This is a genomic window from Bacillus sp. Marseille-Q3570 (assembly GCF_946151055.1).
Taxonomy (GTDB): domain Bacteria; phylum Bacillota; class Bacilli; order Bacillales; family Fictibacillaceae; genus Pseudalkalibacillus.
Genome location: NZ_CAMGYZ010000004.1, coordinates 288357 through 403699, shown reverse-complemented (window position 1 = coordinate 403699; position 115343 = coordinate 288357). Strand labels below are relative to the sequence as shown.

Here is a 115343-nt window from a genome sequence, read left to right as displayed (position 1 = left end):
GTTTCACGTGGAACATCATACCTCACAACGGTAATAACCGAACGGATGAGTGGATCGGACGCGCTTTCGACTCTTGTCTTTTTCAGCACTTCTCTCTATAATTGGAAAGGATGTATAACAGGTGGACAACCAAAGGAGTGTATATAGATGGCTTTAACAACTGGAATCGTGGGATTGCCGAATGTAGGAAAATCGACTTTATTCAATGCGATCACACAGGCTGGTGCGGAAAGTGCGAACTATCCGTTTTGTACGATCGATCCGAACGTAGGGATTGTAGATGTACCTGATCATCGTTTACAGAAACTGACTGAACTGGTGAATCCGAAAAAAACAGTACCGACACATTTTGAATTCACTGATATTGCCGGGATCGTAAAAGGGGCAAGTAAAGGGGAAGGGCTTGGGAACCAATTCTTATCCCACATTCGTCAAGTCGATGCAATTTCCCATGTCGTCCGTTGTTTTGAGGATGATAACATCACGCACGTATCAGGGAAAGTCGATCCGATCGATGATATCGAAACGATAAACCTGGAACTGATCTTCGCTGATATGGAAACGGTAGAGAAAAGAATTACACGAGTGGAAAAATTGGCACGCCAAAAAGATAAAGAAGCATCGTATGAATTCGAAGTCTTATCAAAATTGAAGATCGCTTTTGAAGAGGAGAAGCCAGCTCGAAGTGTAGAATTGACGAAAGAAGAAAAGAAATTCGTACATGGTCTGCATCTACTTACCATGAAACCTGTCCTGTATGTAGCGAATGTAGGAGAAGACGACTTACTTGAAGGCGGTAATGACCTTGTTGAACGTGTTAGGAATTATGCAGCCAACGAAAATGCAGAAGTGATTGTTATCAGTGCGAAAGTTGAATCAGAGATTGCTGAACTAGATGGAGAAGAAAAGGAAGCTTTCCTGGAAGAGCTAGGAATTGAGGAAAGCGGATTGGACCAATTGATCCGTGCAGCTTACAATCTACTTGGTCTAGCTACGTATTTCACGGCTGGTGAACAGGAAGTAAGAGCTTGGACGTTTAGGCAGGGAACGAAAGCACCGCAAGCGGCAGGAATCATCCATACTGACTTCGAACGTGGATTCATCCGTGCAGAAGTCGTTTCTTATGATGCACTCGTAGAAGCAGGTTCAATGGCAATCGCACGTGAGAATGGAAAAGTCCGTTTAGAAGGAAAAGACTATGTTGTTTTGGATGGAGACGTCATCCACTTCCGCTTTAACGTTTAAAGACCAGCTTAAATGACACGATTTTTAGCGGACAGGATATAGAGGATGCCACGGTATGGATTTAGTGGACACAGGAGACCTTATTTAGACTAAAACGTCATGTTTTGCAAAAATAGAGGACATCAGAAACCTTATTTGCTGGAAAGCATTGAAAATCAGTGGCTTTTCACCCAAATAGAGGAACAGATGTCCTCTATTTTTTTGAAATACCCCTTTTTGTCACAGATAACGGAACAGGTGTCCTCTAATATCCATTGAAATCCGTTATGCTCAGGAAATGCCTCCACACAGAAACTCTAGCCTCAGAAAAATAACAATTGTCTGCCACGTTTAGTTGAAAAGTGAAGAATCAAAACACTTAACGGTTTGGAATCACGAAACCCCCTTGTTTGAGCTTGGACTTTTTGCTATAATGAGTCGGTGTGAGTTATTATTGTTCAGATAATTGACTCTCCTTGCTTTTACAAGAGTAAAAGCCGCTAAGACCAAAGGGAGGTGACCGGAATGCGTAGATATGAAATCATGTACATTCTGCGCCCGAATCTAGAAGAGGATGCTAAGAAAGCTGTAACTGAAAAGGCTCAAAATATCCTCACTGATAACGGTGCTGAAATCGAAAAAGTTGATGACATGGGTAAGCGTCGTCTTGCTTATGAAATCAATGATTTCCGTGATGGCTTCTATACAGTTATGTATGTAAATGCAGAAACTGAAGCTATTAACGAATTTGACCGTCTAATGAAGATCGACGATAGCGTTCTTCGTTTTATGACAATCGTAAACGAACAGCAGTAATTTAAGGAGTGGTTCTGTTGATCAACCGCATTATTCTTGTCGGCCGGCTAACGAAAGATCCGGAGCTGCGTTACACACCGAATGGCGTGGCCGTAGCAAACTTTACACTGGCGGTTAACCGTCCTTTCACGAATCAACAAGGGGATCGTGAAGCGGATTTCATAAATATCGTGGTATGGCGCAGACAAGCAGAAAACGCAGCTAATTTCTTGAAAAAGGGAAGCTTGGCTGGTGTAGATGGCCGTTTGCAAACACGTTCTTACGATAATAATGAAGGTCGTCGAGTGTACGTAACCGAAGTAATGGCAGAAAGTGTTCAATTCCTTGAGCCTAAGGGATCAGGATCTGGATCAGGTTCATCTAATCAAGGTGGCTATCGAGATCAGGATAATCCTTTCGCTGGACAAGGAAGCCAAGGAGGAGGCTACGGAAATTCTGGCAATCAGAATTTCGGCGGTGGCAATCAGAACCGTAAAAACGACTTTAATGATGATCCTTTCGCAAATGATGGTAAACCAATCGACATCTCAGATGACGATTTACCGTTCTGATGGACATCAACGATCATAAATGAGCGATTAACAAAAATGTAAAGGAGGGTTTTGAATGCCTCGTCCAGGACGTAGAAAGCGTAAAAAGGTTTGCTTTTTCACAGTGAACCAAATCACTTACATCGACTATAAGGATGTTGATCTTCTTAAGCGTTTCGTTTCCGAGCGTGGAAAAATTCTTCCACGTCGTGTAACTGGAACTTCTGCGAAGTATCAACGCCAATTGACAAGAGCAATCAAGCGTGCCCGTCAAATGGCATTGCTTCCTTACTCTGCTGAGTAGATATGAAAAAGCAGCGGGACTTTATTATCCCACTGCTTTTTTTATTATTTCCGTAATTTCATCCAAACTTAAATCCTCAGTTTGGATGAAAGCCTGAAAGCAGGGGTCTTGGTAGGAAGTGAGGCACTTTTCAGTCTGTTGAAAACACCAATTGCCTTCAGTTTCTCCTCTTGATCTCAATCTATCATGAATTGTTTCCCGATCTGCAGTGAGACAGAAGTGATAGGTACTCTCATCAATATCAGTTAATCCAGCTAATATATAGTGGAAATAAGATTTATTATGAATCGTCATCGGTATGATCAGGTCTTTTCCATATGTATTTTTCAAAAGGCCAGCAATGTGAACGGTTAACGATTTCCAAAGTTGGATATCTTGGAAATCATCCGTTTTTTCATGAAGAAGCTTGATGTCGTCCGTTACGATGTTTCTCAGCATGTAACCAACTTCTTCGGGATCGAAAATCATGCTGTTTTCCAGTTTGGACGTAAGCTTTTCGGCAACGGTTGTCTTTCCAACTCCGAACGCACCATTTATCAAGATGATCATGCACATTCTCCTTATTTCTATGTAGATACTTCCTTATTCGGTATGCTCGTTACATACTCCTACAATAAACGGAATAAAAATGTGCTAAAGGCATCAACACTTGTCCAAACAGACTTGTCCGTTTTACATACTATGTAGTGTGAGTCAGCTAATCGTTCATGGAATGGAAGCCCCTCATTCTCCTTTAATGAACCCTCATCCGAAGCTCCAGTGAAAAGGGTCCTCTATCGCTTGACACACGATGATCATATAACCGGCTTCCAGGCACATGTTTCTATTAGCTGCTCCAAGGTTTTCACATTTGATGAAGGACTATGTCCATTCTGGGCGGGTCTTTTTTCATTTACTAAGTCATAACAAAATGAACCTATTGTATACATATATAAAATTAATTTAAAGGAGATGGGAGCTAAGTATTGAAAGTATCATGTTATAGATTCTAATGAAAAGGATTGAAGAGATGGATACACACATCATTGCCATGGGTGGTGGCGGGTTTTCAATGGAACCCGATAATCTGCTTCTCGACGAATACATTTTGGCTCAGACAGGAAAGAATCGTCCGAAAATCTGTTTTCTCCCGACAGCTAGTGGAGATGCTGATGGTTATATCGAAAGGTTCATGCGTGCATTTGAAACCTTATCCTGCCAACCGACGTATCTATCACTTTATAAACCTCCACGTTCGCTGGAAACATTCGTGATGGAACAAGATATCATTTATGTAGGTGGAGGCAATACAAAGAATTTACTAGCACTTTGGAAAGAATGGGGACTTGATGCAATCATATATCGTTCTTGGAAAAAAGGAAACGTATTAGCGGGACTTAGTGCCGGATCCATCTGTTGGTTTGAAGAAGGACTGACCGATTCATTCCCAGATAAGATTTCACCGATTACATGCTTGGGGTTCCTGAGGGGGAGTCATTGTCCGCATTATGATGGAGAGGAAGCACGTCGGCCGGCATTCCATCACCATCTAAAGGCTGGAACCTTAAAGGAAGGAATAGCAGCAGATGATGGAGTTGCTCTTCATTATATAAATGGAAAACTTGAGCATATCATTTCCTCTAGGAAGAAGACATTTGCTTATAGCTTGGTTTTAAAGGATGGCGAAGTACGTGAAGAAAGGATAAATCCACAATTTCTAGGCTAGGATGGACAGTAAGGAATATTTCTTTCAGGGTAGCCACTAATATTTGAACACGAACTGATTAACCCATACAATAGAAAAGGATTTAAGTTACAGATGAGGTGACATCGTGAATCGAACAAGAGCTTTAACAGAAGGGGCTATACTCGCTTCTCTTTATGCTGTATTATTTCTAATAACACTTTTCATACCGGTATTATCCTTATTTACGATTTTTTTACTCTCATTACCCTATGCGATTTATACAGTACGACATGGGTTGAAAAAAAGTCTGGTATTTGTGCTGACGACGATGGTATTGACGATCATTTTAGGTACTGTCACTGCCATCAATGTCCCGATTTTGTTTGGCTCAGTTGGAGTAGTCATGGGGCATCTTTACAGGAAGAAGACTTCCGCTTTCGGTCTTTTGGCAGGAGCGGCATTGACCTACCTTGCAAATTTCATTTTAATCTATGTCGTTAGTATCCTTTTATTAGAGATCAACTTGATTGATACAATGAAACAATCGATTGAGGAGACGATCGCTCTAACGGAAAAATTCAGTGGTGTAATGGGTGGCGATGCTGAATCGACCATTCAACAACTGAGGGAACTCGTAGAAATCGTCCCATATCTCATACCGGCATTGTTTGTTATCTTATCGGTGGTGTTTGCCTTAGCATCTATTTTTGTGACCAACTTGATCATGAAAAGGTTTAAAGTTGATGTTCCACATTGGGAGCCGTTCCGGAATTGGTCGTTTCCAAAAAGCATCATCTGGTATTATCTTGCAACGATTTTGCTTTATATGACGGATCCAGAACAAGGATCGGCCCTTTATATCGTCACGATGAATTTATATATTGTTTTGGAAATCGTCCTCGCTATCCAGGGATTGGCATTCATCTATTTCTATTTCTGGGTGAAGAAAAAAGGGAAGACGATACCGGTACTTGTTACCATAAGCCTTTTTATCATACCTGTGGGATTACATGTGGTACGAATCTTAGGTATAATTGACTTAGGGTTTGATTTAAGAAAACGGATAAAGCCTGAAGCGTAGGAGCTGACCATCATGCCGAAGTTTTTTGAAAAGAGATGGCAGGAATTACATATACTTTTATTACTTGTAATTTTAGCTGTGTTCATAGGGATCATCACCTATTACAATTGGATAATGGGCATCGTCGCTTTTGTCATATTAGGAGTGACGGTTTATTTTGCGTTGATAAAGGAAATTGAATTCCGGTCAAATATAGAAGATTATATTACTACGCTTTCGCACCGCGTGAAAAAAGTAGGGGAAGAAGCCCTGATGGAAATGCCGATCGGGATCATCCTTTACGACGAACATTATAAAATCGAATGGACGAATCCTTATTTGACAACGATCATTGAACAGGAATCGTTCATTGGAAATTCCCTTAACCTGATTTCTGAAGAGCTTGTACCCTTCATCAAAGGTGAAGAAAAAGAAGAAATCATCAAGGTGAATAAACGGAAATACCGTGTTTATCTGAAAAGGGAAGAGCGGTTGCTGTATTTTACGGATGTCACAGAACAAGTGGAAGTGGAAAGGCTTTATGATGAAGAACAAACCGTCATAGGTCTCATCTTTTTAGATAATTATGATGAAGTGACCCAGGGAATGAACGATCAGGTTCGCAGTAACATTAACAGTAAAGTGACTTCGATTTTGAATCAATGGGCGACAGATTACGGTATTTTCCTGAAAGGGACCTCTTCCGAACGTTTTATCGCTGTATTGAACCAACGGACTTTAGCTGAACTTGAAAAAACAAAATTCGCGTTATTGGATGAAGTGAGAGATCTTACTTCAAAACAGAATATTCCACTGACCTTGAGTATCGGCCTCGGTAGTGGTTCGGCTTTGTTACCGGAACTAGGACAGCTCGCCCAATCAAGTTTGGATCTTGCTTTAGGACGCGGTGGTGACCAGGTCGCGATCAAGCAGACGAATGGGAAAGTGCGTTTCTATGGCGGGAAAACGAATCCAATGGAAAAACGCACCCGTGTACGTGCACGAGTGATTTCACATGCCCTCACAGAGCTTGTATTGGATAGCGATCAAGTTATTGTGATGGGTCATAAAAACCCGGATATGGATGCTCTGGGAGCTAGTATCGGGATATTGAAAGTAGCAACCATCAACGAGAAGCCATGCAGTGTCGTACTGGATCAGAATGATGTCGATATCGGCATTCAACGGTTGCTGGAGGAAATTAAAGAAAAAGAAGAACTTTGGGAACACTTTGTCACCCCTGAGGAAGCACTGGAACGGGCTACGCCAAACACTCTCCTTGTTGTGGTGGATACCCATAAGCCATCACTCGTCATTGAAGAGAAACTCGTTAATAAGCTTGAGAAGGTGATCGTCATCGACCATCACCGACGCGGGGAAGATTTCATCGATGATCCAGTACTTGTGTACATGGAGCCCTATGCATCGTCTACGGCTGAGCTAGTCACCGAATTACTAGAATACCAACCAAAACTTAGAAAAATGGAAATCCTGGAGGCAACTGCTTTATTAGCTGGTATTATTGTAGATACGAAGAGTTTCACGTTACGGACGGGGTCAAGGACATTTGATGCGGCTTCTTACTTACGCTCTCATGGGGCTGATACGATTCTTGTGCAAAAGTTTCTTAAAGAAGACATCGAACGGTATGTAAAACGTTCCAGATTGATTGAGAACTCCCACATTTATAAAGGTGGAATTGCAGTCGCGAAGGGCGAAGAAGATGAAGAATACGGTCAAGTCCTTATAGCCCAGGCTGCGGATACGCTGTTATCCATGTCCGGGGTTTTGGCATCGTTTGTAATTTCAAGGCGTATTGATGATAAAGTCAGTATCAGTGCACGCTCACTCGGAGACGTCAATGTACAGATGATCATGGAAAAGCTTGATGGCGGCGGTCATTTGACAAATGCTGCAGCACAATTAGAAGATGTCACGATTGATGAAGCTGAACGACAATTGAAAGAAATCATAGATCAATATTTTGAAGGGGGAGACGAGGAATGAAGGTTATCTTTATCAAAGATGTAAAGGGTAAAGGAAAACAAGGTGAAGTGAAGAACGTTTCGGAAGGGTATGCACGCAACTACCTATTCCCGAACAACCTTGCGAAGGAAGCGAATAAAGGCAACCTGAAAACACTCGAGAAAAAGAAAGAAAGTGAAAAGAAACAAGCAGAAGAAGAACGCCACGAAGCTGTCAAACTCAAAGATGAGTTGGAAAAGCTTACGATTGAGCTCTCTACCAAAGCAGGTGAAGGCGGCCGTTTATTCGGCTCAGTCACTAGCAAGCAAATTGCAGCTGAGTTGAAAAAGAAGAACTATAAAGTTGATAAGCGGAAAATCGAACTTTCAGACCCAATCCGTTCGTTAGGATATACGAATGTACCTATCAAACTTCACCCAGAAGTAACAGCTACTTTGAAAGTACATGTAACAGAACAGAAATAATAGGAATGAACAGGAGGAAAAGCAATGAGTGATCTTTTCTCAGATCGGATCCCTCCTCATAATATTGAAGCAGAACAGGCAGTCCTTGGGGCTGTCTTTCTAGAGCCTGAAGCGTTGACGACTGCAACAGAGCTTCTGATGCCTGAGGATTTTTATCGGGCGGGTCATCAACGAATTTTCTCTGTGATGGTCGATTTATCAGAAAAAGGGGAACCTATTGATCTAGTAACAGTCACATCGGAATTACAGGACCGTAAGCTTCTGGAGGAAGTAGGCGGGGTATCGTATTTAAGCGACCTTGCCAATTCAGTGCCAACAGCCGCGAATATCGAGTATTACGGGCAGATCGTCGAAGAGAAATCTTTGCTTAGACGTTTGATCCGGGCAGCAACAGATATTGCAGCAAACGGTTATTCGCGTGAAGATGAAGTTGAACAGATTTTGAATGAAGCAGAAAAGAATATACTTGCAGTTGCACAACGGAAAAACACCGGGGTGTTCAAATCGATAAAAGATGTTCTCGTCCAAGCCTACGATAATATTGAAATGCTCCAAAATAAAAAAGGGGATATTACTGGTATCCCTACAGGATTCGTCGAGCTTGATCGGATCACGGCTGGCTTCCAACGAAATGATTTGATCATCGTTGCAGCCCGTCCATCTGTTGGTAAAACGGCTTTTGCGTTGAATATCGCACAAAACGTCGCAACGAAGACGGATGAGAATATAGCTATCTTCAGTTTAGAGATGGGAGCCGAACAGCTCGTCATGCGTATGCTGTGTGCAGAAGGTAACATCGATGCACAGCGTCTCCGTACAGGGGACCTGCAGCCTGAAGACTGGCAAAAGCTCACGATGGCGATGGGGAGCCTCTCAAATGCCGGTATCTATATCGATGATACACCTGGTGTGCGTGTTAGTGATATCCGTGCAAAATGCCGTCGTTTAAAGCAAGAAAAAGGACTTGGCATGATTCTGATCGATTACATGCAATTGATCCTCGGAAGTGGAAAGCCCGGAGAAAACCGACAGCAGGAAGTATCAGAAATTTCACGTTCACTGAAAGGTTTGGCACGTGAACTTGAAGTGCCTGTCATCTCTCTATCCCAGCTCTCGCGTGGAGTGGAATCCAGACAGGATAAAAGACCAATGATGTCTGATATACGTGAATCGGGAAGTATCGAGCAGGATGCGGATATCATTGCTTTCCTTTATCGTGATGATTATTATGATAAAGAAAGTGAAAACAAAGACATCATTGAAATCATCATCGCAAAGCAACGTAATGGCCCGGTTGGAACAGTTGAACTTGCTTTCGTAAAAGAATACAATAAATTCGTCAATTTGGAACGGCGTTTCGATGAGAATGAAATGCCGCCTGGGGCATAAAGACAGAGCGATTCGATCGCTCTGTCTTATTCTGTTTCAACGCGAACATTGCTACAATTCTCCTCGCAAACACATAAATGATTTCACTTTTGTTTTGAGATCCGTGTGCAAGTAGGGGCTCTTGCGTATCGGAAAAAGAGTGAATTTTGAAGAATCCAATAAAAATGAATAACAAAACCTTTGATTATGGAAAAGATAATAATACTGTGTTACAAAAAATAGAAGCATTAGGTGTACTAATAACGAACATATTAAAAAGATATTACATTAATGTTCGGATTTATTGACATTAGCACGTTAAATTGATACACTTAGCATTGTTTTTAAAGCAATAGACGAACTGTTACATAACCTTGGAGGTGTAAATATGAGTTCTGTTGTTGTAGTAGGTACCCAATGGGGAGACGAAGGAAAAGGAAAAATCACTGATTATTTATCGCAAGATGCGGAAGTTATTGCACGTTATCAGGGTGGAAATAATGCCGGTCATACCATCGTGTTCAATGATAAGAAATACAAACTACACTTGATTCCATCTGGAATTTTTTACGATAACAAAACATGCGTCATTGGAAATGGAATGGTAATCGATCCGAAAGCAATCGTGGAAGAATTGAAATATCTTCACGATCATGGCGTCAGCACAGATAACTTACGGATCAGCAATCGTGCGCATGTCATTCTTCCCTATCATTTAAAACTTGATATTTTAGAGGAAGAAAGCAAAGGCGAAAACAAAATCGGTACAACGAAAAAGGGCATCGGGCCAGCATATATGGATAAAGCAGCTCGTACTGGTATCCGAATTGCAGATCTACTGGATAAGGAAGAATTCGCAGAAAAACTTGAGCGTAATTTACGCGAAAAGAACCGATTATTTGAAAAAGTATATGAAGTTGAGGGATTGAAATTAGAAGACATCCTCGATGAATACTTTGAATATGGTCAGCAAATTGCAAAATACGTAACCGACACTTCAGTTACCTTGAATGATGCACTTGATAACGGACGTAGGGTGCTATTTGAAGGAGCTCAAGGTGTCATGCTTGATATTGATCAAGGAACATATCCATTCGTCACATCATCCAATCCCATAGCTGGTGGAGTTACGATTGGTTCAGGTGTGGGACCATCAAAGATCCATCATGTTGTCGGTGTATCCAAAGCGTATACCACACGTGTTGGAGATGGACCATTCCCGACAGAACTTCATGATGAAACCGGAGACCAGATCCGTGAAGTTGGTAATGAATACGGAACGACTACAGGACGACCAAGACGTGTAGGCTGGTTTGACAGTGTAGTTGTCCGGCATGCACGACGTGTAAGTGGAATTACGGACTTGTCACTGAACTCGATTGATGTTTTGACAGGCATCGAGACGTTGAAGATCTGTACAGCTTATCAATATAAAGGTGAAGTGATGGAAGAGTTTCCTGCAAGCTTGAAAGTGTTGGCAGAATGTGAACCTGTTTTTGAAGAAATGCCAGGTTGGACAGAAGACATCACAGGGGTACGTTCATTAGACGAGCTTCCAGAAAACGCACGTCACTATATCGAACGGATTTCACAATTAACTGGAATTCCATTGTCGATTTTCTCAGTAGGTCCAGATCGTAAGCAGACGAATATGGTAAGAGGCGTATTTGCATAATTTCAGAAAATGATTGTTCTTGAAATTACAACCAGGTATCTAAGAGGATACCTGGTATTTTTGTGTCATAGTTAGTAAGATTAATGGTAGAGTGAAACATGTCCAAATGTTGTCGCCCCGTTGGTTTTCCGTTGATAAATTATAAGCGCATGACATGTCAAAATCCTCAATTATGAAAAATAAATAAAAGTAACAAAACTTGTCGAATTTTTATTGTATTTTACTAGGTTACATGATACGATTTATTTTGTTGTCCTGACGCACCCTACCACGGTAGGATTAGCATGTAGAGGAAAGGACACAAGATGAATATGCTACGAGAGCCATTAGCTCAGTCGGTAGAGCAACGAACAAAGCTACATGAATTAGCTATGAGTTGTCCCGACACAACCTTCTTCGATAAAAATTGCTGGTAGAGGAAGGGACATAAAGGTGATTTAACTTCATTATTAACGAGAGCCATTAGCTCAGTCGGTAGAGCATCTGACTTTTAATCAGAGGGTCGAAGGTTCGAGTCCTTCATGGCTCACCATTTCTTTGTAGGGACTCTCACCTACGGTTCCCCTGTAGAAGATTGAAAGAAAGATATGTCAGCAGGACTAGCTGGCGCGTCGGAGTCCTTCATGACTGACCATTTTCTTTTGTAGGAACTCTAATTTATAAGGACCCGTGGTGTAGGGGTTAACATGCCTGCCTGTCACGCAGGAGATCGCCGGTTCGAATCCGGTCGGGTCCGCCATTTAAATAACAGACAATCATACTTCATATGGCCCGGTAGCTCAGTCACGAGCGGTTCATCGTGAAAAAACAACGAGTTGTCCCGACACAGCTAACAGCGGAAGCGTAGGCTTATAGAGGAAGGGACAGGGAACCGACGGACATTTTTAACTTCATATGGCTCGATAGCTCAGTCGGTAGAGCAGAGGACTGAAAATCCTCGTGTCGGCGGTTCGATTCCGTCTCGAGCCACCATTCATTATTGCATGACTTCGAATCATGCTTTTTTTTGTTGAGATTTTTAGGTTTATTTTCCTGTATACCCAAATAACTGGAAATGTTTTTACAACAACAATACAGTTACATTACAAAACTATGTAATATATTGTCGGATAATTTAGACTTATGGTACCGTTTATAACGGTGTCATCTCTAGAAATAGACTAAAAGTCACGATTATATCTTACAAATATACTGCACGATTCATAGTAGGAGGGGACAAACAGTTTTGGGTATGGGGAGTAGTAGGTTAAAAAGAGTTATAGGGAAAAGTAGGGTTAAGAGAGCTAGAATGTGGCGATTACAAAAAATTGCCTTGTTGACTGTTCTGGTATTTGTACTTGGGGTGTTAGGATTTACAGCTACTACATTAGCACAGGACGATCGCTTTGAACTGATCAAAACGGTTTACCATGTTTATGTGGATGGTGAAAATATTGGACTTGTAAATGAGAAGAGTGTCGTAGAAGACATCAAAAGTGATATTCAAAAGAAAGCTGAAGATCGTTTCAAGGATGTACAGTTGACTGTAAATGAAAATGTTCAGTACGTTCCTGAAAGAATTTTCAATCCTGAAGTAAATCATATATCTATTAAACAAAAACTTGAAGACCGGCTAACGATTGGTGTTCAAGGTGTAAAATTATCTTTTGGAGGAAATACACTTGGCTACTTCAAAAACAAAGAAGAAGCTCAAAAAGTACTCCGTGACATAAAGCTAGAATATACAGATAAAAAAACACTTGATCGATTGGAAAAAGAAGATAGTGATGAAAAGGAAGAAGATACAAAAAAAGAGGACAAAGTTCTAAGTGTATCCTTCGATCAAAAAGAGAATCTTGAACCAGTAAAAGTTAGAGTAGATGAGCTTACAGAACCAGAAGATGCTTTATCCCGCTTTGAAAAGGGAACCTTCGAAAAAAAGAAATATGAAGTTGAAAAAGATGATACGATCGAGTCTATTGTAAAAAAATTCGATCTCAATCAGGAAAAATTATATGAGTTGAATCCTAAGCTGAATAAAGAGGATAAATTGAAACAGGGACAAGAATTGATCGTATTGGCTTATGAGCCTTATGCTCAAGTAATCGTCAAAGAAAGATTGACGAAAGAGTATGTAATCGATCATGAAACAGATGTGAAAGAAGACGATTCACTTCTGAAGGGCAAAACAAAAGTTAAACAAAAAGGTAAAGATGGCAAGAAGAGTGTTCAATATGCCATTACAAAAACAAATGGAAAAGTGACTGAAGAAAAAGTGCTGGATGAGAAAATCCTTTCTGAACCAGTGAAAGAAATTAAGCTTAAAGGAACGAAAGAGATTCCGTCCCAGGGTACAGGGTCATTTCATTGGCCGACTGTCGGAGGAAAAGTAACCAGCCATAAAGGACAACGTTGGGGAAGGGATCATAAAGGAATTGATATCGCAGGACCAAGCAATCGTTCAGTTCTTGCTGCAGATAATGGTAAAGTCGTATCGGCAGGCTTCACAACTGGTGGATATGGAAACAAAATCGTGATCAACCATAATAACGGGTTCAAAACGATATACGCTCATCTTGCTTCGATTAGTGTATCTCCAGGAGAAACAGTCAAAAAAGGACAAAAAATCGGAGTTATGGGCTCAACAGGAAATTCAACAGGCGTTCACCTTCATTTTGAACTTTATAAAAACGGGGCGCTGCAAAATCCACTGAATTATGTCAGTCAATAATCAATCACCTCTGGCAGGTAATCCTGCTAGAGGTTTTTCTATAAATAAGTTAAAAAAGTGTAAATTTCCTCATTACCGTATTGTGTGGTAAAATAAGTGAAAACTATGAAAACGAAAAATAACGAAATTCATGAAATTGAATTGGTTTTAACTTACCTTTAAAGAAAGTTTCTTTATATGAAAAGGAGACCAAGTATATGGATAAGAAAATCTTAGTTGTAGATGATGAAAAGCCGATTGCAGATATTTTACAATTCAATTTAGAAAAAGAAGGATTTGAAGTCGTTTGTGCATATGATGGTGCAACTGCACTTGAAAAAGTAGAAGAAGAAATGCCGGATATGATTCTTCTTGATATCATGCTTCCGCAAAAGGATGGCATGGAAGTTTGTCGTGAACTTCGGAAAAAATATGACATGCCGATCATCATGCTTACAGCGAAAGATTCTGAAATTGATAAAGTTTTAGGGTTAGAGCTTGGCGCAGATGATTATGTGACAAAACCGTTCAGTACACGTGAGCTTATCGCTCGTGTGAAAGCGAATATGCGCCGTCATCAACAAGAAGGTGAGCGTGAAGGTCTTGATGGTACAAGTGAAATCAAGATTGGTGCGTTGACGATCCACCCTGAAGCATATCTCGTAACAAAGCGCGGGGAAACGATCGAGTTGACTCATCGGGAATTTGAGTTGTTGCATTATATGGCGAAACATACAGGACAAGTCATGACCCGTGAACATCTGCTTCAGACGGTGTGGGGATATGATTATTTTGGTGATGTTCGGACCGTTGACGTAACCGTTCGTCGTCTTAGAGAAAAAGTGGAGGACAATCCGAGTCATCCGATGTGGATCATTACAAGACGTGGAGTAGGGTATTATCTAAGAAATCCAGACCAGGAGTAATTCAATGAAAAAGGTTGGCTTCTTTAAATCAATACATTTTAAATTTGTTGTGGTTTATATACTTCTTATCATAATCGCCATGCAAGTCATTGGCGTTCTTTTTATGGAGCGGCAAGAAGATAAACTGAAAGAGAACTTTACGAAAAATATCGACGAGAACGCCAGCATGATTGAAGCTACTTTGGAGAAAGAACTAGAAAGACTGATGACTGAGTCAGAAAAAGAAGAGCCTAAACAAAAGTTAGCCTCTCTTATCAGTGATTTTTCAATTAAGGATATGGATCGATTATGGGTGGTCAATACGGATCTGCAAATCATAGGTGCGAATGATGAGGAGCAGATCGGAAAAAAAGCCTCCCATCGTGAAATTTCCAGAGCACTTCTCGGTTCGAGCACGAACGATATTTATCAAAATGAAGATGGGAATCGTATTTATGTGGTTGCACAACCTATCATAAATGAGCCAAATGGAGAAATATTAGGCGCTATATATATCCAGGCATCAATTGAAGAAATATACGAATTATCCCAAACACTCAACGAAATTCTAGCAAATGCGACAATTATTGCCCTGGCAATAACCGCATTATTAGGCATCATTCTTGCCCGGACGATCACCAGGCCGTTAGCAGATATGCAGAAGCAGGCGAAAGTCATGGCGAGAGGAGATTTCACACGTAAGGTAAGGGTATATGATCAGGACGAAATTGGACAACTTGCAGCGTCCTTTAATGATTTGACTCAAAAGTTACAAGAGGCTAACGAGATCACGGAAAGCGAACGGACAAAGTTGCGTTCTGTCCTTTCCTATATGACCGATGGTGTAATGGCAACTGATCGAGATGGATATATCATCCTTATGAATGACCGTGCTGAAGAAATGCTATCTTTATCCCGGCATGAAGCAATGGGTAGGTTTTTACCAGAAATCTTAGGCGTAGAAGAAGATTTCTCCATTGAACAATTAGAGGAATCACCAAGCTCGTTAATCCTTGACTACAGCTCGAATGAAGTCCCTTTTATTATCCGTGCAAGCTTTTCCGTCATCCAAAAAGATGATGGACCTGTAAATGGGATTATCACCGTCTTGCATGATGTAACCGAACAGGAACAGATTGAAAAGGAACGCAGAGAATTCGTATCCAATGTTTCGCATGAACTTAGGACTCCTTTGACGACGATGAGGAGCTATCTAGAAGCATTGGCTGAAGGTGCATGGCAAAATGAAAATCTCGCACCAAAGTTTTTGAATGTTACTCAAACGGAAACAGAACGGATGATCCGGCTTGTGACAGACCTTCTACAATTGTCAAAAATGGATAACAAAGACTATCAGCTGAATTTCCAGAAAGTCAATTTAACCGGTTTAATGCAACAAGTAATCGATCGTTTTGAGATGTCCAAAGGTGAAAAGATAACATTTGAAAAACACCTATATGATAAACCATTGCCAGTTCGGGTTGACCCGGACAAGATCATTCAAGTACTGGATAATATCATATCCAACGCATTGAAGTATTCACCAGATGGCGGTAAAGTGACTTTCCGACTTCAGAAAGAAGCTACGAATATCCATATCAGTATAAAAGATGAAGGGGTCGGAATTCCAAAACAGAACCTTACGAAAGTATTCGATCGATTCTATCGTGTCGACAAAGCTCGTTCTCGAGAAATTGGAGGTACAGGATTAGGTCTGGCAATTGCGAGTGAAGTGGTCAAAGCCCATAAAGGGGAAATCTGGGCTGAAAGCGAGTATGGGAAAGGAACAACCATCCATGTGACACTTCCTACTCACTATACCAGGGAGGCAAAAGAGTAATGATAATGAAGAGATTCACCCGTCAACTGAAAAAATCCTATTCTTCTATATGGAACAATATTGAAATTATCAAGACGATCTTGTTGACTCTTCTTATTATACTCAGTATTTTCTTGACTTATAATTTGTGGACCTTTACTCCAAATAATAAAGTGCTTGAAAACGAGGCAACCATTGAAACGAAAATCCCTCAAGATGAGGATGGTAAGTCGGAAAAGTTAGCGAATATTATCCAGCCAAGACAAATAGTTCTTCACAAGGGTGGAGAACATTTTTGGTCCTATTCAAAAGACCAGAATGAAATCTATGATCGATTACAATCGACTTTATTAATCAGTGATAGTAGTAAAAAATCAGTTGAATATAAAGCGAACATTCCATCAGATGGCATTGATATCGTCTATCCTGTCGCAATTCCAATAGACGTATTGAAGGAAACATTCCATTTCAGTAAGGAGAATCCATTCGAAAATAATAAAGGCAATGTCAAACGATTGAGAGTTTTCGAGACGGATGGAGAATGGAATTTGCAATTCGTCTTTGAACCTGAAGGGAATTCTTATGAAATCGATCAACTGAAGGAGCGTGTTGCCTATCAATTTCAGTTGTCTGATAATAAGATTAAAACATCGATCGATAAAATGATTAGTTCCGAGAATACGATACAAGTAGAATCATTTGAACTGGGAGAGAATAAAAGGACGTTTTATCTGCCAGTTGATCAAATTAAGATAGATACTTACTTATACAGACCCCATCAATTAGATATCGATTTATTCGTAAGAGCACTATTGCCAAGTAATGTTGTTACGGAGAAAATGGAGGATAGAATCCTTTACGGTAAATCAAAAAGTTTTATCGCTTATTATGAAAACGAGAATAAATTCATTTATAACAGCAATTGGACCAGTCAAGACAATGTGATGAGACAAAACCAGATTATTCAAAGCCTTGATTTTATCAATAACCATGCAGGTTGGACTGATAAGTATCATCTGTACTACTATAACGATTCAACTATTGATGATGAGACAACCAATAGTCAAACGGAGATTGCGTATCGGATGATCATAAACGGTTTTCCTGTCCTGAATAATTTCAATTCTATCGGAGAAATCAACTTGAAATGGACAGCCAATCAAGCCGATGAGTACAGGCGTTCACTTACGTATTTGAAAGCTCCAACAGAAATCAACCCTCCATTGGACGTTTTGGAAAAAGGGTCTGAAGTCATTGAAGCTTTATCTGCGGTCCCCGATCCCGAAGACATTACAGATATAACGATTGGATATGTCCTTCGTCCTGCAGAAAGTGATACTTTATTTTCTCTGGAACCAGCATGGTATTATAAGTCAACTTGGGTAAAGGATTGGGTGAGAGTGAAATTTCCTAAAGATGAGCCTTTATCGAAGCAGGGAGGGTAATGTATGGATTGGAAAAATATAAAAACCATTTTCATTTTCTCCTTCCTGATTTTAAATGTCTATCTAGGAACTGAGTATTTTGAGAAAATAAATCCGGAATTTGATACGATTGAGGAAGAAACGTTGAATAAGCTGGTTGATAAAATCGATTTTGAAGAAGATTATCCGAAAATCCCAAAAGAGCTTTATGTTGTAAGCGGTACAGCTACATTATTTGATGAACAATCGATTGAGGCCTTTACTGATAAAAACAAAAATCAGGAAATCAGTGTATTAGCTGATAAAGTCATCCATTCAAAATTGAAGGAACCATATCCACTTTCCTCGCACAGTGATGTCAAAGAACAACTTCAGACGTTCATCAAGGGTTATGTACCGAATGCTGATCAATATCAATATTGGAAATACGATGACAACAGAAAGCTTCATATTTTCAGACAGCATCAAGAGGAAATACCTTTTTATTTCAACGATTCCATTTCTCAAGGTAATTTGACAGGTCTCATTGAAATTTCGGTTGATGAAGAAGAAATTACAAGTTATAGTCTTACCTCGATGCAAATTAGAAAAGAGGAAAAAATAGAGAAGTTGATTACAGCGGAAGAAGCTCTTTTAGTTGAAGCCATCCCGTATGGGACGAAGTTGCAAGATATCAAACCCGTTTATTTCACGTTAATTACCAATGGCGGATGGAAAGTGTTTGTTCCAAGCTGGCATATCGTGACGGAAGAACAAGAATTGATGGTGGATGCTACAGATTCATCACCTATACCCCTTGAAAAAGATGAAGAAGAAGAAAGTGAGGAATAACGTGAGATTCAGTGTTTTAGCCAGTGGTAGTACAGGTAACGCATGTTATGTTGAAACCGATTCAAGCCGGTTACTTGTCGATGTCGGACTAAGCGGAAAGAAAATAGAATCATTGTTTAAAAAGATCAACCGGGATCCGAAGTTTCTTGATGGAATTCTCGTAACGCATGAACATAGTGATCACATCAAAGGATTAGGGATTTTATCACGGCGTTTCAAACTGCCCATTTATGCAAATGAAAAAACATGGCTTGCAATGGAAAATCAAATCGGCAAAATTCCTACGGATTTGAAATTTCACTTTGAGTGTGACCGGGTACAAACCTTCGGTGATCTGGATGTCGAATCATTTGGCGTATCGCATGACGCCGCATCACCCCAATTCTATGTTTTCCATCATGGGGAAAAGAAACTGACCCTTGCAACAGATATGGGTTATGTCAGTGATCGGATCAAAGGAACTGTAAAAGATTCGGATATGATCATCTTCGAATCGAATCATGATATCGATATGTTGATGATGGGGAAATACCCTTGGAATATAAAAAGACGAATTCTTGGGGATCAAGGGCACGTGTCCAACGAAGATGCAGGTGAAGCTTTGGCTGAAATCATCGGTGATAAAACGCGTCGCATCTATCTGGCTCATTTAAGCAAAGATAACAATATGAAGGATCTGGCGAGGATGTCGGTACAACAAACTTTAGAAAAACGTGGTTTTGAAATTGGTGAAACATTCGCCCTTTATGATACCGATGCAGAAGTACCTACCGAGCTTACAACTGTATAGAGAACACCGTTTAAAAACCTTCAGTAACGGAAATATAGTAAGTGGTTGACAAATGTCAAAAATCACCCAAATTCCGATAGCTGGCGGTTTTTTTTGCTTATAATGGGAATAACAATGATAACTGAAAGGGATGATGAGATAAATGGGTTACTATGATCACGACTATCGTAATCCTCAAAAATCAAAGGGGAACAGGTCAAGAAGTTTTCTAATGGGTTTGACCGGGGTTTTGCTTGGCGCTCTTTTAGTCATTTTTGCAACTGACTTCGGTTTATTTTCAGGTGATCTTAAGGTGAATCCCAATAAGGATGCGGCTGGGGATACAGAACAAAATGTGACCAATGAGACAGTGAATGTGGATGTCAATACTGCCATAACAGAAGCTGTTGAAAAGGCACAGGGTGCTGTTGTCGAAGTTGAGAATATCCAAAAGTCCAGCATGTTTTCACAAGAAAACCCGACTGGAGTAGGTTCCGGGGTCATTTATAAAAAAGAAGGCGGAAAGGCTTTTGTAGTTACCAATGCACATGTGGTAGCAAACGCAACCCAGATCGAAATTGCATTAGCTGATGGAACCAAATTAGAAGCTGAACTGCTAGGATCCGATCAAATTATGGATTTGGCCGTTTTGCAGGTTGATGGAAGCAAAATTAAGGAAGTCGCGGAATTTGGAAATTCCAGCAACTTGAAGCCAGGAGAACCGGCAATTGCAATCGGAAACCCTCTCGGAAACTTTCCTGGGACAGTAACACAAGGAATTGTAAGTGCTGCTGATCGTACGATTGGAGTTGACCCAAATCAAGACGGTCAACCCGATTGGCAAGCTGAAGTCATTCAGACGGATGCAGCAATCAATCCAGGGAACAGCGGCGGTGCTTTAATCAATATAAAAGGTCAAGTGATCGGTATAAATTCGATGAAGATCGCCCAGCAATCTGTAGAAGGAATCGGATTTGCAATCCCTTCAGATGTTGCTAGACCGATCATTGCCGATCTCGAAAGCCACGGTAAAGTTTTACGCCCATACATGGGAGTTGAAATAGCACCACTAGCACAAGTCTCGCGTTATCATAGGGAACAAACGCTTAAGATTCCGAACGATATTAACCAGGGTGTCGTCATTATGGGTGTCCAATCGAACTCTCCAGCAGGGAAAGCAGGTTTGAAAGAATTTGATGTCATTGTCGAGCTTGATGGGGAAAAAGTCGGCTCACCAGCAGAGTTACGAAAACATCTGTATTCACACAAAGAAATCGACGAGGAAATGGAAATAACGTATTACCGTGAAGGAGAAAAGAAAACGACAACGATGACACTTGGAGAAGCAGAAGGAACGGGAGAGTAATTCAGACTCTCCCTTTTTCTTGTAAGAAAACGAATTATGCTAAACTAGTCTTATGTGAAAAAGAAGGCAAGGAAGTGATAAGAAGTGATCGCATGCTGTAAAGAACATGTCGAACTTGCACTCGATATCATTGTCGATGAATATGAAACTGCACCAGAAATGAAAGAACTCACAAATGCAGAACAATTATCCACAACCTGTGAATATTGCGATAATAACGCCATATATATGGTGTCAAACTAATGTTCCTATACAGAATGTGGATAGAAAATGTGTATATGTGGATAAGTTTTGTGGATAACGTGTTTATAGAGGTGGACAACCTGTGAATATACAAATCATCACCGTTGGGAAATTGAAAGAGAAGTATTTGAAACAAGGAATCGCTGAATATGTAAAACGGATAGGGCCATATGCCAAAATAGAGGTAATTGAGGTTCCTGATGAAAAGGCTCCAGAACAATTGAGTGAGAATGAGATGGAGAAGGTGAAAGATGCAGAAGGATCACGTCTTCTTGCAAAGATCGGGCAAGATGTACATGTCATCGCTCTAGCCATTGAAGGCAAACAAAAGACGTCAGAGCAACTTGCTAACAATTTGGACCAACTAGCAACGTATGGGAAATCCAAAGTCGCTTTTGTTATTGGAGGCTCATTAGGATTGAGCGAAGCAGTATTAAACAGATCTAATGACCAATTATCTTTCTCTAAAATGACCTTTCCTCATCAGCTGATGCGATTGATTCTCGTAGAGCAGATTTACCGGACATTTAAGATCAACCGGGGTGAACCGTACCATAAGTAATCAAGCGTCGATTAAAAGATCAAAATAACCAGGGTTATGAAATGAGGAATGAGCGGATCGCCTGCGGAAAAGGAGGGTTTTCTTAGGAATCAACATAAAATTAATACAGCCGTTTAATAAAGGTTTTAAATTTTTTGTTGTGGCGGAGGTTTATGCGGGATAACATATAATCCATCGTTTTCTAACCATTCAGCAAAAAGGACATCCTCAACTTTACTTATCCCATTGGATGATAACTGGTTTCTAAGCCATTCATCATCTTTATTCATTTCTTTTAAATTCGCTTTAATTAATTCACCATCTCTAATCAAAGTTATCGGTAAATAAACAGGATGAGGGGGCATATTAAAATCTTGTAAGGTAGTTTTCTGGTACGGTGATTTTTTTAACACACTAATGGAACCATTTGATTCAATGAATGCAAATGCCACCTCTCGGACGGAGAATATTTCACTTTGGCGTAGTAGACTTTGTAATTGATTGATGTTCATACGACTCTTTTTCAACTGTTCAAAATCAATCTGTCCATTACGGATGACCATGGAAGGTTTCCCCTCAAAATAACTTCGTAAATGTTGAAATTTTTGGGATAGGTATTCAACTAAAAATAATAAACCTCCCCATATGAGTATTGTGAATAGAATATACATAATAGGAATTGTCTTTTCATAAACGGCATTTCCTAACAACTCACTTAGGACAATTGCTGAAATAAAATGAAATGGCGTGAATTGGTCTATCAACTTCTTACCTATAATTCTAATTAGTAAAAAAAGCAAAAAGAAGCCTAAAACGAGCTTACTGGATATGTGTATCAATTCCACAGTTAATTCCCCCAGATAAAACTTAATCTATAAAATTATTACACTATTATTTTTTCCAAGCTCATAGCGATAAATACATTTTCATAAAAAAGATTTTTAATGAAAAATGAGAAACGAGGGATTGCCCAGAACTTTTGGGACAGTCCCTATAATTCGTTTTTGGGTTTTATCTAATCAAGCATTTAACCGGAAAGTTCGATCGTATAAGTCCCTCTTTCATTAACGAGAGAAAATCGGATGTCATCAAATTGGTAACGAGTGGTATCCTCGAGTGGGATTTTGTAAGAAGAAGTAGGGAGAGGCTGTGCAGTTTGTGGACCTGTTTCAGTTGTTCCTTCGCCAATTAAATGAATCGAATGCAATGATTCGTAGTCATCGATTCTTCTTGTATCATTATGATAAGAAATATCATCTAATTTCATAATGATGGTATCCTTATCACCGAGTTCCTGTTTGGTTATTTTAATATTCTTTCCGCTCCATTGCTGTATTAACTGATTGAATTGTTCGACAGTCAGGTTATTATTGTTCATATCGATCCCTCCTGTCTTATATATTTTCCAAGAATTCAGGTATCATACTGTTAAAGCTATTTTTGTTTAAATTGAAGACGAAAAGGAAATTGATACCAAACCCTTGACCCTTCCGACAAGCTGATGCCTTCTTTTTTTGCATGTTCTTGGCCTGTGTAAAGGACTCCCCTTTTTTACCAGCCTTAAATGGTATATAATTATCAGAGAATAGTAGAAATTCGTTAAAATCTTTAAATTATTGTAATTACATTATGATATGGTTGATAGAGACAAGGTTTCCCTGAGCTGTACTGTAAATCAAAGGTATAAGGATGGTAAAAATGAGCAACAGAGAATCTAATATTGACGTAATCTTAATTGGCGCTGGGATCATGAGCGCAACTTTAGGAGCACTTCTGAAAGAATTAGTACCGGACTGGAAAATTACAGTGTTTGAGAAGCTTGAAAAAACAGGTGAGGAAAGCTCTAACGAATGGAATAATGCGGGAACGGGACATGCTGCATTGTGTGAGCTTAATTATACAAACGAAAAACCAGACGGATCTATAGATATTAGCAAAGCGATAAAAATCAATGAACAGTTTCAGCTTTCAAGACAATTTTGGTCTTATCTTGTAAATAGCAAGATGATAAGGAATCCGCAGGACTTTATCATGTCATTGCCTCATATGAGTTTCGTACGAGGTGAAAAGAATGTAACTTATTTAAAGAAACGTTTTGAGGCGATGTCAAACAATCCTTTGTTCAAAGACATGGAATTTTCTGATGACATTGAACAGCTGATGGAATGGCTACCACTCGTGATGGAAGGTCGTAAAGTGAATGAACCGATAGCTGCTACAAAAATTGACTCTGGGACGGATGTCAACTTTGGCGCGTTGACACGTAAATTGTTTGATCACTTAAAGAGTGATAATGTTGATATGAACTATAAACATAGTGTTGAGGATATAAAACGTGCTAGCGATGGCTCGTGGGAATTGAAAGTACGGGATCTTGATAGCGGTAAGGTTGTACGTCCTACAGCAAAGTTCGTTTTTATTGGTGGCGGCGGTGGAAGCCTGCACTTACTCCAAAAATCTGGTATCCCTGAAGGAAAAGGAATAGGTGGCTTCCCGGTAAGCGGACAATTTATGGTATGTAACAATCCGGAAGTGGTAGAGCAGCATCATGCAAAAGTATACGGAAAAGCTCCGGTCGGGGCTCCTCCAATGTCTGTTCCTCACCTGGACACAAGATATATCAACAACAAAAAATCACTGCTGTTTGGGCCGTTTGCTGGATTCTCACCCAAGTTCTTGAAAAATGGTTCGAATCTGGATTTGCTTACTTCTGTCAATCCGAATAATCTGCTAACGATGATGGCGGCAGGTTTGAAAGAGATGTCATTGACAAAGTACCTGATCGAGCAAGTTATGTTATCCAAAGAAAAGCGCATGGAAGCTATACGAGAGTTTATTCCGGACGCCAAAAGTGAGGATTGGGATTTAGTAGTAGCAGGCCAACGTGTACAAGTTATCAAAGATACTGAAGCAGGCGGTAAAGGAACACTTCAATTTGGTACGGAAGTTGTCAGTGCAGCTGATGGTTCGATCGCTGCATTGCTTGGGGCATCTCCTGGTGCTTCTACTGCAGTGCACGTTATGCTTGAAGTATTAGGAAAATGCTTCCCACAACATATGAAAGAATGGGAACCGAAAATAAAAGAAATGATCCCTTCTTATGGCTTGTCACTCGTGGAAAATCCGGAGCTTATTCGTGAAATTCATTCCTCAACAGCGGAGGCACTTGGTTTAAGCGAAAAAGAACCAGCCTATCGTTAATTCTGTGAGTTTGTTGTGAGAGAATAATAGATTACTAAAGTAGAACCTTTAATCTAGCTTTGGATTAAAGGTTCTTTTTATGATTTTCCAAACTTGTACTAACTTCGGGCAGAGGAAGTCCAAAAACAGGGCTTTTCGGGACAGGAAGGGGAGAAAAGAGCGATGACCTGTCCCGTAACGGGTTCATACGGGACAGGAAGGGGAGAAAAGAGCGATGACCTGTCCCGTAACAGGTTCATACGGGACAGGAGGAAGAGAAAAGGGCGATGACCTGTCCCGTAACGGGTTCATACGGGACAGGAGGAAGAGAAAAGGGCGATGACCTGTCCCGTAACGGGTTCATACGGGACAGGAGAAGGGAAAAAGAGTGGTGCTCAGACCTGTAACGGGTTCATACGGGACAGGAGAAGCAGAAAAAGTGAGTGACCTGTCTCGAAACAAGTCCTTTTGGGTTGGGACAACAAAAGGAGAAAAAAACGAAAGCTTGACTCGTTCTATTTTATTGATAAAAAATAGCTTTTGTATTACCAACTAATGTATAGTTTTTCTTCAATGCTCTACTAATTGTCTTTTTATTTATATCCGCTCTGCACCAATCATAGATATTTGGGGTAGTTATCTTTCGCTCAGGAAACAATCGTTTAAATTCCTCCACACTTCTAATAATAGCTAGATCAATCTTTTCATGTGCTCCGCACTTTCCACAGACAAAATCATTCATTCTTTTGGTGATCTGAAATGACTTACACTCCCTACAATAAATCCCTTTTTGGACCGTTTCATAATTATATTCGGGCAGGGTAGTAAATGGGTTTTTCGTTTGATGAAGGGAAAGTAATTGTTGGGCCAGTTTCTTGTGGCCATCATTCAACTTAGATGGAGTGTTATTCATATCTGTCAAAAAACGATTAACTTGGGTTGGTAAAATAAAAGGTTGTTCCATTGGGGCCTGATACAAAGTAAATTCAGGATTGATGTAAATAACAAAGGATTCGACGAGGTAATTATACTTGAGGCTTTGGAGGAGCTGGCTGAATAGAATGCCGCTTCTTTTTATCTGATCTACAGGGTTCTTATATTCACGGTTTGTTTTCTTTGAAAAAAGCTTGTCAGATTCTAAGTAACAGTCTCCTTGAAAGTTCTTGATATCTAATAAATGGATGACCCCTTGTGAAATGATCAATGTGTCAATCTGAAAATAGGAGTTATTCATTTTAAGCAACAAGTCGTTCATTATATATCTTTCTTCTTGAAGACTTTCTGCTGCCATGGAGTCAAAATGCACCTCTCCTTCATAACCTTTTTCAAGATTTAAATAGTGGTTCTTCTCTTTTTCAGTTAACTGCATTCGTGTGTTTAAGGAGCGCATTGCCAGGAGTTCATCCGATTCCGTTCGTGCTTTAAGTAACAAAAGTCCCTTCCTTTCTCTCTAAGCTCATTAACTTAGATCATTATTTTTAGGTCAGATGGAGATAACATCCAAATTATACAAATAAATATATAATTTGACAATTTCGATATTACAAAATAGGTATAAAGTAAGATTATTCCAAATATTATGAGGTAGTTATTTAAAAGGGGTTCTTAAATAGGGGGAGAACAATGACTAATCGTTATACGAAGTTTGCTGCGACACTTTTTCTTTTGCAAGTTGTAACGATCATATTTTCAGGCGTATTCATTTTACGGCATTTTCCACCTATTCATCTGATGAATGCAGTACTTTCACTGATCATTGCAACCCTTCTTTTCAAATTAAAATGGAAGTGGATACCGTCCATCGGCATTTTTTACGGACTTTTATTCACCATTCTTACTGTCCCTTCATTTATCATATCAATGACCAGGAACATCGACCCAGAATATAATGCAATGTTGGAAGCGAGCAATCCTTTTATAGGAGTCAGTTTCCTCAGTGCGCTCATCGTGCTCACGATCTTGCTTGCATCTATCGCAGGATTAGTCACAAATTTTCATCCGAATCATCAGGTGCCTGCCTGGTTCCCGAAGGTTAAGGGAGCTATTTATGGTGCAACCATCATGGGTCTACTCATCAGTTATTATTTACAGCTAAATTGGGTTACTGGAATTAATGCAAATGCAATCAATAAACTCCCGACTATAGTGATGAAGCCCGAGTCAGTGGAACCAGCAAATATGAAACTAACGGCAGGTGAACCGTTTGTAGTACAAATACGAAATGAATCGGAGAATAAATGTCATATCCTCAATTTTCCTGAGCTGAATACCAGTGTTCATATGGAAAAAGGACGCACAGGGCTGATCGTCCTGGATCCAGAACCAGGGACATATCGTTATGAATGCAAATCACACCATGACTACTACAGTGATAAAATCAAAGGAGAATTAACTGTTGTACCGAATGATAAAACTCAAAAGTAAGGCTTTTTTCTTAAGCTATTTTCCTTCAGCACCTACCTTGAAAACATTCCTTTAGCAACATATTTCAATACAGCTTTATCCATTAACCCACTTTTATTAGAGTGTGGTTTTTTCTTTTATAAATCGGTAAACGAAGACTTACAATCCAAAAACAAGTGTTTCTTTTGTTATAGTAGAGAAAACGATACTGGGAGTGTGCTTATGAAACGAGAAGATATTATTGCGAAAATGAATGACCATACACCTACCATTATCGGAAACAAGGTGTTGAACCATTACTCGATCCTTCTCCCTTTAATCCAAAAAGAAGATGAACTGCATCTCTTGTTTGAAGTCAGATCACTCAATATGAGGCGTCAGCCGGGGGAAATCTGCTTTCCAGGAGGAAGAGTGGATGCTCAGGACGAACACCCTCAGGATGCAGCGGTAAGAGAAGCAATAGAAGAATTAGGCGTTACAGATGAGGAGATTATAGATGTCTCTCCTTTTGATTATATGCTTTCCCCGTTTGGCATGATTGTGAATACGTATGTAGGCTTTTTGAATTGTTCAGATTTAGATATTGAACCGAACCCTGCTGAGGTAGAGGAAGTGTTTACCGTGCCGCTATCATTTTTCAAAAACACACCACCGAAGATTCATTATGTGAATTTCGAGGTGAAGCCGGAAGACGGTTTTCCATTTCATCTGATTGCAAACGGTGAAGACTACCAATGGCAGACAAGGAAAATCGAAGAATACTTTTATGTTTATGAAGGTAAGGTCATCTGGGGGCTTACTGCAAGGATCCTGCATGCATTCGTGGAATTTATGGAGAAATGATCGTATAAGCAATCATTCTTGGAAATAAAGTTGGTGTTTTCTTGGACATTGTCATCTTCATACTGATCATTCTAGTGGCTTCGGTACTGCAGACGAGCACAGGGTTCGGCTTTTCAATCCTCGCGACACCTTTTCTCCTATTGCTATTCAAGCCCACTGAAGCGATTCAGTTCAACTTGATATTATCGTTGATCATTTCCTGTGCTTTAATTACGAAAATAAGACAAGATATTGATTTTGGAATTTTAAAGAGGTTTGTTATTGGGAGTGCGGCTGGTCTCCCGCTAGGCATCATCGTTTTTTTATCATTGGATATGACCAAGTTGAAATTGGGAATTAGCTTGATCATCTTATTATTAACTGTACTATTGATCTTCAAATTTCGAATGAATCAAAGTAAGAATAGAGATTTGGTCGTCGGGGGATTATCTGGTTCGTTGACAACGAGCATCGGTATGCCTGGCCCGCCGATCTTACTTTATTTTTCGGGGACGGATACAGAAAAGGAAAGATTGAGGGGGACCACATTAGCTTTCTATCTATTCATCTATTCGATGAGTCTGCTTATCCAAGTTGTTTTTGCAGGAACGAATCAAACAGTATGGCTGTCGAGCGGATATGCTTTACCATTAGTATTAATAGGATTGTTTTTAGGTCAGCGTCTATTTGAAAGGATCAATCAAAAGTTATTCCGGATCTTCACATATATCATCCTGTTATTTACGGCAATATACTTACTTAGTGATAATTTGCCTGTTTGATTATGATAAAATGCAGATAACGGACTTTACGGAGGCATAGGCAATGACAACGATCAAAGATATTGCAAGATTGGCAAATGTATCGCGTACAACAGTGTCACGTTATATAAATAATAATGGCTATGTGAGTGAAGAAGCGAGAAAGCGGATCATCAAAGCCATAAAAGAAACTGGTTACATTCCAAGTGCACAAGCTAAATCACTCCGGACTAAGCGCTCAAGTGTCATTGGAGTGATTCTGCCTAAAATCAGTACGGAAACAGCAAGTAGAGTTGTGAACGGGATAAATGGTGAATTATCGAAATTCGGTTTTCAAACGTTACTTGCTAATACGCAGCTCAATGATGAAAAAGAAATCGAATATATCAAACTAATGCAGGGACAACAAGTAGACGGCATCATTCTGTTAGCGACAAATATAAATGATCGTCTTCTCGAAGCAGTAAGAGGGGTTAAAGTTCCTTTCATTTCCTTAGGACAAGATCTGCCAGGGGTCACATCAATCGTGTATGATGATTACAATGCGTCTGTCGAGTTGACGGAACATCTTATTGAGAAGGGCCATCGGAAAATCGCTTTTATAGGTGTGGATGAAAAAGACCGTGCAGTCGGCTATTTACGTAAAAAAGCATTTTTAGATACTTGTGGGAAATTTGACTGTGAGATGGATGAGGAATGGCTGCAAACAGGGGATTTCAGCTATGAATCCGGCTATGAAGCTATGAAAAAGATCCTGACACAATCGAAGGTGCGTCCAACGGCGATATTTGCAGTTACAGACCGAATGGCCATCGGAGCAATTGAATATTTAAAAGAAAGTAACATTTCCATTCCCGAGGATATGGCTATAGTGGGTATTGGTGCTTCGGATCTATCCAAATACATTACGCCCCCATTGACCACAGTCGATTATTTTAATGAAGAGGCAGGAAAGAAAGCTGCGAAATATATGCTTGTGAAATTGGAAAACAAAAACATTGAATACGAAAGTTTCACATTAAACTATAGACTCGTCGTGAGAAATAGTGTATAATGCACGTGAAAACGTTAACATTTCTTATATGACCAATGTGGAATCGTTCACATGTGGATGAAAGAAGTCCAATTCGGATTTTTTTGAATGATGTGGAATCGTTCACACAAACAACGATTTTTGAATGCGTTTACAAATTTTAAAAGGTTCTTTGATGGTTGATTGAAATCAGAATTACAACAAATACTTTACGCTAAGGAAGGAAGGGTTTGTATCATGGCTGAGAATAAACACATCGCTCAAAGCATCATTGACGCAATAGGCGGAAAAGAAAACATCCAATCCATTGCCCATTGCGCTACTCGACTCCGTATCATGCTGAATGATAAAGAGTTGATTGATCAGGAGAAGGTGGAGACCATTGATAAAGTCAAAGGTGCATTCTACAATTCTGGCCAATACCAGATCATTCTAGGGACGGGCACTGTAAACCGAATTTATGAGGAGCTTTCTAATCTTGGGGTCACGGAATCCACTAAAGATGAACAGAAGAAGGAAGTCGTAAAACAAGGGAACTTATTCCAACGAGCAATACGCTCATTTGGAGATGTATTCGTACCGATTATTCCAGCGTTAGTCGCAACTGGATTGTTCATGGGATTACGTGGTCTTGTGATGCAAGAACAAATCCTCGCACTTTTCGGGATGACACCAGATGACGTTTCAGAGAATTTCATTCTATTCACACAAGTCTTGACTGATACTGCCTTCATCTTCTTGCCTGCTTTGATAGCATGGTCAACTTTCAGGGTTTTTGGCGGTAATCCAACTGTAGGACTGGTATTAGGTTTCATGTTAGTATCTCCTTCTTTGCCAGATGCATGGGAGGTAGCGGCAGGTGACGCAGAACCACTCACGTTTTTAGGATTCATTCCGGTACTCGGTTATCAAGGTTCTGTTTTACCCGCATTTATCGCAGGTCTTGTTGGAGCGAAATTAGAAAAACGGATTCGTAAAGTGGTGCCTGAGGTTTTAGATTTGATCGTGACACCATTTTTAACGTTATTGGTTATGATTACCCTGTCCCTCTTGGTGATTGGGCCGGTTTTCCATGCTGTCGAAGAAGCCATACTTCAAGGAACACTTACGATTTTAGAATTGCCATTCGGGTTAAGTGGATTAATTATCGGTTTTTTCCATCAAATCATTGTCGTAACCGGTGTCCATCATATATTCAACTTTTTGGAAATTCAGCTTTTGGAACGGTTCAGCAATAACCCGTTCAATCCGATCATTACATGTTCAATAGCTGCACAAGGTGGAGCGGCTCTTGCGGTTGGTCTAAAATCAAGATCGAAAAAACTGAAGGCGTTGGCACTACCATCAGCCCTCTCTGCCTTTTTAGGAATTACAGAGCCAGCCATCTTCGGGGTTAACTTACGTTATGTAAAACCGTTTGTCATGGGTCTTATCGGTGGTGGTGTAGGAGGTTTCATGGCAACACTATTCGGACTGAAAGCAACTGGTATGGCGATCACGGTGATCCCGGGTACGCTATTGTTCTTAAATAACCAAATCCTGCTCTATATTCTCGTCAACCTTGTATCGATAGCTGTGGCGTTCGGATTGACATGGACAATTGGGTATTCGGATAAAAATAAACCGGTTCAGAAAGAAACAGCATAAGAATACAGGTTATAAAAGGTTAAGAAGACCTTGTGCAGATGCAGGGTCTTCTTACTATTAGCATGTAGCTATATTCAGATAGACAGAGGAGAGGAATCATGCGGAACGAGGACCGATCATTAAGAAAGAAAGCCTATGAAGAGATAAATAAATATCAAAAGATAGTGGAAAGTGACCCACACCGCCAGGATTATCACTTGATGCCTCCGGTAGGGTTAATGAACGATCCGAATGGACTTATCCATTGGCAAGGCAAGTATCATGTTTTTTTCCAATGGATGCCGTTCAAAACAGGACATGGAGCAAAGTTTTGGGGACATTATACATCGCGCGACCTTATTCATTGGATATGGGAACCGATCGCACTGACGCCTAGTGAATGGTATGAACAAAATGGTTGTTATTCCGGCAGTGCAGTCAACCATGGTGGAAAACTGTACGTATTCTATACGGGGAATGTCAAAAATGAGAAGAATGAACGCGAGACCTATCAATGTTCAGCTGTCTCAGAGGATGGGGTCCATTTCGAGAAAAAGGGTGTCGTCATCCATTTGCCAGAAGGGTATTCAGCCCATTTCCGTGATCCTAAAGTATGGAAACATGAAGATAAATGGTATATGGTAATCGGCGCTCAAACACAGGGAGATCTTGGTTGTGCAGTCCTTTACACATCAGATGACTTAATGGTTTGGGAGTTGAAAGGCGAAATTTCAAGTTCAAAAGAAAACGATTATCTTGGTTATATGTGGGAGTGCCCGGATTTATTCCAATTGGATGGAGTAGATGTTTTCATGTTTTCTCCTCAAGGCTTGGAACCACAAGGGATGCTCTATAACAATGTTCATCAATCGGGCTATGTCATTGGTGAACTTGAATACGATCGTACTGTTCTCCATCATGGCCCATTCCGGGAAATTGACCGCGGTTTTGAATTTTATGCTCCACAGACCACTCTTGATGAGGATGGGCGGCGAATACTAATTGGATGGATGGGGGTTCCAGACCAGGATGAAGAAAAACAGCCAACTCGGTCTTATAAATGGATCCACAATATGACCATTCCAAGAGAGCTTCGCGTAAAAAAAGGAAAAATCCATCAAAGCCCTGTGGAAGAACTTAAAAAGATGCGACGGAACCTTTTTGAAAAGGAAGATATCCATATAAAAGATGAATCGATGCATCTTTCTGAACTTGATGGGGACGTCATGGAAGTATTTTTGAAGTTTGGAACTACCGATTCTTGTAACTGCTTTGAAATCGATTTATTCGACTATGTAAAATTGAGTTATCAAAACGAAACAAAAGAGATCACCATTAGAAGGAAAACCTTTGACAATAAATCTACAGAAACAAGAAGTTGTCAAATATCGAGTCTAGAGACATTACAAATGTTCATCGATCAGTCTTCCATTGAACTCTTTGTCAATGATGGGGCAGAAGTGTTTACTTTCCGGATTTTCCCCGATAAAAAGAACGCTGCTATCCACTTTTCATCTTCTGGGTCAGTCACCTTTGATATATGGAAGTGGGATTTGATCGGGTATACGTATCAAACTTCTGAAGAGGCAATGAGAGACGCAAACATGAACCCATAGGATGATTCATACAAAAAAGCTCACAGAGAAAGTTTCTGTGGGCCTTTTACTGTATACTTGTTGTTATAGGTCAATACTTTTTTTAGGAGGTTAACTGTTTGAAAGATTCTAAGTTGATCCATAACACGGCATATATCGAACAATTGAAAGAATTTTTAAAGATACCTAGTATTTCGACGCTTCCTGAGCATAAAGGGGATGTGCGAAAGGCTGCAGAGTGGCTGGCTGCATCACTTGAAGAGATCGGTATGGAAAACATCGAAACGATAGAAACTGCTGGACATCCAATTGTCTACGCAGACTGGCTGCACGCGGTTGATAAGCCGACTGTATTGATATATGGACATTATGATGTTCAACCGGCGGATCCGTTAGAATTATGGGATTCACCTCCGTTTGAACCTGAAGTGAGAGACGACAAGCTTTTTGCAAGAGGGGCCACAGACGATAAAGGCCAGCTTTTCATTCATGTAAAAGCACTTGAAACGTTGATGGATGAAGACGGGAAACTCCCCGTCAATGTAAAGCTTTGCATCGAAGGGGAAGAGGAGCAGGCAAGTCCGAATCTGCCCCCTTTCATAAAACAACATACAGATAAGCTGTCTTGTGATGCAGTGCTTATTTCTGATACTTCATTCATTGAAAGAGGACAACCAGCGATCTGTACGTCTCTTAGAGGGGCGCTGGCTATGGAACTTTTCGTGAAAACAGCAAACTCCGATCTTCATTCCGGTGTATATGGTGGAGGGGTTCCCAATGCTGCACATAATCTCGTTCGACTATTAGACTCTTTACACGAACGAAATGGAAAAGTTGCCGTTGAGGGATTTTATGAAGGGGTACCCGATCCCACGGAAGAATTGAAGGAGGAAGTGGCTGCAATTCCTTTCAACGAAGTTAAGACAAAGCAAGAATTAGGATTAGAAGTGTTGTTTGGTGAAGAAGGGTTTAATTTCCTTGAACAAACCGGAATCCGGCCAACCCTTGAAATAAACGGGATTACTGCTGGATTTCAGGGAGAAGGGATCAAAACGATTGTACCGTGTGAGGCGAGTGCAAAAATCAGCTGCCGTCTTGTTGGGGAACAAGATCCGCAAACCGTTTTTGAAAAGGTTGAACAACATGTGGCGGCACATAAACCTGCAGGAACAAAGGTTCTATTGAAACAATCTATCCAGGCTGCACCAGTCATACTAGACTCCAAGAATCCGATGATACAAAAAGCGGCAGATGCATATGAAACGGTTTATGGTGTACAACCTCTGTTTCCGAAAGAAGGGGGCTCGATTCCGATAGTAGAGGTATTTTCAACAGTACTGGATGCTCCAGTTGTGCTGATGGGTTTTGGTTTACCATCCGAAAACCTCCATGCGCCAAACGAGCATTTCCATTTGGAAAACTTTACGCTTGGAATAGAAACCGTCTGTCATTATTTAAAATCATTAGGTTGAGGTGGAATTGAACCAAAAAAAAGAGCCATGTTGAAAAATAAATTCAAATGGCTCTTTACTATTACTTTTAAAGATGCTAGGACAAGTGAACTTTGTTCAATAGAAAACCCGAACAATTTGTCCGGGTTTTCTTCAGTAGTAATAAATGAAGGTTCCGCTTCGTCAACATCCTTCGCTTTCCGCGGGCACGGCCTCAGCCTCCTCAGAAAGCACAGACCACTTTCTTCCGGGGTCTTCGACTCGTGCTGTCCCCGCAGGAGTCTACGGATGTTACTACGCTTTTCGTCTATCGTTTTTTCCATTCTATTCTATTGTTTCGTCTTTTCTGTTGGCAGTTAAAGATTTGTCCCACCCTCTACAATATAAGGGCAACTAAGGCTCAGCCTGCGCTAAAGCAAGGCTGTGCCAGGTTTTCTTTAGGCATTCATTATATCTGAGAGAATTTCGTATGAATGTAACCGTGCTTTATGATCATAGATCTGCGAAGCGACGATCAGTTCGTCTGCATTCGTTTCCTCAATAAACCTCTTAAGCTTTTCTTTTACAGTTTCCGGGCTTCCGATGATGGAGCCTCCCAATTGTTGTTGCAATGCTGCCTTTTCATATTCAGTCCATCTTCCTTCCATGCTTTCCACAGGAGGCTGAAGTGGACCTAACCTGTTTCGGATCAAATTTAAAAATTGTTGCTGTAATGATGTTGCCAACCATTGTGCCTCTTCATCCGTATCTGCTGCGATCACATTGACACCCACCATTGCATAAGGTTCCTTAAGCACATCGGATGGTTCGAAATAGTTACGATATACCTCTAGTGCAGGAAGCGTGTTGTTGGGTGAAAAATGGCTGGCAAAAGCGAATGGTAATCCTTCACGTGCAGCCAATTCAGCACTGAAACCACTGGACCCTAATAACCAGATTGGAACGTCCAATCCTTCACCAGGATAAGCTCGTACTTTCATGTTTTCACTAGTTCTGGATGGGTCGAAGTAGCTGCGGAGTTCTTCTAACTGCTCTGGAAAGTCTTGAGCATCCTCTTTGTGATGTCGTCTTAGTGCAAATGCGGTTCTTTGATCAGTTCCAGGCGCCCTTCCTAGACCTAGATCAATCCTTCGAGGAAATAATGTTTCTAGAGTTCCGAATTGCTCTGCAATAACAAGTGGTGCATGATTCGGCAGCATGATCCCTCCAGAGCCTACACGTATCGAAGAAGTGTGTGCTGCAACATGACCTATGACTACAGAGGTAGCAGAACTCGCTATTGCTGGCATATTGTGATGTTCTGCCAGCCAATACCGTTTATACCCCCACTTTTCCGCGTGTTGTGCTAAATCTACTGTATTTTGAAAAGAGTCAGAGGGGGTACCACCAGCTAAGATAGGAGAAAGATCCAATACCGAAACTGGAATACTTGCTAATGTTTGTTCTGATGACATGCGCTCATCTTCTTTCTTTTATATAGTTACTCAATAATCTTATCAATAATAAGTACAATTATAAAAAAGTATGCCTGTATTTACAGGTGCCCATATTTATTATGAATATCACAAGGAATGATTTTTGTAATATTGTCATATAACAGCTCCTTAATGAAGTTTTTTTCATGGTCATTTGTAAATACCAAGACCCTGTAATATAACAGAATAAGTCCTTTATAAAAATTTTAAAAACAAAAAAACGCCTATATTACAAGGTTTATAGCCCATATAATAAATAAATTTCAAAAAAATCAAAAAATGGGTACACAAAAACACATGACTTATGTATACTGTACTATAACAGAAAAAAGAATGAAGATTTTAAACAAAAAAGGAGGAATTACAAATGGCTTTAGAAAATCCTGTTCAATTTTTCAAAAACTTGCCGAAGAAAAAATGTCCTGAATGTGGACAGACGATTGTGGAACAGGCTGAGTCCTATTTCATGGAGTGTGAGCACTGCTTGTCTAAGAAAGCAGAATAGAGGGATGAGGGGGACCTCGTCCTTTCTATTTCTGTTGAATACTTAATGGTTTGGACGGAATGGGAATAAATGGAGGCCGATTCCATGAAGTTAAGAGGCTGATTTCTTGTAGGAAACATATGAGATAAGGGAGGATATAACATTGACTAAAGAAAAGATCGAACAATTAGAATATGATTGGAAGAATAATGAACGGTGGAAAGGTGTTACGAGACCCTATACAGCTGAAGATGTAGTACGTTTAAGAGGCTCGATTGAGATTGAACATACACTAGCAAGACATGGTTCTGAAAAGCTTTGGAAACTACTTAATACAGATGGATATATCAATGCACTTGGTGCTTTGACAGGGAACCAGGCTATGCAACAGGTTAAGGCAGGCTTGAAGGCAATTTACTTAAGCGGGTGGCAAGTTGCTGCAGACGCAAACTTATCTGGTAATATGTATCCTGACCAAAGTCTCTATCCAGCCAATAGTGTTCCGCAGGTTGTAAAACGGATCAACCAGACCCTGCAACGTGCAGATCAGATTCAGTGTATGGAAGGTGCAGATGACATTGATTGGTTTGCTCCGATTGTAGCAGATGCTGAGGCTGGATTCGGTGGCCAATTGAATGTATTTGAACTAATGAAGAGCATGATTGAAGCAGGAGCTGCTGGTGTTCACTTCGAGGATCAATTATCTTCTGAGAAAAAATGCGGGCATTTAGGAGGGAAAGTATTGCTTCCAACCCAAACTTCCGTCCGCAACTTGATTTCTGCGCGCTTCGCAGCAGATGTCATGGGGGTACCGACGATTATTGTCGCTCGTACAGATGCGAACGCCGCAGATCTTATCACTAGTGATATCGACCCGGTAGATGCAGAATTCATCACCGGTGAACGCACACCAGAAGGGTTCTTCCGCACAAACGCAGGCATTGATCAAGCAATTGCAAGAGGACTATCGTATGCACCTTATGCAGACTTGGTATGGTGTGAAACATCTGAACCGAACCTTGAAGAAGCGAGACAATTTGCTGATGCAATTCATGAAAAATATCCAGGTAAACTGCTTGCATACAATTGCTCGCCTTCATTCAACTGGAAAGCTAAATTAGATGATTTTACGATCGCTAAATTCCAGAAAGAGCTTGGTCACATGGGGTATAAGTTCCAATTCGTTACGCTTGCAGGATTTCATGCTTTAAATCACAGTATGTTTGAATTGGCAAGACAATACAAAGATCGGGGAATGGCAGCATATTCTGAGTTGCAACAAGCTGAATTCAATAGCGAAAAATACGGATATTCAGCCACAAGGCATCAACGTGAAGTTGGGACGGGTTACTTTGATGAAGTAGCTAAGGTCATTTCTGGAGGTACTTCCTCTACGACAGCACTCACAGGCTCGACAGAAAGTGATCAATTTCGATCCGCTAATTAGGAAAGAATCAACAATATTCAACCCTTTACTCCCTCCTATGAAGTGAAATAGGAGGGAGTTTTTTGTGGTTTCTATCTATATGTGTCTAGTTTTCTTTCATTACCGTACTACACATCGTCCACAACTATTTTTGCACACACTCAATTGTAATATTATACCAAACCGATTAACTCTTCTTCCTCTTTTGTAATCTAATAGACCTATTATTATATCTATGTACGCCATTCATCAATTCATTCAACCATTCTTTTTAAAAATCTATTAATAGTTCAAATAAGCCATGTTTTTTGCATATTTCAAATCGAACTACGATCTGCTCTCTCAAAAAAAGCTTATTCTACATCTATCGAGTTCATAGCACCCTATTAACATGACAATAGATCACAACATCTGACACAACAAAATCGAGTTTCTATCATTTAAGGTTGTCTGATTTAGAGTAGGGGAGAGGGGAAATCTACTTGAAAAATCGAATGTACACAAAAGTGTATACATGTGTACAAAAAGTAAACAAGAAGTGTGCAAAAATGTGTACAAGTATACAAAACCGTATACATGCTGCTATATAAGGTGTTTACAAAATGTATACATGTACACGAAAAAGAACACGAAAAAAGACACATTGACTATTCTTCGTTTGTCTAATAAGTTTAATCTATTAAATACTTTCTCTGAGAGGGGTAATTTTATTATGAATAAATCAAGAGTTGCTGCAGTTGATGTTGGTAATGATGCAGTTAAAGCGAACTTTGGAAAACTTGAAAATGCTTTGTACATTCCTAATGTCATTGCGAGGGATATGGAAGATCGTCCTGTCATTGGGATTGAGGAATTGGACGAAAAAGACCCGATTGATAACATACATATCCGTGTCCATTCTCCAGCGCTGAAAGAAAACAATGCAGTTTATCGTGTGGGTAATCTTGCGACAAAAACGAGTAACTCAACAGAGTTGGACCCAGGAAGCAGTAAGTCAGAAGAAGACCAAACGTTGATTATGTTGTTTGCTTCAATCGCATTAGACGCTGTGGGATATGGTCAGAAAGAGAGCAATAACAGTAAAAAAGTAATTGAAGCGAATTATACGCTTGGGACAGGCTTACCACTAAGGGAAGTCAAAGAAGGTAAAGATGTCGGTTACCGTTCTCAATTGTTAGGTTCCGTCCACCAGGTTGAATTTCTAGTGACGCCTCGTTATCAAGGATTGAAAGTGAATATCAAATTCGATGAAGTAAAAGTATATCCTGAAGGATTCGCCGCTTTTGTCAATTTAGTAATGGATAATGATCTCAACATCATTAATAAAGAGTTGATCGACAAACAAATTCTTATTCAGGATATCGGGGGTCTTTCGACAGATATCGCAGTCATTCGCAATCGGAATGTGGATGATGATAAAGCACAAGGTTTCAACCTTGGTGTTGCAGAATCACTTGAAGCGATCCGAGATGAAATTTTAACGAAGCATGGAGTAGAACTGGACAGTCGCCGAGATGTTGTCGATATCATTACTAGAAAGAACAATCGTCATCACATCATGGTAAAAGGTAGCCGGACAAATGTCCATGACATTACAGATCGAATCCTCTTGGAACTTGCGAAAAAGCAATATCGTTATTTGCGAAATGTTTGGCAACGTAATTCCCAAACAGAGATTTGCTATTTTGTAGGTGGGGGATCTGCGGTGCTTAAAGATTATTTGAAGACGCTGAATAATAATTTGGACGGATTCAATATCGAATTCTTTGAGGATGAGAACGAAAGTGTCTGGATGATGGCGAACGCTTATTATAAATTGATTTCTGATTTCATCCGTAAGAACACAAAAGAGACGAAAGATGAAAAGAAAGCGACTGCATCTGCTAAGTAGGTGATTGTATGAGTGGTTCAAAAAAAGGTGTTGAACGAGGGCAGACGATTACGTTTCGTGTACCTTCAGATACACCGGATCATCTTTTAAAACAACTTCAAAGGTTGAAAGAAACTGAAAGAAGAAATTTTTCTAGTAAAATAGCTCAGTATGTACTGCAAGGAGTGAATGAAACCTTTGCAAATGAAAGAGAAACGATTACAATACCTCTACCGAAGCAATTGACAAAAGCACAGAGGAATTGGATCAAGCACGAGCATTCAGAAGCGTTGATTGGGAGTATCCTGTTTCATTTGATCAATGACCCTATGCGTGCAACGACACTTCTCGCAACACTTAACAGCAATTCAATTGATATTGATGAAGCACTTTACCTACAAGAAGATGAAGCGGCTGCTGCATTGACCAGCTTCCAACCAGACGCGTTCAATTCTAGTAAAGATAAAAAAGTAGAACAGAAATGGGTAGAAAACGATGACGACCTGGATGGAATCAACTTAGAAAACCTGCAAAAAGAAATTCAATCTCAACAAGAGGAAGAGGTTGAAGATGATGATGATCCATTAGGTGATTTTCTCTCCAGTATGAATAAGTAAAGAAAAACAAGTAGCGATATTCCATCGCTACTTGTTTTTTGATGGCGCTATGTCTGCGGTATTTGATAGCTGGATAATGGATTAAGTGCTCAAGAAACGCTTAAGGAAGGATTGAAGTCTAGGGCTTTGTGGGTTTTCCAATATTTCTTGTGGGCTTCCCTGTTCTTCAATCAGTCCATCGTGTAGAAAGACGATGCGATCTGCCACATCCCGCGCAAAATCCATTTCATGTGTAACGAGAATCATGGCCATATCCGATTCTATTGCAATCTCTTTAATAACCTGTAACACTTCCCCTACGAGCTCAGGATCCAACGCAGAAGTGACTTCATCGAACAGCATGATTTTCGGCTGCATGACCACTGCCCTGGCAATGGCGACACGCTGTTGTTGCCCACCTGATAATTGAAGAGGATAAGCATCGATCTTTTCTCCTAGCCCAACCTTCTCAAGCATATCAATCGCCCTTTTTTCAGCTTCATCCTTAGGAGTACCTTTTACATGGATTTGAGCTTCAGTTACATTTCTCAGGATCGTCATATGGGGGAATAGATTGAATTGTTGGAAGACCATCCCGATATCCCCCCGGATTTTACGTAAATGGTTTTCATCAGCAGGCACCAACTTGTCATTCACTTCTTTATGCCATAATGGTGTGCCGTCTACCATTATAACGCCGTCAGTAAGTTCCTCCAGTGTCATTAACATTCTGATGATTGTGGTTTTCCCTGAACCACTTGGTCCGATTAATGCGACTCTTTCTCCAGGATTGATCTCAAGGTCCAGTCCTTTTAAAACCTCTAAATCACCGAATTTCTTTGTAACCTTTTCGTATTTTACAAGTGGTTGTTTAACTGAATTTTTTGTCATTGGTCCGTCCTTTCTCTTATAATCATTCATCAGATTGTATTATTTTAACGGCTTCCCTTTCCGTAAGCTTGAGTCGACCATTTTTCCAGCCTGTTGATAAGTAAAGCAGATGGATAGCTGAGCAGAAGGAATAGTAATCCTACGATGGTTAATGGTTCTAGATATTTAAAGTGATCTGCTCCGATCAAGAATGCTTTTTGTAGAAATTCTACTACTCCGATAGCCATTAAAAGAGGCGTTTCTTTAAATAAAATGATCAAATAGTTTCCAAGCATCGGGATCACAGGGGGAATTGCTTGAGGAAGTATGACTTTGAACCAAGTCTGTGATTTGGTAAAGTTCAATGCTCTTGCAGCTTCCCATTGCCCTTTTTCAATTGAATCGATCCCAGACCGGTATACTTCGGACACATATGTGCTGTAATGGATTCCCAGAGTAAGGATTCCAGCAACATATTTGTTTAGAGAGATGCCGATCAACGGCAAGGCAAAATAAACAAAAAACAGTTGGACTAGCGGAGGTGTGCTTCGTATGAATTCAATAAATCCATATACAAGCCAGGACAAAGGCTTGAAGCTGGACCGCCGTGCAAAGGTCAATATCAGGCCGAACACCAGAGCTACTGCATAAGCACCTAATGTTATCCCGATTACAAGCCAGATTACATTGAATATTTCCGGGAAAACTTCTATTGCGAACTCCCAATCCCAAGTCATGCCTTCGCCACTCCTTTCGATGCTCTAGCCTCTAATCGCCGCACAATGATGATAAGTGGCAAAGCGATGATGAAATAGAGTATTAATAATAGAACGAATACAGGAACCGTGTAACTGAGGTTCGTATTTTGGATGATCAAACCCCGATAGGTTAGATCCCCTAAAGTGATCAGGGAAACAAGGGAAGTTCCTTTCAGGAGCTCGATCGAGTTGTTCCCTAAACCCGGGAGCATGATCCGGAATGCTTGGGGTAGAATGACCAATTTCAATCGTTGCCATCGAGTCATATTCAACGCGATAGAAGCTTCAGTTTGTGTTTTTGGAATTGCCAGGATTGCTCCTCTTACAACCTCGGAAGCGTAGGCCCCGTAGTTTAGACTCAATGCGAAAACTCCTGCCCAGAAGGCTGAGAATTCTACCCCAAAAGCAGGTAATGCGAAGAAGATCCAGAACATTTGCACGAGCAAGGAGGTACCGCGGAATAATTCCACGTAAAGCATGGTCAGGGTCCGTATGATGGAAAACTGTGAAACTCTGCCTAGACCGGCTATGAAAGCGATCAAATAGGTCAATATTGCAGATGTTACTAATATTTTGATCGTCATCCACCCTGCAGGTATTAATTTATTTAAGATGTCCAAATAAACGTTAATGTTGTCCCACACCCTTCAATTTTGATAGTAAGGATCTGTGGAAAGACGTTAGAAATGTATCTTTCACAGAGTATGAACTTAATAGATTAAGAAAAGAACAGGCCCTCCTTTTTAAGAGCGCCTGCCTCAAAAAACGTTCTTGCTATATAAGAATGGGGTCTATTCGCTACATAAAGCTTCTGTTGTCTTATCTCCTGGCAGATCCTCTTCTGTGAAGCCGAATGGTTTAATCGTTTCTAATAGTTCTCCAGATTCCTTTAATTTTTCGAGCTCTTTGTTATAAGCATCAATTAGTTCTTCGTCTGATGGGTTGAACGCTGCGGCACCGTACCCACGTACACTTTCTCCATCCACAGTAGGTTGTGTGAAATCTTCCACCCGATCGATATTCTTTGCATTTGCTGTTTCGAGAGCAGCCTCTAGAGTAGGACCGGTCATCGTGATTGCATCAACTCGCCCCGATTCAAGTGATGAAATGTTCGCTGGGATATCAGAAACGATTTCCATTTGGCTTTCTTTAACTCCAGCAGCCTTTAAGTAATCGATTTCGATGGCACCATTCATGACTGAAATTTTAGCATCGGGATTATTAGCTATATCCTCATAACTATGGAGATCCAACGGGTTCCCCTTTTGTACAGCGAGTGCCTCCCCGATACTGTATTCCGGTTCTCCGAATGCAACCTCTTCACATCTGTCAGGTGTTATGTACATACCAGCAGTAATGACATCAAACTTTCCAGCTTTCAGCCCTGGAATCAAGGAACTGAATTTTACCAACTCACCTTCCATTTCCTCTATCCCTAACTCTTTGAAAATTTTCCGGGCAATTTCAACAGCTTCTCCAGTAAGTTTTCCATTCTCGTCTTCATAGGCATAAGGATTTTCACCTGCAAATCCAACTGTAATTTTCCCTTCTTCCTTCGCTTGTTCAAGGGTCGACCCCTTACTGTCGGCATCAGAATTATTTCCACAAGCCGCTAATAAAAACATTGTAGTGATCAAGATGAATAAAGAAAATTTTTTCAATTTTTGAACCTCCTTAAAAGTTTTATACATAAAGAAAAGGTGAAAGTATTTGTGAGAGGAATCAGCTTGAGTGACAAAAGAACTATCTTATTAGTATAGGGGACTCTATTTCAGGGCACAAAGACCAAAATTGGTTATATATTCAAAAATCAAGCATTATAGAATTTAGAGATTGGATAAGTTTGAATATTCTTACTAATCCTCTGAAATCCTCAAAAATTGTCGTTTATACAGATGTCCCGTATTTATGTGTTTTGTAATGTAATTGTTACGTTTGTTTTATTTTGAAAACAGAAACCGTGAAAATCCCTTTAGATAAAGGAAACTTCTATTACAGAGGGATATTATTCGACAATATTATATGAAAAAAATGGAACGTTTTTTCCGTCTTTGCCCAACGGTGGTTTTAAGTCCAAATCAAAGGGGGTATATTCCCTCTAACATTCAAATATTCAAACTGGTTAGACCCTTTATCACTCTAAAATTTAATCGAAAGGAGAATGTCAGTATGGCTGTACAAAAAAGTACCGATAGTTCAAGTCTTGCAGAAGTCATTGACAGGATATTAGATAAAGGAATCGTAATTGATGCGTTCGCTAGAGTATCTCTTGTGGGAATTGAAATATTGACAGTAGAAGCAAGAGTGGTCATCGCAAGTGTAGACACGTGGTTGAGATATGCGAATGCAGTAGGATTGCTTCGCGATGATGTACAAGAGGAAGGATACGTACAAGGAAACGACCGACAAGCACAATTAAGCTTTTGATCATCATTGAAGCTGACAGAACTCTAATTGATGAAGATCACTAATAGAAGGGAAACGAAAGGTAATGACAGATAAACAAAAAAATACTTTACCGACGAATACGCAGCAAAATTCGATGAATCTTGCCATCATTGGAGGAGTTGTTGGTGCTAGCATTGGTCTTCTTTCAAGTCCCGGTACTGGAAAAAAGGTTGTGAACAGCATAGGTCAATCCGAAGTGGTCAAAGCTGCAGGAAATGAACTGCGCAGAACAGCTCAACAAATGATCACTGAACAGGCTATGATGGCTCTACGTCAAACCGCAGCAGGTTACTGGAGTAAGTACGAAGGGACGCTTCTGAAACCAGGTAGCGCTTTACTCAATGAAGGCACTGAGGACGAAGAAGTACAGGAGTCTGGATCTCATTCAGATGAACGGTACAACGAATTGAAAGAAGAAAATAAAAATTTAAATGACCAATTGCAGAGGATCGAAGAAAAATTGAATGCATTGTTAGATGATAAAAAATAGTGAGACCCACCTTAAAGGGGGGATTACATGAGTGATAAACCTGTAAAAAAGGTGGCAAAAAAAGCAGTCAGCAAGGCTATTGAAAAAACACCTTCATCTGTTAAAGAAAAGGTGAAGGATGAAGTGAAAGAAAAAGCCAAAGAAAAAATGACAGATGATCTACAAGAAAAAGCAAATGAAGCTTCTGAAAAACTGGCTGACGCTAAAGAGAAGAATGCTGATAAAGTCCACGGAAAGGCAGATAAAGCACAGGACAAAGTCCAAGATGTCTTATTATCTGTCCGGGAAAAATTAGCGAAAGTGAAAGAAGCGGGGCAAGAATTCCAAGATAAGATTTCTTCCTCCAACTCAAACAAAAACGGAACAAAATTGAAAGGCGTTAAAGATATCAAAGGTGCTAATGATATCAAAAGCTCACAGAATATCAAGAGCTCTACTGATATCAAAAGTTCTACTGATATCAAATCTTCAACTGATATCAAGACATTAGGTTCGTAAACCTACGATTGTGAAAGGAGAATGTAACAATGGCTGTTCAAAAAAGTACAGATAGTTCAAGTCTAGCTGAGGTAATCGACAGAATTCTCGATAAGGGGATTGTCATCGATGCATTTGCAAGAGTTTCTGTTGTCGGTATTGAAATCCTGACTGTGGAAGCACGCGTTGTCATTGCAAGTGTGGACACGTGGTTACGTTATGCGGAAGCAGTTGGCCTATTACGGGATGAGGTAGAAGAAGAAGGATTACCGCAACAAACCAATGAACGCAGAAATGCACAATTCAGTATTTAGAGGCGAGGGGGCTTTAACTGAGCCCTCCCCTTCATAAATCAAAGACTAAGTGGAGGCGACTATGGAAATCAAAGAGATCATGAACAATGTGGCTGATTTTTTCAAAGAGCATGTTGCTCCTCCGCATAAAATCACATCTGTAGAGGCAGCAGAGGATGAAGGTTGGAAAGTCACAATCGAAGTAATTGAAGAAAAAGAATATATGAAAAAGTACGCAAAAGACGAAATGGTTGGTACCTATGAAGTCTTGGTCAATAAAGATAAAGAGGTCACCTCGTTCAAAAGACAGGATATCCGCTTTAGAAGCGCGATCGATGTTGAAGTCTAGGAGGTAACCAGAGGGAGGCTTCAATGGCTGTATTGAAAGAACAGATAAAGAAAGACTCACGAGATTTAATTCAGGATCCAGAAACAAAACAGTTGCTTTCCCGCTCCTTGCAATACTTGAAAGCCGGATATCCGATTCATTTCACAGGACCTACTGGTGCAGGGAAGACATCGCTTGCACTTGCCCTTGCGAAGAAACGCAAGAGACCCGTCATGGTCATGCATGGGAATCATGAACTGAACAATAAGGATTTGATCGGCGATTTTACAGGCTATACAAGTAAAAAGGTCGTTGATCAGTATGTACGAAGGGTTTACAAAAAAGATGAAAGCGTCACGGAATCGTGGAAGGACGGTCGTTTGCTTGAAGCAGTCAAGCATGGCTATACGCTCGTTTATGATGAGTTTACACGTTCTCAGCCAACAACGAACAACCTGTTTTTATCGATTTTGGAAGAAGGTATACTCCCGTTATACGGTTCAAAGCATACGGAACCCTTCTATCGGGTACATCCAGAGTTTTCGGTGATATTCACAAGTAACCCTGCAGAGTACGCAGGTGTCTATAAAACCCAGGATGCCCTGATGGATCGATTAGTGACGATATTTGTGGATTATAAGGATATTGAAGGGGAAACTGAAATTGTTTCTGAAAAGCTTGGAATCGATGAAGATGACGCAAGAGCGATTACAACACTCGTGTCCAAATTGCGGGAAAAATGCTCTAAAGACAACAGCAATGTCCCGAGTATACGCTCATCAATTATGATTGCAAAGATCGCATTAGAACAAGATATTCCAATCGATGGTGAGGATGAAGAATTTCAACGGTTATGTATCGATATACTCGGTTATCCGATGAGTCGTTGCATTGATGAAGAAAATCCTCGCGTAGCGGCAGAAGAGTTGATACTAAAAGAATGCAGCAGCATGTAAGACTGTGATCATGAAAAGGAGAGAGACGTCATGGGCGAGCACGAAGAGAAAGGTATTTACCTATTTTGCGGGATCCAAACCGACCAAGAAGATGAGTTCGGTACAGTTGAAATAGAAGGAACAGAGAGAGAAATTTTTACGATAAGGTACGAGGATGCTGCTATGGTGTGTGCAGAAGTACCGATGAAAATCTATCACCCCAACAAGGAAAACCTGATGTTTCATCAAGATACTGTTTCGAAAGTCATGGATAACAAAGATACCGTCATCCCGATCAGTTTCGGAAATGTTTTCAAAACGAAGGATGATGTCAAGGTCCTTCTTGAAAATCTCTATCCGCAATTTAAGAAACTGTTCCCTGAAATCAAAGGAAAAATGGAATTGGGGTTGAAGGTTATTGGCAAAAAAGAGTGGCTCGAATCTAGAGTCAATGAAAATCCTGAGGCTGTAAAGAAAGCTGAAGCTGTCCGTGGAAAATCAGAAGCAGCCAGCTATTATGAGCGCATCCAACTAGGAGGCATGGCTCAAAAGATGGTAACCGAAATTCAAAATGAAATAAAAACTGAAATTTTCGCTCCTCTGGAGGAAACAGCTGAAGCTGCAAAAACAAATGATACCCTCGGTGAAAAAATGCTCTTGAATGCATCATTCTTAGTAGATCGAAACCAGGAAGAAGTATTCGATAAAAAAGTGAATGAAGCGCATGAGAAATGGAAGGATAAAGTTGATTTCAAGTATACAGGACCCTGGCCGGCTTATAATTTCGTCAATATACGCCTGACCGTTGAGGAAAGCTGATGCTGCATAAACTGGTTACCTCACCAATGAATCTTGTCATCAAAGTCGGTGAAAAAGTGAAAGAGGAAGTCGACAAGGAACTGTATGACCTTCCAACGATCCAGCAAAAGCTTATTCAGCTTCAGATGATGTATGAACTCGAGGAAATACCAGAGGATGTTTATAAAGAAAAAGAAGAGGAATTGTTACAACGATACGAAATCGCAAAACAAAAAGAAATGGAACAATGGGAAGAAATGACGAAGAAGAAGGAATGAGGTAATGGAAATGGCTCATCTTATCTATTTATACGGCTTAATTCCAACAACAGAAGCTACAGAAAAATCATTTCCATCGTTTAAAGGTTTTGACGGTGAATCAGAGCTTTACACGATCCAGATCAACAAGATCACCGCGGTTGTATGTAACCTTGACTCAAAAGAGTATACCGAAGAAAACATCAAAGAAAAAATAGACAGTGATATGGAATGGCTCCAAGAAAAAGCATTCCATCATCATGAAACACTTGTCGCATTATACAAGGAATATACAATCATACCTTTGAAGTTCTGCACAATTTATAAAAATGAACAAAGTTTGCAAGGGACAATCGAAGCAAGTGAAAGTAAGATTGAACAATCCTTCAAAACTCTTGAAGGAAATGAAGAATGGAACCTTAAAATCTACTGCGATGATGAGAAATTGAAACAGGTTGTAAGCAAAAACAATGACGAAATAGAAGCGAAACGAAAAGAAATCAGCACCATGACTCCAGGAAGACAGTTTTTCGAAAAGAAAAAGATCGATGAGTTGATTGAATCGGAACTTGAAAATGAGAAAAACCGTGTTTGCGAAGGGTTGCATGAAAAACTTAAATCGTTTGCCATTCAAGCAGAAGTCAAAAGAAACTGGAGTAAAGACGTCACAGGTCTAAAAGAAAACATGACTTGGAACAGTGTATTTTTGCTTCCAGTCGATCAAGTTGATTCCTATCTAGATGAAGTCAAACGTTTAGAAAAGGAATTAGGACAGACAGGTTGGAGATTTGAAGCATCGGGACCGTGGCCTGCTTATCATTTTTCCAGCTTTTCGTGAAGAGAGGGATCTGAGGATGTCACATAGAGGAATGAAAGAATCGATTGAAAATAAGGATATTGCACTTATAGATATTTTAGACGTCATTCTTGATAAAGGAGTGGCAATCAGAGGAGATATCATCATTTCAATTGCAGGTGTCGACCTGGTGTACTTGGATTTACGAGTATTGATCTCCTCAGTAGAAACACTCGTACAATCTCAAAAAAATAATCATTTGTCTTCTGAGAACTTTGAAAAACAAAGGGGTGAACTGACAGATGCAATCGGAGAATCAAACAAATAATTCACGGATCAACCTTGACCCTGATAATGCTGAACAAGGATTGGCACAATTAGTCATGACGGTAATCGAACTAGTACGCCAGATTGTTGAGAGGCATGCAATGAGACGGGTAGAAGGTGGAAATCTTACCGATGAACAGATTGAAGATCTCGGTGTAGCCCTGATGAATCTAGAAGAAAAAATGGAAGAACTAAAGGACATCTTTGGCCTTGATGCTGAAGATTTGAATATAGATCTAGGTCCGTTAGGAAACCTGCTTCGATAGAAGGAATTCCTACTAATGATATGACGATGAATATTAAGTTTTGTTTTTAATGGGTCCAGGAAAAGGACCAAGGAGGGATAAACAATGGCTGTTGAACATCCAGTGCAATCACATACAATTGTCGATGTTCTAGAAAAGGTCTTGGATAAAGGTGTGGTCATTGCAGGTGATATCCGAGTAGGATTAGCCGATGTCGAATTACTGACCATCAAAATCCGTTTGATTGTTGCTTCCGTTGATAAAGCAAAGGAAATCGGTATGGATTGGTGGGAAACGGATCCTTACTTGAGTTCAAAAGCAACAGAAGATCAAACCAAAGCTTTAGAGGATGAAAACAAGGAATTGAAAGAGAGACTAGATAAACTTGAAAATAACCATAATCATACAAACCGTTTGAATGCTAAAGATCTTAAATAATATATGGAGGGGAAGAGTATGGTAGACAAATCAAAACAAGCTAAAAACATGGTAACAGGTGGACCGATCAAACGGACAGTAGCAGGAGGAATCCTGGGAGCTACAGTCGGATATCTTGCAACACCTGAAAATGGAAAGAAACTCTGGGCACGTGTCGATAAAGAAGCATTAAAAAACAAAAGCATGGATCTAAGTCGTGCAGCCAAAGAAAAATCAAAATTAGCTGCCCAGAGTCTTAAGTCATCAACGACGAATTTCCTGAGCAGAGATCGTGATGAGTCTGAAGAAAGTGCTGAAACAGAAGTAAGTGCTACAGCAGAAGAGGTTGATACTGAAGAGCTGGAAGACTTGAGAGAGGAAAATCAAAAGCTCCAGGAGCGATTGAAGTCATTAGAGGATAAAATGAACAAATTCCTTGAAAGCGAAGAGGAAGACGAAGAAGAAAATGACGAAGATGAAGACGAGGAAGAGGAAGAGGAGGAATCGACCTCTAATCGCCAGAAGCAGTCGAACTCAACCAAGAAAAAACAATCAAAAAATGCTAAAGCTGAAGAGGAAGACGACGACGAGGATAAGGAAGAAGAAGTAAAACCGAAAAAAAGTACTAAAAAATCAACCAAGTCAAATGGAAAGAAGAAAACGACATCTAAACAATCAAAAAAAGATGAAAAGGATGAAGAAGAGGAAGATACGTCATTAACCAGTGAAGATGACACTTCTGCATAAGTTACTACTAGTAAAGGAGCGATTATAGTGAGTTCAGTTGCGCCAAAAGATAGTATACTAGAATACTTTGTGAAAGCAGCCAATACTGGTGATTTCTCATTGGATGTTACATTGAATGTAAATGGCTCTGTCATCTCTGGGACGATGATATCTGCTAAAGAATACTTTGAAGAGCTTAGCGGTAAACTTGAAGATGGCAGCGAAATTGCCAAAAAACTTAGTGAAGATCTCGCTGAAGCTAGTGAAGCTGCTGATTCCCATGATGGTGGTGAAGCGAACTTCATTCATTTGAAGAACACCCGCGTATATTGCGGTGACAGTAAACCGACACCATCAAAAGGGAAAATTCTTTGGAGAGGAAAGCTTGAGCAAATAAATGGCTTCTTCTTAGGGAAAATATCAGATTCAAAAAGCAGCAGTAGTAATGGCAGTACCAATAAAAAATCATCATAGAGAAAAACCAACAAAATGGCGGGGAGACCCGTCTTTTTTTGTTGGGATAAAAGGGAAATGTTTTAGTAATACGATACACGCTATTCCTCTCAAATCATAAACTGTAAAAAATAAAAAGGGAGGTAATGCATTGAAAAAGTATCAACTGAATGCCATCAAGGCACCAGGAATAGATGAGATGATGTATTTCCGACAAAACTCTACGGACTTCAGTACGTTCAAATATGTGTTTCATGACCAAGAATATCGTCTTCCGAAGCTGACATTCAGCCCGAGATGGATTATCGATGGTGGAGCAAATGTCGGTTATAGCAGCGTGTTTTTTGCTGAACAGTTTCCACAGGCAAAAGTGATAGCTGTCGAATCAGACCCATCCAACATAGAGGTGATGGAGAAAAATATCGCACCATACCATCAGATTGAACCGTTACATTCGGGATTGTGGAACAAGAATACGTATTTGAGAGTAAAAGATGTGGGTTTAGGGGAATGGGGAATGATGGTCGAGGAAACCGGACAGAACCAACCTGGTTCGTTTAAAGCTGTTACAATCGACTCGATCTTAGCAGATTACGGAATCGATGAGATTGACATTCTGAAGTTGAACATTGAAGGAGCAGAGAAAGAGCTGTTTTCAAAAGGGTATGAAAATTGGTTGGAAAAGGTGAAAATAATGATCATCGAACTGCATGACAGAATGAAACCAGGTTGCAGTAAAGCATTCTATAAAGCTATCAAACCATATAATTTCGAATCTTTTAAACGGGGAGCAAATGTTATTTTATATCAAAAAGGCTATCTGACGGGAAGAAGATAAGTATAAAGAAGGTTATGAAAGATTATTGGTGATGCACCGATGATTCGACGTACGAATAGGCTGAACATACAGAGGTTTGTTAGGAGGGAATAAAGTGCCTGTATCAGTTGTCTTTAACCAGATTGCAGTCAATGCAGTTAATGAAAATGGAACAATTTCAACAGGTCAAAATAACCAACAGGATTGGAACTGGCAAGGTAAGAATAATTTTGCGGCTGGTATGCCAATCGGATTTGTCTTTGCAATAAACAATTTCAATACACTGTTTGATAATGACTTGATTGATACACCAAGCTCGAATCCTGAAGCAGTGACACCACAGCCTAATATTCAATACTAGGAGTCCTTTTACCATGAATATCATATTCGATTCGATCAATATCAACAATTTATTCGGAAATTCAGGGGTATTCAACGGGGAGAATACACAGGAGTATTGGACTACTCAGTTGAAGGAAAACCATGGAGTAGGAAGGGTCATCGGTTACAACAACCTTCTTATGCATAACATCAACGTCATATATGATAACGACTTGATCGATATGCCTATTCAAAATAACCAGCTTCAAGTTTCAGAAGCTAAGAAAGGAAATGAAAAGGATAATTAACTTTCCTTTTTTAGCTTTTCTTTTATGATTTCCTGAGTCCACTCTGGGAGTTGGTGATCCTGACTATTGATCAGCATATCAAGTATAGCTGAATCACTCAATAACGACCGGAGTCCTTCAATCGAGTTGTTATCTCCACTGATGGACCCGAATCCTTGATTAAGTTTTTTATAACTTTCAAAGCCGCTTGGAGCATTGTTTCCGAAATTTACACAAGATGCCCCTTCAACCGAACCGATCCGAATCGTATGGATGAAAAAGTTAGGGGAAAGCATCTGTTTCATTCCTCCTTTGAATTGAAAGAGAATGAATATCCGTTTTTTGTAGCTTTCGCTTTTATTTCAGAATCATCTGAGCCACACTTCTTTTTATTTTTTCTGTCCCTTACAGATACACCGAAATTATTCCCGACATTCAAAGCGCCACTCAAATCTTCAATATCGATCTGATCAAGTTTGAAGTTCAGTTCTTCTAATGTGGGATGATGGATATCCACTTGATTGATGTGAAAGTGGTATTCGATTGGTTGTTTGTTTGATTCGACCAATTGGTGCAATGTATCGATTTGACGCTTTAATTCCTCTATTTCCGTTTTCTTTCTGGATCTTTTAAATGACCACATTATGGATGTTCCTGTTTGTATTGGTTTTTCTTGATCACGTGTTTGTTGTTGATAATAACATTTCGATCACCAATTATCGAGCCGTTCCCTTCATACTTACGTCCTTTATAGGTGAACCCTCTTTGAAAATTATCACCTGAAAATACGCCCGAGGAATATGAAACATTATCGATCGTAAAATTGTTGAATCTGATATGAGGAGTCATATTTTTTCACCTCCCGAATGTAAATGTTTGAAAGGAAGAATGACCAATGTTTGAATACAGTAAACTCATAAATCAATTTTTGGATGATCCGATGAAATGGACGAATCAAAAAAGCAATATGGATATGTCGTGGCTTGAACAATATATCCAGCAAACGATTCAACAATCTGTTGGGAATCAAAGTGCTTACATTCAACCCCACTCATTGAATTCTGTATCTCCAAACCAAAATGGGCTTCGACACGAATTGGTTGAGTTGATGAATTACTATGTTGTCAAACTTCAAGTGGCTGAAGGCATAGATATAAAACAATTGCGAATCTCTTTAGGTAATTCAAGATTGATCGTCTCTGGACTCCCAGACGGACAGTCTGAATCTATCCAACTCCCGGGACCCACTGCAAAGAGAGGTTTCAAAGCACAATATAAACACCCTTTTGTTGAAGTAAGATTATTGAAAACAAACGATGACACGCTCAACGATATTCCGATCGATTACTGATCAGTCTTCATCCATGTCGATTATGATTTCATCTTCATTCTGTTCTTTTTGAATTCGGATTTCGAGCAGACCATTTTTATAGCGGGCATTTATTTTTTCTGGAGTGTAATGGAAAGGGACTGTTACTGATCTCTTGAATTTCCCTGTAAACCGTTCATTATGGATAAGCTGGTCTTGTTGAACGGGATAATGATAATCTATCTTACCTTGCAGAATAAGATGGGTTCCATGTTGTTTGATTTTGATTTCATTAATCGATTGTAATCCTGGTAATTCGAAAATGATAATCCCTTCTGTATCTGTTTCATACATATCATAGGAGGGGCCCCGCTTCGGTATGACATGATGGAGGTCATTCCAAAAGTCCTCCCCAAGGACATTGTCGACTTCATTAGAGAACTTAGACCAATTGACCTTCCCTGTTTTCTTCTGCATATCCACACCCCCACATCCATTTATATGCGATAAAAGGAGAATCATGAAATCGTATTGAGGGAGGGGACTTGATACCTGAAGGAACAACGGATGTTTTCTTTAATTCATAAAGATATTTGAAAAAAGAGGGTTGTGTGAGGGATGACCCGAATAAGAATAGTAGGAGCGGCCATTCCGGTACGCTCTTTTTTCTATACAGTAGGAAAGTATAAGTGCAACTAAGGCTCGACCTTCACAAGGGGCTTAGTCTCGCCAAGTTTTCTTTATATGCTGTATAATTATTACAACTTCAAGAAACACCGGAGGTTACACTACATGAAAAAGGTCTTTTCCTATTTACGTACATATAAATTATCGGCATCCATTGCTTTATCACTGATGGTGCTTGAATTGTTTGTTGAATTGGTCCAGCCTTTATTGATGGCAAAAATCATTGATGAGGGTATTTTACAAGAAGACTTATCGATCGTGGCAGTATGGGGTAGCGTGCTGCTTGGTCTTTCGTTGATTGCCTTTGCAGCGGGGATCACGAATTCTTTTTTTGCAGCCAATGCCAGCCAAGGTGTTGGCCATGACTTGAGAAGGGACCTGTTCCATAAGGTACAGGAATTCGCGAGCAACCACTTTCAGAAATTCTCTACTCCAGGGCTCGTGACACGTATGACAAACGACGTCACACAAGTTCAAGGCCTATTGTTCATGCTTATGCGTATTGCTCTGAGAGCGCCTTTATTTATTATTGGCGGTATCATCATGGCTTTCTTCGTCCATCCAGGACTTGCGACATACCTTCTTATATCTGTACCCATTTTGCTTCTTTTTTTATTCTGGATTTTGACCAAGGGTGTCGTCCTTTTTCGTAAAGTTCAAGAGAAACTGGATCGTGTCAATACGGTCATTCGTGAAAATCTTTCGGGCATCCGCTTGATCAAAGGCTTCAATCGCGGAGATTTTGAAGAAGATCGGTTTGAACATGTGAATCATTCCCTGACGAATCAAAATAAAAAGGCATTATGGATGATGGAAGTAGCGATGCCTGTCGTGATGCTCGGAATGAATATCGTCATCATCATTATTCTCTGGATAGGAGCGGTTCAGCTCAATTTACAGGAAGTAAAAGCAGGAGAGCTTGTCGCAATCATCAATTACGCGACTCGTATCCTCTTTACCTTTTCTGTCTTCACTTTCCTCATCATGAACTATTCGAGAGGAAGTGCTTCTGCTACTAGGATTGCTGAAGTTTTAAACAAAGATACAGACCATCTGTATACTGAGCAGGCTCTCTTGAGACGAACGATCAGAGGGAGTGTTCGTTTTGAAAATGTATCGTTCCGGTATGGTGAGCAATATACGGAAACTTTAAAGAATGTTTCTTTTTCAACTGAAGAACATAAAACGGTCGGCATACTAGGGGAAACTGGATCTGGAAAGACAACGCTTCTGAACTTGATTCCTAAACTGATAGAAAATACATCTGGACACATTTTCATAGATGAAACCGAAATCGATGAAATAGATCGTGTGCATTTAAGAAAACAGATCAGTGTTGTCCCACAAGAAGCCCATCTGTTCACAGGCAGTGTGAAGGAAAACATCGAGTGGGGTAAGGACAGGGCAACATTAGAGGAAATCATCGCTGCTGCAAAAGATGCACAGATCCATGATTTTATCATGAGTTTACCAGATGGATACGATACAAGGTTAGGACAAAAAGGGGTTACTTTTTCAGGTGGGCAGAAGCAACGACTTTCAATTGCACGTGCCCTTGTCCGAAAGCCGAAGATCCTGATCTTGGACGACAGTACGAGCGCACTTGATGCCCATACCGAATCGAGATTGCTTGAAACGTTGAAAAAACAGGATTGTACGATTTTCCTTGTTGCACAAAAAATCAGTTCAATTCGTGCTGCCGATCAAATCCTCCTGTTCCATCAAGGAGAGTTGATTGGGAGTGGCAGACATGAGAATTTGCTGAAAACAAGCCCCTACTACCAGAGTGTGTACAAGTCACAAATGGAAGAGGATGTGGTCTAGATGTCGAAATCGAACGAACACCGTGAACGTATTTCACAGCATCCTCCCCGACGGCACCAGGGAATCGGTACGAAGCCGCCAAAAGTTGAAAATTTGTGGTCCACACTTGCCAGAGTTTGGACGTATATCCGAACTGAGAAGAAACGCTTCATGTTTGTGCTGTTCATTGTAGTGATCAGCTCATTGTTGTCACTGCTCGGGCCTTATTTGCTAGGGGTTGCCGTGGATCGAATCATAGCAGATCCAGTAACAGAAACACTTCTTCAAATGGTGATCCTTTTATTGGTGGTATACATTCTCCATTCCGTGACCTCATGGCTTCAAAACTATTGGATGATCAGTATTTCACAAAATACCGTCTATTCTATGCGGAATCATTTGTTTTCACATATCCAGCGACTGCCATTGTTATTTTTCCATAAAAGGCAGCATGGTGAATTGATGAGCCGTTTGACGAACGATATGGATAACGTAAGCAGGACTTTGAATTCCGCGGTGATCCAATTTACAACCAGCGTGCTGACGATTACAGGTACCATTGCAATGATGATCTGGTTAAGCCCATTTCTTACACTTTTGACACTGACTATCGTACCGGTGATGTATTTCGGTATGAAGTGGATTACAAAACGAACTGGCCGTTATTTTAAAAAGCAACAGAAACACTTAGGTGATATGAACGGGTATGTTGAAGAAATTTTCACTGGTCACCAGATCGTGAAAATGTATTCACAGGAAAATCGTGTGATTAAGGAGTTCTCCGAAAAAAATGAATCTTTAAGGGAAGCGAGTTATTGGGCTCAGACATACTCTGGTTTCATTCCGAAGTTGATGAATATGCTAAATAACGCAAGCTTCGCTATCATTGTAGGTGCAGGAGGGATTCTTGCCCTTAACGGTTTCATCTCCATCGGAGTCATTGTCACCTTTACGACTTACTCAAGGCAATTCACCAGACCACTGAATGATCTGGCAAACCAGTATAATATGATCCTATCGGCTGTTGCAGGTGCCGAACGTGTATTCCAAATCATTGATGAAGCGGAAGAAAAAGAAAATGATAAGGATGCAAGTGATATTCAACGGATCCAAGGGGAAATCGATTTTGATTCAGTTTATTTTTCCTACGAAGAGGATCAGCCGATTTTACAAGATATCAATTTCCATGCTGCTAAAGGACAGACAATCGCACTCGTCGGTCCAACTGGTGCAGGGAAAACGACCATTATCTCGCTTTTATCGAGGTTTTATGAAAATGATGAAGGACACATCCTCGTTGATGGCAAAGACATCAAATCGATTACACGGGAAAGCTTGCGAAGTCAAATGGGTGTCGTATTACAGGATTCGATTCTGTTTCATACAACAGTCAGGGAGAACATCCGTTATGGTAGACTTGATGCAACAGATGATGAGGTCGAAAAGGTCGCTAAGGCTGCCCATGTCCATGAGTTCATCAAACGGATGCCTGAAGGATATGATACGATTCTCGATTCTGATGGTAAGGGCATCAGTCACGGGCAAAAACAATTGCTCTCGATAGCTAGAGCAATGTTGGCTGACCCAGCATTGTTGATATTAGACGAGGCGACCAGCAGCATTGATACAGTAACGGAAATGAAAATTACGGATGCATTAAGGACTTTGATGGAAGGCCGTACTAGCTTTGTAATTGCCCATCGATTGAATACGATCCGTAACGCTGATCAGATTCTAGTCCTTCATGAAGGTAGGATTGTCGAAAAAGGAAACCACCATGAACTAATAAGGAAAAATGGTATCTATGCGGCCCTTGTGCATACCCAGGTAAGTGAACAAATGTGTTGAAGCTTGGTTGATATTTGCCTTTTGATGAATGTGAGTGATAATGCGGGAAATTTCCCGAGAAATGTCGCTTGGTCGACTGAGAGGTATTTGACTTGACGTATCATCTATAGGCTCTGTATGAAATCACAAGTAAGAGCCAAAATATACAGGACTACTGAAAAAGGAGAGTACTGTATATGAACAAGATGTTTGTAAAATTGGTTATTGTACTTTTAATAGCAACAATGGTCTTTTCCCCTCAACAAACCGATGCTAAGAGTCGACAGAAGGACACATTCACCCAAAAAGAAGTGGCGCTCAGTTCCGACATGAGGAGACTTTGGACGGATCATATAACCTGGACGAGAAGTTATATGGTCAGTGCGATAGGAGGTCTGGAAGATCAAGATGCTGTACTTTCACGCCTTTTACAAAACCAAAAGGATATCGGCAATGCAATCAAACCTTATTACGGTGATGCGGCAAGCAAGAAACTTGCTGAACTTTTAACAGAGCACATCATCATTGCTGGAGAGCTTATTGAAGCAGCTAAGAACAATGACCAGGCGAATGTCGATAAGTTCACGAAACAATGGTATGCAAACGCAGATGAAATTGCACAGTTCCTTAGTGATGCCAACCCGAATTGGCCGAAAAAGACACTGAAAGGACTACTTGATGAACATTTAGCTCTGTTGACAGATCAAGTTGTATTCAGGCTACAGAAACGATGGGATGATGAAATCAAAGCTTACGATGATGGCGAGACGCATATCTTGAAGTTGGCAGATGCTCTTTCAGAAGGAATCATCAAGCAATTTCCGGACAAGTTCATATAATAATACCAAAAGATGGACCTGGATAAGTGGGTTCATCTTTTTTAAAGTCTAAATGCTTCATGGTTAAGAAGCGAACTGGAAATCTAGCGGACACCATGGCCCTTAAGGTCCTGTGTGTCCGTTAATGTGACAATAAACCAATATTAGCGCTTTGCTCACATGCTGAACATACCCTTCTCGGAAGAATACTATAGTCGTAAGAAGAGAAAGAGGGGAGGAAATGAACGTGGGTCAGCAGGTCATCGTCCTATCAGGGGCATGGATCCAGGCTGTGGGCACGGTGGTAGCAGCAATCGGCAGTACCCCTACATTCTACCTCCCTCACATAATCAGCAAGGAGCTTCGAATTGTCGGAAATGCCCTCCAAGCTTTAGGAAATGCGATGGAGGCTGCTGGGAAATCGACAATCAGTCTTGAAACGACGGGAAACAAAATACAAGCTTTAGGGAACTTGACTGTCATCTATGGAATTGTAGCAGATATTCCTTATGTAAAAAAACAACAATTCGAGATTGCTGGTAACTGGCTCCAAGCGTTTGGGGCATTATTAGCCGTTATTGATGAATTGAAGGAGGGAAGGACTGAGCTATTGAGCATCATTGGAAACACCCTGCAATCATGGGGGAATTCTATGCAAGCTGTCGGGGGTATATTAGAATTGAGAGGAGACCGTGTCACAGGGCAAAACTTGGATGTCAACGGAAGTTGGATCCAAGCGGCTGGCGCTGTCATCGCCGCTCTCGGACAGTCTCAAGAGGAGATACGCAATGGTTCAGTAAAAAACGAGTCTTAAACTCTATACATATGAGGTGTAAAGAATGGTCATATCGCCCAAAACCGCGCAATCAATCGTTGAGGAAACCGTCAAAATCATTAACAGAAATATTAATTTCATGGACGAGCAGGCACAAATCATTGCAAGTATCGATCCAAACAGAATTGGTGATTTTCATGAAGGAGCATGGACGGTTCTAAAAACGAAAGAACCGCTTATCATTCAAGAAGAGAATGAATTTGAAGGGGCAAAAAGAGGAGTTAACCTGCCAGTTGAATTGAACGATCAAATCATCGGGGTCATCGGGATTACAGGTAAGCCTGAGGAAGTTGTCCAGTTTGGGGAAGTTATCAAACGAATGACTGAAATACTGCTGAAGGAAGCTTATATAGAAGAACAGATCGAACTTGAAAGCAGGGCGAGGGAATCATTCATCGATGAGTGGATCGAGGGGGGCTGGGAAAATGATAAACTATTCGCTGCCCGTGGGTGGATCCATAAAATCAATGTTCATATACCGAGAGCAGCGGTGGTTTTAGAGGTAAAGAACTTTAACGATATCTTATACGAAAATTTGAAAAGCTATGAAGCGGATGTAAAAGGAGAATTAGAGTTTCAACGGTCCCGGCGTGAAATTTTGAGGATGATCCAGAACCAATTCCCTGAACAAAGCCAACATATCATCATCCCCTCTGGAAGCACCCGATATACAATGTTGTTATCCGTAGATGAACATTCATCTGAGGTGAAACGGAAGGAAAAGATACGTTACCGTTTAAAGAAGATTCAATCAGCAATCAAAACATCTTATAAATTTGAGACAACTGCTGGAATCGGACAAATGTATATTGACCCAAGGAACACATCCCACTCAGTGCGTGAGGCTGAGCTAGCGTTATTACATGCGACTAATCGAAAGCACCCTTTTATTTTCCATGATGAATTAGGTATCGAATCTTTTGCATATGATCTTTCCAAAGAAACTAGGGAAGCTTACGTCAAAAAAGTCCTATTGACCGACACAGATATTGAACATGCACAAATGCTTGAAACGCTGGAATGCTTTTTTGAAGCGAACGGTTCGATTACCGAAGCAGCGGAAAAGCTGTTCATTCATAAGAATACCCTTCAATACCGGTTGAAACGTATCAAAGAGAAGACGGGCTATGATCCACGTGTATTGAGCGAAGCCGTCATGCTCTATGTAGCAATGACATTTTATACGATAAATAATGGAGCTGACAGGAACGGAAACTAATGTAAGCTCTTTTTGTTTTCTATAACAAAGATGATAGAAATAAATACGGTCTTTTTTGTTTCATGTAACATAGCTAGCGTTTTCATCCTTTAGTAAGATAACGTTAACTAAAACGAACAAGAGGTGGTTGTTCATGAAAATAGTCGTTGCTCCGGATTCATTCAAAGGCTCCATGACAAGTATTGAAGCTTCTGAAGCTATACGAAGAGGCTTATTAGAGGTTGATCAAAATCTAGATATCGTTACGGTCCCAATGGCTGATGGTGGAGAAGGAACGGTCGAGGCTCTTACAGTCATTTTAGGTGGAGAAATACAGATGGAAGAAGTGACGAACCCGATCGGACGTAAGGTGGAGGCGGCTTTCGGCTGGATTGAAACAACGAAAACAGCTGTCATTGAAACTGCGGCGGCATCTGGCCTTCCTCTGTTAAAAGATGGAGAGCTCGACCCTTACCGTGCCTCAACTTATGGAACTGGTCAGTTGGTATTACGAGCACTGGACTTAGGTGCGGAAAACGTGATTCTCGGGTTGGGAGGAAGTGCCACAGTAGATGCTGGGAGCGGATTTTTTGAAGCATTAGGGATCCGTTTTTTAGATGAACAAGGGAAGAAGATCCAAGCTTCGGGTGGTACATTGGGTGAAATCAAATCCATTGATACGTCAGGTCTGGATTCGAGATTGGCTGATGTTACCTTCACGATTGCATCTGACGTAACCAACCCTTTACTTGGGAAAGAAGGGGCTGTGTCGGTGTTTGGGCCGCAAAAGGGGGTCACAGAAGACGAACTGCCTTTCTTTGAGAGCGGGATGGAACAATATGCAGAAGCCGTGACTAATCAGACCGGGAATGACCATCGATTGGCAGAAGGCAGTGGAGCGGCAGGAGGTTTCGGGTTCTCTCTCCTTTCTTATCTACAGCCGAAGTTCAAAAGCGGGTTTACATTGATATCAGATTTAAGCCGGCTGGAATCACATATCAAACATGCCGATTTTGTCATTACAGGAGAAGGGAAAGTCGATACACAATCTTTATTTGGAAAAGTACCTGTCGGAATCTCTCGGATTGCTAACACGTACAAAGTGCCTACAATCGCATTTGCTGGAAAGATTGAAGGTGATCTACAAGCTGCCGGAGAAGGTCTATCTTCAGTTCTTCCTATTGTCGATGAACCGATGACTTTAGCGGATGCAATGGATAAAGGGCAAGAACTTTTACAAAAAGCAGCAGTGAGATTCATGACAATCGTTCAAGTATGTAATAGGAAATAGGAGGAGTCATCCAATGAGTAGTTTGTGATCTGCCATCTTACCGGTTGAGTATCCCCATCAACAAGTGAGGGAGGATATTTAAGTGGTGATGATCGTATCGAGGTTCTACCATTCGATACGATTAAGGGAAAATTGATTTGAAATTGAAGGACGCCTTCCTGGAGATTTTCAAACGGATATAGAACGACAAATGGAGGGCGTGCTGTGAGGTTTGCAGCGGGTCCTCTTTTACATTCGGCGGGAATAGGGCAGGATTCGTACCTTGTCGTTTAGTGCTCTCAATACCAAGTTTTGTGAACGATTTGAAACGTGGTAGTATGGATGGAGAAGATTCACCAAAAAATCAACAAATGAAGGATGTCAGTCATGAATAAAGAAATCATGCTTACGATAAAATCGAAGTATTTCAATAAGTTGAAAGGTGGCTACCCACTCCTATTCAAGGAAGCGATCGTCAATTTGAATGATCTAAAGGAAGAAGGCACCCTTCTCAAACTTGTAGATGAACAGAAACGTTTCATCGGTAAAGGTTACTACGGTAAACAGAATAAAGGATACGGCTGGATTCTTACTCGAAAAGAACAGGAAAAAATTGATTACGCATTTTTCGAAAATCGAATTAAAAAAGCGATTGAGTATAGAAAATCCTTCTTCAATGATCACGAGACGAATGCGTTCCGCCTTTTTAACGGTGAAGGGGATGGGATCGGTGGTTTTACTGTCGATTACTTTGATGGCTATTTGTTGCTCAATTGGTACAGTGAGGGTATATACCAATTTAAGCAACCGATTGTCGAAGCGTTACAAAGTTCCATCGAATACAAAGGCATCTATGAAAAGAAACGTTTCGACCAAAAAGGGCAGTACATCGAGGACGATGATTTTCTCGTTGGAGAGCGTGCACAATTTCCTCTGATCGTTAAAGAGAACGGCGTTCATTTTGCTGTTTATTTGAATGATGGTGCGATGGTTGGTGTTTTCCTTGATCAAAGAAATGTCCGCAAGTCGATAAGGGACCACCATGCTGAAGGAAAGACCGTCTTGAATACGTTTTCCTACACGGGAGCGTTTTCCGTCTTTGCAGCGATTGGAGGAGCCGTAAAAACAACTAGTGTCGATCTTGCTAACCGCAGTTTGAATAAGACAATTGAACAATTCAGCTTGAATGGTCTTGATTACGAAGCACACGATATCCGGGTAATGGATGTTTTCAACTATTTTAAATATGCAGTTCGGAACAACTTGAAGTTCGATATGGTCATCCTTGATCCGCCAAGCTTTGCAAGATCGAAGAAACATCGCTTTAGTGTCGCGAAAGATTATAAAGATTTGATAAAAGATGCGATTGCCATAACCGAAAATGGTGGGATGATTGTCGCATCCACGAACTTTGCCGGATTCGACATGAAAAAGTTCAAATCATTCGTCGAAAAAGCATTCAAAGAAATGGATGGAGCGTATAAGCTCATTGAAGAACATTCACTACCAGCGGATTTTAAAGCAATCAGGGAATATCCGGAAGGCGATTATTTGAAAGTGTTGTTCATCAAGAAAATTAAAGGATAAGTTGGAGAGCGTTTTACCTTGCTGTAGGGTATAGCGCTCTTATTTAAAGTAAGGTTGTTTTCGCAAACTTTGCGCTTGCACTTAAAGAAAGCATAAAATACTTTCTTTAGTATAAGAGCAACTAAGGTTCGATACCTTATTTACCTTAATTGGTGGATAAAACATGCCCTTTTAGCAAAATAGCGTCTCTCCTGTCCGTTAGATTACTAGATTACCTAGTTTTGTACCGAATAAGGTCTCCTGTGTCCGTTAGAGTGGCGCCACTAAATGCTTTGTTAACTAATACAGTTGATATCTGACTAAGTTTGATTGAAACGAAATTGGCGACACTTCTGTGGAAAGGAAGCGAATTTCGGTCGCAAAGACTATTAAACATATATCGACACTGACAGTTAATATTTTACAAAATTCTGGTAATGTTGTATTCTTTTGTTCATGAAGTCATTCCTACTACACCAATGATCCTGCATGAATGTTCATTTGCTTTCGAAAAAGTAAATCATGTGAAGGAGGAATAGCTGGTACCTGATTTCAATTTTTTCGTGGATCCCAGCTTACAGTTATGGATTTAGTAGAAAGAACAAAATCAAGGAATCTTGATAAAGAATTGATCAGTCAATCGTTCATATCCTTACAAAATGATATTTGTAAGGAGTTAGAAGCCTGTGATGGCAAGGAAACCTTCAAGGAGGAGCTTTGGAAACGCGCTGGAGGCGGTGGCGGCAGTACACGTATCATGCAAAAAGGGGAAATCATCGAAAAAGGCGGAGTCAATTTTTCAGAGGTATACGGTCTCCTTTCAAATCAGATGGCCGATGTACTGCAAGTTAGTCGTGGCGGCTCCTTCTATGCTACCGGGGTCTCTGTCATCATGCATCCCATAAGTCCAATGATTCCCATCATACATATGAACGTCCGTTATTTTGAGACTTCTGGCGGCGAGAATTGGTTTGGAGGGGGTATTGATTTAACTCCGATTTATATTGATGTCCCTCAGGCAAAAAGGTTTCATCTTAAGCTGAAATCCCTATGTGATCAGCATCACCCTTCGTATTATCCAGCCTTTAAAAAATGGGCTGATGAGTATTTTTATATCAAACACCGTAATGAAGCACGTGGAGTCGGAGGTATCTTTTTTGACCGCCTAGGTGCGACACATGAGATTTCGTTGAAAGACCGATTCTGTTTTGTGAAAGAGGTAGGAGAGGCGTTTTCAAAAATTTATACGAACCTTATAAATGAAAACCGCCATCTTCCTTATGGAGAAGAGGAACTGACATGGCAACGTATACGAAGAGGAAGATATGTAGAGTTTAATCTCGTTTATGATCGCGGAACGAAATTCGGGTTGAATTCAGGAGGCCGTATCGAGTCGATTTTCATGAGCCTGCCGCCATCAGTCAACTGGACATATAACTACCATCCACATCCTGACAGTAAAGAAGCTGAAACGCTAAATCTGCTAGAAAAGAAAATCGATTGGATTACGATTTGAATGTTTTCTTTAAGTGAAAAAAGCTGTCCCAAAAGAGTGTCAGACACTTAAGGGACAGACTATTCTTCATAACGACATCTCTTTGTTGGGAAGGTCCTTCCGCTTCATAGGCTGCAATTGTTTATAGGTAAGGGAGCGCCAAACCCATTCGAATGGACCAAAGTGAAAATACTTCAGCCAATAATGACTTAACATAAGCTGCATGGAAAATAGGATCAACACCATCAGGAACCCGAAGGTTAAGCTGATTTCATAATAAAGTCCTGAGCCAACTAGAATGATTACGGATAAGATGGTCTGGACAAGATAATTCGTTAACGCCATTTTTCCAGCTGCTTCAAAATATTGTAAGATTCGATTCATTCTCGTTTTCTGTAAAGATAAGACCACCGAAAAGATATAAAAAGAGGCTAGAAATACTCCACTTAAAGTAATAAGTAAATAGGTTGCCCCTTCTTTATAGACACCATAATCCAGCCAATCCAATTGGATAGCTGCCAACCAAAGCACCATAGGCAATGCGACAACCCCGCTCGTCAACCAAATCTTCCGGATCAATCCCATATGTGATGCTGGGTCTGCTATGATTCCTCTTTTTCCAACATATAAACCTAATAAAAAGAGTGCTAGGATCTGAGGGATATTGAATACAAGGAACTCAAGGACAGGGATCACTTCATTTTGGAAACGGTAAGCAGTCAACTCAAAATATCCTGCTTCCTGATACATCGATACGGCTTCCTCCACTTTTTTGCTGCCGACCGTCTCGCTCACATAGTTTGAGGATTCGTGGAAGGACGGTGGAGCAAAAAGCGGCAACGCTACAATTGTATAAAAGAAGATAAGCAATAAAAACGCCCAAATAAGTATGGTTTTTGGTTTGCGATTATAAAAGAATATTAGAAGAAACCCAATCAATGCATAAGTGTGGAGAATGTCTCCATACCAGACAAAAATCAAGTGAAGCAACCCAAAAGCAAGTAGAATGACTAAACGCCGGATAAAAAGCTTACGTGGCTTGTCTGTTTTAAGTTCTGCCCTAGAAAGGAATATATAGAAACCAAATCCAAATAGAAATGAAAACATCGGGTAAAACTTTGCCTGTATGAATAAATCAAAAAGGAGACGAACCCAGCGATCAATTCCTTCGTATGTTGGTTGAACCGAATATAGATCATACATTAAGGCAGGCGCGGATAAAGCCGGCATATTAACGAGAAAAATGCCAAGAAGGGCAAATCCTCTTATGATATCAATAGTTGCAATGCGTTGGTTAGTCGAAATCGGTGATAACTGCATAATAAACTGCTTTTCCTCCTTTTGGCATTAGGGATATAACCATCATACCATTTGTAGGGCGAGGGGATGAGAAGATTGTTCCATGTGAAACATTTATTTGTAATAACCATGGAATTTTCTGGTGTTGTCGTTTATAATAAAAATACAATTACGAGGAGGTATCGATTCTAAAATCATGAAGTCCCTTAACATTTTTCGCGTAGCTTAATACGAAAAATGGCTCTGCCTGTAATCAGAGTATAGGGATAAGTGTGTCATCATTTAGATATCGTTCTTCTTTTATGATCGGTCTTTTCGGCTGATCAATTCATAATGAATCCATGCATCTGATTCACAGGCAGCAGCCTGTGTTTTTTTATTCCAAAAAAGATGTACCGGAGGGATTCGTATGCTGGTTTTGAAGGCTGATAACGTTACAGTTGAACGGAATGGAATACAAATATTCAAAAATGCTTCAATAGAAATCAACGATAGGGAGCACATTGCATTAATCGGAAGGAATGGAGTTGGAAAGACGACTTTCATCAACTGTTTGCTAGGTAAAGAAAAAGCTTCCAGAGGAACAATCATCCATCCGATGAAAATTGAAGAATGGGGGATTGTGGAGCAAGGTTCTTTTTTGGATGACCAAATTACAACGAGAGAGTTTGTAGAAAGTGAATCTTCAGATCTGTTTCGTGCCAAGCGCTTCTTAAGAAAATGTGAAAAGGATATCCAAGAAAATCCTGAAGATATCGATGTACTTTCAGACTATAGCAACGCATTGCAATCATACGATGAATTGGGTGGGTATGAATGGGAAACAGCTGTAGAGAAATGTATGCTTCAACTTGGGCTTCCGAAAGAAATTTGGGAGCAGTCAATTACAAATTTGAGCGGTGGCCAAAAAACACGCGCTAAGCTGGCAAGGGTCATGCTGCGCAATCCAAAGGGTTTGATTTTAGATGAACCGACCAATCATTTGGATGGAGAAACGATCCAATGGTTGGCAGAGTGGCTTCAAACGTTTAAAGGAGCTGTATTGTTCATTTCCCATGAACGTGCATTCATCGATCAAGTGGCAAACATCACCTATGAGCTCTCGCCTGATGGGACGAAAAAATACCACGGAGGCTATGAAGAATATAAACGCAGCATAGAACACGAAAGGAAGACATTAGAAACTAAATACCATAAACAACAAGCTGAAAAAAGAAAGCTCATGGAAGCTGTTACACAATATAAACAATGGTTTCAGAAATCCCATAGCGCCGCAAGTGAACGGGATCCTTTTGCAAAGAAGAAAGCAAATAAGAATATGACGAGATTCAAAGCGAAGGAAGCTGCATTGGAACGCCTTGAAAACGACCATATCGAAAAACCGAAAGACGGACCCAAAATCAATGTTGAATTAGAAGTTGGTGTATTTAACAGCAAAACGTTACTTAGGTTTAATGATGCAGCTTTTCGATATCCACAGCAGGAGCTGTTTGATCCGTTATCCTTTTCGATCGACCGAGGAGACAGAATCGCGGTGATAGGCCAGAATGGGACCGGGAAAACGACATTGCTTAAACTGATCACGGGGCACCTTCACCCTGTCTCGGGGGATGTCATCCATCATCCACGACTGAAAATCGGTTATTTCATGCAGGAGCTGGAGGGACTTGAACCAGATAAGACGATCCTTGAGCAGGTGTTAGACCTCCCACAGATGTCCCAAGCTGACGCGCGGACGATTCTTGCTTGTTTTTTATTCAGAGGAGATCAGGTGTATAAGGAAGTAAAAGAGTTGAGCATGGGGGAGAAGTGCCGCGTTGCTTTTGTGAAGTTATACTTTTCTGAAGCTAATCTTCTTGTACTTGATGAGCCAACCAATTACCTTGATATTGAAACAAGGGAAAGAATTGAAGCTGCACTAGCGGTTTACCCTGGATCAGTGGTCACGGTCTCGCACGATCCGTATATGCTGGAAAATGTGGCAAACCGCGTTATTTCACTGGATAGTGGATTTTATGATTATAAAGGATCGTATAAGGAGTGGAGACATCATGTGCATTTGTCAAAAGATGAACAAAATATCCACAACGAGATTGATCGGTTGAATTTACAATTATCAAATTTGATCGCAAGAGAAGTGGAACCTGGTAACGAGAACGATACCCTTCAACTGAATAAGCAAATAAAAGAATTGAAAAAGCAGATTACTCGATTGGAAAATCAAAAAGAAGGCGTTTAACAAACAAAAAGGGCGACCCTGTCCGATAGGAATGGGTCAGCCCTATTCTTATACTTTTAAATAAGCACGTCATTTTCAATAGATATGGTAGAGGGAAAACGGATTGTAAAGGTCGTCCCCTGATTGACTTGACTTTGTACATCAATGGTTCCGTTCATGCGTTTCACGATTTCAAAACTTACTGTCAGGCCAAGGCCAGTGCCTTTTTCTTTTGTTGAAAAATAAGGTGTACCCAGGCGTTTCAACTGATCTCCAGGAATACCTGAGCCATTATCCTGGATGATGACTTCAACCCACTGGTCCCTCCTCACAGCGGACACATGCATTTTCCCAGAACCCTCCATCGCTTCAATCCCGTTCTTCATGATATTGATGAGCACTTGCTGGACTTCATGTTTAAAACACTTCACCTTCAACGCCTCGTCCACTGATTTTGTGATTTCCACATTATTGATGATCGCGTATGTTGAGATCACCTGAATCGAGTCATTGATTACTTTTGAAAAATCGATGACCTCCAGAGTGTTTTTCTGCGGTTTTGATAAGGATAAGTATTCATTGATTATGGTTTGAGCACGATCAAGCTCCGCAATGGAAATCGTGATGAAAGATCGGTCTGCTTCGGGAATTTCCTTACTACCGCTTAAAATTTGAAGGAAACCTCTGACTGTGGTCATTGGATTCCGGATTTCGTGTGCCACTGAAGCTGCCAATTGACTGATGGCATTCATTTTTTCGATATGTTCCAGTTCCCTTTGAAGCATGATCTGTCGGTTCAATGCTTCAATCAAGGCGATTACACAAATCAAAGTGAATAACGTGATCGCTGAAAGATAGATTGTGATTTCAACTTGGTCGAAGTAACCATTTGCGATGAAATAAATAGCTCTTAAACTGGCGATGACGAAGTAAAATCCAGTCAGAATCAACAACTTCACTTTAGTGGATTGTGTATGATAAAACTTACTTAAAATGATCAAGACGACAGAAGCGATTATGTAGTTACCCAACGTGGTGTAGAAATCACCTGGATATAAGAAATATGATAAACCAAGCATCAAAGCTGTCAAGGAAAGGCCTGGAAACAGTCCCCCATACATGAAACCGAGAATGATCGGAATGATTCTCAGATCGTATTTGAACTCATCCGAATAGACAGCAGGTAAAATCATTGTCAGGATTACGGAAAATAACAAGACAAAAAAGAATTTTGAAAAAACTTTTTCACGTTCAGGACCATCTTCACGAAGAAAAACAAAATAAAAAAGCGTAGGGAATAAAATGAATAAGACGTTTACTAAAATATCCTTAATAATAATCCACATGAATCGACTCCGTAGTTAGAGATTTTCTTACTGGAAGACTCCATGATTCTTAAATGTTCATTTTTGCGGAAAGTCTTCTCTTTCTACAACGCAAAATCAACAAATATAAAAATGACAGAGCCTGCTTAAAAAGGTTCTTGCAATTAGCTGTAACCATCAAGAAACTTTGCAATAGCAGTAATTGGTGTTGGGATTCTGGTAAAGAGTGATCTCAAATGTCGATATTTCGGTTATTTCCTCATAAATCATTATTCTTTTTTAATTTGTAAAATCCTTTTTTAAATGTATCTGAAATACAACTTAAGTATTAGCTTTGTTAAATAATTCTGTTGATTACTGACTGTTAATACAGTGAAGGGATGTCTAGCGCAGCGATCATTCACCGACAGCATCCTCGTCAGCCAGTGGAAAGGAAGTGAATTTCACAAAAATCAACAATAAAGTATAACAACGTAAAGGCATTTATAAAAGCTGACTGGTGTGTCAGCTTTCATTAACTTTCACTTCTTGGAACCTTTCGTCTGATCCTGCCTCTCTGCAATTTTGCTCTTATTTTTCCAGAAACTTTTTCTTTTTTTAGTTCTTTATTTTCCTTAACTTCGGTACGGAAAGCTTTCAATAACGCATAACAACTGAAGAGAAGGACTACTCCCAGAGGAAACGCACTGATGATGATGGCTGATTGAAACCCTTCCAACCCGCCTGTGGCCATCAGGACGACAGCAGAAGCAGATAACAACAGGCCTAAGACAACTTTTACAATATTAGGCGGTTCAATGCTTCCGTAGGTGGTTTGCATCCCTAATACGAAGGTCGCAGAATCTGCTGATGTAATGAAAAACGTCAGGATCAATAACAGAGTTATCACAACAAGGACAATCGTGAATGGGAGTTGCTGAAATACATAGAACAACGCTGCTTCTAGGGCTTGCCCTGATACATCGAGACCAAGATTGTATTCCATGAAAATCCCTGTACCACCAAACACAGCAAACCAGAAAGCACAGACGAGTGTAGGGATGAGCAATACAGCAGTAATGAATTCACGGACTGTTCTTCCTCTTGATACTCGGGCAATGAACGTTCCAACAAACGGTGCCCAAGCAATCCACCATGCCCAGTAGAAAATTGTCCAGGATTGCAGCCAGGTCGCATTCTCTTCATTAAAAGGTGCAAGTCTTAAACCTAAGCTTGCCAAATTTTGAAGATATCCTCCGAACGTTGTCGTAAATAAATCAAGAACAAATACAGTAGGAGCTAGAAATAGGAAAACGACGAACAGGATGACGGCGAGGGATAGGTTCGCATTACTTAAATATTTGATTCCCCGTTTGATTCCTGAGGCTGCAGAAATGAGAAACATGACTGTAACAACAAGGATAATGACGAATTGAATTGTAAAATTATTCGGTATACCTGTCAGGTAGCTCAGGCCACCATTGATTTGAGCGGCTCCAAGTCCTAATGAGGCAGCCACACCGAATAACGTTGCGATCACGGCTACGATATCGATCAGTTTACCAATCGGTCCGTTTACCTTTTCCCCTAAGATCGGGTAGAGGGTCGCGCTTACAAGGCCAGGGAGTCCTTTCCTGAACTTGTAATAGGCTAGAGCAAGTGCAACGACGGCATAAATCGCCCATGCGTGGAAACCCCAATGGAGATACGTATATTGAAGCGCGACCTTTGCAGATTGACTTGTCCCTCCTTCACCAAAAGGCGGACTTGAAAAGTGGGAAATCGGTTCGGAGACTCCGAAAAATAATAAGCCAATCCCCATTCCAGCACTGAACAGCATCGCGAACCATGTCGGCCGCCTGAATTCCGGTTTATCCTCATCTTTACCAAGTTTGATTTTTCCGTATTTACTGAAGATGAGAAAAAGAGCAAAAACCAAGAAAAAAGTTGCAGAAAGCTGGTAGAACCAACCGAAATTTTTCATGAAAAAAGCTTGTGTATCGCTCATGACATCAATCAGTAGTTGTGGCCGAACTGCTCCCCAAAAAACAAAAATGCCAGCGATGATAATTGAAATCCAAAACACACTTGATACTTGTTTCACTGATAGACCTCCGATTCTGTTGTTTCTGTCTGTATCAATACCCTCTATCTTAACAATTAATCACGCTTTATTCTTATCTTCAATAGATACCTGTTTCAATGGTTTCTCGGCTGGTCCTTCTACGACAGTGCCGTCTATTGAAAAACGGGATCCATGACAAGGGCAGTCCCAGGTTCGGTCGCCGCTGTTCCATTCTGTTTCGCACCCCATATGGGTACAAGTCGTATCAACCAGGTGCAGACAACCATTCTCATCTTTATAAGCACCTGTACGTTTTCCGTTTACTTTGACGACAGCGCCTTCGTCGTTCCCCATGTCTTTAAGCTTTTTGTGGGCGAGTCCGACTTTTCCAGTGACGAAGTGCCCTGCGACGTCCGCGTTTTGTACAACTAGATTTTTCAAGCTTGGATCAGCGTAGAAGCGGGAGGGTGAATATAGTTCTTCGTATGGACTCAACCCTTTTGTGATGAGGTCTGTAATCAATTGTGCTGCGATAGTGCTGGTTGTCATACCCCATTTTTTAAACCCACTCGCGACGAAAACATTGTCGTATTTCGAACTTATTTTGCCGATATAAGGGATCTTATCAATTGTAATCAGGTCTTGAGTAGACCAGCGATATGGAGATTCGCGAACTCCCAAAGTTGTTTGTGCCCAATCCTGCAAAGTCTCGTAATGCTTGAATGTATTGATTCCATGTCCTGTTTTGTGACTTTCACCGCCGACAAGAATATAATTCTCACCATTTATAGTGGTATCACGAAGTGAACGTATTGGCTGATCTACACTTAAATACATGCCGCCCGGATACGGTTTATCTGATTTAACGGCAATTACATACGATTTTTCAGCATGCATCCTTGCAAAATAAAAGCCTCTCCCATCAAAAAAAGGGAAATGGGAGGCGATGACGACATGATTGCATGTGATGTTGAATCCATTCCTTGTAACTACTTTCGGTTTAGTTCCGGTTTCAATATCCACTGCAGGTGTGTTCTCGAAAATCATTCCTCCAGAAGCTTTGATTTTCTCTACAAGTGCAAGCAGGTAACGAAGCGGATGGAATTGTGCCTGGTTTTTCATGACTAAAGCTGATTGAATTGAAATATCAAACGGAATTTCGTCGACCAGGTCACTCTCAATCCCTAATTTACGATAGGCTTCAAACTCTTTCTGCAGTTTTTGCTGGGACGTTTTTTCAGTAGCATATAGATAAGCATCCTCACTCTTGAATCCGCAGTCAATATTATTTTCTGAGATGGTATTTTGGATGAATTTTAGAGCTTCGGTATTGGAGCGATAATATTGTTTCGCCTTCACTTCACCGATATGCTGGATCAACTCATCATAAATGAGGTCATGCTGAGCCGTGATTTTAGCTGTTGTATGACCAGTCGTCCCGTTCAGGATACTGCCAGCATCAACTAATGCGACACTTTGTCCAGACTTGGATAAAAGGTAAGCTGTTGTAATACCGGTAATACCTGCGCCGATTATAGCGACGTCAACTGATTGATCTTCAATCAAAGTGTCAAAAGCCGGAAGTTCTACTCCCTCTCTCCATATAGGTTCTGGAAATTGGGGGAGTGATGGATTGGTTGTCATAATAATTCCTCCTCATTCAAATCATTTGTTAGATAATTTTTCCTAACGAATGGAATTCATGTATGCAGAGGAGTAATCGACAAAAGAAAAAACTTTATTTTAAAAATATACCACCAACTATTATGACTTGGTAATAATTATTCATTGACTTTTACATCACAGACCTGTTAAGTTTAAGTCTAAGTTTCAGAAAATTGCGGCTTGTCAAATTGATGATTAAATTGCAGGGTTCGGAGGGGAACATAAACAGTCCGTATATGACGAATTTTTTACAGAGTGAACACAAAGGAGCGGTAAAACATGAAAGATTATCATACATTTGGGTGGTATGCTGCTAGGATAGCTCCTCACATGCCAAAGAAAGCATTCAAACCTGTCCCTTCAAGACTTTTAGGTGGTTTAGCATATTTGCTTATTTCGATTGCTAGTTTCGTTACGATCATTTTTTTTGATACAAATATTTGGTTGAACCTATTGATCAGTTTGGTCCTGGGAGCGAGTTTTGCTGGGATGGGCTTTCTGGGACATGAGATTTTACACGGTACAGTCGTACGGAAGCCTTGGCTGCGGGATTTCCTTGGTGCAGTTGCATTTTGGCCTTTGACCACTGGACCTAAACTCTGGAGAAAATGGCATAACCTCACACATCATGTTCATACTCAGGATGAGGAAAAAGATCCTGATGCCTGGCCAAGCATGAAGAAATTCTCGAAGAATAAATTTATGCGCTGGATATACAGGATCCCGTTTTTCATTCGAGCTATTGCAAGTTTTGCTGCATTAGCTGTTACGTTTACACTGCATTCCTTGAAGATGTTCACCGTTTATATCAAGGAGTTCAATCCGAAGAAACAGCCGAGTGTTTGGCTCGAAGCAATTCTGCCTTGGGCCACATGGATTGGTCTGTTAGTGTGGATTGGATTTGAGAAGTGGTTCTTTGCATTTCTATTGCCGTTGTTGATTGCTAACTTCATTGTAATGGCCTATATTTCAACGAACCATCGCTTGAATCCGCTTGTACCCGTGAATGACCCATTGGCGAACAGTCTGACAGTCGTAACACCAAAGTGGGTAGATGTGCTACATTTCAACTTTTCTTATCACACGGAACATCACCTGTTCCCTGGTATGAGTCCGAAGTATTACCCGATGGTCAAAGCGCATATAAAGAAAATGTGGCCGGATCGCTACCATGAAATGCCTTTTGGACAAGCATTGTTGGCTCTCTTCAAAACACCAAGGGTCTATTACGAAGATAAAGAATTGATTGACCCGCATAAAGGAAAGCTATTTGGTTCTTTAGGAAATGGGCTTAACCTGAAAGCAAGAACGATCAAACAAGTGAAACAAGTGAGACAAGTAAGACAACTGAAAAAATCATAATCATAGGAGAACTTATTGCATATGAAAGTATGCAGTAGGTCTCCTTTTTTATTTAAAGAAAGTATAGTGCAGCTGAAGCTCAGCCTGCGTTTTGCCGAGCTCTCTTTACGCACCTTTCAGTTTAACGTTATTGTTAGACAAGAATCCGAAAACCTGTATAATGAATAAAATATCATGAAAATATGAGAATTTTACATACTAAGAGGGTACTAAATAAAAAACGATAGCACACGTCATCATCAAAATATTCAGAATGAAGGAGAACATAATGATTGAATCTTTACTATTTACAATCATGCTGATCATCGTCTTGGGAATCGGTTCACAATGGTTAGCCTGGCGTTTCGGTTTTCCTGCAATCGTAATCATGACAGTTGCTGGTCTCTTAGCCGGTCCATTTCTTGGTATCATCAACCCAGAAGAGGATTTCGGGCAATTATTCAATCCAATCATTTCAGCAGCTGTCGCCATCATCCTTTTTGAGGGTAGTTTGAATTTGGATTATCGTGAAATAAAAGGCGTTGGCAGACCGATATTGCGTATTGTCACCTTTGGTGCGTTACTTGCTTGGATTCTGGGCTCATGGGCAGCCCATTACTTTGCAGGACTTTCCTGGGCTGTTGCATATGTAATCGGAGGGTTATTCATTGTTACTGGTCCCACGGTCATTCTCCCTCTTTTAAGGCAGGCCAAGCTAAAGGCTCGTCCTGCAGCGATTCTGAAATGGGAAGGTATTATTGTCGATCCTTTTGGAGCTTTATTAGCTGTATTCGCTTTTGAAATCATTAAATTTCTTACAGAAGAAAGTGTCACAGCTCAAACGTTGTTACTCTTTTTCGTGGCTTCTGCAGTAACAGGGTTCCTTGGGTGGCTCTTCGGACGAATATCTGGTTGGATGATTGAAAAAGGACATGTACCAGAATTCTTGAAGTCGCCTTTCGTATTTGCCTTTGTACTTGCTTGCTTTTCCATTTCAGACGAAATCATGCATGAAACAGGCCTTCTGGCAGTAACTGTGATGGGAATCACAATGGCAAATATGCACATCACTTCCATCGATGATATGCGTCACTTTAAAGAAACGATGTCGGTCATGCTCATCTCGGCGGTATTCATCATGATTACGGCTTCCTTGAAGATTGAAACACTGCTTGAGATTTTCAACTGGAACATTCTTTCTTTCGTCGTCCTTATGATGATTGTTGTCCGCCCATTATCGATCTTTTTATCAACGATCCGGACAGATTTATCATTTCAAGAGAAAACATTGGTCGGTTGGATTGCGCCTCGAGGAATTGTGGCACTGACGGTTTCAGGGTATTTCGATAGAGCATTACAAGATCAAGGTTTTGAAGATGCGAGACTGCTGACTCCATTGACGTTAGGGCTTGTATTCGCCACGGTTTGCGCACACGGATTTTCAATCCGGTGGATGGCCAGGAAACTGGGACTGGCGATTGATGACCAACCAGGTGTTCTGCTAGTCGGTGGAAGCAGTTTTAGCGCTAAGTTTGGAGAAGTTTTAAAGGAATTGAAAATTCCGGTGTTGATTACGGACTCTTCTTATGATCGATTGATAACTGCTCGAAATCTTGGTGTACCGATTTATCGAGGGGAGATTTTATCTGAACAGACGGATTACCAGATTGATTTCACACCTTATGAATATATGGTTGCTTCCACGGATATCGATTCGTATAACGCACTTGTATGTAATACGTTCGTTCCTACATTCGGAAGGACGAATGTCTATCAATTGAGCCTTCATAATACCACAGGAGATGATCTCCGCGGACTTGACCCTACGGTTAGCGGAAATATCATTTTTCATGATGGTGCAACATGGGAAGTGCTCAATAAAAAGGTTGAAAGCGGTTATGTCTTCAGAAAAACGAAAATCACTGACCAATATTCGTTTCAACAATATGTAGATGAACGAGCTGATGATGCGGAATTACTGTGTATCCTCAAGGCTTCAGGAAAAATCGTATTCTTCACAGAAGAAAATTCAGTCAAAGGTGAAGATGGTGATATCGTCATCAGTCTAGGCCCGCCGAACAAAGGGACAGATAAAATAAGAGAAAAATATGAAGAAAATTCAAACCCTACAATTACTCGGGCATAGGTATCAAAACTCGGGCTGACAAATCACGTCAGTTCTGGTCTTTAAAAAGAAGGCTGTTTTCTAAAAGATTGTTGCTTTTGAGTCATTTTTGAAAATCACCTTGTGCAAGTTGATTGGAGAGCAAGGTGCGAGACCTCCTCGAAAATGAAAATCGCATTTTCTTCGTGCGATGTAAAGCTGCCGAAGCTTTCGGTGTCCTGAGGGATCAGCCGTGCCTACTACCTGAATAATCTCCTCGCAAGGCATGCACGAGGAAGCTCGCTCTTCGACAGGACTTTCTTGTAGACGCAGGAGCACAAATGCTTCCTTGAAAAGGAGACTCCTGAGGTGAGTAAGGCGAAGAGTGGCTCACCGCACGCCCCGCGGAAAGCGAGCATCCTGGAGCGGAAATCAACAATTTTTTAAAGAAAACTTGGCGAGGCCAAGCCTTTTGTAGGTCGAGCCTTAGTTGCCCTTATACTGAAGAAAGTATGAAATTTGGCACTACCACAGTATATTCAACTGTGGTAGTTTTTTGTTGTTGTGTCAATGCATGTATCTAAGCAGGACTGAAGACCTAGGAAAGAGAATAGGTTAACAAGGTTTGGACTGGTGAGAAGGACGTGTTCTTATGGTGGTTAAAACGATTAGGTACTTGATATACGGAATTTTGTTTTTATTGATTCCAACAACACTCATTTTGATGGCTGTTCATCTTACGGTATTTAAGCCTTATGATACAGTCAGTGAGTTTGAGCAAACAGGTGTATATGACGAGCTTAAAATCATTCTCCCAAAAGCATTACAAGAATCGGAAGAACTCTTGGATGTAACTTCTGATGGAAGAATGAATGAGATTTTTAAAGAGGTTGTAAAAGAATACCTGACTGTTAATCGGATATCAGAAATCCTATCCTTCATCGAGAAGGACATATGGGATTATATTTTAGATAAAGATGTTGAATTAGAAGCGATTGATCTCACTGATATTCGCACCGCTTTCCTTGAGAAAGTGCAGCGCAGTGAAAGCATGCAGGGCGAAATCATCTACCATGATAAATTCATCGATCGCATAGAATGGGCACCGTTACTTAAAATGAACCAAAAACGAATGGATAAAATGAAGAAGTATTATGAGCAAATGACTGCTTTGGTGATTTGGAATGGCTTGATGGTTATTCTGTTGATTGGCCTTACCTTCTTACTGGAGACGAATCGGCCAAGGAACCTGAAGTGGTTGTCGGCACTTTGTGTGATAGCAGGGTTCACATTGATGACCGCAGCTGTGTTGTTCCATATCATTGGGATTGAATGGATGTATACACAGCTGGAACTATCAGCTATATTCTCAGGTTTGACGGATAATATCCACGCAACATTGGATCAGCATTTCCTCGCATTTCTTTCTGCTTTACTCGGATTTGCAGGATTATTGTTTGTGACGGGCCTTATCCTTTATGGATTGACTATCCTTATGGGCTTTAAAAGGGAGGTAACAACCTAGGTGCAAAATGGAAAACTGTCGAGATTTTTTGCTGAAACAGTTTCGGGGGAGAACGCTATCGGACACAGGAGACCTTAATTTCCAAATAACTTATACTCTGGTGTCCGTTACGTTCAAGGAAAATATACAGAAATCAAAAAGGCTGCCCGAACATTGATGAAAATTGATGTTCTGGGTCAGCCTCCCACTTATTGCATAATGAGTTAAGCTTTTATCAAGCCGATTTCTACCAACCGTTCGTATAGAAAGTCTCCGGCAGTAATCGCTGGATATTTTTCAGGATTATCTTTAGTCACACAAGCTGGGATCGTTTCGAGTAAACAACTGCTGTAAGGATGGACGAAGAACGGCATTGAATATCTGGATGTGTTTTCACCGATAGGATTTACGACACGGTGTGTTGTGGCAGGAATGACTTCGTTTGTGATTCTTGAAAGCATGTCTCCTGCATCAACAATGATTTGCCCTTTTTCAGCTTTTACTTCCATCCATTCGCCTTCACGAGTTAGAAGCTCTAACCCAGATGCTGTAGATTCGACTAGTAATGTAATCAAATTGATATCTTCGTGTTCAGCTGCGCGGATTGCATTCGGATCCATTGATTCATCAAGTTTTGGATAATGGATGGAACGAAGGATGCTGTTTCCGTCCTTGATCATATCAGAGAAGAATTCTTGACGAAGATCGAAATGCAGTGCTAAAGCTTCAAGCATGTTGCGCGCAACACGTTCCAATTCACGATAGAAATTTCCAGCGTATTTACGCAGTTCAGGTATTTCTTCTGGCCATACGTTTGCAGGATAGTCTGCAGTTAAAGGATGTCCATGAGGAAGTTCTTGTCCTGTATGCCAAAACTCCTTCAGGTCACCGACAGTACGGTTTTTCGCATGTTCTTTTCCAAAACCAGTGTACCCACGCTGACCTCCATCAATTCCTTCATATTTCTGCTTTGTTTCTACATCCATGCTGAAAAGCTTTTCCCATAATTCATAGTTTTTGTCAATCAATTTCGGATCAACACCATGACCTTCTAAAATGATGAAGCCGATCTCCTTAAGTCCAGCTGCAAATTCTTCTGAGAACGATTGGCGGGACTGTGAATCTCCATGTGTATAGTCCTTTAGATTCAATGTACGAATGAATGGTTTACTCAAAATGTTAGAACCTCCCCGGATAACAAAAATGTAATCGTTTACAAACCTTTTTGATTATACCATGTGATTAGAGGTCTAACAACTAGATTCATAGTCCTTATTCAATCTGAATACCAGGTTCAGGTCATCAGCCCTTTTGAATCACTTACCTTCTAGCTGTTTTTTTAAGTTTTCATAATCTGTTTTCACGGATTTTTCAACCATTCTTTTCATTATTGGTTGTGCAATTTTAAATACTTTCGTTGCATCACCCTCGACAATAGCAGTCACCTTAGTTGCACCATTAAATTGCTCCACTGTACGTGTGACCGTAATTGGAAAAGTGCTTTTAATACTTGTAATCTTTATTTTTTCATTTTCTTCATAATCTACAACACGGAAAGTTGTGATAATACGCTTGCCTAAAAATTTCGCTACCTGATCATATATTGAACCTACCTGTAGCGGCCCATTTGTAGTGAACTTTGCTTCGATCATACCTTTTTGCCACTTTGGGTTGTTTTCAAAGTTTGCAATATAGGCAAAAACCATTTCAAGAGGTTGTTCAATCACTTTGTTTACAACAACTTTTATCATATTAATCCACCTTTTTATAAATATGTGACTAAATCGTAACATATTTTTTGTATACAGGCAATATTAATGTAATTTAATGTAAATAGGCTGCAAACGGGCTTATTTATGTTGCTTTTGGATGGATCAGCCACCCGATGAAGCAATATCCAATTTTTTTGAACTATATTTGACCAACTTGTTTCAAATTTTTGAGCTTTTAACAATCTGGTGACACTTTGTGTTTAAAGGGATTCGAAAGGTTTTACAAATGACTGAGATAGGGTAAAGCTAACTCATAACCTCTTTAGACTCAAACTGTTCCACCTTGTAAGGGGAGAGTTGGTTATCACATATACAAAGTTAAGGACCTCATACAGTTGACTAATCCCGGAGAGGAAGGTGATTCCATTGGAAAAACAGGCAAAGCTCATTCTTGGATTCATATCCCTGATTATGATGACCTTAATTAGCGGCTGCAGCGAGCTTGCAGTTTTAGATCCAAAAGGCCCCGTCGCTCTACAACAAAAAGATCTTATCATGCTGTCGATCGGATTCATGCTTTTCATCGTGCTAGTTGTCTTTGTCCTATTTACATTCATGATCGTCCGTTACCGGGAGCGTCCAGAGAATGCAGATTATGAACCTCCTCAGGATGAGGGAAGCAAAGTACTTGAGATCATCTGGACAGTGATACCTGTCATTATTGTCATAGCCCTTGCAGTTCCAACCGTTAAAACAATCTATGCACTCCAAGAACCACCAAAGGCCACATCCCATAAAGATCCGGTGATCATCCATGCAACTTCTGTCGATTGGAAATGGATTTTTACTTATCCGGAAGAAAATATCGAAACAGTCAACTACCTACACATACCAGAAGACCGCCCAATCCTCTTCAAGCTGACTTCTGCTGACTCGATGGCAGCTTTATGGATTCCACAATTAGGCGGACAGGAATATAACATGGCAGGCATGGAAACGGAGATTTATCTACAAGCGGACGAGCCTGGGACATATAAAGGCAGAAACGCAAACTTTACAGGAGAAGGGTTTGCGAAACAAAAGTTCATTGTAAAAGCTCAAACAAAAGGCAATTTCGAAAAGTGGGTACAGGAAACAAAGGAGTCTGCACCAAAACTGACACAAGAAAAATACAATGAGTTGATGAAAATGGAACTATTCACTGAAAAGCTAACATTTTCGTCAACACATCTTGAATGGGTCGATCATTCGAAACAAGCAGACTATGCGGTCAAAGTCCGCAAAGGATTGGATCCATCAAAAGATAAACATAACCACAATGGCTCACATGGATCACATTAGTAGGGAAGGGGGAAGAGACGATGAAATGGGATGAATTTTTTGTAACAGGAGATCCATTCATCTATGCAGCCGATGTTTCCATTGTCTTAACAACAATCGCGATCGTATTTGTCCTGACTTATTATAAAAAGTGGAAATGGTTGTGGAGTGAATGGCTTACTACTGTTGATCATAAAAAAATCGGAATCATGTATATCATTGCTGCTGTCTTGATGCTGTTCCGTGGTGGGGTCGACGCCTTGCTCATGCGGGCGCAGATCACCGCTCCAGGTTCAGAAATTCTCAAATCGCAGCATTATAATGAAATCTTCACGACACATGGGACGATCATGATCATCTTCATGGCTATGCCGTTCTTGATCGGTTTGATCAACTTTGTCGTACCACTTCAAATCGGGGCAAGAGACGTAGCATATCCGTACTTGAATGCTGTGAGTTTCTGGACGTTCTTCTTTGGAGCTATGCTTTTCAATATTTCTTTTGTGATAGGTGGTTCACCCTCAGCAGGATGGACAAGTTATGTACCATTAGCTGGAGATGAACTGAATCCCGGACCAGGTCAAAATTATTACCTGCTCGGTTTACAAATTTCAGGGATCGGGACTTTGCTTACCGGAATCAACTTCCTTGTTACGATATTGAAAATGCGTGCTCCGGGTATGAGTGTGATGAGGATGCCAATGTTCACATGGTCAACCTTGATCACGATGCTTTTGATTATCTTCGCATTTCCTGTGCTGACAGTAGCACTTGCTTTGATGACCTTTGACCGTCTGTTCGGTAGTCATTTCTTTACCCTTGCGGACGGCGGTCTTCCGATGCTTTGGGCGAACCTCTTTTGGATTTGGGGCCATCCTGAAGTATATATCGTCATTTTACCGGCATTCGGTATTTTTTCAGAAATCATCAGTACATTTGCACGAAAAACGTTGTTCGGATATAAAGCGATGGTCTGGTCGATGGTATCCATTGCCGGCCTAAGCTTCATCGTTTGGGTGCATCATTTCTTTACGATGGGAGCGAATGCAGTCGTCAACTCGTTCTTCTCGATTACGACAATGGCGATTGCGATCCCGACCGGGGTGAAAATCTTCAACTGGCTGTTCACCCTTTATAAAGGCCGGATAAAAATAACGACAGCCATGTTATGGTCCCTGGCTTTCATCCCGAACTTCACGATTGGGGGAGTGACTGGGGTCATGCTTGCGATGGCTGCGGCTGACTATCAGTATCACAACACGTATTTTCTCGTAGCTCATTTTCATTATGTATTGATTTCCGGAACTGTATTTGCTTGTTTTGCAGGCTTGTACTTCTGGTATCCGAAAATGTACGGTCACAAACTGAACGAGCGTATTGGTAAATGGAGTTTCTGGTTATTCATGATTGGATTCAATGTCTGTTTCTTCCCAATGTATTTCCTTGGCTTGGATGGTATGCCGAGGCGGATCTTCACATACGAATGGGCAGACGGATGGTTCGACTTGAATATGGTGGCGACAACAGGTGCGATCGGTATGGCAATCGGATTTGTCTTACTCGTCTATAACATTTACTGGAGCTTCCGTTATGCAGAACGTGAAACGATGGGAGACCCATGGGATGGCAGGACGCTGGAATGGTCGACACATACACCAGTCCCGTTCTATAACTTTGCTAAAATTCCTGAGGTCTCTGGACTAGATGCTTATTCGAGAATGAAACGGGATCCTGTTAAAGATATCAAGAAAGATTACAAGCCAATCCATATGCCAAGCTACTCTGGAAAACCGATTATCATGTCAGTAGCCTTTTTCATAAGCGGTTTCGGTCTTGTATTCGAGTGGTGGTGGATGGCGATAGCAGGTCTGTTCGGTGTACTGGTCATGCTTGTCCTGCGGTCGTTTGATTATGATGATGGTTATTATGTGTCCGTTGAAGAAATTGAAAGAATTGAAAAATCCAATGAGTAGAGGAGGCGTGAAAAATGGATTATGTGCAATCTGAAAACGGCAAGCACGAAGCTCCTGACACGCCGTTAGAATATCAATCGGAGACAGGTCGGTTGAACATCCTGGGGTTCTGGGTCTTCCTTGGAGCAGAGATTGCTCTGTTTGCAACCCTTTTTGCTTCATATCTCGTATTAATAGGACGTTATGGGGATGGACCTACGCCTGGTGAGTTATTTGAAGTAAAAGGCGTTCTGATTGAAACGTTCTTGCTCTTAACTTCGAGTTTCACTTGCGGTTTGGCTGTTCATGAAATGCGGCGTAACAGCTTAAAAGGCCTGATTGTCTGGCTTGGCATCACATTACTATTGGGATTAGGATTCCTGGGCTTTGAAATCTATGAATTCATCCACTACATCCATGAAGGAGCCAGCTTGACGACAAGTGCTTATTGGTCCGGCTTTTTCGTCCTCGTGGGAACACACGGCGCTCACGTTACAATGGGTATAGCCTGGATGATATTGATCATCATCCAACTGGTCCAAAGAGGATTGACAAAGCATACTACCAGAAAAGTATTTGTCGCCAGTTTGTATTGGCACTTCCTTGACGTCGTATGGATCTTTATCTTTACTGCAGTTTATCTGTATGGGATGGTGATGCACCATGGCTAAAAAGAGTTCACACTTTCCATGGCAGCATTTGATCGGATTTTTATTATCCATCATTTTGACCTTGGCCGCTTTATGGGTAGGGTTGTATTCTGGATTTTCGATGACGGTGATCATCGCAATCATTGTAACCTTAGCGATTTTCCAGGCGATCATCCAACTGCTCATGTTCATGCATATGACAGAAAGCAGTAGCGGAAGAGATCAGACCCATATGATGCTCCATTCAGCATTTATCGCGGTCATTCTCGTAGTTGGAACGTTATTCGTATTATCATACGGATTCCATTAAGCATATAAAAGAGCGTGCTGACATGTTGTCAGCACGCTTTTTTCAGTATAATTGCACAAGCTGGCGGCTTCGGAAGCAATACCCCGTACGAAGGAAAAGCAATTGCTTTTCGAGGAACGGATGGTAAAGCTGACGCCTATGGCTTAGCTTTGCCAATTTTTTACGTTTAGGACAAGCAGGAATTAGGTCTAAAGTGCCGATTTGCGCAAAATAGGGATGAAATTACGCAAGGTGAGCCGATTTTTACGCAAGCTGAGCTCAAATTTGCTCAAATCAGCAAAAATTTACTCTGTAGAATTCACTTCCTTAACGAAACGCGACTCCACCACAACATTTTGGTTTTTCTCGAAAAGTTGTAAAGTTCGAAGAGGTTCAGACACGTTTTGGACAACACTTAAAGAAAGTATTAAATAACTCTGCGAAATTCACCAGGAGTGTTGTGAATTTCGCAGAGTAAAAGTCAAATTAAATTTTCTTCGCTTTGTTGAACGCGTGTCCAGTGAAGATCATAAATGCAGCTACATGTGCGAAAATGACATTCGCTACGAAAATCGATCCTAAAACAATATGTGTCAGCATACTCAAGTCAAATGATAAATACAAAACCACATACAGCCACATGCAGAGGATGAATGGGATTTGCAAGATCGCAAGTTTTTTCCGGTCCTGCCACAAAAAGAGCGGCGTCGCACTTGCTACAAGTAAATAAACTAAGAATACGTCCATGATGGAACGCCTCCCTCCATAAACCGATTGTTACCGCTTACAAAAGAATACTTTACAAATAAGTATGTCCCGTACATTGTGACAACTTTAAATCTAATTTGTGAACGATTTGTTACAGATAGTATAACACGATAATAATTATTTGTGAAAAGTTTTTGAACAATCGGGCGCCAATCAGGAGAGATAATCCTTCAAAACGACAGCATGGTTATGCTTTTGATCTTTGGCAGCATACAAAAGGGTCACTTTTCCGTCTTTCATGAACGATCTTAGTTTTTCTACAGCTTTTTGTTTTTCTTCATCATTATCCAATTCCTTTTCATATTTTTCCTTGAATTCCTTGAAACGGTCAGGGTCATGTCCAAACCATTTACGCAAATCCGGACTTGGAGCTGCCTCCTTCAACCATTCATCTAAATCTGCCTCTTCCTTAGAAACTCCTCTTGGCCAGATACGATCAACCAGGATCCGTTTTCCATCATTTTCTGTTTTGGATTCATAAATTCGCTTCAATTGAATAGCCAATTTCATAACCTCCGAACAATTTGTTTATATTAATTTTCCTTTTTCATAAATTCTTTAAACGCACCTTTTCGATCTGGGCAATCACCCAAAAGACTTTGTTGCATATAATAACAAAGGCAATCCGATATCAAGAAAGGGAGTGCTTGTCTTGTCAGGTAAGATTACGAACTATTTTGCAGGCGGGAATACCGCTAGAGGGTTCTACAGTCTATATGAATCAAATTTAGAGGGACTAGACCGTTTGTTCATTCTGAAAGGCGGCCCTGGCACCGGAAAATCATCACTGATGAAAGCGATCGGACATGAATGGAACGATAAAGGATATGATATAGAGTTTCTTCACTGTTCATCCGATAATGAGTCGATCGATGGGGTAATCATTACAGCATTGAAAGTCGGAATCGTCGATGGTACAGCACCGCATGTCATTGAACCGAAATTCCCTGGGGCAGTGGAGGAATATGTGAATTTAGGATACGCATGGGATTCAAACATACTGGCATCCCACCGGGAAGAAATCGAAAAGCTCGGCACCCGTATATCTGATGCTTTTGATGAAGCGTATGCTTATTTTTCAGATGCCCTGGAAGTACATGATGAATGGGAAAAAATCTATATCGAAAATATGGACTTTACAAAAGCCGATCAACTGACAAATGAATTGATCGAAGAATTCTTTGCAGGTAAATCATTGCATAAAGTCTCGAAGGTAGTACATCGCTTCTTAGGGGCGGCTACGCCAAAAGGTGCAGTGGATTTTGTCCCCAATCTGACAGAGGGAGTTTACAAACGGTATTTTATCAAAGGCAGACCAGGATCAGGTAAATCGACGCTGTTGAAAAAGATTGCTGCAACAGCGGAAGATAAAGGATTTGATGTTGAAATTTATCATTGTGGATTCGATCCGAACAGTCTGGATATGGTCATCATACGGGAGCTCGGTATTGCGATTTTCGATAGTACGGCACCTCATGAATATTTTCCAGATCGTGAAAATGATGAGATCGTTGATATGTATAAAAGAACAATCACTCCGGGAACGGATGAAAAATATGCAGTAGAACTATTGGATATCACAGAACGCTATGCTTCAAATATGAAAAGTGCAATCCAATGCCTGGCAGAAGCGAAGGAATATCATGATGAATTGGAAAATTACTATATCAAAGCAATGGATTACGATAAAGTGGAAGAACTGAAAAATAAAGTTGAGCAGGAAATCAAACGGTTGTCGATGATCGGTCAGACAACATGAGCATGGAATGAGGACAGATACAACGTTAGCGTCTGTCCTCATATTTTTAGTTTGTTCACTCATTTTCTCTATCGAATAGGCGTGTACCGTTACGATTTTAATAGATTCTCATAATCTAGTAAAAACCTGACAAATTTGATAGAGGTGAAAGCATGTTTGGTTATTCCATGGTTCAAACCATAAGAACCTATGCGCATAAAATCGATCAGCCACTGAGAGAACAAATGCTTTACATGTACAGGCCGTTTACCTGGATCCCTTGCTTTATGCATAAATCTGTTGAACGGTTCATAAAGAAAATGAAGAAAGTTTCAGTCGTCATCGAGTTCGTAGAAGGTGGATTTGAGAATGGATGTCATGAACTCCATCGTTATTCAAAAAGCCATACACGATGCCGGGTGAGAAAAACCTTCTCATTCGTATCCTGTTGCAGTATCGATGCTACTCCTGCCATGCTCGAAGATGTCCTTAGTAAATGCTCTCATATTAAAAAAATTTATCTGAATCGAGAAGTACAAGCCTTGTTGGATGTTGCTACGCCATCCGTGAATGCTGAAAATATCATTCGGAACAATACAGCTTTGTCCGGAAAAGACGTTACCATTGCAGTGATCGATACTGGTATCCACCCTCATGAAGACCTTGATGGTCGAATTGTAGATTTTGTCGATTTCGTAGATCAGCGAATAGAACCATATGATGACAATGGTCACGGGACGCACTGTGCTGGTGATGCTGCCGGGAACGGAACAGCTTCAAATGGGAAATATAAAGGACCTGCTTATGAGGCAAACCTCATCGGGATAAAGGTGTTGAATAAAATGGGGTCCGGGACACTGGAATCAATCATGCAAGGTATCGATTGGTGTCTCCAATACAATAAGGATCATCCAGATAAAAAAATAGATGTCATCAGCATGTCGCTTGGTGCAGCTGCCCAAAAGTATGAACACGAAGATAAAGATCCGATGGTGCAAAGTGTCGAAAAAGCTTGGGAAAATGGAATCGTCGTTTGTGTAGCCGCAGGGAATAGCGGTCCGAACGCCCAAACGATTTCAAGTCCAGGGGTGAGCGATCGTGTGATTACTGTCGGGGCTTCGGAGGACTACAACACAGCAGACAAATCGGATGATGATGTTGCTAGCTTTTCAAGTAGAGGTCCGACGGTTTATGGGGTGGAAAAACCTGATATACTGGCTCCTGGTGTCAATATCGTCTCTCTCCGTTCCCCGAATTCATACATCGATAAGCTGCAAAAGTCGAGCCGGGTCGATGGCGATTATTTCGTCATGTCAGGCACATCAATGGCAACACCAATCTGTGCAGGTGTCGTTGCGTTGATGCTGCAGCACTCTCCGAATGCTACCCCGGATCAGATCAAGGAGATGCTTTTGAAAGGAGCGGATCAGAGAGAAGGACTTGATCCGAACATCTATGGACGTGGCTTCATCAATGCTGAAAATTCAATACCTGAATAACAGCCGTTCGATATATAATGAACTGTGAGTGATATTTCATTCACAGTTTTTTTGTAGCATGTGAAGCAAGTATAAATACTTTCTTCAATTGTAGAAAAACTTTGGTTGTTTATACAACGTATCATCTTTTCGTCCTTTTCCCCCTATTTTTCGCTCCTCTTCCCTAAATTTTGCTTCCTTCCTCTTTTATATGTCAAAAGTCCCGACCGTTAAATCGAGCAAAACTCCTCCTTTTCCACTTTTTGGATGAATCCTTCGTATGAAAAATTTCGAAATAGTCCCAATTATTAGAAAGTTAGAAGGTAAATGTCAATTATTGTGTAATTTTGGTTTATGACTAAAACTTAAGGAGTGAAACTATTTGCGAAGATTGAGACGGAATCGCAAGCTTTTCGCATTACTGTTCAGTTTTTTACTTATTTTCTCTATGTTTGCGCCACAATCTACATACGCAGAAACAGCATCAGACAATTCAGCCACCGTAGATCATGACGTCCTGGAGAAGGAACGGGAAGCGGAGTATCAAGCAAAGTCGGAAGACACCTCTAAGGAGGAAAAATCATCTGATCAAGAAAATGAAGGAGAGGTTGAATTTGCCTCATTGATGGAAGGACTCGGCTGGGAACCTCCATCTCTATCTGGACAATCTCCACAGGCTGAAACAGAGCCTGACAAGGTTGAAGCAGATATCCTCAATCAACTGGAAAAGAAAGAAAAAGTGGACGTCATCATCAGGATGAAAGAACGTCCAGACATCGAAGCGATTTTTCCCCAGATCAAAGCAAAAAAATCAAAGGCAGAGAAAGTAAAGCTGCTTAAAACACACCTCGAAGAAAAAGCAAAAGCCTCTCAAAAAGCACTCGATAAAGCAATGAATTCACTCGAACAAAAAGGAAAAGCAAAAAAGCATAAGAGCTTCTGGATCATCAATGCGATGTCAGCAACTGTATCTAAGGAAGCTTTAAAGGAATTACAAGAAAGAGACGACATTGAGCGGATCACGTTGGACCGTGTTCTCAAAGTGCCAGAAATCCAACAGGATGAAAATCCTCCTAAACTGCCTCAATGGGGTCTTGAAAAAATCAAGGCAACGAAAGTCTGGGGCGATTATGGTCTCAAAGGTGAAGGTGTCGTTGTCGGAATCATGGATACCGGGGTCGACGGGTCTCATGAAGCATTGAAGCATAATTATCGCGGTCGTGACGGCGATCACTCCGACTCCTGGATCGATGTATCGGGGAGTGGCTATAGCACCCCAACTGATGGCCACGGACATGGTACTCACGTTGCTGGTTCCGCAGTAGGCGGTGGTGCAGGTGAAGCGATAGGTGTCGCGCCGGAAGCAGAATGGATTGCAGCCAAAATCTTTTCAGATGGCGGTTCTGCCACAGTTTCAGGAATCCATGCTGCTTTTGAATGGTTCATGGCACCAGGTGGAGATCCATCCAAAGCTCCGGATGTTGTGAACAACTCGTGGGGAAATTCAAATACTTACAGCATGGAGTTTTATGAAGATGTACAAGCCTGGGTTTCTGCAGGCATTTTTCCAATGTTTGCAGCAGGAAACGATGGACCAGGGTCACAAACAATCGGGGCTCCAGGGAGTTTCCCGCAGTCGTTTGCGATCGGAGCAACAGATGTTAACGACCAGATTGCCTACTTCTCCAGCCGTGGGCCGGTTTATTGGGAAGATGAGAATGGAAATCAAATCCGCTTATTGAAACCGGATGTATCCGCACCAGGGCATCACATCTATTCTGCCTGGCCGACAGCTAAGGGGGAAGGCAAATACAACACGATAAGCGGTACATCAATGGCAACCCCGCATGTAACTGGTGCACTTGCCTTATTGCTCCAGGCGAATCCTGATTTGACAGTGGATGAAATGAAAGAACTTCTTCGTGACACGGCAAGAGTGGAACCGTTCATGGGAGCATTACCGAACGACGTTTATGGACATGGTATTGTCGACATTTATCAGGCGGTAACAGAGACTGCATATGCTGGAGAGTTGAAAGGAACACTGGAAAATGCAGACGGTGAACCGATCAGCGGGACGATCCAGTTTAACAATGGTGTGTCCTATGATATTGCTGAAGACGGTGTCATCGATTTGAAGATAAGAGAAGGCAGCCACGAGGTCGTCATCGAGTCATTCGGATATGAAGACCAAACCGTAACCATCAATATTCAGAAAGGTGTAGTGACGGATGTTGAGTGGGTATTAGAACGTGCCACATCTTATGCTCTCGAAGGGAAAGTTGTAGAGGCAGACAGTGGTGATGCAATACCTTTCGCTTATATCCGTGTAATGGATACACCATTAGAGCCTGCACGAACCGATGAACAAGGGAATTTTACCCTAGGGCAAATACCAGTCGGCACTTATGAGCTTCAGGTATCCGGTGAAGGGATTGCCGGCACATCAATGGAAGTGACGATGGATGCCGATCAGAACATCCAGATTGAAGTTGGAGCTTCTGAATCCAGTTCAAAGCCTGGCTGGAATACGGCGAACAATAATAATGGGCGTAACGCCGTATCCCCGTCTTCAATTGATATAAATAAATTGGAATTGGGTTGGGAATATGAATTGGGCTCAAAAGGAGAAATTTTATTTTCGACTCCTGCTGTTGCCGATCAAAGCGTAGTCCTGACGACAGATCGTGGTTGGGTCGTCAATCTGGATACAGAGACAGGTGAAGAAAATTGGAGCATCCGTTTAGGTGCGACGAACCGGTCAACCCCAACCATTGAAAATGGAGTCGTCTATTTATCAGGTGGGCAAGATGGGCGGATTTATGCGCTCAATCTCTCGAACGGGAATATTTTATGGAACTACCAAACTGACTCCATAACAGTCTATGAATCACCAATCTATCATGATGGAAAACTATTTGTAGGATCAGGTTTGGATGAAAATGCACATGTGACCGCGTTGAATGCAGAGACAGGTGAAAAGATCTGGAGCACCCCTCTAGGCGCACCGACATTTTTTGGCGGTAGTTTAGGGGATGGCAAGCTCTATGTAGGCAGTTACGACAACATGACCATCCGTGCACTTGATATTGCTGATGGCTCTGAAGTGTGGAGCAAGACCCTTACGAATGAAGGCGTCGCTGCTCGTACAGTTTATGTAGATGGAGAATTGTATGTGGTCGGTACCAATTTCAATGCCGAAACAGGTACGTTATATAAACTTGATCCAGATAGCGGCGAAGAAATTTGGAAGGTAGAAGGAATCGGTGATACACAAGCAGGGTCACCAGTCGTCTATGAAGATATCGTTGTCATGACATCTGCCGCTCAACCGATTTTAAGAGCATTTGATCGTGAAACAGGAGAGATCGTCTGGACGAATCGGGCAGTCGGTTCAGCCTTGCACAATGGATCAGTCACATCCAATGGAATCCTCTTTGTTGCCGGGACAAGCGGAACCTTTTATGCGCTGGACGTCTACACGGGTAAAAGATTAAAAGAATTCCCGCTTCCAGATTACAGCACATCTGGACTTCCGGTCTTACCAGGAAAGGTCCTTGTTCCATATCGTAAAGGGATCCAAAGCTATCAATCTCCTGGCGTATTGATGGGGACCATGAAGGATGGAGACGGACAACCTGTAAAAGGAAAAGTCTCTGTACTGGAAACAGGGGGTGAAGTCGAAGCAGATGAAAATGGGAATTTCACGTTAGAACATCGTCCTGGTGAATATACCGTCAAGGTTGCACAATACGGGAAACAGCAAGTGGAAGAAACCATTCGTTTTGTTTCGGGCTATGAACGTACGAAAGACTATGTACTAGAAGACGCAGAAACAGGTTCGCTACAAATCCAGGTAAAAGATCAGCGAAGCCAGGATGGCCTTTCAGAGGTAGAGGTGATACTGAAAGATACATCTGTCGAAGGAACGACGAATGAAAACGGATCGTTTACAGATGAAGCCGTTTTTGAAGGGAAATATGAATTGGTCCTATCGTTGAACGGTTATGTAGAACAAAAACAGATGATCACTGTTACACCAGGGGAAGAAACGATCATCGAAGTTGAAATGCAACCGATCGACATAGCTGTACTCAATGACTGGAATTCTGAAGTGACGAAACTCCTGAATGTCAATGGGTACACAGCAGAAGAACGAGATTGGGATATTGTTGAGGATATCGAACGTTATCAGGTCGTTTATCTTAACGGTGCTTATGGTTCCGGTGGCGAACAGCCTGATGCAACGACCTTCGATTCCTTAGTACAAGCTGCTGAAGAACATGATGTCAATTTGATTTTCGCTGACCAATGGGGTTCAAGCTATGGTTCGATCGAACATTTGCACGAGTATTATGGCGATCCGAAAGAATTCGATCACCAATATGATGGTGGTGCTGTAAGACTCCAAGTGGATGCCGAACATCCGATTTTCGAAGGGTATGAAGTTGGAGACAGACTGACTCTCTTTGAACGTACCGGGGATCTGACATGGTTCAATCAGTATTCAGGACGTCATCTCGGATCGATCGGGAATACGTCATTAGGCTTTATTGGTTCAGGGGTCGCCTATAAAGCGGTATCGGAAGACAGTGCACATCTGCTTCTTTCGAGCCACGGTGCAGCACCTTGGATTTCACCTTTACAAGGGTGGTTGGGAGCCCAACAACAAATCCTGTTCAACGGAATTGATTTCTTGAACGAAGCGGAATATGGACATGTATCGGGAACTGTCGTGAATGTTGATGGTGAGCCTGTCGAAGCCCAAATCGAGATTCTTGAAACAGGTGTGAAAACACAAGCTGTTCTTGGCGAAGGTTCTGGAGCGAATGCAGATTATGAATTATTCCATGATCCAGGCACGTATACGATGGAAGTCCGTGCGTTAGGTTACGAAACGCAAACACAAGAAGTGACGTTCACGCATGGAGAGCCTGCAGAAGTCTTTATCACACTCGGTGCGTCGAATGGCGGTACCATCACAGGACTTGTAACAGATTCGAATACAAAACAGGTCGTGAAAGAAGCACAGGTTACAGTGACGAATGAAGCTGGTGATGTCGTAGCGGAAACGATGACTGGCACGAATGGACGATATGAAGTCACGGATTTAGAAGACATCGTCTATACATTGACCATCGAAAAAGAAGGGTACATCAAGCAAACGAAACAGGTTGATATGGGAAGGTTCGAAGGGGAGTTGAATGTTGAATTGGCTCCAGTACCTGAACTTGCCGTCATTGGTGATTACTACTCAGCTGAACGAAATTTTGCTTCTGTATTCAATGAAATAGGAGTCGACGTTACAGAAATATCAGAAAGCGATGCAGCTGAACAAATCGGAAACTATGACGTCGTATTCTTTAACGACGGCGACTTCAACAAATCCGAATTCGATGCCATGATGAAAGCCGCTGATGAACATGAAACAAGTGTGATCTTTGGTGAACATTATTGGAGCGGCTCTGGTATCGACCAACTTGTCGACCTTAGAGGTGATCCTGAAACAAGAGAGACCTTCAGAGGATCGACACTTGCAGCAGGATATCAGGTGACAGAGGAGCATCCAATTTTCAATGGAGCAAACGTAGGGGACTTTATTGAACTCCTCACGCCAGATACCAGCGACATCGGTGCTTTTGATGGGTATAGCGGTTATCCACTAGCAACCATCAAACATGAAGGAGATTCTGAACCATACGGTACCGGTCTCGCTTATAAACCAAGGACTTCAGGCAGTATGGAAGTACTGATGGCCGGACACGGGTTCTACTTCTCACATGACGCGGACGACTACACACCGGAAGCGAAAGAATTGCTAGTAAATACCGTATTATGGGCGGCAGAGGCCCAATACTCAACCATCAGTGGAACGATCACGGACGAGGCAGGGAATCCATTAGATGCCGAAGTCAAAGTCAATGGGATGGATTTCTCTGATCAGACCAACCCAGAGGATGGCACATTTTCAATTGCGATCCTGGATGGTGAGTATGAAGTTGAAATTCAATCTTTCGGTTATCAAACTGAGACCATGTCGGTCGATGTTTCAGGAAACAGCGATCCGTTGATGATTGATATGGATGTAAAAGAGAATGTCGGATCAATTTCCGGTGTCATCGAAAATGAAAAGGATGGAAACGCAGTTGAAGGCGTGACGATTGATGTTCTGGACGTTCCTCGAGAGACAACGACAAATACACAAGGACAATATTCAATCGAACGTCTTGAACCAGGAACGTATACGTTACGTGTTGAAAAAGACGGCTATGTACGTCAGGATATCGAGGTGCAAATCACTGACAGTGAAGAGGTCACACTGCCGATCGACTTGAAGCCATCTCCGACTGTCGGAGTAATCGTCGATATAACAGCTTCAGGATATCCTACGTTGAAAGGTTATTTAGAAGAGCGTGGTTACATTGTCGAATATATTGGTTATGAAGATACAGATCGATTGGCTGAGATGGACCTCGTGTTTGCAAACTCAGATTACACGGGTAGTCAAATACCATCTGAAACAGATTTCAAAGCTTTCTTGAAAGCATTGGATGAATCGAAGACATCTGTCATCTGGACAGGTCAGGATGGTGGAAGAGGGTCGATCAGGTACTTAAAGGATTATCTGAATGATCCAACCACTGTTTTTGGAGGTAGTACTGAAGGTTCACAGGGAATCGTCGTAGAAGAACATCCACTTACAGAAGGATTGGATCTAAACCAAACATTCCATATCCCAGCACGATTTGATTATTACTATGGTTTTGATGGATATTCTGGACATACTGCAGTTGAATTCAAGAATGACAACACGGGTGACCAGGGCAGCATGGTCGCGTATAAAGGACGGACAAATGATTCTGTCGAGATTTTACTAGCAAATATGACCTACAGCCATGTGTGGAATACCAATCAGTCCTTCGATCCTGTGCGTGAAAAGATTTTGAACAACGCACTCCTTTGGGCGCTTGATAACGAAGAAGCCCTTGTGGGAGAACTCCACGGGCAAGTGGTCAACGATCAAGGAATGGCTGTAAAAGCGACGGTAGAAATTACGGAGAATGGGAAGACAATCGAAACTGATTCAGACGGAAGTTTCTACGCAGGGCTAGAAGAAGGCAGCTACGAATTGACAATCAATGCATTTGGACATGAAGAAAACACATTCACTGTGAACATTTCCAACGGAGATACACTCGAAGAAACGTTTGTACTTACTGCAGAAAATGCAGGGGTCGTGAATGGGATCGTCAAGGATGGAGAAACAGGTGATCCTATAGCCGATGCTTCTGTTTCATTCTTAGGAACGCCGATTGAGGCTTCCACAAATGAAAATGGTGAGTTCAGCGTATCGGCTCCTGAAGGGGAATATGACATTAAAGTATTGGCTTCAGGATATGGTGCGAATACGCAATCAAATGTCCAAGTAGTCGCAGGAGCAGAAGTCGATTTGACCTTCTCGATGCAGACATCTCAAAAACTTGCGGTCATCGGCTATAGTCCGAACGAAGCAAGATTGGTTCCATTCCTTGAATCGAATGGATACGATGTCGATTTCTATCAAAGGGATGATTATGAATCCTTACAGCAAGCACTTGCGGATTATCAATTGGTCATCTATAACGATAAAGATTATTCGATGACCAACGATCAGTTCAGAGCATTCGTAGAAGAGGCGAATGATCTTGAAGTCAGTATGATCTTCGTCAGCCAGTATGGTGGCGGAACGATCAAGAGTCTTGCTGATGCTTATGGAGATCCGGAAAGCGTCAGATCTTCATTCGCGAGCCAGTCGATCAATGTTAGAGTCGATCAACTCCATCCGATCTTCAGTGGATTTGAAGTTGGAGATGAAATCGAAATTTTGAACAATGGAAACAGCAATCAGCAGTATTCCATTTATGAGAACTTCTCAGGAACGACAATCGGTTCTCTGACTCATGAGGAAAAAGGTCTACTTGGTGAAGGAATCGGCATCAAGTATCCGACTGCCAACAACGTGCATGTCCTTTTATCTGGGTTACAAGTTGGCGGGTATGGTTCACCAGAAAGCCGCTGGACAGATGAAGCAAAGCAAATCTACTTGAATGCCATTGACTTTGCTACGACAGCAAGTCTTGGTGAAATCAAAGGTACAGTAACTGATGCAGACGGAAATCCGATTGCTAACGCTAAAGTAACCATTCCATCAGAATGGATCGAAGTAACGACTACTGACGATGGGTCTTACAGATTAGGTGTTGGTGTTGGCCATTACGAAGTGAAGGTCCAGGCACGAGGTTTTGTCGAACAGGTCAAGGAAGCTGACGTAGCTGAGCTTGGAGACTCAGTCACGTTGAACTTCACAATGGAGGCAATCGAAGGCGTGACGTTATCTGGACATATCCTCAATGCTGAAACAGAAGATGGTATTGAAGGCGTCAAAGTGACCCTGACGCCAGAGGATCCAGCTGGATTTGTGGAAGAAACGACGACAGATGCTTCAGGAAGCTACGCATTCGAAAATCTTCTTCCAGGGGATTATGAGCTGAAGATGGAGGTAGACGGTTACTTGCCATCAACAGAAACCATTACCGTTGGCGAAGAAGATGTTGAGGCGAATCTGACGATGAACGCTTACCAGGTGGCTGTTCTCGGAGATGTCAATGATACACTAGTCGATTTCTTGAATGATCAGGAAGTCTATGCAGAATCCAGAGATTGGAATCTTCTTGGACAAGTGGAAGATTACAGCCTCATACTCGTCAATACGAAAGAAGGTACAACAGAACAAGTAGAACAATTGATTGAAGAAACAGATGATAAACAAGTCAGCGTCGTGTTTGTTGGGACTTGGGGTGTCGGTGAAGGTTCGATCCAACTCCTTGAAGCAGCAGAAGGATATCCTCAAAAAGACCAGCATGGTTACGATGAGGGATCAGTCTACATCCAACCGGTGAAAGATCACCCGTTATTTGAAGGTCTTGTGGAAGAAGGAAGCGAAGATACACCGATCAAAGTACATGCAGCCAAGAGTCCATATTCCACGTTCAAAGGTTATCCAGGCATGACATTGGCCAAATTGTTGGTAGATGAAACTGAAAAAGGATCTTCCATTGCATATGAATTCAGAAGCGAAAGTCACATGCATTTACTGTTATCTTCCTTTGCTGTGACAAACATCATCGGTCCTGAATATGGTTGGACTGAAGAAGGGAAACAACTCTTCACCAACTCTCTGAAATGGGCGATGGATGCTGAACAACAAGCACCGAACGCACCAGAATGGGATGAGGAAGAATTGAAATTCAAGCATGAACCGGTGGTTGTGACTGGAAAAGCTGATCCAGGGACAACGGTCCATGTATATGCAGAGAGAGGAAATGCTCGTAACGAACTTGGTTCAGTTCAAACGAAGCCGGATGGTACATTCGAAATCGAGTTGGAGATTGGAAACGGCAGCTATTTCCTTCGTGCTGAGGCTGAGAACTTTGCTGGGACGGCAGAGTCTGAAAATCGACTTCATGTCATCGTGGCAGGTAAACCGGATACCCAGCCTGAAGCAGAAGCAACAGTGAAAGATGGGAATGTTCATTTGACCTGGAAAGACCAAGGGGCCGACCGTTATGTTATCAAACGGAATGGAGAACAGATTTCGGAAATGAAAGAAGTTAGCTTTACGGACGAAACTGTTGAACCAGACCAAGAATACACTTATCAGATCACTGCAATAATGGGAGATGGCGATAAGATCTCCTATGCTCCACTAACTGTTACCATAAAGGAACTACAATCAGCAAACTGATTCATTCCAAACAGGCACCTCTTCTGATAGGGGTGCCTGTTCTATTGAATTTTGGGTTTGATTCTGTCATCTTATAATGAGATACACATGTTGACGGAGGAAACAGAATGCATTCATCAGATTATGAATTGCCGATAAGCAATATCGTTGCCGTTCTCGAGCAACAATCGATTCCCTATCAATTCGTTGGAGAAGCAGCCCTTTTTTTACAGGACGTTCTATCGGATCCAGAAGACGTAACTGTAGAAGTGCAGTGGGATCTTCTTGAAATCGTTCATGAGATATTTTTACCGTATGCCCCAACATCCATTGAGAAAACACAAGATCAGGGAAGTTTTCATTTCAAGATGGAGAAGGTACCTGTAAGTGTGAGATGCAACTACAATAAAGCCTTAAGGACGGATCCTTACCGAATTCAAATTGAGATGAACGGACAGCATCTTTGGTGCCGGTCGCTTTATGCAATTTTGGCCGACCCTCGATACGAACCGTTGATCAACAGCTATCTGTCCGACTTACAAATGCAGATGACTGAGCAGAATCAAGCTGCCTGGAACCAAGACAATTATAAAGCATTGATCAACCGTCACGGTGAACCTGGCGATGTTGCTGCAAAAATAAAACAGAACCCTGAAGGAAGGCTGAGCGATTCCTTTTATCGCCATATGAAACCCGTCGATGGAAAAAGGATTGCCCACCTCATGGGATCGAATGGCATTAAGGCAGTCGCTTTGTCATTATTGGGAGCGGATGTGACCATCGTTGATTTCTCTCAGGAAAATGCAGCTTTTGCAGAGGCGGTTGCTGAGCAAGCAGATGTCGATATCCAGTATGTCGTTTCAGATGTACTCTCTTTTACAGAAAAGAGGGAAGATCATGCATTTGATTTCGTCTTGATGGAACTAGGAGTACTCCATTACTACATCAATCTTGATCCACTTGTAGAGGTTGTCGAACGCTTATTGAAGCCGGGAGGGACATTTGTGTTGCATGAGTTCCATCCGATTTCGACCAAACTGATCGCTTCGAAAGGGAAAAAGCATAAGGTAAGCGGAAACTATTTTGATCCTACGATTGAAAACAGGGATGTAGCTTTTTCCAAGTACTCTGCTGATGGAAAAAAAGAAATGATGAAAGTGCTGCAGCGGAAATGGACACTCGGTGAATTGATAACTGCAGTTGCCAAAGCTGGCCTGATTATCAAAGTACTCGATGAAGAACCGAATCAGAAAGTCCACGATATCGGTCTTCCCAAACTATTTACACTTGTGGCACAAAACCCTGAATAAGATTGTAAAGGGGCTGTCCAAAAGTGTCTGAGTCTCTCCGAACTTTACAACATGTAGCGAAAAATCGTGTATTAAATGTTGTATTGGAGGTGTCTGACACTTTTTTTGGACAGTCCCTCTTTCGTTAGGGACATTTTTCACCTGTGTGTTTTATTGGGACATCAAGGAGTGCGAAAAGCTGCAACCTGTCCCAAAACAAGCTTAATTGGGACAGAAGAAGAAGAAAAGAGCGATGCTGAATCCCAAAACATGGTTGATAGAGACAGCAAGAAAAGCGACAATCTGAGGTCCTGTATGTCCGTTAGATCTGCAAATCACCTTTTAAAACAGAAATAGCGTCTCTCATGTCCGTCAGGAGATTCAGAATTGCTTAAATCACTATCCGATTTTTCTCTCCAGTTTCCGGATCAGCAACCAGATGATGAAAGCATGGTAGAGGAATGCTCCGCAAAGGAGGGTTGCTTTCATATTGGTGGAATGCGCGAAAAACACTTCTGCAATCCAGAACGGTGGAAAAACAAACCCTATCCATCTCCATACAGAGTGGATGAAGAAACCGACAATCGGTACGGCAACGCTGATACTGATCACTTTTCCGAGGGCCAATCCTTCGACTTTATTATCAGCGAATACCGCCATAATAAGGGCTACGATCGGAGCCTCCAATGCCAGAACAAGCAAAGCGGCCAACTCCCATAAAGAAATGAACTCCCAGGCGTTCACATATACCAATAACCCAGCGGCCAAAATGCAGATCACAACAGGAAAGAGGAGCCGGTATAAAATAAAATGTGACTTTGCCACAGGTGTAATGGATAAATAGCTCAGTATTTGTTCGTCCCGTTCATCGAGTATGAGAAATCCACTGAGCATCCCTACAGTAAAGGGTGTTACAAGTAAACAGGTGACCACCATCAATGGGAAAAAGGATGCCAATGAAACGTGAAAACTGCTCACCACTAGTTGTTCCAACGGCGGGAATCCAAACTTGAGAAGAGCAGCCAAAATCAAGGGGGCAAAAAGGGACATAAGTAGGACGAGGTCCCTTTTGATATTTTTCAAGTCAAAGCTTACCTGCAGCCACATTTTATTACATTGCATATTATCCCTTCTTTTTTAAAACGACATTATGATGAAAGCATCGATAGGTGTAAGACAAAAGCAAGATAATCGATAAACAGAGATATAGCAGTGACGCCAGCGCTTCAGGAATTGAAAGCTGCCTGTCAATCAGCAAGAGAGAGGCATAACTCGGTATGATTTTTATCCAATTCCAATCCACTACTTCAAAAAACAGAAGAATAGGCAAAGCGAAAGGAGTGACATATACAGATGACAGAAGTAAATACTGATTCAATGTGTCCACCTTCGCGCCTATTACAATCCCAAGCAATGTAAAAAACATTGATGTCAATACCATACCTGTTAAAAAGAACCATTCCAATCTGAAACCTAATACGGTCCATTTGATGATCAAAGTGGATAGAATCGTCAATAAGGCTAGGGATAGAGCTTTTGAAAGCAAATACTCATGAATCGTATAAGGGGTGACAAACAAGTTATCGAGTATGTGATCCCCTTTTTCAAGAAGGACGATCCCACCTACAAAAAAAGCCCCCAAAAAGCTTGGATCCGAAAAGATGATAAGTGTGAATATGGTATCCATCCACTGTTCCGGAATAGAAATCAAAATCAAAATATAGATAATGGATATGAGCGCATAAGCCGCATAAAAACCATGGCGGAACTGATACCGGACATCAAATGCGATAGAGGTCATTAGCCTCATTGGAGTTGCCTCCCTGTGACTTTGATGAAAATATTTTCAAGTGAGTGTTCTGCTGTATGCATGGAAAGGATCAGGTCACGTTTCAATAAGTCCAGAAACCGCTCGTTTTGTTCTAAACCTTTAAGCGGAAATTCGAGTTTTCTTACCTGATCATCCTCCTGGTATCGAATCGATAGGATCTTGTTGTTTTGCAGCTTCAGCCGCTCTGGGGAATCGATAAGTTTGAGCTCACCGTCTACGATGAAAGCGACACGATCACAGATTTCTTCAGCAATATGCATGTTATGAGTGGAGATGATGATTGTTTTTCCTGCCCTTTTTTGCTCAAGGAGAAGTTCTTTGACGACCTTCGTATTAACAGGATCGAGACCAGCTGTCGGTTCATCCAAGAAGAGAATTTCTGGTTCATGCAACAATGCGCGACAGAGATTCAACCGCATTTTCATCCCTTTTGAAAAATGACTGACCCTCGTATGGTGCACGTCTTGTAATCCCAATCTAGCAAGAAGTTTGTCAGGTTCCTTCACGGGTTTGTCATAAAGCCTGCTGAAATAGGCCAGATTTTCTGAAGCGGTGAATTTACTATAGAAATTTGGTCTTTCAAATGCAACACCAATCGAATTGTAGAGTTGGTTATCTGTGTAATGGAGCTCATTCCCAAACAATCGGACAGAACCATCATAGTCTTTTAAAATTCCAATCAAAACGTTTTGCGTCGTGCTTTTCCCTGCACCAGATGGACCGAGGAATCCGAATATTTCACCTTTCGGGATGGAAAAATTCAGATTTTTAATCGCACGTTCACGTTTACCAGGGTAAGTGAATGACAAACCATGGACCTCAATCACTTTTCTCTTCCTTCACTAGTCCGTCTGCATAAAGCTCCGCTATTCGTTCAACTGTCACATCAAAAACATCTGGTCCGATTTCTTTTTCATGAAGAGTCATCAGGAAAAAGGAACGCAAGATGGCGGTGATGATTTCTGGCCGCTCTTCATTCAGTTTCCCTTGCTTTCCCCACTTCTCCAAAAATGGCGTCAGTGCAAATACATCATTTTCAGCGTGTTGTTTTAATTTTTCAGGTGTAAGTTTTTTAGTGAGTCGCTGGAAGTCATCCCCCTGTAAAAGTTGTTGTATGATTGAATTTTCACTGATCAAGTTCAATCCCCGGATCAAGAACGTTTTGAAAACTTCTTTTGTCAAAGGCTGGTCAAGAAATTCGTCCTGTAGTGTTCTTTTGATTTTAGACTCTTCCTCTTCAATCACTTCAAAATAAAGCTCTTCTTTGGAAGAAAAGAAGAGGTAGAAGGAGCCCTGGGCAATCCCCGCAACACTTGTGAGACTGGCAACGTTCGCTTTCCGTAAGCCGTTTTGCACGAATGCTTTACGGCCTTCTTCGAGCAAGGATTTTCGTATTTTTGCTTTTTCCTTTGTATCAAACCCTTTAGCCATGGTGATCAGTCCCTCCAAAGTCATTATGAATAAAACCTATTATTGTTCATGAATATTTTATAAAATTATTCATGAAAAAGCAATGAAAAAAGTAGCTGACCCAGCATAAGTTCGGACAGGATGAGGAATAAAAAGCGAAAAGCTGTCCGAAGATGGGGCAACTTCAGACAGGATGAGGGACATAAAGCGGAAAGCTGTCCGAACACGGAACAACTTCGAACAGGAAGAAGAGCAAAAGACGAAAAGCTGTCCGAAGACGGAACAACTTCGGACAGGAGGAGGAGCCAAAAAGGGAAAAGATGTCTGAAGACGGAACAACTTCGGACAGGATGAGGAACAAAAAGCGGAAAGCTGTCCGAACACGAGCCCACTTCGGACAGGAAGTGAAAGAAAAAAATTCAATACTATCCGAAAACGGTCCTTATTGATAACGCTCCAGTGGGAATAATAAGCATTACTAGGAGAACCCCGCATCAGCACACTTTAAAAGATATTCGTCACTGTAACATTTGGGATACCTGGTATTTTTATAAACCGTTTCGCTTGCCAAACTTATACAAATCGATATGATTAGAAATAAGAATTTTTTTAGCAAGCAAGAATAAACAAGTTATAGTCTTTATAGATAGGGGGCTTCAACATGGTAGACAACAATAAACATCTAGAGTTGGCGACATTCGCTGGTGGTTGCTTCTGGTGTATGGTAAAACCGTTCGAGGAAATGCCAGGGATCAAAAATGTCGTATCGGGCTATACAGGCGGCCACACAGAGAATCCGACATATAAGGAAGTGGTTACGAATACCACCGGGCATCGTGAGGCGGTGCAAATTACTTTTGACTCCAACGTTTTTCCGTATGAAAAACTCCTTACGCTTTACTGGCAGCAAATCGATCCGACAGATTCTGGAGGTCAATTCCATGATCGCGGGGAATCTTATAAAACGGCTATCTATTATCATAATGAACAACAAAAAGAGCTTGCAGAAGCATCAAAGAAAATCCTGGAGCAAAGTGGACGTTTCTCAAAACCGATTGTGACAGATATTTTTCCGGCTTCAACCTTTTATCCTGCAGAAAACCAACATCAAAAGTATTACAAAAAGAACCCCGATCATTATGATCGCTATTATAGAGGGTCGGGACGAAAAGGTTTCATCGAGGAAACTTGGGTGATGGAAAAGGATGACGACAAGCTTAGAAAAGAATTGGATGATATGCAATACAATGTGACGCAAAAAAATGGAACAGAGCCACCGTTCAAAAATGAATTCTGGAATAACGAACGAGAAGGGATTTATGTCGATATCGTATCGGGTGAACCTTTATTCAGTTCAAAGGACCAATATGATGCGGGGTGTGGTTGGCCAAGTTTTACAAAACCACTCCACTCGACACGGATTAAAGAAAAGAAAGATTTAAGCCATTTCATGATCCGGACAGAGGTTCGAAGTAAATACGGTGACTCCCATTTAGGACATGTATTCAACGATGGTCCAGATGAAAATGGGTTGAGATATTGCATCAACTCTGCAGCACTCCGTTTCATCCCAAAAGAAGAACTTGAACATGAAGGCTATGGGGAATACAGGCAACTGTTTGATTGAAATTCAAGTAAACTAGGCAAAACCAAGCCTTCGGCGTAGGCTGAGCCTTTAGTTACACTTATACTCAAGAAGTATTTTTTACTTTCTTTGAGTAAGACAAAGGAGGCGGACTGGATCTGCCTCCTTTTATTCTAAACTTTTAATTTTTGACAGTAACCTTATCTTCGCTGAGGTCGATGGCTGGTCCGAAGAATTCATAGTTGATTTGTTCTTCAGGAACTTCAAGTTTTTTCAATCCATTGATGACCATTTTCATAAAGCCTTCAGGTCCGCAAATGTAATAATCAGCATCGGCTGGTATGATCGTTTCTAACCACGGTAAATCAATGTAACCTTCCTTTGCAAAGCATTGATTTTGCTTATCTACCTCAGACGGTTTTTCAAAACAGAAGTATGCTTTCAACTGCTCATTGCTTTCAACTAATTCAAGAATCCGGCTGCCCATCGCTTGATATTCCCCATCGATCGAAGCATGGATGTAATGAACCTCACGATCTGGTGTCTGGATCAATGTTGTTTCAAGCATGCTTACAAGAGGAGTTAGGCCGACCCCAGCACCGATCAGTACAAGTGGGCGCTTAGTTTCTGTATTGAGTGTGAAGTCTCCTGCTGGGGCACTCAAGAGTACACGGTCTCCTTCCTTCAAATTGTCATGAAGGTGCATGGAAACACGACCTTCACGTTTGATGGAAAGACGGTAATGATCCTTGTCAGGTGTATCAGACAAGCTATATTGGCGAATATGTGTGTATGGATCATTCGGAACCTGTACTTTTACACTTACATATTGTCCAGGAGTAAAATCGGCAATTTCCCTGCCGTCCACAGGTGTTAAGTAGAAGGAAGTGATGACTTTACTTTCAGTTTTTTTCTTTACCAATTCGAATTCACGGAAGTCTTCCCACCCTCCATGTTGTTCTGACGCTTCTTTATACATCTCATCCTCTACCTGGATGAACACATCTGAGATGACTCCATAAGCTTTTGCCCAGGCATCGAGAATTTCATCTGTTGCTGCATCCCCAAGGACATCTTTTATCGCTTTCAGAAGGTTTTCACCAACAACCGGATATTGCTCGGGCTTAACCCCTAAACTACGATGTTTATGGGCGATCTGCTTTACGGCAGGAAGGATTTCTTCAAGTCGATCGATATGAACAGCAGCTGCATAGACTGCATTTGCAAGCGCGCCTTGTTGGCGTCCTTTATGTTGATTGGAATGGTTGAACAGGTTCAAGAGTTCAGGATGATTTTTGAAAAGCAGTTCATAAAAACGGGACGTAATTGTAGTCCCATGTTCTTTAAGTACAGGAACAGTCGCTTTGATAGTTTGAATGGTCGTTTGATCTAGCATCTGAAACAGCTCCTTCATTTTTAAAAAATTTGACTTGAACAAACAAAAGATATATCTTATTTACATCTTTATTATAAAAAGAAGGACTGATAAAAGATACATATCGAATGCATCATTCAAAATTCGGACAAATTTGTGTTCAATGAATAGACACATAAAAAGAATGGTTCTTTAACTTCATGTATGACAATGGTACGATTAAAGGTATAAAACTCCTTAATGAGGGGGGACAGTAAACATGCGACTAACCCAATATACGGATTATTCCTTGAGGGTTCTCATATATTTGACAGCACAAAAAGAAGATCAACTAGTCAATATTAAAGAAATTGCAGAGGTCTATCAGATTTCTAAAAACCATTTGATGAAAGTGATTCATGAATTAGGTAAACTTGGTGTAATCAAAACGATTCGAGGAAGAAATGGCGGGATCAAGCTCGCAAAGGATCCTGAAGATATCAATGTAGGAAAACTTATTCGAAAGACAGAGGAAGACTTTTATCTCGTTGAATGTTTCGATCCTTCAAACAATTCCTGTATCATCAGTCCAGTCTGCAAACTGAAAGGGGTATTGAACGAAGCGATGGAAGCTTACTTCAACGTGTTGGATCAATATACTTTAGCTGACTTGACTACCAACCCCCACCAACTACAACAGCTCTTTTCAATTCAGGGGTCAAGCAGTATCCATCCGAAAGCTTAGTATTGACATTGAATGTCATCACTGAGCTTTTTCTTTTGGCCTTGTTATAACTGATTTTTGCAAAATTCACTCCCTTTCCGCGGGTAAACGAAATGCGGAAGCGACCCTATTAACCTCAATCAGAAATCAATACCACTTTTTGACAAATCATTCTTTTTATCGATGGGATATTTGTTTTTGATAATGCCTATTAATATAATTGAGTCAGATAGGGAGGACTGGCATGGAATTCAGTGTAGACGGTACTATCTTACTTGTTTCATTTTTATTGATCATAGGTGTTATTACAGCAAAGTTCTCGTCAAGATTGGGCTTGCCTTCTTTAGTATTGTTCATCGTGGTCGGAATGGTCCTTAGCCAGTATATTTATTATGATAACGCCATGCTTACCCAATTGATCGGTACGTTTGCGTTGATCGTCATTCTATTTGAAGGTGGTCTCCAAACACAGTGGCCGGATATCAAGAAGGTTTATAAACCGTCCTTGTCACTTGCTACTCTTGGGGTGTTGGCAACGACGATGGTCACAGGTGTGGCTGCAAAATACATACTCGGAGTAAGCTGGCTTGAAGGATTTCTTTTCGGTGCCATTGTCGGGTCGACGGATGCAGCTGCGGTATTTGCTGCTCTGGGGAATAAGGATATCAAAAGAAAGCTGACCTCTACGTTAGAAGCGGAATCTGGGACTAATGATCCGATGGCGATCTTCTTGACCGTATCGATATTACAATTGATCCAAAATCCAGAGACGAACCCGGGTGTGCTGATTTTCGACTTTTTCTGGCAGATGGGTATCGGTCTTCTGTTAGGTTTACTCTTTGGAAAAACCGCTGTTTGGGTAATCAATAACATCAACCTGGATTCTTCAGGACTTTATCCCGTTTTATCAATAGCGTTGGCCGTATTCACTTTCGGAATTACGAGCTTATTTGAAGCTAGTGGATTACTGGCAGTATATATCATGGCGGTCTTCCTCGGAAATCACGATATGACTTACCGCCATTCTATCGTCAGGTTCAATGAGGGGTTTGCATGGATGATGCAGATTCTCATGTTCATCCTATTAGGCTTGCTAGCCTTTCCGAATCAGTTGATCGATGTGATTGGGGAGGGAATCCTGTTATCGCTCATCCTCATGATTGTGGCAAGACCTATCGGTGTTTTTATCAGCTTGATGTTTGCAAAATATAACGTTAAAGAGAAATTGTTCGTTTCATGGGCTGGATTGAAAGGAGCAGTCCCGATTGTTCTAGCCACTTTCCCGATGGTTGCAGGGTTGGAGGACAGCGGCTTGATTTTCAATGTGGTTTTCTTTGTCGTCTTCACATCAGCATTGATACAGGGAGCGACCATTTCACCGCTTGCGAAATACTTAAAGTTTTCGAAAGGTGCCAAAACGGAAGTACCCCATAGTTTGGAGCTCATTTCAATTGGAAAAACAAAGAACGAAATGATGGAGATCCAAATTGAAGAAGAAGCGTCGATTATCGGGGAAGAAATAAAAGATTTGCCGCTTCCTGATGATACATTGATATCGGCGCTTATCCGAAAAGATTCGTTGATTACACCAACTGGAGATACGATCCTCCGAGCAGGCGATACGCTTTATATCCTGGTTCACAAGGCGAAACGCAAGGAAATCAAGGAAATCATCCGCCAAAAAGAAGATAGTGAAGCTGAAAACGGATAGGAAAAGAGCTGAATGAAGGATCTACAGAACAAACAAAGAGGTGACGCTCACCGTCACCTCTTTTCCTAATCAAATTTGTAGGTCCAGAATCGTTCATATTTGATCCAGTTCATCAGTTCTTCTTCATTAGCTTGAAGCCGTTTTTTCATACCAGCCATGAGGCCAGCTGTTTGACTTTTGTGGGCTTCGATCGTCGCGATCTTTTTATCTTGAACGCTGCTTACATCCCTGATGACATCCGGTTCACCGAGCTTTTCAACACAATCATTAGAAAAAGCGACACACTCGACGCGTGGGCGTTTCGATGCCGGCATCCGTTTTACTGCTTTGATGACAGCCTCTCCACACGCTTCATGATCAGGATGGACACTGAATCCAGGATAAAAAGTGATGATGAGTGAAGGATCGAGCTCATCTATGACCTTCGTGAATTCTTCCGCAAGCCATTCCGGATCTTCAAACTCAATTGTCTTATCTCGTAAGCCCATCATACGTAAATCTCGTATCCCAAGAACCTTGGAAGCTTCTTGGAGTTCCATCTTCCGAAATTCGCATAAAGATTCTCTGTTCGCAAATGGAGGGTTACCCATATTCCTTCCCATTTCACCCAGTGTCAAGCACATATAGGTGACAGGAGTTCCATTTTCGATATGCATCGCAATCGACCCAGAAACACCGAAAGCTTCATCATCCGGGTGAGGGAAGATCACAAGTACTTGTTTTTCCATGGTCCGGCTCCTTTCTACTCAAACGGTGTCTCGCTGATTTGAAGTGCTACGGCAAGTTTCCCGTCCATATCATGGCCTGCCATCAACAGGCGGTTTTTCGCATCAAGCTCCCAATGGGTAAGCCCTTCGGCATAGATCCATCCGAGTTCCATTTTCAGTCCTACCCGGTAAGGGCCGTCGCCGGTTATTTTTCCTCGCGTGTAGTTGATTTTCCCATTACGGATATAAGCACCAGCTGAAAATACCTTTTCATTGAAATGTGATGCGTAAGCACCGTTGGTCGTTTCTAGATGGATGTATACATCTTTTCCGACAAAACGTTCGATAATTGGCTGTACCTTTGAAATATCAATTGGATCCAAAGCAAAACCCTCCTACGATTCACGACTCTCATCTATCCATTCCGATAGGATTACTTTTTTACGATTATAACAACTAATCATCAAGAAACGAAGAAGAAACGCCTATGAGGAGCGTTTTTTATGGCACTTAAAGAAAGTATAAGCGCAACTAAAGCTCAGCTGCGCCAAGGCTTGGATTTACCTGGTTTTCTTTAATCATTCATTGGTTTTTATGTTTGTCAGTCCATTCGTGGCTTAATATGCCATACATCAACATGTCATGCCGTTCACCGTCACGCTGCAAGAACTCGCGTTGAGCACCTTCATATTTGAAACCGAGTCGTTCATAAAGCTTGATCGCCCGTTTGTTATAACTGAACACAGTCAATTGGACACGATGAAGGTTCAATTCATAGAATGCAAAATTCAATACAAGCTCCATCGTTTCATAGCCTAGCCCTTGATTCCAAACATTTTTCTCCCCGATGCCGATTGCGAGCCAGGCATTCCGATGAGCCCAAAGGATTCCGTCTAAATCGACCCAGCCGAGGACCCTATCATCATCTATCAAACGGATAGCGAACAGGAACGATTTCTGGTCTCGTGGCTTAAGTTCGACCCATTCCTTGAAATCACGTTGCAGCAATGGAAAACTTGGTGTAGCATCCATGCAGCGCATATATTCATCATCATGGTACCATTCGGACACCTTATCCAGATCTTCTTCTTTAAAACGGCCTAAATAGACCCGTTCTCCTTTACGAATTGACTTTGCAATCATTATTCTACCCCCTAATGAAAAATGCAATTATTTTTTCTTGACCCAACAGCCGTTTTGGAACACTGGTTCACGCCGTCCATCCCAATGGATTCCATCGATGTTCATTTCAGGCGAACCGATCATGAAATCGACATGCGTTATACTCGTGTTCAACCCAGCCTGATTCAGCTCATCACTTGTCATGGTCGTCCCGTCCTCTACACAGAGTGGGTACGCTGCCCCGATCGCCAGGTGACATGAGGCATTTTCATCGAACAATGTATTGTAAAAGATCGTGCTCTTTTGCGCGATGGGAGAGTCCTCCGGAACAAGTGCAACCTCACCTAGATAGCGGGATCCATCATCACTATCGATCAAACGTTTCAGCGTTTCCAGACCCTTTGAGGCATTCATTTCGATGATCTTGCCATCTTTAAAAGTGAGGGTGATGTCTTCAATGGTTGTACTTCCATAAACCAATGGCATCGTACTTCTTACTGTGCCATTCACACCATCTCTTTTAGGTGCTGTGAATACCTCTTCAGTGGGAAGGTTCGGTGTGAAGAAAAGACCTTCTTGTGTCGAAGCACCACCGCCTACCCATAAATGCCTATCCGGTAGTTCAATGATTAGATCTGTACCTGGAGCCTCTAAATGGAGCTTCTGGAACCTCATCGTGTTCAGTTCATCCACTTTTGAAAGTAATGAGCCGATATGCTCTTGCCATTGTTCGATCGGGTCATCACAATCCACACGTGTCATGTCAAAAACCGCTGCCCAAAGCATGTCCAGAGCTTTTTCAGAACTATGATCCGGATAAACTTTCCTGGCCCATTCTTCATTAGGAACGCAGACAATACAAAATGCGATTTTCCCAGCTTTTCGTGCTGATGCGATTTGTTTCATCTCGAGAGCAGACGCTTTCATGACTTTACCGACCCGGTCAGGATCGAGACCTGAAAACGCCTCAGGTTGCGGACTGCGGATGGAAAGGAACGCTGCTTTCTGTCGGATCAACTCTTCTGAACGTTTCGAACTCCATTCTTGAAATTCAGTGAGACTTTCTTCAGGCGCATAAAGAATTTTAAGCTTCGAGGTTTCCTGATCGATCCAATTGATATATACATGACGTGCCCCCTTTTTGTATGCAGCTTCTGTCACTTTTCGAACGAAAGGTGCAGCGTCCAAATCGGCATTGATATGAAGGATCTGATTTTTTTGCAGGTTTAGACCGATATTCAGCGTAACTTCAGCAAGATTAACTAGTTTTGTTTCGTATGTCCTGTTCATGACTTCCTCCTTTATTCCGCAGCGCAAGGCTTAGCCTCACCAGGATCTTGACTAGGCAAGGATCTTTTTAAAATCGGTTGAGGCAGATCGGTTTTTTCCGTGCACTGAAAAGGTCGGTGACGGTGTGTAGATATGCTGGATTAGAAATGGAAGCTTTCCCATAGGTATATAACGTTTCGAATGGAACAACACCCATCACAACCGATGAAAAATCAGAAATATCCAGTTTGATTTCAACATCAGCTCTCTCCTCATCAGTGATCGTAAGACTGCCGTTTTGGGCATGAAGATGAACGGTGCGCGTATTGCCTGGCACAAACGAATCCTGGATTCTGACATTCAAGGATACTGTTACGTTGTTGAAGTTGTGATTTGACACTTGTTTCAAAAAAGCTTCAGTATCAAGGATCCTGTACATCAACCCGACCCCTTGTGTATTGCTTTCATGGTAAATATGCGGGATGAGGTGACCTGTACTGTTAGATGGATCTGTCAATAAATGATGGAAATGCTCATCCTGTGTATCAAAATAAATCGAACGTATCTGATCTTGTTGTGAATGGAAGAAGCGAAGCATTTCTGACAGGACTTCCTGATCTTCATATAGCATTTCATGGACGATGATGTCATTTTGCAAGAAGGTGTCGTCAGGGTTGGATTTGAAGGAAAATCCTGCATACCCCTTCACCTCACCATCTTTTACATAACCGATCGTATAATTACCCGGCTGTTTCATCGGACGTGAGAAACCTTTTACAGTACGAATCATCAGACCGTGCGTACGAATAGCTTTTTTATTATAGAAATCTATAATTCTCTCTGTATCATCCTGCGTAAGGTAGGTGATGTGCGCTTTCGAGGAACCTTTCGGCAGGTGATCCGGCTGGACACGATAGCGGTTCATTTTCGTTCCATATCCATACCCCATTTTCTTGTAAAAGTCCGGCCGGAATGGGTAGAGTGCAGTACAATAGGTTCCGCGGTCATGGTAGTGCTGGTGGAAATGTTCGAGAAGAGACTTTGCTACGCCCTCTTTTTTATGAACCAGATCGACAGCTACCATACCGATTCCACCGACAGGGATCTTTTGCTCATGAAACATCATTTCGAAATCATGAAACTGCATACCGCCGACGAGTTTCCCAGATTGATAAGCCCCATACAAGGAAGCGGAATCATCATTTTCTTGAATGTCTATGAATCTATCTGTTGTTTTTTGGAGATCGTCTTCCGAAACTAGTTTCATGCCTGGATAAGCGCGGCTCACGATGGAGATGAATGGCGCAATATCATCTATAGGTATTTTTTTGATTTTCATTTCTGTATCCTCCTGATTCTTCCAATACGGCTGTCTTTCATTATAGCAAACTTGAATATGACAAAGAAAACGGATTCATGTGATAATGGAGGAAAAAATGTCGAGCAAGGGGATGATTTTTTGAGAAAACCGACAGACAAAATGGTGATCATAGTTACCCCGGGATGGTCGCTATCGTAACCGTATCGTTTGAGGGAGAAGATAATGTCATGGCTGCGGGGTGGCACTCGTACATATCTTATGATCCGCCAATTTATGGTGTTGCAATCGGGAGGGAAAGACATACATACCATCTCATAAAAGGTGCCGGGTCATTTGCAATCAACTTTTTACCCTATGAAAAAGCTGAATTCATCCAGCAAACAGGAACCTATTCAGGAAGTGATACGAATAAATTTGAACTGGGTGGTATGGCATTTGACCGTGGGAAAACGACGGAGGCACCGATTTTGAAAGATGCATATGTTGCGTATGAATGTAAAACTATTGATGTGAACAGCTATGGCGATCATGACTGGTTTGTCGCTGACATCACACAATTTTATAGGGACGACGCACTTTTCAATGAAAAGGGGCTTCCGGATTTTGAAAAACTTGAAATTCCTCTCTATCTAGGACGATCAAGATATCTACGCGCTGATTCAAGCAGTCTGATCAAGAAGTTCATGGTCTAGAAGGGAAATTTGTCGTCAATATCTGTCAAATATTCTCGGGGAAATAATTAGAACCGTGTCATAAAACCGCGAATTGAATATATCTTTAGACAAAATGACAAGAGAAGTGACAGGTCGTCTGAACTCGAGCCAACTTCGGACAGGAAGAGGAGGAAAAGCTTGGAGGCTGTCCGAACATGAGGCGACTTCGGACAGGAAGAACAGAAAAAGGCTGCAGGCTGTCCGAAACAGTGCCCTCCTTTTAACAATAAAGAGCTAGGGTCCAAACGACCAGAGAAGTATTTCATAAGGGTTTCCTGATCGAAAGGGTCCATTTTCGTATGCTATACTATTTTCAATCTAGTAATCTTATAAAAATGGGTGAGTAACAAATGGGAATTTTGAAGAACGATTGGTCTGACGTACTTGAAGAGGAGTTTCAAAAAGACTATTACTTAGAGTTACGTGATCGACTAAAAACAGAATACGAATCTAGTCAGGTTTACCCGGATATGTATGATATTTTCAATGCCCTCCATTTTACTCCTTATGACAAAGCGAAGGTCGTTTTAATCGGGCAGGATCCTTACCATGGACCAGGGCAAGCCCATGGGTTGAGTTTTTCCGTTCAGCCAGGAGTTCGACAACCGCCATCGCTGCAAAATATCTTTAAAGAGTTGAAACAGGACATCGGCTGTGAGTCACCAAATCATGGGTCGCTAGTCCATTGGGCAGAACAAGGTGTGTTGATGCTGAATACCGTTCTTACTGTCCGGCACAAGCAACCGAACTCCCATAGGGGGCTTGGCTGGGAGCATTTCACAAACGCCGTCATCCGTACATTGAATGCACGGGAAAAACCTTTAGTGTTCTTGTTGTGGGGGAAACACGCTCAACAAAAGGAAGAGCTCATTACGAATGATCACCATCTGATCATCAAGTCGCCCCATCCGAGTCCATTTTCAGCAAACAGGGGATTTTTCGGAAGCCGTCCATTTTCGAGAATCAACAATTTTCTGCGTGAAAATGGAATCGAGGAAATCGATTGGCAAATTCCGCCCATAAATGAAAACGACTGAATCTGTCCATACTAGATGAGAACAGAGGAGGTTGATTCTATGGGTGCTATTCAACGAGGGGCATATACATTTGAAATCGAGTATAGTGTATCTCATCAAAACGGCGCGGTCCATGTGTATGAAGGCGGAACGTTCAAGCAAGAGCTGCCTTTTGAATTCACAGGGGATAAGCCCAATGAAGATGAAATCGAAAAAATGATCGACCAGTATTATGACAATCTGACATAATTAAAGAAAACTTGGCAAAGCCAAGCCTGCGCCAATGGCTTGACTTTGCCAGTTTTCTTTACGCATAATCCTTACCTTTTCCGGAATCGGACATCTGGATCAGATCCTCGGGATATGGTTCGAAGAAAGACTGTTGAAGCAGATAATCGTTATCAAAACGGATGATCCAGGATTTCAATATGCTTAGCAAGTTACTTAGTGGTATTTTTCGTTCCTTGTACCGATTAAGCATGTGAAGGAAATAATCACGTTCTTTTTTCGTCAAATCGTCGGAAAAATAGCCCATGATATGCTGACAAACGTTAATGTTCGATGTATATCTTGCTGCCTTTTGGAACATAAAATGCATCTGTTCTTCATAATCAAGTACAACCTCATCGAAATGGTTGTATTGTTTATGGTTTGCCAGGATCCGCCCCATCATTTTCAACCGGGTTTGGTTGTAAGCCATAAACAGATACTTGTTTTCCGAATGAAAATGGATCAGTTTTTGTATGGTAGCATCCTGTTTTATAAGCCGAAAAGCAGCAAGTGTATAGAGCTTCGTCAAGAAATGCTCACGTATCGTGAAGTTTGTCAATCGTCCTTCTTCTTCAACAGCAAGATGTCCGTATTTTTC

107 protein-coding genes and 3 tRNA genes (1 of these 110 only partly in view) are annotated in these 115343 nt (G+C 41.2%); 78 read left to right on the top strand and 32 right to left on the bottom strand.

Features of this window, described 5'->3' with window-relative positions; genetic code table 11:
* Positions 1-147 precede the first annotated feature (147 nt).
* From ychF to rpsR, 4 genes are all read left to right on the top strand, one after another.
* Positions 148-1245 (top strand): redox-regulated ATPase YchF, encoded by a 1098-nt coding sequence (ychF, locus tag N8M93_RS09830; RefSeq protein ID WP_261131403.1) that lies wholly within the window; start codon positions 148-150, stop codon positions 1243-1245.
* Between the two features lie 504 nt (positions 1246-1749).
* Complete coding sequence (gene rpsF, locus N8M93_RS09825) at positions 1750-2040, top strand: 30S ribosomal protein S6 (protein WP_261131402.1); 291 nt, start codon at positions 1750-1752, stop codon at positions 2038-2040.
* Between the two features lie 17 nt (positions 2041-2057).
* Positions 2058-2591, top strand: a complete 534-nt coding sequence (gene ssb / locus N8M93_RS09820; protein WP_261131401.1) for a single-stranded DNA-binding protein — start codon at positions 2058-2060, stop codon at positions 2589-2591.
* Positions 2592-2646: 55 nt separating this feature from the next.
* Positions 2647-2874, top strand: a complete 228-nt coding sequence (gene rpsR / locus N8M93_RS09815) for a 30S ribosomal protein S18 (RefSeq protein ID WP_221567495.1) — start codon at positions 2647-2649, stop codon at positions 2872-2874.
* Positions 2875-2898: 24 nt separating this feature from the next.
* Here the strand turns inward: rpsR and N8M93_RS09810 are convergent, their stop codons facing one another.
* Positions 2899-3423, bottom strand: a complete 525-nt coding sequence (locus tag N8M93_RS09810; RefSeq protein WP_261131399.1) for an AAA family ATPase — start codon at positions 3421-3423, stop codon at positions 2899-2901.
* A 460-nt stretch (positions 3424-3883) separates the two neighbouring features.
* Between N8M93_RS09810 and N8M93_RS09805 the strand changes: the two genes are divergently transcribed.
* The 18 genes from N8M93_RS09805 (at position 3884) to rlmH (ending at position 21701) form a co-directional block, all read left to right on the top strand.
* The gene (locus tag N8M93_RS09805) at positions 3884-4579 is read left to right on the top strand and encodes a peptidase E (RefSeq protein WP_261131397.1); all 696 of its coding nucleotides are present in this window, start codon (positions 3884-3886) and stop codon (positions 4577-4579) included.
* Positions 4580-4685: 106 nt separating this feature from the next.
* Positions 4686-5621, top strand: coding sequence for a YybS family protein (locus N8M93_RS09800; protein ID WP_261131395.1), 936 nt, complete (start codon positions 4686-4688; stop codon positions 5619-5621).
* A 12-nt stretch (positions 5622-5633) separates the two neighbouring features.
* Positions 5634-7607: a DHH family phosphoesterase gene (locus N8M93_RS09795; protein WP_261131393.1), complete on the top strand. Its 1974-nt coding sequence runs from the start codon at positions 5634-5636 to the stop codon at positions 7605-7607.
* The gene (rplI, locus tag N8M93_RS09790; RefSeq protein ID WP_261131391.1) at positions 7604-8050 is read left to right on the top strand and encodes a 50S ribosomal protein L9; all 447 of its coding nucleotides are present in this window, start codon (positions 7604-7606) and stop codon (positions 8048-8050) included. The genes N8M93_RS09795 and rplI overlap by 4 nt, the downstream gene beginning before the upstream one ends.
* Positions 8051-8074: 24 nt before the next feature.
* Entirely contained in the window at positions 8075-9439 is a 1365-nt protein-coding gene (dnaB, locus tag N8M93_RS09785) for a replicative DNA helicase (RefSeq protein ID WP_261131389.1), read from the top strand.
* A gap of 367 nt (positions 9440-9806) precedes the next feature.
* Positions 9807-11093 carry an adenylosuccinate synthase gene (locus N8M93_RS09780; protein WP_261131386.1) on the top strand — a complete coding sequence of 429 codons (1287 nt, stop codon included), beginning with the start codon at positions 9807-9809 and terminating at the stop codon, positions 11091-11093.
* Between the two features lie 456 nt (positions 11094-11549).
* Positions 11550-11625, top strand: a tRNA-Lys gene (locus N8M93_RS09775).
* A gap of 131 nt (positions 11626-11756) precedes the next feature.
* Positions 11757-11832 (top strand) — tRNA-Asp (locus N8M93_RS09770).
* Between the two features lie 157 nt (positions 11833-11989).
* A tRNA-Phe gene (locus N8M93_RS09765) sits at positions 11990-12065 on the top strand.
* Positions 12066-12381: 316 nt separating this feature from the next.
* Positions 12382-13803, top strand: coding sequence for a M23 family metallopeptidase (locus tag N8M93_RS09760; protein WP_261131384.1), 1422 nt, complete (start codon positions 12382-12384; stop codon positions 13801-13803).
* 197 nt (positions 13804-14000) lie between these two features.
* A complete protein-coding gene (gene yycF, locus N8M93_RS09755; protein WP_221567488.1) occupies positions 14001-14708 on the top strand; it encodes a response regulator YycF in 708 nt (235 codons plus the stop codon).
* Positions 14709-14712: 4 nt separating this feature from the next.
* Positions 14713-16527 (top strand): cell wall metabolism sensor histidine kinase WalK, encoded by a 1815-nt coding sequence (gene walK, locus N8M93_RS09750; protein WP_261131381.1) that lies wholly within the window; start codon positions 14713-14715, stop codon positions 16525-16527.
* Positions 16527-17951, top strand: a complete 1425-nt coding sequence (locus N8M93_RS09745; protein ID WP_261131380.1) for a YycH family regulatory protein — start codon at positions 16527-16529, stop codon at positions 17949-17951. The genes walK and N8M93_RS09745 overlap by 1 nt, the downstream gene beginning before the upstream one ends.
* Before the next feature lie 3 nt (positions 17952-17954).
* A complete protein-coding gene (locus N8M93_RS09740) occupies positions 17955-18761 on the top strand; it encodes a two-component system regulatory protein YycI (RefSeq protein ID WP_261131378.1) in 807 nt (268 codons plus the stop codon).
* Positions 18736-19551, top strand: a complete 816-nt coding sequence (locus N8M93_RS09735) for an MBL fold metallo-hydrolase (RefSeq protein WP_261131469.1) — start codon at positions 18736-18738, stop codon at positions 19549-19551. The genes N8M93_RS09740 and N8M93_RS09735 overlap by 26 nt, the downstream gene beginning before the upstream one ends.
* Positions 19552-19693: 142 nt before the next feature.
* Positions 19694-20896, top strand: a complete 1203-nt coding sequence (locus tag N8M93_RS09730; protein WP_261131376.1) for a S1C family serine protease — start codon at positions 19694-19696, stop codon at positions 20894-20896.
* 84 nt (positions 20897-20980) lie between these two features.
* Positions 20981-21139: a CxxH/CxxC protein gene (locus N8M93_RS09725; protein WP_261131374.1), complete on the top strand. Its 159-nt coding sequence runs from the start codon at positions 20981-20983 to the stop codon at positions 21137-21139.
* Between the two features lie 82 nt (positions 21140-21221).
* Positions 21222-21701, top strand: coding sequence for a 23S rRNA (pseudouridine(1915)-N(3))-methyltransferase RlmH (rlmH, locus tag N8M93_RS09720; RefSeq protein ID WP_261131370.1), 480 nt, complete (start codon positions 21222-21224; stop codon positions 21699-21701).
* A 125-nt stretch (positions 21702-21826) separates the two neighbouring features.
* Here the strand turns inward: rlmH and N8M93_RS09715 are convergent, their stop codons facing one another.
* Both N8M93_RS09715 and N8M93_RS09710 read right to left on the bottom strand, forming a co-directional pair.
* The gene (locus N8M93_RS09715) at positions 21827-22525 is read right to left on the bottom strand and encodes a DUF421 domain-containing protein (protein WP_261131368.1); all 699 of its coding nucleotides are present in this window, start codon (positions 22523-22525) and stop codon (positions 21827-21829) included.
* A 182-nt stretch (positions 22526-22707) separates the two neighbouring features.
* The gene (locus N8M93_RS09710; RefSeq protein WP_261131366.1) at positions 22708-23058 is read right to left on the bottom strand and encodes a hypothetical protein; all 351 of its coding nucleotides are present in this window, start codon (positions 23056-23058) and stop codon (positions 22708-22710) included.
* A gap of 320 nt (positions 23059-23378) precedes the next feature.
* On the opposite strand from N8M93_RS09710, the gene N8M93_RS09705 reads away from it, so the two are divergent.
* Positions 23379-24881, top strand: coding sequence for a malate:quinone oxidoreductase (locus tag N8M93_RS09705; protein ID WP_261131364.1), 1503 nt, complete (start codon positions 23379-23381; stop codon positions 24879-24881).
* Positions 24882-25380: 499 nt separating this feature from the next.
* On the opposite strand, the gene N8M93_RS09700 is transcribed toward N8M93_RS09705, so the two are convergent.
* The gene (locus N8M93_RS09700; RefSeq protein ID WP_261131362.1) at positions 25381-26292 is read right to left on the bottom strand and encodes a nuclease-related domain-containing protein; all 912 of its coding nucleotides are present in this window, start codon (positions 26290-26292) and stop codon (positions 25381-25383) included.
* A 191-nt stretch (positions 26293-26483) separates the two neighbouring features.
* On the opposite strand from N8M93_RS09700, the gene N8M93_RS09695 reads away from it, so the two are divergent.
* The 7 genes from N8M93_RS09695 (at position 26484) to N8M93_RS09665 (ending at position 34572) form a co-directional block, all read left to right on the top strand.
* A complete protein-coding gene (locus N8M93_RS09695) occupies positions 26484-27284 on the top strand; it encodes a cupredoxin domain-containing protein (protein WP_261131360.1) in 801 nt (266 codons plus the stop codon).
* Between the two features lie 201 nt (positions 27285-27485).
* Positions 27486-28106, top strand: a complete 621-nt coding sequence (locus N8M93_RS09690; RefSeq protein WP_261131357.1) for a CoA pyrophosphatase — start codon at positions 27486-27488, stop codon at positions 28104-28106.
* 41 nt (positions 28107-28147) lie between these two features.
* Complete coding sequence (locus tag N8M93_RS09685; RefSeq protein WP_261131355.1) at positions 28148-28867, top strand: sulfite exporter TauE/SafE family protein; 720 nt, start codon at positions 28148-28150, stop codon at positions 28865-28867.
* 43 nt (positions 28868-28910) lie between these two features.
* Entirely contained in the window at positions 28911-29900 is a 990-nt protein-coding gene (locus N8M93_RS09680) for a LacI family DNA-binding transcriptional regulator (RefSeq protein WP_261131353.1), read from the top strand.
* 216 nt (positions 29901-30116) lie between these two features.
* On the top strand, positions 30117-31526 hold the full coding sequence (locus N8M93_RS09675; RefSeq protein ID WP_261131352.1) for a sucrose-specific PTS transporter subunit IIBC: 1410 nt from the start codon (positions 30117-30119) through the stop codon (positions 31524-31526).
* A gap of 98 nt (positions 31527-31624) precedes the next feature.
* Entirely contained in the window at positions 31625-33121 is a 1497-nt protein-coding gene (locus N8M93_RS09670; protein WP_261131349.1) for a glycoside hydrolase family 32 protein, read from the top strand.
* Positions 33122-33219: 98 nt separating this feature from the next.
* Complete coding sequence (locus N8M93_RS09665; protein ID WP_261131347.1) at positions 33220-34572, top strand: dipeptidase; 1353 nt, start codon at positions 33220-33222, stop codon at positions 34570-34572.
* Positions 34573-34988: 416 nt separating this feature from the next.
* On the opposite strand, the gene N8M93_RS09660 is transcribed toward N8M93_RS09665, so the two are convergent.
* A complete protein-coding gene (locus tag N8M93_RS09660; RefSeq protein WP_261131345.1) occupies positions 34989-36005 on the bottom strand; it encodes an LLM class flavin-dependent oxidoreductase in 1017 nt (338 codons plus the stop codon).
* A gap of 388 nt (positions 36006-36393) precedes the next feature.
* Between N8M93_RS09660 and yhfH the strand changes: the two genes are divergently transcribed.
* The 4 genes from yhfH to N8M93_RS09640 all read left to right on the top strand — a co-directional run bounded on the left by yhfH (position 36394) and on the right by N8M93_RS09640 (position 40423).
* Positions 36394-36531 carry a protein YhfH gene (gene yhfH, locus N8M93_RS09655; protein WP_221567469.1) on the top strand — a complete coding sequence of 46 codons (138 nt, stop codon included), beginning with the start codon at positions 36394-36396 and terminating at the stop codon, positions 36529-36531.
* 142 nt (positions 36532-36673) lie between these two features.
* Positions 36674-37957 (top strand): isocitrate lyase, encoded by a 1284-nt coding sequence (aceA, locus tag N8M93_RS09650; protein WP_396125497.1) that lies wholly within the window; start codon positions 36674-36676, stop codon positions 37955-37957.
* Between the two features lie 691 nt (positions 37958-38648).
* Positions 38649-39827, top strand: coding sequence for a ParM/StbA family protein (locus tag N8M93_RS09645; RefSeq protein WP_261131343.1), 1179 nt, complete (start codon positions 38649-38651; stop codon positions 39825-39827).
* A gap of 8 nt (positions 39828-39835) precedes the next feature.
* Complete coding sequence (locus N8M93_RS09640; protein ID WP_261131341.1) at positions 39836-40423, top strand: hypothetical protein; 588 nt, start codon at positions 39836-39838, stop codon at positions 40421-40423.
* Between the two features lie 81 nt (positions 40424-40504).
* On the opposite strand, the gene ehuA is transcribed toward N8M93_RS09640, so the two are convergent.
* From ehuA to ehuB, 4 genes are all read right to left on the bottom strand, one after another.
* Positions 40505-41293, bottom strand: a complete 789-nt coding sequence (ehuA, locus tag N8M93_RS09635) for an ectoine/hydroxyectoine ABC transporter ATP-binding protein EhuA (protein WP_261131337.1) — start codon at positions 41291-41293, stop codon at positions 40505-40507.
* Between the two features lie 44 nt (positions 41294-41337).
* Positions 41338-42009 (bottom strand): ectoine/hydroxyectoine ABC transporter permease subunit EhuD, encoded by a 672-nt coding sequence (gene ehuD / locus N8M93_RS09630; protein WP_261131335.1) that lies wholly within the window; start codon positions 42007-42009, stop codon positions 41338-41340.
* The gene (ehuC, locus tag N8M93_RS09625) at positions 42006-42662 is read right to left on the bottom strand and encodes an ectoine/hydroxyectoine ABC transporter permease subunit EhuC (RefSeq protein WP_261131465.1); all 657 of its coding nucleotides are present in this window, start codon (positions 42660-42662) and stop codon (positions 42006-42008) included. The genes ehuD and ehuC overlap by 4 nt, the downstream gene beginning before the upstream one ends.
* A 159-nt stretch (positions 42663-42821) precedes the next feature.
* Positions 42822-43691, bottom strand: coding sequence for an ectoine/hydroxyectoine ABC transporter substrate-binding protein EhuB (ehuB, locus tag N8M93_RS09620; RefSeq protein ID WP_396125494.1), 870 nt, complete (start codon positions 43689-43691; stop codon positions 42822-42824).
* A gap of 508 nt (positions 43692-44199) precedes the next feature.
* Here ehuB and gvpA (N8M93_RS09615) point away from each other — a divergent pair.
* From gvpA (N8M93_RS09615) to N8M93_RS09535, 17 genes are all read left to right on the top strand, one after another.
* Complete coding sequence (gene gvpA / locus N8M93_RS09615; protein WP_261131333.1) at positions 44200-44457, top strand: gas vesicle structural protein GvpA; 258 nt, start codon at positions 44200-44202, stop codon at positions 44455-44457.
* 64 nt (positions 44458-44521) lie between these two features.
* Positions 44522-44968 (top strand): GvpT/GvpP family gas vesicle accessory protein, encoded by a 447-nt coding sequence (gene gvpT / locus N8M93_RS09610; RefSeq protein WP_261131331.1) that lies wholly within the window; start codon positions 44522-44524, stop codon positions 44966-44968.
* A 27-nt stretch (positions 44969-44995) separates the two neighbouring features.
* Positions 44996-45466 carry a gas vesicle protein GvpQ gene (gvpQ, locus tag N8M93_RS09605; RefSeq protein ID WP_261131329.1) on the top strand — a complete coding sequence of 157 codons (471 nt, stop codon included), beginning with the start codon at positions 44996-44998 and terminating at the stop codon, positions 45464-45466.
* 29 nt (positions 45467-45495) lie between these two features.
* Positions 45496-45759: a gas vesicle structural protein GvpA gene (gene gvpA, locus N8M93_RS09600; protein ID WP_221567456.1), complete on the top strand. Its 264-nt coding sequence runs from the start codon at positions 45496-45498 to the stop codon at positions 45757-45759.
* 61 nt (positions 45760-45820) lie between these two features.
* On the top strand, positions 45821-46087 hold the full coding sequence (locus tag N8M93_RS09595) for a gas vesicle protein (RefSeq protein WP_261131326.1): 267 nt from the start codon (positions 45821-45823) through the stop codon (positions 46085-46087).
* A gap of 23 nt (positions 46088-46110) precedes the next feature.
* Positions 46111-47022 carry a gas vesicle protein GvpN gene (gene gvpN / locus N8M93_RS09590; protein WP_261131324.1) on the top strand — a complete coding sequence of 304 codons (912 nt, stop codon included), beginning with the start codon at positions 46111-46113 and terminating at the stop codon, positions 47020-47022.
* A 30-nt stretch (positions 47023-47052) separates the two neighbouring features.
* Positions 47053-47820, top strand: coding sequence for a GvpL/GvpF family gas vesicle protein (locus tag N8M93_RS09585; protein WP_261131322.1), 768 nt, complete (start codon positions 47053-47055; stop codon positions 47818-47820).
* Positions 47820-48077, top strand: a complete 258-nt coding sequence (locus N8M93_RS09580; protein ID WP_261131321.1) for a gas vesicle protein GvpG — start codon at positions 47820-47822, stop codon at positions 48075-48077. Before N8M93_RS09585 ends, N8M93_RS09580 begins: the two co-directional genes overlap by 1 nt.
* Positions 48078-48087: 10 nt before the next feature.
* Positions 48088-48894, top strand: coding sequence for a GvpL/GvpF family gas vesicle protein (locus N8M93_RS09575; protein WP_261131320.1), 807 nt, complete (start codon positions 48088-48090; stop codon positions 48892-48894).
* 16 nt (positions 48895-48910) lie between these two features.
* Complete coding sequence (locus N8M93_RS09570; protein ID WP_261131319.1) at positions 48911-49180, top strand: gas vesicle protein; 270 nt, start codon at positions 48911-48913, stop codon at positions 49178-49180.
* On the top strand, positions 49155-49445 hold the full coding sequence (locus N8M93_RS09565) for a gas vesicle protein K (protein ID WP_221567449.1): 291 nt from the start codon (positions 49155-49157) through the stop codon (positions 49443-49445). The genes N8M93_RS09570 and N8M93_RS09565 overlap by 26 nt, the downstream gene beginning before the upstream one ends.
* Positions 49446-49529: 84 nt before the next feature.
* The gene (locus tag N8M93_RS09560) at positions 49530-49862 is read left to right on the top strand and encodes a gas vesicle protein (protein ID WP_261131316.1); all 333 of its coding nucleotides are present in this window, start codon (positions 49530-49532) and stop codon (positions 49860-49862) included.
* Positions 49863-49880: 18 nt separating this feature from the next.
* Entirely contained in the window at positions 49881-50588 is a 708-nt protein-coding gene (gvpT, locus tag N8M93_RS09555) for a YtxH domain-containing protein (RefSeq protein WP_261131314.1), read from the top strand.
* A 27-nt stretch (positions 50589-50615) separates the two neighbouring features.
* The gene (gene gvpU, locus N8M93_RS09550; RefSeq protein WP_261131312.1) at positions 50616-51041 is read left to right on the top strand and encodes a gas vesicle accessory protein GvpU; all 426 of its coding nucleotides are present in this window, start codon (positions 50616-50618) and stop codon (positions 51039-51041) included.
* Positions 51042-51171: 130 nt separating this feature from the next.
* Positions 51172-51858, top strand: coding sequence for an FkbM family methyltransferase (locus N8M93_RS09545; RefSeq protein WP_261131311.1), 687 nt, complete (start codon positions 51172-51174; stop codon positions 51856-51858).
* Positions 51859-51952: 94 nt separating this feature from the next.
* A complete protein-coding gene (locus tag N8M93_RS09540; RefSeq protein WP_261131309.1) occupies positions 51953-52198 on the top strand; it encodes a hypothetical protein in 246 nt (81 codons plus the stop codon).
* A 13-nt stretch (positions 52199-52211) separates the two neighbouring features.
* Positions 52212-52466, top strand: coding sequence for a hypothetical protein (locus N8M93_RS09535; protein ID WP_261131307.1), 255 nt, complete (start codon positions 52212-52214; stop codon positions 52464-52466).
* Here the strand turns inward: N8M93_RS09535 and N8M93_RS09530 are convergent.
* The 3 genes from N8M93_RS09530 to N8M93_RS09520 are packed head-to-tail and all read right to left on the bottom strand — an operon-like array spanning position 52463 to position 53294.
* Entirely contained in the window at positions 52463-52750 is a 288-nt protein-coding gene (locus N8M93_RS09530; protein WP_261131305.1) for a hypothetical protein, read from the bottom strand. The two genes, N8M93_RS09535 and N8M93_RS09530, sit on opposite strands and share 4 nt — an antisense overlap.
* Positions 52747-53088 (bottom strand): hypothetical protein, encoded by a 342-nt coding sequence (locus N8M93_RS09525; protein ID WP_261131304.1) that lies wholly within the window; start codon positions 53086-53088, stop codon positions 52747-52749. The genes N8M93_RS09530 and N8M93_RS09525 overlap by 4 nt, the downstream gene beginning before the upstream one ends.
* Positions 53088-53294: a hypothetical protein gene (locus N8M93_RS09520; protein ID WP_261131302.1), complete on the bottom strand. Its 207-nt coding sequence runs from the start codon at positions 53292-53294 to the stop codon at positions 53088-53090. Before N8M93_RS09520 ends, N8M93_RS09525 begins: the two co-directional genes overlap by 1 nt.
* A 46-nt stretch (positions 53295-53340) precedes the next feature.
* Here N8M93_RS09520 and N8M93_RS09515 point away from each other — a divergent pair, with 46 nt between their 5' ends.
* The gene (locus N8M93_RS09515; RefSeq protein ID WP_261131300.1) at positions 53341-53796 is read left to right on the top strand and encodes a hypothetical protein; all 456 of its coding nucleotides are present in this window, start codon (positions 53341-53343) and stop codon (positions 53794-53796) included.
* Here N8M93_RS09515 and N8M93_RS09510 read toward each other — a convergent pair whose 3' ends face one another.
* Positions 53797-54231 (bottom strand): Hsp20/alpha crystallin family protein, encoded by a 435-nt coding sequence (locus N8M93_RS09510; protein WP_261131298.1) that lies wholly within the window; start codon positions 54229-54231, stop codon positions 53797-53799.
* A 315-nt stretch (positions 54232-54546) separates the two neighbouring features.
* On the opposite strand from N8M93_RS09510, the gene N8M93_RS09505 reads away from it, so the two are divergent.
* The 8 genes from N8M93_RS09505 to hemF all read left to right on the top strand — a co-directional run bounded on the left by N8M93_RS09505 (position 54547) and on the right by hemF (position 65274).
* Complete coding sequence (locus tag N8M93_RS09505) at positions 54547-56265, top strand: ABC transporter ATP-binding protein (protein WP_261131296.1); 1719 nt, start codon at positions 54547-54549, stop codon at positions 56263-56265.
* Positions 56266-58092: an ABC transporter ATP-binding protein gene (locus tag N8M93_RS09500; protein ID WP_261131294.1), complete on the top strand. Its 1827-nt coding sequence runs from the start codon at positions 56266-56268 to the stop codon at positions 58090-58092.
* Between the two features lie 176 nt (positions 58093-58268).
* On the top strand, positions 58269-58910 hold the full coding sequence (locus N8M93_RS09495; RefSeq protein WP_261131293.1) for a glycosyltransferase: 642 nt from the start codon (positions 58269-58271) through the stop codon (positions 58908-58910).
* A gap of 220 nt (positions 58911-59130) precedes the next feature.
* The gene (locus N8M93_RS09490; RefSeq protein ID WP_261131290.1) at positions 59131-59703 is read left to right on the top strand and encodes a DUF6944 family repetitive protein; all 573 of its coding nucleotides are present in this window, start codon (positions 59131-59133) and stop codon (positions 59701-59703) included.
* A 25-nt stretch (positions 59704-59728) separates the two neighbouring features.
* Positions 59729-60943: a sugar diacid recognition domain-containing protein gene (locus tag N8M93_RS09485; protein ID WP_261131289.1), complete on the top strand. Its 1215-nt coding sequence runs from the start codon at positions 59729-59731 to the stop codon at positions 60941-60943.
* 133 nt (positions 60944-61076) lie between these two features.
* Positions 61077-62213 (top strand): glycerate kinase, encoded by a 1137-nt coding sequence (locus tag N8M93_RS09480; RefSeq protein WP_261131287.1) that lies wholly within the window; start codon positions 61077-61079, stop codon positions 62211-62213.
* Between the two features lie 366 nt (positions 62214-62579).
* Complete coding sequence (locus tag N8M93_RS09475; RefSeq protein WP_261131285.1) at positions 62580-63779, top strand: class I SAM-dependent rRNA methyltransferase; 1200 nt, start codon at positions 62580-62582, stop codon at positions 63777-63779.
* Positions 63780-64341: 562 nt separating this feature from the next.
* Positions 64342-65274 carry an oxygen-dependent coproporphyrinogen oxidase gene (hemF, locus tag N8M93_RS09470; protein WP_261131283.1) on the top strand — a complete coding sequence of 311 codons (933 nt, stop codon included), beginning with the start codon at positions 64342-64344 and terminating at the stop codon, positions 65272-65274.
* A gap of 66 nt (positions 65275-65340) precedes the next feature.
* On the opposite strand, the gene N8M93_RS09465 is transcribed toward hemF, so the two are convergent.
* Positions 65341-66573, bottom strand: a complete 1233-nt coding sequence (locus tag N8M93_RS09465; RefSeq protein ID WP_261131281.1) for a DUF418 domain-containing protein — start codon at positions 66571-66573, stop codon at positions 65341-65343.
* 388 nt (positions 66574-66961) lie between these two features.
* Between N8M93_RS09465 and abc-f the strand changes: the two genes are divergently transcribed.
* The gene (gene abc-f / locus N8M93_RS09460; RefSeq protein ID WP_261131280.1) at positions 66962-68791 is read left to right on the top strand and encodes a ribosomal protection-like ABC-F family protein; all 1830 of its coding nucleotides are present in this window, start codon (positions 66962-66964) and stop codon (positions 68789-68791) included.
* A 56-nt stretch (positions 68792-68847) separates the two neighbouring features.
* Here the strand turns inward: abc-f and N8M93_RS09455 are convergent, their stop codons facing one another.
* The 3 genes from N8M93_RS09455 to N8M93_RS09445 form a co-directional block, all read right to left on the bottom strand.
* Complete coding sequence (locus N8M93_RS09455; RefSeq protein ID WP_261131278.1) at positions 68848-70116, bottom strand: ATP-binding protein; 1269 nt, start codon at positions 70114-70116, stop codon at positions 68848-68850.
* 493 nt (positions 70117-70609) lie between these two features.
* Positions 70610-72178 (bottom strand): BCCT family transporter, encoded by a 1569-nt coding sequence (locus N8M93_RS09450; RefSeq protein WP_261131276.1) that lies wholly within the window; start codon positions 72176-72178, stop codon positions 70610-70612.
* A 60-nt stretch (positions 72179-72238) separates the two neighbouring features.
* A complete protein-coding gene (locus N8M93_RS09445) occupies positions 72239-73783 on the bottom strand; it encodes an FAD-dependent oxidoreductase (RefSeq protein WP_261131275.1) in 1545 nt (514 codons plus the stop codon).
* Between the two features lie 300 nt (positions 73784-74083).
* Here N8M93_RS09445 and N8M93_RS09440 point away from each other — a divergent pair, with 300 nt between their 5' ends.
* From N8M93_RS09440 to N8M93_RS09430, 3 genes are all read left to right on the top strand, one after another.
* Positions 74084-75166, top strand: a complete 1083-nt coding sequence (locus tag N8M93_RS09440; RefSeq protein ID WP_261131273.1) for an acyl-CoA desaturase — start codon at positions 74084-74086, stop codon at positions 75164-75166.
* 268 nt (positions 75167-75434) lie between these two features.
* Positions 75435-77291 (top strand): sodium:proton antiporter, encoded by a 1857-nt coding sequence (locus N8M93_RS09435; protein WP_261131271.1) that lies wholly within the window; start codon positions 75435-75437, stop codon positions 77289-77291.
* Positions 77292-77901: 610 nt separating this feature from the next.
* Positions 77902-78774, top strand: a complete 873-nt coding sequence (locus N8M93_RS09430) for a hypothetical protein (RefSeq protein ID WP_261131270.1) — start codon at positions 77902-77904, stop codon at positions 78772-78774.
* Between the two features lie 203 nt (positions 78775-78977).
* Here N8M93_RS09430 and N8M93_RS09425 read toward each other — a convergent pair whose 3' ends face one another.
* Positions 78978-79928 carry an isopenicillin N synthase family oxygenase gene (locus tag N8M93_RS09425; RefSeq protein WP_261131269.1) on the bottom strand — a complete coding sequence of 317 codons (951 nt, stop codon included), beginning with the start codon at positions 79926-79928 and terminating at the stop codon, positions 78978-78980.
* A gap of 141 nt (positions 79929-80069) precedes the next feature.
* Complete coding sequence (locus N8M93_RS09420; protein ID WP_261131268.1) at positions 80070-80504, bottom strand: SRPBCC family protein; 435 nt, start codon at positions 80502-80504, stop codon at positions 80070-80072.
* Between the two features lie 387 nt (positions 80505-80891).
* Here N8M93_RS09420 and qoxA point away from each other — a divergent pair, with 387 nt between their 5' ends.
* Genes qoxA through qoxD form a run of 4 tightly spaced genes read left to right on the top strand, consistent with a single transcriptional unit; the run spans position 80892 to position 84697 of the window.
* Entirely contained in the window at positions 80892-81806 is a 915-nt protein-coding gene (gene qoxA, locus N8M93_RS09415) for a cytochrome aa3 quinol oxidase subunit II (RefSeq protein ID WP_396125487.1), read from the top strand.
* 20 nt (positions 81807-81826) lie between these two features.
* Entirely contained in the window at positions 81827-83758 is a 1932-nt protein-coding gene (qoxB, locus tag N8M93_RS09410) for a cytochrome aa3 quinol oxidase subunit I (RefSeq protein WP_261131267.1), read from the top strand.
* A 14-nt stretch (positions 83759-83772) separates the two neighbouring features.
* Positions 83773-84408 carry a cytochrome aa3 quinol oxidase subunit III gene (qoxC, locus tag N8M93_RS09405; protein WP_261131266.1) on the top strand — a complete coding sequence of 212 codons (636 nt, stop codon included), beginning with the start codon at positions 83773-83775 and terminating at the stop codon, positions 84406-84408.
* Entirely contained in the window at positions 84401-84697 is a 297-nt protein-coding gene (qoxD, locus tag N8M93_RS09400) for a cytochrome aa3 quinol oxidase subunit IV (protein WP_261131265.1), read from the top strand. Before qoxC ends, qoxD begins: the two co-directional genes overlap by 8 nt.
* Before the next feature lie 465 nt (positions 84698-85162).
* Here the strand turns inward: qoxD and N8M93_RS09395 are convergent, their stop codons facing one another.
* Together N8M93_RS09395 and N8M93_RS09390 are read right to left on the bottom strand one after the other, a co-directional pair.
* Positions 85163-85423: a spore morphogenesis/germination protein YwcE gene (locus N8M93_RS09395; RefSeq protein WP_261131264.1), complete on the bottom strand. Its 261-nt coding sequence runs from the start codon at positions 85421-85423 to the stop codon at positions 85163-85165.
* Positions 85424-85597: 174 nt separating this feature from the next.
* A complete protein-coding gene (locus N8M93_RS09390) occupies positions 85598-85948 on the bottom strand; it encodes a DUF488 domain-containing protein (RefSeq protein WP_261131263.1) in 351 nt (116 codons plus the stop codon).
* A 148-nt stretch (positions 85949-86096) separates the two neighbouring features.
* On the opposite strand from N8M93_RS09390, the gene N8M93_RS09385 reads away from it, so the two are divergent.
* From N8M93_RS09385 to N8M93_RS09370, 4 genes are all read left to right on the top strand, one after another.
* Positions 86097-87203 (top strand): PRK06851 family protein, encoded by a 1107-nt coding sequence (locus tag N8M93_RS09385; protein WP_261131262.1) that lies wholly within the window; start codon positions 86097-86099, stop codon positions 87201-87203.
* A gap of 152 nt (positions 87204-87355) precedes the next feature.
* Positions 87356-88681, top strand: coding sequence for a S8 family peptidase (locus tag N8M93_RS09380; protein ID WP_261131261.1), 1326 nt, complete (start codon positions 87356-87358; stop codon positions 88679-88681).
* Positions 88682-89042: 361 nt separating this feature from the next.
* A complete protein-coding gene (locus N8M93_RS09375; protein ID WP_261131260.1) occupies positions 89043-98444 on the top strand; it encodes a carboxypeptidase regulatory-like domain-containing protein in 9402 nt (3133 codons plus the stop codon).
* 107 nt (positions 98445-98551) lie between these two features.
* Positions 98552-99733, top strand: a complete 1182-nt coding sequence (locus N8M93_RS09370; RefSeq protein ID WP_261131259.1) for a class I SAM-dependent methyltransferase — start codon at positions 98552-98554, stop codon at positions 99731-99733.
* A gap of 378 nt (positions 99734-100111) precedes the next feature.
* Here N8M93_RS09370 and N8M93_RS09365 read toward each other — a convergent pair whose 3' ends face one another.
* From N8M93_RS09365 to N8M93_RS09350, 4 genes are read right to left on the bottom strand one after another with little or no spacing between them, the layout of a single operon-like run.
* On the bottom strand, positions 100112-100834 hold the full coding sequence (locus N8M93_RS09365) for a hypothetical protein (RefSeq protein ID WP_261131258.1): 723 nt from the start codon (positions 100832-100834) through the stop codon (positions 100112-100114).
* A gap of 1 nt (position 100835) precedes the next feature.
* Positions 100836-101522 (bottom strand): ABC transporter permease, encoded by a 687-nt coding sequence (locus tag N8M93_RS09360; protein ID WP_261131257.1) that lies wholly within the window; start codon positions 101520-101522, stop codon positions 100836-100838.
* Positions 101519-102370 carry an ABC transporter ATP-binding protein gene (locus tag N8M93_RS09355; RefSeq protein ID WP_261131256.1) on the bottom strand — a complete coding sequence of 284 codons (852 nt, stop codon included), beginning with the start codon at positions 102368-102370 and terminating at the stop codon, positions 101519-101521. Before N8M93_RS09355 ends, N8M93_RS09360 begins: the two co-directional genes overlap by 4 nt.
* Positions 102363-102974 carry a TetR/AcrR family transcriptional regulator gene (locus tag N8M93_RS09350; protein ID WP_261131255.1) on the bottom strand — a complete coding sequence of 204 codons (612 nt, stop codon included), beginning with the start codon at positions 102972-102974 and terminating at the stop codon, positions 102363-102365. The genes N8M93_RS09355 and N8M93_RS09350 overlap by 8 nt, the downstream gene beginning before the upstream one ends.
* 640 nt (positions 102975-103614) lie before the next feature.
* On the opposite strand from N8M93_RS09350, the gene msrB reads away from it, so the two are divergent.
* Positions 103615-104580 carry a peptide-methionine (R)-S-oxide reductase MsrB gene (gene msrB / locus N8M93_RS09345; protein WP_261131254.1) on the top strand — a complete coding sequence of 322 codons (966 nt, stop codon included), beginning with the start codon at positions 103615-103617 and terminating at the stop codon, positions 104578-104580.
* A gap of 139 nt (positions 104581-104719) precedes the next feature.
* On the opposite strand, the gene hmpA is transcribed toward msrB, so the two are convergent.
* A complete protein-coding gene (gene hmpA, locus N8M93_RS09340; protein ID WP_261131253.1) occupies positions 104720-105934 on the bottom strand; it encodes an NO-inducible flavohemoprotein in 1215 nt (404 codons plus the stop codon).
* A gap of 238 nt (positions 105935-106172) precedes the next feature.
* Here hmpA and N8M93_RS09335 point away from each other — a divergent pair, with 238 nt between their 5' ends.
* Together N8M93_RS09335 and N8M93_RS09330 are read left to right on the top strand one after the other, a co-directional pair.
* Complete coding sequence (locus N8M93_RS09335; RefSeq protein ID WP_261131252.1) at positions 106173-106637, top strand: Rrf2 family transcriptional regulator; 465 nt, start codon at positions 106173-106175, stop codon at positions 106635-106637.
* Between the two features lie 223 nt (positions 106638-106860).
* The gene (locus N8M93_RS09330) at positions 106861-108327 is read left to right on the top strand and encodes a potassium/proton antiporter (RefSeq protein WP_261131251.1); all 1467 of its coding nucleotides are present in this window, start codon (positions 106861-106863) and stop codon (positions 108325-108327) included.
* A gap of 65 nt (positions 108328-108392) precedes the next feature.
* Here N8M93_RS09330 and bshB2 read toward each other — a convergent pair whose 3' ends face one another.
* The 5 genes from bshB2 to eis form a co-directional block, all read right to left on the bottom strand.
* Complete coding sequence (bshB2, locus tag N8M93_RS09325) at positions 108393-109055, bottom strand: bacillithiol biosynthesis deacetylase BshB2 (RefSeq protein ID WP_261131250.1); 663 nt, start codon at positions 109053-109055, stop codon at positions 108393-108395.
* A gap of 14 nt (positions 109056-109069) precedes the next feature.
* Complete coding sequence (locus N8M93_RS09320; protein WP_261131249.1) at positions 109070-109417, bottom strand: YojF family protein; 348 nt, start codon at positions 109415-109417, stop codon at positions 109070-109072.
* 199 nt (positions 109418-109616) lie between these two features.
* Positions 109617-110177, bottom strand: a complete 561-nt coding sequence (locus N8M93_RS09315) for a GNAT family N-acetyltransferase (RefSeq protein WP_261131248.1) — start codon at positions 110175-110177, stop codon at positions 109617-109619.
* Between the two features lie 27 nt (positions 110178-110204).
* A complete protein-coding gene (locus N8M93_RS09310) occupies positions 110205-111446 on the bottom strand; it encodes an aminopeptidase (RefSeq protein ID WP_261131247.1) in 1242 nt (413 codons plus the stop codon).
* A gap of 67 nt (positions 111447-111513) precedes the next feature.
* Positions 111514-112764, bottom strand: coding sequence for an enhanced intracellular survival protein Eis (gene eis / locus N8M93_RS09305; RefSeq protein ID WP_261131246.1), 1251 nt, complete (start codon positions 112762-112764; stop codon positions 111514-111516).
* 209 nt (positions 112765-112973) lie between these two features.
* Between eis and N8M93_RS09300 the strand changes: the two genes are divergently transcribed.
* The 3 genes from N8M93_RS09300 (at position 112974) to N8M93_RS09290 (ending at position 114724) form a co-directional block, all read left to right on the top strand.
* Positions 112974-113438: a flavin reductase family protein gene (locus N8M93_RS09300; RefSeq protein WP_396125481.1), complete on the top strand. Its 465-nt coding sequence runs from the start codon at positions 112974-112976 to the stop codon at positions 113436-113438.
* Between the two features lie 371 nt (positions 113439-113809).
* Positions 113810-114496, top strand: a complete 687-nt coding sequence (locus tag N8M93_RS09295; RefSeq protein WP_261131244.1) for a uracil-DNA glycosylase — start codon at positions 113810-113812, stop codon at positions 114494-114496.
* Positions 114497-114535: 39 nt separating this feature from the next.
* A complete protein-coding gene (locus N8M93_RS09290) occupies positions 114536-114724 on the top strand; it encodes a YbxH family protein (RefSeq protein ID WP_261131243.1) in 189 nt (62 codons plus the stop codon).
* Positions 114725-114782: 58 nt separating this feature from the next.
* On the opposite strand, the gene N8M93_RS09285 is transcribed toward N8M93_RS09290, so the two are convergent.
* Positions 114783-115343, bottom strand: partial view of a DUF523 and DUF1722 domain-containing protein gene (locus N8M93_RS09285; protein ID WP_261131242.1) — the 3' portion only. It continues 414 nt past the right edge of the window; only the last 561 of its 975 coding nucleotides appear in the window; its start codon lies beyond the right edge, outside the window — the gene reads right to left on this strand; it ends in the stop codon at positions 114783-114785.

Excerpts from the sequence above, each read along its gene's own strand:
- N8M93_RS09745 (WP_261131380.1), top strand. The coding sequence starts at position 16,527 with ATGATAATGAAGAGATTCACCCGTCAACTGAAAAAATCCTATTCTTCT.
- ehuA (WP_261131337.1), bottom strand. The coding sequence starts at position 41,293 with ATGACAAAAAATTCAGTTAAACAACCACTTGTAAAATACGAAAAGGTT.
- N8M93_RS09485 (WP_261131289.1), top strand. The coding sequence starts at position 59,729 with ATGGTCATATCGCCCAAAACCGCGCAATCAATCGTTGAGGAAACCGTC.
- N8M93_RS09360 (WP_261131257.1), bottom strand. The coding sequence starts at position 101,522 with ATGAGGCTAATGACCTCTATCGCATTTGATGTCCGGTATCAGTTCCGC.
- N8M93_RS09370 (WP_261131259.1), top strand. The coding sequence starts at position 98,552 with ATGCATTCATCAGATTATGAATTGCCGATAAGCAATATCGTTGCCGTT.
- N8M93_RS09475 (WP_261131285.1), top strand. The coding sequence starts at position 62,580 with ATGAATAAAGAAATCATGCTTACGATAAAATCGAAGTATTTCAATAAG.
- N8M93_RS09365 (WP_261131258.1), bottom strand. The coding sequence starts at position 100,834 with ATGCAATGTAATAAAATGTGGCTGCAGGTAAGCTTTGACTTGAAAAAT.
- rpsR (WP_221567495.1), top strand. The coding sequence starts at position 2,647 with ATGCCTCGTCCAGGACGTAGAAAGCGTAAAAAGGTTTGCTTTTTCACA.
- N8M93_RS09780 (WP_261131386.1), top strand. The coding sequence starts at position 9,807 with ATGAGTTCTGTTGTTGTAGTAGGTACCCAATGGGGAGACGAAGGAAAA.
- N8M93_RS09805 (WP_261131397.1), top strand. The coding sequence starts at position 3,884 with ATGGATACACACATCATTGCCATGGGTGGTGGCGGGTTTTCAATGGAA.
- N8M93_RS09580 (WP_261131321.1), top strand. The coding sequence starts at position 47,820 with ATGCTGCATAAACTGGTTACCTCACCAATGAATCTTGTCATCAAAGTC.
- N8M93_RS09440 (WP_261131273.1), top strand. The coding sequence starts at position 74,084 with ATGAAAGATTATCATACATTTGGGTGGTATGCTGCTAGGATAGCTCCT.
- dnaB (WP_261131389.1), top strand. The coding sequence starts at position 8,075 with ATGAGTGATCTTTTCTCAGATCGGATCCCTCCTCATAATATTGAAGCA.
- hemF (WP_261131283.1), top strand. The coding sequence starts at position 64,342 with ATGGATTTAGTAGAAAGAACAAAATCAAGGAATCTTGATAAAGAATTG.
- N8M93_RS09735 (WP_261131469.1), top strand. The coding sequence starts at position 18,736 with ATGAAGAAGAAGAAAGTGAGGAATAACGTGAGATTCAGTGTTTTAGCC.
- N8M93_RS09490 (WP_261131290.1), top strand. The coding sequence starts at position 59,131 with ATGAACGTGGGTCAGCAGGTCATCGTCCTATCAGGGGCATGGATCCAG.
- N8M93_RS09310 (WP_261131247.1), bottom strand. The coding sequence starts at position 111,446 with ATGAACAGGACATACGAAACAAAACTAGTTAATCTTGCTGAAGTTACG.
- bshB2 (WP_261131250.1), bottom strand. The coding sequence starts at position 109,055 with ATGGAAAAACAAGTACTTGTGATCTTCCCTCACCCGGATGATGAAGCT.
- gvpT (WP_261131331.1), top strand. The coding sequence starts at position 44,522 with ATGACAGATAAACAAAAAAATACTTTACCGACGAATACGCAGCAAAAT.
- N8M93_RS09525 (WP_261131304.1), bottom strand. The coding sequence starts at position 53,088 with ATGTGGTCATTTAAAAGATCCAGAAAGAAAACGGAAATAGAGGAATTA.
- N8M93_RS09585 (WP_261131322.1), top strand. The coding sequence starts at position 47,053 with ATGGGCGAGCACGAAGAGAAAGGTATTTACCTATTTTGCGGGATCCAA.
- msrB (WP_261131254.1), top strand. The coding sequence starts at position 103,615 with ATGGTAGACAACAATAAACATCTAGAGTTGGCGACATTCGCTGGTGGT.
- N8M93_RS09690 (WP_261131357.1), top strand. The coding sequence starts at position 27,486 with ATGAAACGAGAAGATATTATTGCGAAAATGAATGACCATACACCTACC.
- N8M93_RS09795 (WP_261131393.1), top strand. The coding sequence starts at position 5,634 with ATGCCGAAGTTTTTTGAAAAGAGATGGCAGGAATTACATATACTTTTA.
- qoxD (WP_261131265.1), top strand. The coding sequence starts at position 84,401 with ATGGCTAAAAAGAGTTCACACTTTCCATGGCAGCATTTGATCGGATTT.
- yycF (WP_221567488.1), top strand. The coding sequence starts at position 14,001 with ATGGATAAGAAAATCTTAGTTGTAGATGATGAAAAGCCGATTGCAGAT.
- rplI (WP_261131391.1), top strand. The coding sequence starts at position 7,604 with ATGAAGGTTATCTTTATCAAAGATGTAAAGGGTAAAGGAAAACAAGGT.
- N8M93_RS09535 (WP_261131307.1), top strand. The coding sequence starts at position 52,212 with ATGAATATCATATTCGATTCGATCAATATCAACAATTTATTCGGAAAT.
- gvpA (WP_221567456.1), top strand. The coding sequence starts at position 45,496 with ATGGCTGTTCAAAAAAGTACAGATAGTTCAAGTCTAGCTGAGGTAATC.
- walK (WP_261131381.1), top strand. The coding sequence starts at position 14,713 with ATGAAAAAGGTTGGCTTCTTTAAATCAATACATTTTAAATTTGTTGTG.
- N8M93_RS09435 (WP_261131271.1), top strand. The coding sequence starts at position 75,435 with ATGATTGAATCTTTACTATTTACAATCATGCTGATCATCGTCTTGGGA.
- N8M93_RS09445 (WP_261131275.1), bottom strand. The coding sequence starts at position 73,783 with ATGACAACCAATCCATCACTCCCCCAATTTCCAGAACCTATATGGAGA.
- N8M93_RS09695 (WP_261131360.1), top strand. The coding sequence starts at position 26,484 with ATGACTAATCGTTATACGAAGTTTGCTGCGACACTTTTTCTTTTGCAA.
- N8M93_RS09520 (WP_261131302.1), bottom strand. The coding sequence starts at position 53,294 with ATGACTCCTCATATCAGATTCAACAATTTTACGATCGATAATGTTTCA.
- N8M93_RS09710 (WP_261131366.1), bottom strand. The coding sequence starts at position 23,058 with ATGAACAATAATAACCTGACTGTCGAACAATTCAATCAGTTAATACAG.
- gvpN (WP_261131324.1), top strand. The coding sequence starts at position 46,111 with ATGGCTGTATTGAAAGAACAGATAAAGAAAGACTCACGAGATTTAATT.
- N8M93_RS09675 (WP_261131352.1), top strand. The coding sequence starts at position 30,117 with ATGGCTGAGAATAAACACATCGCTCAAAGCATCATTGACGCAATAGGC.
- N8M93_RS09570 (WP_261131319.1), top strand. The coding sequence starts at position 48,911 with ATGTCACATAGAGGAATGAAAGAATCGATTGAAAATAAGGATATTGCA.
- gvpT (WP_261131314.1), top strand. The coding sequence starts at position 49,881 with ATGGTAGACAAATCAAAACAAGCTAAAAACATGGTAACAGGTGGACCG.
- N8M93_RS09595 (WP_261131326.1), top strand. The coding sequence starts at position 45,821 with ATGGAAATCAAAGAGATCATGAACAATGTGGCTGATTTTTTCAAAGAG.
- N8M93_RS09640 (WP_261131341.1), top strand. The coding sequence starts at position 39,836 with ATGAGTGGTTCAAAAAAAGGTGTTGAACGAGGGCAGACGATTACGTTT.
- N8M93_RS09420 (WP_261131268.1), bottom strand. The coding sequence starts at position 80,504 with ATGATAAAAGTTGTTGTAAACAAAGTGATTGAACAACCTCTTGAAATG.
- N8M93_RS09530 (WP_261131305.1), bottom strand. The coding sequence starts at position 52,750 with ATGAAACAGATGCTTTCCCCTAACTTTTTCATCCATACGATTCGGATC.
- N8M93_RS09705 (WP_261131364.1), top strand. The coding sequence starts at position 23,379 with ATGAGCAACAGAGAATCTAATATTGACGTAATCTTAATTGGCGCTGGG.
- abc-f (WP_261131280.1), top strand. The coding sequence starts at position 66,962 with ATGCTGGTTTTGAAGGCTGATAACGTTACAGTTGAACGGAATGGAATA.
- N8M93_RS09455 (WP_261131278.1), bottom strand. The coding sequence starts at position 70,116 with ATGTGGATTATTATTAAGGATATTTTAGTAAACGTCTTATTCATTTTA.
- gvpA (WP_261131333.1), top strand. The coding sequence starts at position 44,200 with ATGGCTGTACAAAAAAGTACCGATAGTTCAAGTCTTGCAGAAGTCATT.
- N8M93_RS09565 (WP_221567449.1), top strand. The coding sequence starts at position 49,155 with ATGCAATCGGAGAATCAAACAAATAATTCACGGATCAACCTTGACCCT.
- N8M93_RS09330 (WP_261131251.1), top strand. The coding sequence starts at position 106,861 with ATGGAATTCAGTGTAGACGGTACTATCTTACTTGTTTCATTTTTATTG.
- gvpQ (WP_261131329.1), top strand. The coding sequence starts at position 44,996 with ATGAGTGATAAACCTGTAAAAAAGGTGGCAAAAAAAGCAGTCAGCAAG.
- qoxC (WP_261131266.1), top strand. The coding sequence starts at position 83,773 with ATGGATTATGTGCAATCTGAAAACGGCAAGCACGAAGCTCCTGACACG.
- N8M93_RS09335 (WP_261131252.1), top strand. The coding sequence starts at position 106,173 with ATGCGACTAACCCAATATACGGATTATTCCTTGAGGGTTCTCATATAT.
- N8M93_RS09430 (WP_261131270.1), top strand. The coding sequence starts at position 77,902 with ATGGTGGTTAAAACGATTAGGTACTTGATATACGGAATTTTGTTTTTA.
- yhfH (WP_221567469.1), top strand. The coding sequence starts at position 36,394 with ATGGCTTTAGAAAATCCTGTTCAATTTTTCAAAAACTTGCCGAAGAAA.
- N8M93_RS09495 (WP_261131293.1), top strand. The coding sequence starts at position 58,269 with ATGAACAAGATGTTTGTAAAATTGGTTATTGTACTTTTAATAGCAACA.
- N8M93_RS09505 (WP_261131296.1), top strand. The coding sequence starts at position 54,547 with ATGAAAAAGGTCTTTTCCTATTTACGTACATATAAATTATCGGCATCC.
- N8M93_RS09810 (WP_261131399.1), bottom strand. The coding sequence starts at position 3,423 with ATGATCATCTTGATAAATGGTGCGTTCGGAGTTGGAAAGACAACCGTT.
- N8M93_RS09480 (WP_261131287.1), top strand. The coding sequence starts at position 61,077 with ATGAAAATAGTCGTTGCTCCGGATTCATTCAAAGGCTCCATGACAAGT.
- N8M93_RS09350 (WP_261131255.1), bottom strand. The coding sequence starts at position 102,974 with ATGGCTAAAGGGTTTGATACAAAGGAAAAAGCAAAAATACGAAAATCC.
- N8M93_RS09575 (WP_261131320.1), top strand. The coding sequence starts at position 48,088 with ATGGCTCATCTTATCTATTTATACGGCTTAATTCCAACAACAGAAGCT.
- ehuD (WP_261131335.1), bottom strand. The coding sequence starts at position 42,009 with ATGACTTGGGATTGGGAGTTCGCAATAGAAGTTTTCCCGGAAATATTC.
- N8M93_RS09300 (WP_396125481.1), top strand. The coding sequence starts at position 112,974 with ATGGCTGCGGGGTGGCACTCGTACATATCTTATGATCCGCCAATTTAT.
- N8M93_RS09740 (WP_261131378.1), top strand. The coding sequence starts at position 17,955 with ATGGATTGGAAAAATATAAAAACCATTTTCATTTTCTCCTTCCTGATT.
- N8M93_RS09560 (WP_261131316.1), top strand. The coding sequence starts at position 49,530 with ATGGCTGTTGAACATCCAGTGCAATCACATACAATTGTCGATGTTCTA.
- N8M93_RS09465 (WP_261131281.1), bottom strand. The coding sequence starts at position 66,573 with ATGCAGTTATCACCGATTTCGACTAACCAACGCATTGCAACTATTGAT.
- N8M93_RS09380 (WP_261131261.1), top strand. The coding sequence starts at position 87,356 with ATGTTTGGTTATTCCATGGTTCAAACCATAAGAACCTATGCGCATAAA.
- rpsF (WP_261131402.1), top strand. The coding sequence starts at position 1,750 with ATGCGTAGATATGAAATCATGTACATTCTGCGCCCGAATCTAGAAGAG.
- N8M93_RS09315 (WP_261131248.1), bottom strand. The coding sequence starts at position 110,177 with ATGATTGCAAAGTCAATTCGTAAAGGAGAACGGGTCTATTTAGGCCGT.
- N8M93_RS09660 (WP_261131345.1), bottom strand. The coding sequence starts at position 36,005 with ATGTCATCAGAACAAACATTAGCAAGTATTCCAGTTTCGGTATTGGAT.
- qoxB (WP_261131267.1), top strand. The coding sequence starts at position 81,827 with ATGAAATGGGATGAATTTTTTGTAACAGGAGATCCATTCATCTATGCA.
- N8M93_RS09515 (WP_261131300.1), top strand. The coding sequence starts at position 53,341 with ATGTTTGAATACAGTAAACTCATAAATCAATTTTTGGATGATCCGATG.
- ychF (WP_261131403.1), top strand. The coding sequence starts at position 148 with ATGGCTTTAACAACTGGAATCGTGGGATTGCCGAATGTAGGAAAATCG.
- N8M93_RS09645 (WP_261131343.1), top strand. The coding sequence starts at position 38,649 with ATGAATAAATCAAGAGTTGCTGCAGTTGATGTTGGTAATGATGCAGTT.
- N8M93_RS09670 (WP_261131349.1), top strand. The coding sequence starts at position 31,625 with ATGCGGAACGAGGACCGATCATTAAGAAAGAAAGCCTATGAAGAGATA.
- N8M93_RS09730 (WP_261131376.1), top strand. The coding sequence starts at position 19,694 with ATGGGTTACTATGATCACGACTATCGTAATCCTCAAAAATCAAAGGGG.
- N8M93_RS09680 (WP_261131353.1), top strand. The coding sequence starts at position 28,911 with ATGACAACGATCAAAGATATTGCAAGATTGGCAAATGTATCGCGTACA.
- eis (WP_261131246.1), bottom strand. The coding sequence starts at position 112,764 with ATGAAAATCAAAAAAATACCTATAGATGATATTGCGCCATTCATCTCC.
- N8M93_RS09510 (WP_261131298.1), bottom strand. The coding sequence starts at position 54,231 with ATGCAGAAGAAAACAGGGAAGGTCAATTGGTCTAAGTTCTCTAATGAA.
- N8M93_RS09290 (WP_261131243.1), top strand. The coding sequence starts at position 114,536 with ATGGGTGCTATTCAACGAGGGGCATATACATTTGAAATCGAGTATAGT.
- N8M93_RS09500 (WP_261131294.1), top strand. The coding sequence starts at position 56,266 with ATGTCGAAATCGAACGAACACCGTGAACGTATTTCACAGCATCCTCCC.
- N8M93_RS09760 (WP_261131384.1), top strand. The coding sequence starts at position 12,382 with ATGTGGCGATTACAAAAAATTGCCTTGTTGACTGTTCTGGTATTTGTA.
- N8M93_RS09295 (WP_261131244.1), top strand. The coding sequence starts at position 113,810 with ATGGGAATTTTGAAGAACGATTGGTCTGACGTACTTGAAGAGGAGTTT.
- N8M93_RS09395 (WP_261131264.1), bottom strand. The coding sequence starts at position 85,423 with ATGGACGTATTCTTAGTTTATTTACTTGTAGCAAGTGCGACGCCGCTC.
- hmpA (WP_261131253.1), bottom strand. The coding sequence starts at position 105,934 with ATGCTAGATCAAACGACCATTCAAACTATCAAAGCGACTGTTCCTGTA.